The sequence below is a fragment of the Labrys methylaminiphilus subsp. lupini genome (assembly GCF_051161885.1).
Lineage (GTDB): Bacteria > Pseudomonadota > Alphaproteobacteria > Rhizobiales > Labraceae > Labrys.
The window spans coordinates 229585-344401 of record NZ_JBMDIH010000001.1; the positions used below are offsets into that span (position 1 = coordinate 229585).

97 protein-coding genes, 1 tRNA gene and 1 pseudogene (2 of these 99 running past the window's edge) are annotated in these 114817 nt (G+C 63.1%); 45 read left to right on the forward strand and 54 right to left on the reverse strand.

Annotation, left to right across the window (positions count from 1 at the left end):
- The 3 genes from ACN6KF_RS01045 to ACN6KF_RS01055 form a co-directional block, all read right to left on the reverse strand.
- On the reverse strand, nucleotides 1-796 hold the 5' portion of the coding sequence (locus ACN6KF_RS01045; protein ID WP_434955046.1) for an FkbM family methyltransferase. Its footprint begins 83 nt before the window's first position; only the first 796 of its 879 coding nucleotides appear in the window; its start codon is at nucleotides 794-796; the stop codon falls past the left edge of the window.
- A 28-nt stretch (nucleotides 797-824) separates the two neighbouring features.
- Nucleotides 825-1604: a hypothetical protein gene (locus ACN6KF_RS01050; RefSeq protein ID WP_434955047.1), complete on the reverse strand. Its 780-nt coding sequence runs from the start codon at nucleotides 1602-1604 to the stop codon at nucleotides 825-827.
- A gap of 149 nt (nucleotides 1605-1753) precedes the next feature.
- Entirely contained in the window at nucleotides 1754-2524 is a 771-nt protein-coding gene (locus tag ACN6KF_RS01055) for a hypothetical protein (protein ID WP_434955048.1), read from the reverse strand.
- 158 nt (nucleotides 2525-2682) lie between these two features.
- On the opposite strand from ACN6KF_RS01055, the gene ACN6KF_RS01060 reads away from it, so the two are divergent.
- Entirely contained in the window at nucleotides 2683-3462 is a 780-nt protein-coding gene (locus ACN6KF_RS01060) for a hypothetical protein (RefSeq protein WP_434959585.1), read from the forward strand.
- 1060 nt (nucleotides 3463-4522) lie between these two features.
- On the forward strand, nucleotides 4523-14983 hold the full coding sequence (locus ACN6KF_RS01065) for a beta strand repeat-containing protein (protein WP_434955049.1): 10461 nt from the start codon (nucleotides 4523-4525) through the stop codon (nucleotides 14981-14983).
- Nucleotides 14984-15048: 65 nt separating this feature from the next.
- Here the strand turns inward: ACN6KF_RS01065 and ACN6KF_RS01070 are convergent.
- Nucleotides 15049-15479 (reverse strand): annotated as a pseudogene (locus ACN6KF_RS01070) (MarR family winged helix-turn-helix transcriptional regulator).
- Between the two features lie 155 nt (nucleotides 15480-15634).
- On the opposite strand from ACN6KF_RS01070, the gene ACN6KF_RS01075 reads away from it, so the two are divergent.
- The 7 genes from ACN6KF_RS01075 to ACN6KF_RS01105 all read left to right on the forward strand — a co-directional run bounded on the left by ACN6KF_RS01075 (nucleotide 15635) and on the right by ACN6KF_RS01105 (nucleotide 23321).
- Nucleotides 15635-16339 (forward strand): DUF899 domain-containing protein, encoded by a 705-nt coding sequence (locus tag ACN6KF_RS01075; protein WP_434955050.1) that lies wholly within the window; start codon nucleotides 15635-15637, stop codon nucleotides 16337-16339.
- 254 nt (nucleotides 16340-16593) lie between these two features.
- The gene (locus ACN6KF_RS01080; RefSeq protein ID WP_434955051.1) at nucleotides 16594-17370 is read left to right on the forward strand and encodes a VOC family protein; all 777 of its coding nucleotides are present in this window, start codon (nucleotides 16594-16596) and stop codon (nucleotides 17368-17370) included.
- Between the two features lie 270 nt (nucleotides 17371-17640).
- Nucleotides 17641-18645 carry a D-erythronate dehydrogenase gene (gene denD / locus ACN6KF_RS01085; RefSeq protein ID WP_434955052.1) on the forward strand — a complete coding sequence of 335 codons (1005 nt, stop codon included), beginning with the start codon at nucleotides 17641-17643 and terminating at the stop codon, nucleotides 18643-18645.
- Nucleotides 18646-18863: 218 nt separating this feature from the next.
- A complete protein-coding gene (locus ACN6KF_RS01090; RefSeq protein ID WP_434955053.1) occupies nucleotides 18864-19835 on the forward strand; it encodes a 2-hydroxyacid dehydrogenase in 972 nt (323 codons plus the stop codon).
- 625 nt (nucleotides 19836-20460) lie between these two features.
- Nucleotides 20461-21858, forward strand: coding sequence for a porin (locus ACN6KF_RS01095; RefSeq protein ID WP_434955054.1), 1398 nt, complete (start codon nucleotides 20461-20463; stop codon nucleotides 21856-21858).
- A 309-nt stretch (nucleotides 21859-22167) separates the two neighbouring features.
- A complete protein-coding gene (locus ACN6KF_RS01100; protein ID WP_434955055.1) occupies nucleotides 22168-22482 on the forward strand; it encodes a helix-turn-helix domain-containing protein in 315 nt (104 codons plus the stop codon).
- Nucleotides 22483-22592: 110 nt separating this feature from the next.
- Complete coding sequence (locus tag ACN6KF_RS01105) at nucleotides 22593-23321, forward strand: GntR family transcriptional regulator (protein WP_434955056.1); 729 nt, start codon at nucleotides 22593-22595, stop codon at nucleotides 23319-23321.
- Between the two features lie 10 nt (nucleotides 23322-23331).
- Here ACN6KF_RS01105 and tkt read toward each other — a convergent pair whose 3' ends face one another.
- From tkt to ACN6KF_RS01140, 7 genes are all read right to left on the reverse strand, one after another.
- Complete coding sequence (gene tkt, locus ACN6KF_RS01110) at nucleotides 23332-25356, reverse strand: transketolase (RefSeq protein ID WP_434955057.1); 2025 nt, start codon at nucleotides 25354-25356, stop codon at nucleotides 23332-23334.
- 148 nt (nucleotides 25357-25504) lie between these two features.
- Nucleotides 25505-26401, reverse strand: a complete 897-nt coding sequence (locus tag ACN6KF_RS01115; RefSeq protein ID WP_434955058.1) for an NAD-dependent epimerase/dehydratase family protein — start codon at nucleotides 26399-26401, stop codon at nucleotides 25505-25507.
- Between the two features lie 110 nt (nucleotides 26402-26511).
- Nucleotides 26512-26742 (reverse strand): DUF2160 family membrane protein, encoded by a 231-nt coding sequence (locus ACN6KF_RS01120; RefSeq protein WP_434955059.1) that lies wholly within the window; start codon nucleotides 26740-26742, stop codon nucleotides 26512-26514.
- Nucleotides 26743-26746: 4 nt separating this feature from the next.
- Nucleotides 26747-27583, reverse strand: a complete 837-nt coding sequence (locus tag ACN6KF_RS01125) for a carbohydrate ABC transporter permease (RefSeq protein WP_434955060.1) — start codon at nucleotides 27581-27583, stop codon at nucleotides 26747-26749.
- The gene (locus ACN6KF_RS01130) at nucleotides 27583-28464 is read right to left on the reverse strand and encodes a carbohydrate ABC transporter permease (RefSeq protein ID WP_434955061.1); all 882 of its coding nucleotides are present in this window, start codon (nucleotides 28462-28464) and stop codon (nucleotides 27583-27585) included. Before ACN6KF_RS01130 ends, ACN6KF_RS01125 begins: the two co-directional genes overlap by 1 nt.
- A 116-nt stretch (nucleotides 28465-28580) precedes the next feature.
- The gene (locus ACN6KF_RS01135) at nucleotides 28581-30014 is read right to left on the reverse strand and encodes an ABC transporter substrate-binding protein (protein WP_434955062.1); all 1434 of its coding nucleotides are present in this window, start codon (nucleotides 30012-30014) and stop codon (nucleotides 28581-28583) included.
- Between the two features lie 258 nt (nucleotides 30015-30272).
- On the reverse strand, nucleotides 30273-31208 hold the full coding sequence (locus tag ACN6KF_RS01140) for a pirin family protein (protein ID WP_434955063.1): 936 nt from the start codon (nucleotides 31206-31208) through the stop codon (nucleotides 30273-30275).
- A gap of 185 nt (nucleotides 31209-31393) precedes the next feature.
- Between ACN6KF_RS01140 and ACN6KF_RS01145 the strand changes: the two genes are divergently transcribed.
- The 3 genes from ACN6KF_RS01145 (at nucleotide 31394) to ACN6KF_RS01155 (ending at nucleotide 34426) form a co-directional block, all read left to right on the forward strand.
- Nucleotides 31394-32956, forward strand: coding sequence for a VOC family protein (locus ACN6KF_RS01145; RefSeq protein ID WP_434955064.1), 1563 nt, complete (start codon nucleotides 31394-31396; stop codon nucleotides 32954-32956).
- Nucleotides 32949-33278: a GNAT family N-acetyltransferase gene (locus ACN6KF_RS01150; RefSeq protein WP_434955065.1), complete on the forward strand. Its 330-nt coding sequence runs from the start codon at nucleotides 32949-32951 to the stop codon at nucleotides 33276-33278. The genes ACN6KF_RS01145 and ACN6KF_RS01150 overlap by 8 nt, the downstream gene beginning before the upstream one ends.
- A 125-nt stretch (nucleotides 33279-33403) precedes the next feature.
- Nucleotides 33404-34426 (forward strand): hypothetical protein, encoded by a 1023-nt coding sequence (locus ACN6KF_RS01155; protein WP_434955066.1) that lies wholly within the window; start codon nucleotides 33404-33406, stop codon nucleotides 34424-34426.
- A 19-nt stretch (nucleotides 34427-34445) separates the two neighbouring features.
- Here the strand turns inward: ACN6KF_RS01155 and ACN6KF_RS01160 are convergent, their stop codons facing one another.
- A complete protein-coding gene (locus ACN6KF_RS01160) occupies nucleotides 34446-34817 on the reverse strand; it encodes a cupin domain-containing protein (RefSeq protein ID WP_434955067.1) in 372 nt (123 codons plus the stop codon).
- A 179-nt stretch (nucleotides 34818-34996) separates the two neighbouring features.
- On the reverse strand, nucleotides 34997-35941 hold the full coding sequence (locus ACN6KF_RS01165) for a ring-cleaving dioxygenase (protein ID WP_434955068.1): 945 nt from the start codon (nucleotides 35939-35941) through the stop codon (nucleotides 34997-34999).
- Nucleotides 35942-36110: 169 nt separating this feature from the next.
- On the opposite strand from ACN6KF_RS01165, the gene ACN6KF_RS01170 reads away from it, so the two are divergent.
- The 5 genes from ACN6KF_RS01170 to ACN6KF_RS01190 all read left to right on the forward strand — a co-directional run bounded on the left by ACN6KF_RS01170 (nucleotide 36111) and on the right by ACN6KF_RS01190 (nucleotide 43061).
- The gene (locus ACN6KF_RS01170) at nucleotides 36111-37028 is read left to right on the forward strand and encodes a LysR family transcriptional regulator (RefSeq protein ID WP_434955069.1); all 918 of its coding nucleotides are present in this window, start codon (nucleotides 36111-36113) and stop codon (nucleotides 37026-37028) included.
- Nucleotides 37029-37056: 28 nt separating this feature from the next.
- Nucleotides 37057-37521, forward strand: a complete 465-nt coding sequence (locus tag ACN6KF_RS01175) for a GNAT family N-acetyltransferase (RefSeq protein WP_434955070.1) — start codon at nucleotides 37057-37059, stop codon at nucleotides 37519-37521.
- 83 nt (nucleotides 37522-37604) lie between these two features.
- Complete coding sequence (locus ACN6KF_RS01180) at nucleotides 37605-38687, forward strand: helix-turn-helix transcriptional regulator (RefSeq protein ID WP_434955071.1); 1083 nt, start codon at nucleotides 37605-37607, stop codon at nucleotides 38685-38687.
- Nucleotides 38688-38914: 227 nt separating this feature from the next.
- Nucleotides 38915-39700 (forward strand): winged helix-turn-helix domain-containing protein, encoded by a 786-nt coding sequence (locus ACN6KF_RS01185; RefSeq protein ID WP_434955072.1) that lies wholly within the window; start codon nucleotides 38915-38917, stop codon nucleotides 39698-39700.
- Between the two features lie 256 nt (nucleotides 39701-39956).
- On the forward strand, nucleotides 39957-43061 hold the full coding sequence (locus tag ACN6KF_RS01190) for an ABC transporter transmembrane domain-containing protein (protein WP_434955073.1): 3105 nt from the start codon (nucleotides 39957-39959) through the stop codon (nucleotides 43059-43061).
- Between the two features lie 21 nt (nucleotides 43062-43082).
- On the opposite strand, the gene ACN6KF_RS01195 is transcribed toward ACN6KF_RS01190, so the two are convergent.
- The 9 genes from ACN6KF_RS01195 to ACN6KF_RS01235 form a co-directional block, all read right to left on the reverse strand.
- Nucleotides 43083-45479: an aldehyde dehydrogenase family protein gene (locus ACN6KF_RS01195; protein ID WP_434955074.1), complete on the reverse strand. Its 2397-nt coding sequence runs from the start codon at nucleotides 45477-45479 to the stop codon at nucleotides 43083-43085.
- A 232-nt stretch (nucleotides 45480-45711) separates the two neighbouring features.
- On the reverse strand, nucleotides 45712-46788 hold the full coding sequence (deoC, locus tag ACN6KF_RS01200; protein ID WP_434955075.1) for a deoxyribose-phosphate aldolase: 1077 nt from the start codon (nucleotides 46786-46788) through the stop codon (nucleotides 45712-45714).
- The gene (locus ACN6KF_RS01205; protein WP_434955076.1) at nucleotides 46781-47779 is read right to left on the reverse strand and encodes a sugar-binding transcriptional regulator; all 999 of its coding nucleotides are present in this window, start codon (nucleotides 47777-47779) and stop codon (nucleotides 46781-46783) included. Before ACN6KF_RS01205 ends, deoC begins: the two co-directional genes overlap by 8 nt.
- Nucleotides 47779-49296, reverse strand: a complete 1518-nt coding sequence (locus tag ACN6KF_RS01210) for an FGGY-family carbohydrate kinase (RefSeq protein WP_434955077.1) — start codon at nucleotides 49294-49296, stop codon at nucleotides 47779-47781. The genes ACN6KF_RS01205 and ACN6KF_RS01210 overlap by 1 nt, the downstream gene beginning before the upstream one ends.
- Before the next feature lie 95 nt (nucleotides 49297-49391).
- Nucleotides 49392-50408: a galactitol-1-phosphate 5-dehydrogenase gene (locus ACN6KF_RS01215; RefSeq protein ID WP_434955078.1), complete on the reverse strand. Its 1017-nt coding sequence runs from the start codon at nucleotides 50406-50408 to the stop codon at nucleotides 49392-49394.
- A gap of 53 nt (nucleotides 50409-50461) precedes the next feature.
- Complete coding sequence (locus ACN6KF_RS01220; protein WP_434955079.1) at nucleotides 50462-51610, reverse strand: glycerol dehydrogenase; 1149 nt, start codon at nucleotides 51608-51610, stop codon at nucleotides 50462-50464.
- A 139-nt stretch (nucleotides 51611-51749) separates the two neighbouring features.
- Nucleotides 51750-52739: an ABC transporter permease gene (locus tag ACN6KF_RS01225; RefSeq protein WP_149252057.1), complete on the reverse strand. Its 990-nt coding sequence runs from the start codon at nucleotides 52737-52739 to the stop codon at nucleotides 51750-51752.
- Nucleotides 52736-54262, reverse strand: coding sequence for a sugar ABC transporter ATP-binding protein (locus tag ACN6KF_RS01230; RefSeq protein ID WP_434955080.1), 1527 nt, complete (start codon nucleotides 54260-54262; stop codon nucleotides 52736-52738). Before ACN6KF_RS01230 ends, ACN6KF_RS01225 begins: the two co-directional genes overlap by 4 nt.
- A gap of 215 nt (nucleotides 54263-54477) precedes the next feature.
- Entirely contained in the window at nucleotides 54478-55446 is a 969-nt protein-coding gene (locus ACN6KF_RS01235; RefSeq protein ID WP_434955081.1) for a substrate-binding domain-containing protein, read from the reverse strand.
- A 272-nt stretch (nucleotides 55447-55718) separates the two neighbouring features.
- Here ACN6KF_RS01235 and ACN6KF_RS01240 point away from each other — a divergent pair, with 272 nt between their 5' ends.
- Entirely contained in the window at nucleotides 55719-56339 is a 621-nt protein-coding gene (locus ACN6KF_RS01240; protein WP_434955082.1) for a glucose-6-phosphate isomerase, read from the forward strand.
- 186 nt (nucleotides 56340-56525) lie between these two features.
- Here ACN6KF_RS01240 and ACN6KF_RS01245 read toward each other — a convergent pair whose 3' ends face one another.
- From ACN6KF_RS01245 to ACN6KF_RS01280, 8 genes are all read right to left on the reverse strand, one after another.
- On the reverse strand, nucleotides 56526-57011 hold the full coding sequence (locus tag ACN6KF_RS01245) for a MarR family winged helix-turn-helix transcriptional regulator (RefSeq protein WP_434955083.1): 486 nt from the start codon (nucleotides 57009-57011) through the stop codon (nucleotides 56526-56528).
- 125 nt (nucleotides 57012-57136) lie between these two features.
- Nucleotides 57137-57718 carry an NAD(P)H-dependent oxidoreductase gene (locus tag ACN6KF_RS01250; RefSeq protein ID WP_434955084.1) on the reverse strand — a complete coding sequence of 194 codons (582 nt, stop codon included), beginning with the start codon at nucleotides 57716-57718 and terminating at the stop codon, nucleotides 57137-57139.
- A complete protein-coding gene (locus ACN6KF_RS01255; protein WP_434955085.1) occupies nucleotides 57718-58026 on the reverse strand; it encodes a cupin domain-containing protein in 309 nt (102 codons plus the stop codon). Before ACN6KF_RS01255 ends, ACN6KF_RS01250 begins: the two co-directional genes overlap by 1 nt.
- A gap of 98 nt (nucleotides 58027-58124) precedes the next feature.
- Nucleotides 58125-59534 carry an FAD-binding oxidoreductase gene (locus ACN6KF_RS01260; RefSeq protein WP_434955086.1) on the reverse strand — a complete coding sequence of 470 codons (1410 nt, stop codon included), beginning with the start codon at nucleotides 59532-59534 and terminating at the stop codon, nucleotides 58125-58127.
- Nucleotides 59535-59660: 126 nt separating this feature from the next.
- Nucleotides 59661-60995 carry a cytosine deaminase gene (locus ACN6KF_RS01265; protein WP_434955087.1) on the reverse strand — a complete coding sequence of 445 codons (1335 nt, stop codon included), beginning with the start codon at nucleotides 60993-60995 and terminating at the stop codon, nucleotides 59661-59663.
- 2 nt (nucleotides 60996-60997) lie between these two features.
- Nucleotides 60998-61837 (reverse strand): ABC transporter permease, encoded by an 840-nt coding sequence (locus ACN6KF_RS01270; protein WP_434955088.1) that lies wholly within the window; start codon nucleotides 61835-61837, stop codon nucleotides 60998-61000.
- A gap of 34 nt (nucleotides 61838-61871) precedes the next feature.
- Nucleotides 61872-62669 carry an ABC transporter ATP-binding protein gene (locus ACN6KF_RS01275; protein WP_434955089.1) on the reverse strand — a complete coding sequence of 266 codons (798 nt, stop codon included), beginning with the start codon at nucleotides 62667-62669 and terminating at the stop codon, nucleotides 61872-61874.
- A 160-nt stretch (nucleotides 62670-62829) separates the two neighbouring features.
- Nucleotides 62830-63846 (reverse strand): ABC transporter substrate-binding protein, encoded by a 1017-nt coding sequence (locus ACN6KF_RS01280; RefSeq protein WP_434955090.1) that lies wholly within the window; start codon nucleotides 63844-63846, stop codon nucleotides 62830-62832.
- A 145-nt stretch (nucleotides 63847-63991) separates the two neighbouring features.
- On the opposite strand from ACN6KF_RS01280, the gene ACN6KF_RS01285 reads away from it, so the two are divergent.
- The 9 genes from ACN6KF_RS01285 to ACN6KF_RS01325 all read left to right on the forward strand — a co-directional run bounded on the left by ACN6KF_RS01285 (nucleotide 63992) and on the right by ACN6KF_RS01325 (nucleotide 72599).
- Nucleotides 63992-64378, forward strand: coding sequence for a RidA family protein (locus ACN6KF_RS01285; RefSeq protein WP_434955091.1), 387 nt, complete (start codon nucleotides 63992-63994; stop codon nucleotides 64376-64378).
- A 296-nt stretch (nucleotides 64379-64674) separates the two neighbouring features.
- Nucleotides 64675-65532 carry a LysR substrate-binding domain-containing protein gene (locus ACN6KF_RS01290; RefSeq protein WP_434955092.1) on the forward strand — a complete coding sequence of 286 codons (858 nt, stop codon included), beginning with the start codon at nucleotides 64675-64677 and terminating at the stop codon, nucleotides 65530-65532.
- A gap of 590 nt (nucleotides 65533-66122) precedes the next feature.
- Complete coding sequence (locus tag ACN6KF_RS01295) at nucleotides 66123-67193, forward strand: ABC transporter substrate-binding protein (RefSeq protein WP_434955093.1); 1071 nt, start codon at nucleotides 66123-66125, stop codon at nucleotides 67191-67193.
- Nucleotides 67194-67448: 255 nt separating this feature from the next.
- Complete coding sequence (locus ACN6KF_RS01300) at nucleotides 67449-68339, forward strand: ABC transporter permease (RefSeq protein WP_434955094.1); 891 nt, start codon at nucleotides 67449-67451, stop codon at nucleotides 68337-68339.
- On the forward strand, nucleotides 68336-69172 hold the full coding sequence (locus tag ACN6KF_RS01305) for an ABC transporter permease (RefSeq protein WP_434955095.1): 837 nt from the start codon (nucleotides 68336-68338) through the stop codon (nucleotides 69170-69172). The genes ACN6KF_RS01300 and ACN6KF_RS01305 overlap by 4 nt, the downstream gene beginning before the upstream one ends.
- 31 nt (nucleotides 69173-69203) lie before the next feature.
- Nucleotides 69204-70295 (forward strand): ABC transporter ATP-binding protein, encoded by a 1092-nt coding sequence (locus tag ACN6KF_RS01310; RefSeq protein ID WP_434955096.1) that lies wholly within the window; start codon nucleotides 69204-69206, stop codon nucleotides 70293-70295.
- A gap of 48 nt (nucleotides 70296-70343) precedes the next feature.
- On the forward strand, nucleotides 70344-71135 hold the full coding sequence (locus tag ACN6KF_RS01315; protein ID WP_434955097.1) for a transporter substrate-binding domain-containing protein: 792 nt from the start codon (nucleotides 70344-70346) through the stop codon (nucleotides 71133-71135).
- A gap of 157 nt (nucleotides 71136-71292) precedes the next feature.
- Nucleotides 71293-71961 (forward strand): amino acid ABC transporter permease, encoded by a 669-nt coding sequence (locus tag ACN6KF_RS01320; protein WP_434955098.1) that lies wholly within the window; start codon nucleotides 71293-71295, stop codon nucleotides 71959-71961.
- Entirely contained in the window at nucleotides 71958-72599 is a 642-nt protein-coding gene (locus ACN6KF_RS01325; RefSeq protein WP_434955099.1) for an amino acid ABC transporter permease, read from the forward strand. The genes ACN6KF_RS01320 and ACN6KF_RS01325 overlap by 4 nt, the downstream gene beginning before the upstream one ends.
- A gap of 33 nt (nucleotides 72600-72632) precedes the next feature.
- On the opposite strand, the gene ACN6KF_RS01330 is transcribed toward ACN6KF_RS01325, so the two are convergent.
- The 4 genes from ACN6KF_RS01330 to ACN6KF_RS01345 form a co-directional block, all read right to left on the reverse strand.
- Complete coding sequence (locus ACN6KF_RS01330; protein WP_434955100.1) at nucleotides 72633-72893, reverse strand: hypothetical protein; 261 nt, start codon at nucleotides 72891-72893, stop codon at nucleotides 72633-72635.
- 4 nt (nucleotides 72894-72897) lie between these two features.
- Nucleotides 72898-73908, reverse strand: a complete 1011-nt coding sequence (locus tag ACN6KF_RS01335) for a WD40 repeat domain-containing protein (RefSeq protein WP_434955101.1) — start codon at nucleotides 73906-73908, stop codon at nucleotides 72898-72900.
- 141 nt (nucleotides 73909-74049) lie between these two features.
- Nucleotides 74050-75102 (reverse strand): CobW family GTP-binding protein, encoded by a 1053-nt coding sequence (locus ACN6KF_RS01340; RefSeq protein ID WP_434955102.1) that lies wholly within the window; start codon nucleotides 75100-75102, stop codon nucleotides 74050-74052.
- A gap of 178 nt (nucleotides 75103-75280) precedes the next feature.
- Complete coding sequence (locus tag ACN6KF_RS01345) at nucleotides 75281-78430, reverse strand: cyclic nucleotide-binding domain-containing protein (protein WP_434955103.1); 3150 nt, start codon at nucleotides 78428-78430, stop codon at nucleotides 75281-75283.
- Between the two features lie 254 nt (nucleotides 78431-78684).
- On the opposite strand from ACN6KF_RS01345, the gene ACN6KF_RS01350 reads away from it, so the two are divergent.
- The 3 genes from ACN6KF_RS01350 to ACN6KF_RS01360 all read left to right on the forward strand — a co-directional run bounded on the left by ACN6KF_RS01350 (nucleotide 78685) and on the right by ACN6KF_RS01360 (nucleotide 82852).
- The gene (locus ACN6KF_RS01350) at nucleotides 78685-78873 is read left to right on the forward strand and encodes a hypothetical protein (RefSeq protein ID WP_434955104.1); all 189 of its coding nucleotides are present in this window, start codon (nucleotides 78685-78687) and stop codon (nucleotides 78871-78873) included.
- Between the two features lie 212 nt (nucleotides 78874-79085).
- The gene (locus ACN6KF_RS01355; RefSeq protein WP_434955105.1) at nucleotides 79086-82076 is read left to right on the forward strand and encodes an ATP-binding protein; all 2991 of its coding nucleotides are present in this window, start codon (nucleotides 79086-79088) and stop codon (nucleotides 82074-82076) included.
- 101 nt (nucleotides 82077-82177) lie between these two features.
- Nucleotides 82178-82852, forward strand: a complete 675-nt coding sequence (locus tag ACN6KF_RS01360) for a redoxin domain-containing protein (protein WP_434955106.1) — start codon at nucleotides 82178-82180, stop codon at nucleotides 82850-82852.
- Nucleotides 82853-82966: 114 nt separating this feature from the next.
- Here ACN6KF_RS01360 and ACN6KF_RS01365 read toward each other — a convergent pair whose 3' ends face one another.
- The 6 genes from ACN6KF_RS01365 to ACN6KF_RS01390 form a co-directional block, all read right to left on the reverse strand.
- Nucleotides 82967-83836 carry a tetratricopeptide repeat protein gene (locus ACN6KF_RS01365; RefSeq protein WP_434955107.1) on the reverse strand — a complete coding sequence of 290 codons (870 nt, stop codon included), beginning with the start codon at nucleotides 83834-83836 and terminating at the stop codon, nucleotides 82967-82969.
- Between the two features lie 219 nt (nucleotides 83837-84055).
- Complete coding sequence (rpsU, locus tag ACN6KF_RS01370; protein WP_068285423.1) at nucleotides 84056-84289, reverse strand: 30S ribosomal protein S21; 234 nt, start codon at nucleotides 84287-84289, stop codon at nucleotides 84056-84058.
- A 125-nt stretch (nucleotides 84290-84414) separates the two neighbouring features.
- Nucleotides 84415-85509, reverse strand: a complete 1095-nt coding sequence (locus ACN6KF_RS01375) for a 5-(carboxyamino)imidazole ribonucleotide synthase (protein ID WP_434955108.1) — start codon at nucleotides 85507-85509, stop codon at nucleotides 84415-84417.
- On the reverse strand, nucleotides 85506-86030 hold the full coding sequence (gene purE / locus ACN6KF_RS01380; RefSeq protein ID WP_434955109.1) for a 5-(carboxyamino)imidazole ribonucleotide mutase: 525 nt from the start codon (nucleotides 86028-86030) through the stop codon (nucleotides 85506-85508). The genes ACN6KF_RS01375 and purE overlap by 4 nt, the downstream gene beginning before the upstream one ends.
- A 187-nt stretch (nucleotides 86031-86217) precedes the next feature.
- Complete coding sequence (locus ACN6KF_RS01385; protein ID WP_434955110.1) at nucleotides 86218-86871, reverse strand: alpha/beta hydrolase; 654 nt, start codon at nucleotides 86869-86871, stop codon at nucleotides 86218-86220.
- A gap of 287 nt (nucleotides 86872-87158) precedes the next feature.
- Nucleotides 87159-88754, reverse strand: coding sequence for an OpgD/OpgG family glucan biosynthesis protein (locus ACN6KF_RS01390; RefSeq protein WP_434955111.1), 1596 nt, complete (start codon nucleotides 88752-88754; stop codon nucleotides 87159-87161).
- A gap of 166 nt (nucleotides 88755-88920) precedes the next feature.
- Between ACN6KF_RS01390 and ACN6KF_RS01395 the strand changes: the two genes are divergently transcribed.
- Nucleotides 88921-89496, forward strand: coding sequence for a DNA-3-methyladenine glycosylase (locus ACN6KF_RS01395; protein WP_434955112.1), 576 nt, complete (start codon nucleotides 88921-88923; stop codon nucleotides 89494-89496).
- 83 nt (nucleotides 89497-89579) lie between these two features.
- On the opposite strand, the gene ACN6KF_RS01400 is transcribed toward ACN6KF_RS01395, so the two are convergent.
- Nucleotides 89580-90248 carry a FecR family protein gene (locus tag ACN6KF_RS01400; protein WP_434955113.1) on the reverse strand — a complete coding sequence of 223 codons (669 nt, stop codon included), beginning with the start codon at nucleotides 90246-90248 and terminating at the stop codon, nucleotides 89580-89582.
- Between the two features lie 744 nt (nucleotides 90249-90992).
- Here ACN6KF_RS01400 and ACN6KF_RS01405 point away from each other — a divergent pair.
- On the forward strand, nucleotides 90993-91292 hold the full coding sequence (locus ACN6KF_RS01405) for a hypothetical protein (protein WP_434955114.1): 300 nt from the start codon (nucleotides 90993-90995) through the stop codon (nucleotides 91290-91292).
- A gap of 171 nt (nucleotides 91293-91463) precedes the next feature.
- Here ACN6KF_RS01405 and ACN6KF_RS01410 read toward each other — a convergent pair.
- Nucleotides 91464-91539: transfer RNA gene (locus ACN6KF_RS01410), tRNA-Glu, on the reverse strand.
- 221 nt (nucleotides 91540-91760) lie between these two features.
- Here ACN6KF_RS01410 and ACN6KF_RS01415 point away from each other — a divergent pair.
- Nucleotides 91761-92792 (forward strand): RluA family pseudouridine synthase, encoded by a 1032-nt coding sequence (locus tag ACN6KF_RS01415; protein WP_434955115.1) that lies wholly within the window; start codon nucleotides 91761-91763, stop codon nucleotides 92790-92792.
- An 8-nt stretch (nucleotides 92793-92800) separates the two neighbouring features.
- Here the strand turns inward: ACN6KF_RS01415 and ACN6KF_RS01420 are convergent, their stop codons facing one another.
- Entirely contained in the window at nucleotides 92801-93199 is a 399-nt protein-coding gene (locus tag ACN6KF_RS01420; RefSeq protein ID WP_434955116.1) for a hypothetical protein, read from the reverse strand.
- Entirely contained in the window at nucleotides 93196-93561 is a 366-nt protein-coding gene (locus ACN6KF_RS01425) for an ElaB/YgaM/YqjD family protein (RefSeq protein ID WP_434955117.1), read from the reverse strand. Before ACN6KF_RS01425 ends, ACN6KF_RS01420 begins: the two co-directional genes overlap by 4 nt.
- Before the next feature lie 540 nt (nucleotides 93562-94101).
- On the opposite strand from ACN6KF_RS01425, the gene rpoH reads away from it, so the two are divergent.
- The gene (gene rpoH, locus ACN6KF_RS01430) at nucleotides 94102-94989 is read left to right on the forward strand and encodes an RNA polymerase sigma factor RpoH (RefSeq protein ID WP_434955118.1); all 888 of its coding nucleotides are present in this window, start codon (nucleotides 94102-94104) and stop codon (nucleotides 94987-94989) included.
- 549 nt (nucleotides 94990-95538) lie between these two features.
- On the forward strand, nucleotides 95539-95940 hold the full coding sequence (gene rnk, locus ACN6KF_RS01435) for a nucleoside diphosphate kinase regulator (RefSeq protein ID WP_434955119.1): 402 nt from the start codon (nucleotides 95539-95541) through the stop codon (nucleotides 95938-95940).
- A gap of 15 nt (nucleotides 95941-95955) precedes the next feature.
- On the opposite strand, the gene ACN6KF_RS01440 is transcribed toward rnk, so the two are convergent.
- Nucleotides 95956-97260: a hypothetical protein gene (locus ACN6KF_RS01440; RefSeq protein ID WP_434955120.1), complete on the reverse strand. Its 1305-nt coding sequence runs from the start codon at nucleotides 97258-97260 to the stop codon at nucleotides 95956-95958.
- 307 nt (nucleotides 97261-97567) lie between these two features.
- Nucleotides 97568-98857, reverse strand: coding sequence for an adenylosuccinate synthase (locus ACN6KF_RS01445; protein ID WP_434955121.1), 1290 nt, complete (start codon nucleotides 98855-98857; stop codon nucleotides 97568-97570).
- A 451-nt stretch (nucleotides 98858-99308) separates the two neighbouring features.
- Here ACN6KF_RS01445 and ACN6KF_RS01450 point away from each other — a divergent pair, with 451 nt between their 5' ends.
- The 4 genes from ACN6KF_RS01450 (at nucleotide 99309) to ACN6KF_RS01465 (ending at nucleotide 103204) form a co-directional block, all read left to right on the forward strand.
- Nucleotides 99309-100352, forward strand: coding sequence for an ABC transporter substrate-binding protein (locus ACN6KF_RS01450; RefSeq protein WP_434959586.1), 1044 nt, complete (start codon nucleotides 99309-99311; stop codon nucleotides 100350-100352).
- A gap of 70 nt (nucleotides 100353-100422) precedes the next feature.
- Nucleotides 100423-101322 (forward strand): ABC transporter permease, encoded by a 900-nt coding sequence (locus ACN6KF_RS01455; RefSeq protein WP_434955122.1) that lies wholly within the window; start codon nucleotides 100423-100425, stop codon nucleotides 101320-101322.
- Nucleotides 101319-102104, forward strand: coding sequence for an ABC transporter permease (locus tag ACN6KF_RS01460; protein WP_434955123.1), 786 nt, complete (start codon nucleotides 101319-101321; stop codon nucleotides 102102-102104). Before ACN6KF_RS01455 ends, ACN6KF_RS01460 begins: the two co-directional genes overlap by 4 nt.
- Before the next feature lie 20 nt (nucleotides 102105-102124).
- A complete protein-coding gene (locus tag ACN6KF_RS01465) occupies nucleotides 102125-103204 on the forward strand; it encodes an ABC transporter ATP-binding protein (RefSeq protein WP_434955124.1) in 1080 nt (359 codons plus the stop codon).
- Nucleotides 103205-103245: 41 nt separating this feature from the next.
- On the opposite strand, the gene ACN6KF_RS01470 is transcribed toward ACN6KF_RS01465, so the two are convergent.
- From ACN6KF_RS01470 to ACN6KF_RS01480, 3 genes are all read right to left on the reverse strand, one after another.
- Nucleotides 103246-104070 carry a creatininase family protein gene (locus tag ACN6KF_RS01470; protein WP_434955125.1) on the reverse strand — a complete coding sequence of 275 codons (825 nt, stop codon included), beginning with the start codon at nucleotides 104068-104070 and terminating at the stop codon, nucleotides 103246-103248.
- Nucleotides 104071-104164: 94 nt separating this feature from the next.
- Nucleotides 104165-105328, reverse strand: coding sequence for a DUF6600 domain-containing protein (locus tag ACN6KF_RS01475; RefSeq protein ID WP_434955126.1), 1164 nt, complete (start codon nucleotides 105326-105328; stop codon nucleotides 104165-104167).
- Nucleotides 105329-105487: 159 nt separating this feature from the next.
- Nucleotides 105488-105667 (reverse strand): YdcH family protein, encoded by a 180-nt coding sequence (locus ACN6KF_RS01480; RefSeq protein ID WP_434955127.1) that lies wholly within the window; start codon nucleotides 105665-105667, stop codon nucleotides 105488-105490.
- Between the two features lie 367 nt (nucleotides 105668-106034).
- Between ACN6KF_RS01480 and ACN6KF_RS01485 the strand changes: the two genes are divergently transcribed.
- Nucleotides 106035-106259: a YdcH family protein gene (locus ACN6KF_RS01485; RefSeq protein ID WP_434955128.1), complete on the forward strand. Its 225-nt coding sequence runs from the start codon at nucleotides 106035-106037 to the stop codon at nucleotides 106257-106259.
- A 68-nt stretch (nucleotides 106260-106327) separates the two neighbouring features.
- Here ACN6KF_RS01485 and gcvA read toward each other — a convergent pair whose 3' ends face one another.
- Nucleotides 106328-107248, reverse strand: a complete 921-nt coding sequence (gcvA, locus tag ACN6KF_RS01490; RefSeq protein ID WP_434955129.1) for a transcriptional regulator GcvA — start codon at nucleotides 107246-107248, stop codon at nucleotides 106328-106330.
- Nucleotides 107249-107378: 130 nt separating this feature from the next.
- On the opposite strand from gcvA, the gene ACN6KF_RS01495 reads away from it, so the two are divergent.
- On the forward strand, nucleotides 107379-107666 hold the full coding sequence (locus tag ACN6KF_RS01495; RefSeq protein WP_434955130.1) for a hypothetical protein: 288 nt from the start codon (nucleotides 107379-107381) through the stop codon (nucleotides 107664-107666).
- Nucleotides 107667-107866: 200 nt separating this feature from the next.
- Here the strand turns inward: ACN6KF_RS01495 and ACN6KF_RS01500 are convergent, their stop codons facing one another.
- On the reverse strand, nucleotides 107867-108586 hold the full coding sequence (locus ACN6KF_RS01500) for a DUF1013 domain-containing protein (RefSeq protein ID WP_434955131.1): 720 nt from the start codon (nucleotides 108584-108586) through the stop codon (nucleotides 107867-107869).
- A gap of 322 nt (nucleotides 108587-108908) precedes the next feature.
- Here ACN6KF_RS01500 and ACN6KF_RS01505 point away from each other — a divergent pair, with 322 nt between their 5' ends.
- Together ACN6KF_RS01505 and ACN6KF_RS01510 are read left to right on the forward strand one after the other, a co-directional pair.
- Complete coding sequence (locus tag ACN6KF_RS01505) at nucleotides 108909-109772, forward strand: DUF1444 family protein (RefSeq protein WP_434955132.1); 864 nt, start codon at nucleotides 108909-108911, stop codon at nucleotides 109770-109772.
- 14 nt (nucleotides 109773-109786) lie between these two features.
- Nucleotides 109787-109978 (forward strand): DUF1192 domain-containing protein, encoded by a 192-nt coding sequence (locus tag ACN6KF_RS01510; RefSeq protein WP_434955133.1) that lies wholly within the window; start codon nucleotides 109787-109789, stop codon nucleotides 109976-109978.
- A 22-nt stretch (nucleotides 109979-110000) separates the two neighbouring features.
- Here the strand turns inward: ACN6KF_RS01510 and ACN6KF_RS01515 are convergent, their stop codons facing one another.
- Nucleotides 110001-110597, reverse strand: coding sequence for a TetR/AcrR family transcriptional regulator (locus ACN6KF_RS01515; protein WP_434955134.1), 597 nt, complete (start codon nucleotides 110595-110597; stop codon nucleotides 110001-110003).
- Between the two features lie 111 nt (nucleotides 110598-110708).
- Between ACN6KF_RS01515 and ACN6KF_RS01520 the strand changes: the two genes are divergently transcribed.
- Nucleotides 110709-111917, forward strand: coding sequence for an MFS transporter (locus ACN6KF_RS01520; protein WP_434955135.1), 1209 nt, complete (start codon nucleotides 110709-110711; stop codon nucleotides 111915-111917).
- A 560-nt stretch (nucleotides 111918-112477) separates the two neighbouring features.
- On the opposite strand, the gene rpmE is transcribed toward ACN6KF_RS01520, so the two are convergent.
- Both rpmE and mgtE read right to left on the reverse strand, forming a co-directional pair.
- Nucleotides 112478-112705, reverse strand: coding sequence for a 50S ribosomal protein L31 (gene rpmE / locus ACN6KF_RS01525; protein WP_434955136.1), 228 nt, complete (start codon nucleotides 112703-112705; stop codon nucleotides 112478-112480).
- Nucleotides 112706-112852: 147 nt separating this feature from the next.
- On the reverse strand, nucleotides 112853-114226 hold the full coding sequence (gene mgtE / locus ACN6KF_RS01530) for a magnesium transporter (RefSeq protein ID WP_434955137.1): 1374 nt from the start codon (nucleotides 114224-114226) through the stop codon (nucleotides 112853-112855).
- Between the two features lie 334 nt (nucleotides 114227-114560).
- Here mgtE and ACN6KF_RS01535 point away from each other — a divergent pair, with 334 nt between their 5' ends.
- A protein-coding gene (locus ACN6KF_RS01535) for an ABC transporter transmembrane domain-containing protein (RefSeq protein WP_434955138.1) crosses the window boundary here: on the forward strand, nucleotides 114561-114817 show its start. It continues 1546 nt past the right edge of the window; the window shows 257 of its 1803 coding nt (coding positions 1-257); the start codon lies at nucleotides 114561-114563; the stop codon falls past the right edge of the window.

Genomic DNA, 114817 nt, shown 5'->3' on the forward strand with positions numbered 1-114817 from the left:
ACAGCAGGTCGATGCAGCGGCCGCAGAGCTCGATGCTGCCATAGCAATATTGAGCCAGCAGACACAGATGCTTGAGCTGCTCGTCGGTCATGGCATCCGGATCGACGAAATCCCGGACATAGACGATATCGGCCTCCAGCAGCTGGTTGGCGGCCGGCGTCCAGTTCTCCGGTCTGACATAGGGCGCCATCGGGCTGAACTTCACCGCCTTGAAGCAATGCGGCACGAAACCCTGCGAGCGCAGTTCGGTGTCGATCTCCCCGAAGCCCGGCTGGTTCTCGTAGAGGGCGATGAAGGAGATCTCGGTCTGGACGGCCACGGCCGAGCGCAGTTTCTCGCGGCCGTTCTGGAACACCGCGAGCTCGGCGCCCTGCACGTCGATCTTGAGCATGTCGATCTCCGGGAGCACCGAGAGATCGTCGAGGCGGGTGGTGCGCACGGGAATGCGGCCGATCACCTCCGCATTGGGCTTGAAATAGGAAAACACCTCGAGCGCGGCCTGGCGCGGGGTGAGCAGGCTGCTCCAGCCCGAATAGGCGCACAGATTGAGATAGGCCTCGCTGCCGTCGCCGATGGCGTGGGGCAGATAATTCTCATTGGGCCCCTTGGTTGCCTCCAGCCTGGCCAGCGCCTCGGCCTGCGGCTCGAAACCGGTGAGCCGGGCGAGGCCTGCCGCCAGCATCGACTTATAGGGCGGCTCCCCATCGATGGGATTGGCGCCGATATCGACGATATGGGTGCGGCGCACCGGGCCGAGAAGCTCGACGAGGGGCGCCGTCATGGCATAGTCCGGCATTCGTGCTCCTCGCCGTCTCGATGCGGCTCTACCAGTGCCCCTGCTGCTTCAGGCTGGTCTCGACATCGCCGACATAATTGTACTGGCCCAGATGCTGAAGCTTGGATTGGGAATCGACCCAGACCTTGCCGCCGATGTCGCGCCAGCGCCGGCAAAAGGCATAGTCTTCCGACAGATAGCGCCCGGAATCGGGATCGACCATGCAGTCGAAGAACAGCCAGTGCAGCGGCTTGAGCGGATTGTCGGGGGGGCCGTCCGGCGTGTAGTTGAGATGGGGATAGGCCTGCATCAGCTTGGGGAAGACATGGCGCTTGATCACCATGAAGCCGGTGGGCGCCTCCGAGACCTCGATGAAGCCTTCATCGTCGACATGCTGGCCGATCGGCGTCTTGCCGTGGTCGACGGGATTGAAGGCATAACGGGCGAAGCGGATTTCCATCTCGTCCTTGGTCAAGCCGCCCGGCAAAGGATCGGGCCAGGCCAGCGACTTGATCGGATAGACCCCGCCGGCCACGTCGCGATCGGCGAGCAGCAGGCGGACCACCTGCTGGGTGGTGAAGGAAATGTCGGAATCGATCCAGAACAGATGCGTATAGGACTCGTCCTGCATGAACTTCAGCACGACCATATTGCGTCCGCGTGTGATCAGGCTCTCCGAATGCATGTGCAGCACGGTCTTCAGGCCAAGCTGCGTGGCATCGCAGGCCAGGCTATACATGCTGACCACATAATTCATGCTGACGGCAGAGATATAGCAGGGCGTTGCGAACAACACCTTCATCGACTGGAGCGCGGAAATATCGAGCATGACCTGCTTTTCTATTGAGGCCTGATGGTGCGCCGGATGGCGAGGGAAGCGGCGCGTTCGGCGATTAGAGCAGGTTGGAAACCCGAATCAAGCCATTCCCTTCGGTCATGCACAGCCGGTCCGCGGGAAGCTTTCCCGCGTGCTCGGGCTCATTTCGGCGGCTGGGCCGTTGGCAGGATTTCCGAGCTTGGCGGTGTGACCGGGACGGCATGCGGCACGATGGCGTCCGGTGCCGGCGCCGGTGCGGGGACCGGCACAGGTGCAGGCCCAGGAGCCGGTGACGACGGCGTCTGCGCGACAGGTACGGGACCGAAGCTGGAATCGACGGAGACGGCGATGCAGGTCTTGTTCACGCCCGGCAGCAGGAAGATGCGCTTGCCGTTGCGGTCGATCATGATCTGAGTGTTGAGAATGGGGATCGGGCTGGCACCTGTCGAGCGCATATAGGTCTGCGCGGTGGCGCAATCGCTGGCAAGCGGAAAGACCTGCACCGTCACCCCGTCGCAACTGCCCGATGGCGTTGGCGTGGCGATGATGGCGGCCAGGCCGTTGGCCGGCGTTACTTCCGGCCGGTCGATGACGGCGACGCTCTGGAACACATGCTGGGCGGGAGCCTGGCGGTTCCAGCCCGATTGCACGTCATATTTGCTGTTGAGCGAGCCGCGCGACATCTGGTCGACCAGGCTGGTGCAGGACGTCGTCCCGAACTGGCGGATCTGCTGCACGGGCAGCGGCGGCTCCGGCAGCACCACCGGGGCCGGAGGCGCAGGGGCAGGTTTGGCGGGCTGCTTTGCGGCTGGCTTGTGCTTTCTGGCCGGCTTGGGGGCCGGCTGATCCTGTGCCATGGCCGGGATGGGTGGAACCGGCCCGAGGCCGCCTGCGGCCAAGGCGAGGAGAAGGCAACCGACACGAACGCGCATTGTTTCTTTCCGTAACGTTGTCGAGCCGAAGTACGCGGCGGCGGTGCCATCATGCTCGACCATCTGCTGCCGTCACATGTATCGGGTCTCGGCTGGCGTGGATAGATTGAAACATGCGAGGTGACAGGCACGAGGAAATCTGTGAAAGCTTGATCATTGTGCCCCTCTCCAACGAGACCTCGATCCTCATGAAATTTGGTGTATCGCAGAGAAAAGCGGCCTGCCGGAGGCATTCTTCTCCTTTCACACGCGTCGGTCTGCTTGCCCTCGCCGTTGCGGCCGGCCTGGCTCTGCCTGCCATGGCCCAGCAGCAGCCAGTGCCCACTCCGGCCACGCCGGCTCCTGCAAATGCGGTACCTGCCGGCCCGCAGGTGATGAATCTCGACTCCAAGACCGTTCTGATGCTGGTACGCTCCACCCTGATAGCGCTCGACCAGGCCAACAAGACCGGCAATTACTCGGTGCTGCGCGATCTCGGCTCGCCTGGATTCCAGCGTGAGAACAGCGATGCCAAACTGGCCGAGGTCTTCGCCGGCCAGCGCAAGGCGGGGCTCGATCTGGCGGCGGCGCTGGTGCTCGAGCCGACGATCACCCTCGCGCCGCAGGTCGAGAAGAACGGCTTGCTCCATCTCGCGGGTTTCTTTCCGGTGAATGGCGACACGAAGCTGACTTTCGAGCTGCTCTTCCAGGGGGGCGATCGGCGTTTGCTCGTCGATGGGCTCAGCGTCAACATCGCACAGGCGGGTGCGTCGCCCTCGGCCGGTGGACCGAACGCAGCGCAGATACCAGTGTCGCCGCCGGCGGAAGCGTCGCCGGCCGCCGCCGCTCCCGCGACGCCCGCACCAGTGGCTGCGCCGGAAGCCAAGCCGAAACCGAAACCCAAGCCGAAACCCAAACCCAAGCCGAAGCCGGAGCCTGATCCGGCTCCGATCCAATAGATCTTGCGAGGGGGCGGATTTCGGGCCGCCCTTTTTCTTTGTCGCGGTTCAAATCCGGAAGTTCTCGATTGCTGCCTGGGCCTAGTCGGCCTTTCTGGTGCCTGTTGACTGACTTGTTGAAGCAAGGCGCGTGCCGGGCTGGCGGCATCCGATTTTTTCGCCTTGTTGCTTGTTCGCAACAGTCCCCGGGGGCTGCGAGGCCTGCTCAATAGGCTTAATCCCTTCGAATTAGGGATGCCCTCCATCTCGCTTGTGGCAGGCTATCTATTCAGGAAAGCATCCCTGGTCAACCAGGTGACCCAGAATTTCTCATGTGCATCTCATCGTATCGCCTAAATGTATTTGCGCTGATTTGGTAAATTGAAAATTACGTCAGGCATCATTTATTGTTTTTTGATACTAAATTGTAAAAATTGTAAATCGGTTTACTAATTTATTTTCTTTATTTGATCATAAATAATCTTAAATATTTTTATCGTTTTTTTAAAATTTTTATCCCAATAATTTCATATATCCTCTAGGGAATACTCCTTTAGGATTATAATAATTTGACATAGAAATCGTTTTCTCGAATAAAATTAAGTTATAAATTTATTTAAAGGTAAAAAGATACTTCATTTTGTGTTTTAGTCTGTATTTACACGTCTGCGTAATCGAGGGTATTAGCTAAAAACGCGCAGGATTCTTTTCCCTGACGCTACGGCTTTCGGCTGTTCCTAAAGGGGTATCCGAGGTCGGGGGATCAAGTATTCAAAGCATGAATCGCTGCCCGGGAAACGGGAATCCCTAGGTCAACTGCTATCAGGGCCGTCTTCGGAAGGGACGGCTTTGCCTGCAAGACGCGACGTTCAAGACAGACCGGGGCCCCATGCCGAACCACGACAGCCTTCATCTCGCCAAGCATGCTCATCGCAGCCTGCGCCGGCGCATCCATGCGGTTTTGCGCATGGCGCATCGTTGTATGGGCATGCGAAACAAGAGACTGGGCGTCGGCTCCTTGACGACGGGCGGGAGCTTGCCGTGCGGGATATCTGTTGTCGCGCAGGCTTCCGGCGGCGCAGTGAGCGGCTACTACAAGTTTCTGCTCGCATCGACTGCCCTCGCTGTCTTAGGTGTCGTCGGCCTGAGCCCGGACAAGGCCTGGGCACAGTTGTCTTGCAGTACCGTCAACACCGCGATCGGCTCGATCCCGGCCCAGAACACCATGCGGTGTTCTCCGAGCACCGGACAGGCTCTGCAGATCATCTCCAATCAGGACGGTGCACAGGGCGCGACGCCCGAAGATCTGGTCCTGGGTGGCGGCGGAAATACGGGGACAGCCGGCATCGCCCAATTCTTCCGTGGCGGCATCGACAACAGCAACAACGTCTTCATCCAACTCGGTGATCCGAACCGCCAAGCTACGACATTCAATGTCTATGCCAATCAGATGGCGATCGGCATGGGGGCAAACGCCGTCCAGAATTCATTTGCGTTAGGGGTCAACTCGAACGCTTCGGTCGCCACCGCCGCAGCCATGGGATTCAACGCCAACGCCAACAGCGCCAACGCCGTCGCAATCGGGACCAACTCGCTGGCGCTGGCAGCCAATGCCATTTCGTTCGGCCTGGCCGCCAATGCCTCGGCTGCCGACTCGATCGCCTTCGGACGTAATGCGGCGGCTTCCGGCGCAAACGGTATCGCGATTGGTACCGGTGCCAAAGTCGCGGGAGCGACGGGGCTTGCCATAGGCTCATCGGCCAACGCCACTGGCGCGAACGATATGGCATTGGGTACGAATTCATTCGCAAATGGCGGGGGCGCCCTGGCTCCCGCGACCGCTTTCGGCAACAAGTCAACCGCCAATGGTTCGGCGACGACGGCGTTTGGAACCTTGGCGAATGCCACGGGAACCAACTCAGCATCATTCGGTTATGGTGCCCTGGCGAACGGCACTGATAGCTTGGCATTCGGAACCTCCGCGAATGCCACGGGTACGAGGGCTACAGCGCTGGGATCTTTCGCGGTCGCCGGTGCCGATCAGACCACGGCGCTGGGCTGGGGAACGACGGCTTCGGCAATAGCTGGAACAGCGGTTGGTTACAATGCAACTGCCACCAATGCCAATGACGTAGCACTGGGCTCCAACTCGACCACGACTGCCGTGGTCAACACCACCGGCGCCACCATCAATGGTACAGCCTACACGTTCGCGGGCACCAATGCGGCTTCCACGGTAAGCGTCGGCTCGTCCGGCAAGGAACGGACCGTCACCAATGTCGCGGCCGGCCGGATCAGCGGCACTTCCACCGATGCGGTGAACGGCTCGCAGCTCTTCGCCACCAACCAGGCGGTGAACGCGATCGGCACTTCGGTGACCACGATCGGCAGCAACGTCAACAATCTTGGGAATTCGGCAGCCTCGACCATCGGTGGCGGCACGACCTTCAACACCGCGACCGGCACGCTGTCGGGCTTCAGCCAGAATATCAATCCGGTCAGCAACACCGGCGCGGTCGGTGCGGCGGCGGCGCAGACCACGGTCGCCGGTGCCCTGAACCAGTTGAACACCAACACCTCCAATTTGGCCAATGTCGCGGTCAAATACGATGCTCCCGGCGGCAACAAGATCACGCTCGGCGCCACGGGTGGCGTGGGAGCTCCGGCCGGCGGCGTGACGATCACCAACCTGGCCAATGGCGCGGTAACGGCTGCTTCCACCGACGGAGTCAATGGCTCTCAGCTCTTTGCCGTGCAGCAGACAGCCAACAAGGGCTGGAATGCCAATACGGGTGCGGTTGCCGGCAGCACCGGCACGGCTTCCGGCAGTGCGCTCACCAATATCGTGCCAGGCGGCACCGTGACCTATCAGGCCGGCAACAACATCGCGATCACGCAGACCGGCAGCACCATCGCCATCGCCACCTCGATGACGCCCACCTTCACCAGCGTCACGGCCGGCAATTCCACGCTCAACACCACAGGCCTGACCATCACCGGTGGTCCGAGCGTGACCACGGCCGGCATCAACGCCGCCAGCAAGGCGATCACCAATGTGGCCAACGGCGTGGCTGCCAATGATGCGGTCAATGTCAGCCAGTTGCAGGCGGTGGGCAACAATGCCAATGCCGGCTGGAATCTGTCGACCAATGGCGCGACCGGCGCCAAGAGCAATGTCGGGCCCGGCGGGACGGTTGACCTGAGCAACACCGACGGCAATGTCGTGATCGCCCACACCGGTCCGAACGCGACCTTCAACCTGGCGAGCAATCTCAATATCGCCAGCAGCATCACCGTCGGCAATTCCAAGCTCGACACCACCGGCCTGACGATCACGGGCGGGCCGAGCGTGACGACGGCCGGCATCAATGCCGCCAGCAAGGCAATCACCAATGTCGCCGCCGGTACCAATGCCACCGATGCGGTCAATCTGGGTCAGCTCAACACTGTCTCCACCTCGGTGACGAACCTGGGCAACAACGTCAACAATCTCGGCAATTCGACAGCCTCGACGATCGGCAGCGGCACCAAATATGATCCGGCGACCGGCACACTGTCCGGCTTCAGCCAGAACATCACCGCCGTCGACAACAAGGGCAACGCGGCGGCTGCACCGACGGCGACGACAACGGTGGGCGCTGCGCTGACGCAGCTCGACAAGAATACGAGCAATCTCGCCAATGCCGCGGTGAAGTATGACGATCCGCTGACGAAGAACAGCATCACCCTCGGCAATGCCGGCACGCCCGTGACCATCGGCAACGTCGCCAATGGCATTGCCGCCAATGACGCGGTGAACGTCAGTCAGTTGACCGCCGTCAGCACCATTGCCAACAAGGGCTGGAACGCCAATACGGGCACCGTGGCGGGCAGCACCGGCACGGCTTCCGGCAGTGCCTCGACCAAGATCGCGCCCGGCGACACCGTAACCTATCAGGCCGGCAACAACATCGCGATCACCCAGACCGGCAACACCATCGCCATCGCCACTTCGATGACGCCGACCTTCACCAGTGTGACAGCGGGCGGCAACAAGCTCGATGCCGGCGGTTTGACGGTCGGTAACACCACGGTGACGACGACCGGCCTGACCATCACCGGCGGTCCGAGCGTGACCACGGCCGGCATCAACGCTGCGAGCAAGGCGATCACCAATGTCGCTGCCGGCACCAATGCCACCGACGCGGTCAATCTGAGCCAGCTCAACACCGTCTCGACCTCGGTGACGAACCTGGGCAACAACGTCAACAATCTCGGCAACTCGACGGCCTCGACCATTGGCGGCGGCACGACGTTCAACACCTCGACCGGCACGTTGTCGGGCTTCAGCCAGGGCATCAAGGCTGTTGATGCCAAAGGCAATGCGGCGGCGGCTGCCACCAACTTCACCACGGTGGCCGGCGCGTTGACGCAGCTCGACGCCAACACCACCAATCTTTCAAACGCCGCGGTGAAGTATGACGACCCGGCGACCAAGACCAAGATCACCCTGGGCAATGCCGGCACCCCGGTAACCATCGGCAATGTCGCCAATGGCGTGGCGGCCAATGACGCCGTCAATGTCAGCCAGTTGCAGGCGGTTGGCAACAACGCCAATGCCGGCTGGAATCTGTCGACCAATGGCGCTACGGGCGCCAAGAGCAATGTCGGCCCTGGCGGGACGGTCGATCTGAGCAACAATGACGGCAATGTCGTCATCGCCCATAGCGGCCCGAACGCGACCTTCAACCTGGCGAGCAATCTCAATATCGCCAGCAGCATCACCGTCGGCAATTCCAAGCTCGACACCACCGGCCTGACCATCACGGGCGGTCCAAGCGTGACGACGGCCGGCATCAACGCCGCCAGCAAGGCGATCACCAATGTCGCCGCCGGCACCAATGCTACCGACGCAGTAAATCTCAGCCAGCTCAACACCGTCTCCACCTCGGTGACGAACCTGGGCAACAACGTCAACAATCTCGGCAATTCGACAGCCAGCAATCTCGGCGGTGGCTCGACCTACAATTCGACGACGGGCACGGTAAGCGCGCCGAGCTACAATATCGGCGGCACCACCTACAACAATGTCGGCAACGCCTTCAACGCGGTGAATACCAGCGTGACCGCGCTGCAGACGGACGCCTTGCAGTGGAACAAAACGCTCGGCGCCTATGATGCCAGCCATGGCAGCGGCTCGCCGCAGAAGATCACCAATGTCGCCAATGGCGCGGTGACGTCGACATCCACCGATGCGGTCAACGGCCAGCAGCTTTTCGACGTGCAACAGACGGCCAACAAGGGCTGGAACGCCAATACCGGAGCGGTTGCCGGCAGTACGGGTACGGCTTCGGGCAGCGCCTCGACCAAGATCGCCCCCGGCGACACCGTAACCTATCAGGCCGGCAACAACATCGCGATCACCCAGACCGGCAACACCATCGCCATCGCCACTTCGATGACGCCCACCTTCACCAGTGTGACGGCGGGCGGCAACAAGCTCGATGCCGGCGGTTTGACGGTCGGTAACACCACGGTGACGACGACCGGCCTGACCATCACCGATGGTCCCAGCGTGACCACGGCCGGCATCAACGCTGCGAGCAAGGCGATCACCAATGTGGCTGCCGGCACCAATGCCACCGACGCGGTCAATCTGAGCCAGCTCAACACTGTCTCGACCTCGGTGACGAACCTGGGCAACAACGTCAACAATCTGGGCAACTCGACGGCCTCGACCATCGGCAGCGGCACCAAATATGATCCGGCGACCGGTACACTGTCGGGCTTCAGTCAGAACATCACCGCCGTCGACAACAAGGGCAACGCGGCGGCTGCACCGACGGCGACGACGACGGTCGGCGGCGCGCTGACGCAGCTTGACACCAACACGACCAACCTTGCCAATGCCGCGGTCAAGTATGACGACCCGGCGACCAAGTCCAAGATCACGCTCGGCGGGGCCGGCGGCACCACCATCGGCAATCTCGCCAATGGCGTGGCGGCCAATGACGCGGTGAATGTCAGCCAGTTGCAGGCGGTTGGCAACAACGCCAATGCCGGCTGGAACCTGTCGACCAATGGCGCGACAGGCGCCAAGAGCAATGTCGGCCCCGGCGGCACGGTGGATTTCAGCAACACCGACGGCAACATCGTCATCGCCCATAACGGCCCGAACGCAACTTTCGATCTCGCCTCCAATTTAAAGATCGCCAGCAGCCTGTCGGTCGGCGCCGTCACCATCAACACCTCAAGCGTGGTGGTGGGCGCCTCCAAGCTCGACGCGGCCGGCTTGAGCATCACGGGCGGTCCGAGCGTAACCACCGCTGGCGTCGATGCGGGCGGCAAGAAGGTCACCAATGTTGCCAATGGCGATGTGACGGCAACCTCGACCGATGCGATCAATGGTTCGCAATTGTTCGGTGTCATCAGCAACGCAACCGCCAACGCGGTGCAATATGACGATGCGACCAAGACCAAGATCACCCTCGGCGGTGTCGGTGCGACCCAGCCGACCCAGATCACCAACCTTGCCAATGGTGCGGTGGTCGCGGGTTCGACCGACGCGGTCAATGGCTCGCAGCTCTATGACGTGCAGCAGACCGCCAACAAGGGCTGGAACCTGACTGCCAATGGCGCCGATTCTTCCAACGTCGCGCCCGGCGGCACGGTCGACCTCAACAATATCGACGGCAATCTCGCTATCACCAAGACCGGCAACGCCGTCACCTTCAACCTGTCCAAGGACGTCACGGTCGACACCCTGACGGCGGGTAATTCCAAGCTCGATACCAACGGCCTGACCATCACCGGCGGCCCGAGTGTGACTTCGGCCGGCATTAATGCTGCCAGCAAGGCGATCACCAATGTGGCCGCCGGCACCAACGCCACCGACGCGGTCAATCTGGGGCAGCTGAACACCGTCTCCACCTCGGTGACCAACCTGGGCAACAACGTCAACAATCTGGGCAATTCGACCGCCTCGACCCTTGGCGGCGGCACGACCTATGATCCCAATACGGGTACATTGACGGGCTTCAATCAGAACATCACGGCGGTCGACGGTAAGGGCAATGCGGCCGGTGCGCCGACCAAGTACACCGCGGTGTCCAACGCGCTGACGCAGCTCGACACCAACACGACCAATCTCGCCAATGCCGCGGTGAAGTATGACGACCCCACGAGCAAGACCAAGATCACGCTGGGCGGCATCGGGGCTGGCGATCTCACCCTGATCACCAACCTCGCCAAGGGCAATATCAGCGCGACCTCGACCGACGCGGTGAACGGCAGCCAGCTTTACGGCGTGTCGAATTCGGTCGCCAACAATTTCGGCGGTGGCTCGGTAGTGAATCCGGACGGCACGGTGAGCGCGCCGAGCTATAATATCTCGGGCAACACCTACAACAATGTCGGTAACGCACTTTCGGCCCTGGATACTACGGCGAACAAGGGGTGGAATGCCAATACCGGCACGGTAGCCGGCAGCACCGGTACGGCCACGGGAAGCGGCTCGACCAAGATCGCTCCCGGCGATACGGTGACCTACCAGGCCGGCAACAACATCGCGCTGACCCAGACCGGGAACACCATCGCCATCGCCACTTCGATGACGCCAACCTTCGACAGCGTCACGGCGGGCGGCAACAAGCTGGACTCCTCCGGTCTGACGGTCGGCAACACCACGGTGACCACCAATGGGCTGACCATCGCGGGCGGGCCAAGCGTGACCACGGCCGGCGTTGATGCGGGGAGCAAGGCGATCACCAATGTGGCCGCCGGCACGAATGCGACGGACGCGGTCAATCTGGGCCAGCTCAACACCGTCTCCACCTCGGTGACCAACCTGGGCAACAACGTCAACAATCTGGGCAATTCGAGCGCCTCTACCATTGGCAGCGGCACGACCTACGATCCCAACACCGGCACGCTGTCCGGCTTCAGCCAGAATGTCACGGCCGTCGACAACAAGGGTGACGCTGCCGAAGCACCAACCAACTACACCACGGTCGGCGGCGCGCTGACGCAGCTCGACACCAACACGACCAATCTCGCCAATGCCGCGGTGAAGTACGACGACCCGGCAGTGAAGGACAGGATCACCCTGGGCAATGCCGGCACGCCGGTGACCATCGGCAACGTCGCGAACGGCGTGGCCGCCAATGATGCGGTCAATGTCAGCCAGCTGCAGGCGGTGGGCAACAATGCCAATGCCGGCTGGAACCTGTCGACGGGCGGCGATACGGCGGGCAAGAGCAATGTCGGGCCCGGTGGCACGGTGGATCTGAGTAACACCGACGGCAATATCGTCATCGCCCATAACGGCCCGAACGCGACCTTCGATCTCGCCAAGAGCATCACCCTGGACAGCATTACGGCAGGCGGCAACACGCTCGACGCCACTGGCCTCACGGTGGGCGGCACCACGGTAACAACCACGGGGCTGACCATCGCGGGCGGGCCGAGCGTGACGACGGCCGGTATCAACGCGGCGAGCCAGAAGATCACCAATGTCGCCGATGGCAGCGACCCCAACGACGCGGTGAACTTCAGCCAGCTCAACACTGTCGCCACGTCGGTGACGAATCTCGGCAACAACGTCAACAATCTGGGCAGCACAACGGTCTCGACCATCGGCGGCGGGGCGACTTACGATCCGACCACCGGCAAGATCGCGAACTTCAGTCAGAACATCACGGCCATCGACGGGAAGGGCAATATCGGGGCCACGACCCCGCAGACTACTGTGGCCGGCGCGCTGACACAGCTCGACACCAACACGACGAACCTGTCGAACGCGGCCGTCAAATATGACGACCCGACCAAGAAGGACACCATCACGCTGGGCAATGCCGGCACGCCGGTGACCATCGGCAATGTCGCCAATGGCGTTGCCGCCAATGATGCCGTCAATGTCAGTCAGCTCGACGCGGTGAACCAGACGGCCAACAAGGGCTGGAACCTCAGCACCAACAACGGCACGACCACCAGCAACGTAGCGCCTGGAGGCACGGTCGATCTCAACAACACCGACAAGAACATCGTGATCACACAGGCCGGGTCGAATGCGACGTTCAACCTGGCCTCCGATGTAAAGATCGCCAACAGCCTGTCGGTTGGCGCCGTGACCATCGATACCAGCAGCGTGGGGGTCGGCGCCTCCAGGCTCGATGCGACGGGGCTCACCATCGCGGGCGGTCCGAGCGTGACCGTCAATGGTGTGGACGCCGGCAACAAGGCGATCACCAATGTCGCAGCAGGCACCAACGTCACCGATGCGGTGAATGTCGGCCAGTTGCAGACGGTCAGCAACGCCGCCAACAATCTGGGCAATTCGGTCGCCAGCAATCTCGGCGGCGGCTCGACCTATGACCCGACCACCGGCACGGTGAGCGCGCCGAGCTACACTATTGGCGGCACGGACTACAACAATGTCGGCAATGCCTTCAACGCGGTGAACACCTCAGTGACGGCCTTGCAGACGGATGCCCTGCAATGGAACTCGGCACTGGGTGCCTATGACGCCAGCCATGGCAGTGGCTCGCCGCAGAAGATCTCCAATGTCGCCAACGGCGTCGCTCCGAACGATGTGGTGAACGTCAGCCAGCTGGATGCTGTAAACCAGACCGCCAACAAGGGCTGGAACCTCACCGCCAACGGCGCCAATTCGTCCAATGTCGCTCCGGGCGATACGGTGGACCTCAACAACACCGACGGCAATATCGCCATCACCAAGTCGGGTAACGCGGTTACCTTCAACCTTGCCAGCGATGTCACCATCGCCAACAGCCTGACGATCGGGGCCGCCAAGATCGACACGACCGGCCTTGTCATTGATGGCGGCCCGAGCGTGACCACCAGTGGCATCGATGCCGGCGGCAAGAAGATCACCAATGTCGCCAAGGGCGACGTGTCGACGACCTCCACCGATGCGGTCAACGGCTCGCAAATCTTCAGCCTGGGCAATTCGGTGGCGAGCGGCCTCGGCGGTGGCTCGAGCTTCGATCCCGGCAGCGGCACGGTGATCACCAGCCTGAACTATGGCGGCAGTACCTTCACCTCGGTGCAGAGCGTGCTCGACAAGATCGGCGGTTCCATCAATGGCGGCGGCATCAAATATTTCCACGCCAATTCGACGGATGCCGATTCCGTCGCCAGCGGTGATGGTGCCGTGGCTATCGGACCGAAGTCGGTGGCGAGCGGCGACAAGTCTCTGGCCGCCGGCAATGGCTCGCAGTCGAGTGGCGAGTCGTCCGTGGCGGTCGGCAATAGTGCCGAGGCTTCCGGCAACGACTCGATCGCAACCGGCACGCAGGCCAAGGCCAGCGGAGAGGGATCGATTGCCACCGGCAAGAATGCCGAGGCCAGCGGCGATGGCTCAACCGCGATGGGTTCGGGCAGCCAGGCCTCGGCCGATGGGGCTACGGCGGTTGGCGCCAATTCAAAGGCGACGACGACCAACTCGACCGCCATCGGCAATGGCGCTCAGGCCTCGGCCAATGATGGCGACGTGGCGCTCGGTGCGGGCTCGGTGACCTCGACGGTGGTCAACACCAAGGGCACGACCATCAACGGCACCGACTACACCTTCGCCGGCACCAACGCGACCAGCACGGTCAGCGTGGGTTCGACGGGAAATGAGCGCACGATCACCAATGTCGCGGCCGGCCAGATTTCGGCGACCTCGACGGATGCGATCAACGGCTCGCAGCTCTATGCTACCAACCAGGCGATCGAGGCTGCCAGCCAGCAGGTCACGCAGATCGGCAACAACGTCAACAATCTCGGCACGTCGACAGCCACGACGCTGGGCGGCAACGCGACATATGATGCGAAGACGGGTACGATCTCGGGCTTCCAGCAGAACGTCACCAAGATCGACAATAAGGGCAATGTCGATACGGCCGGCCCTACCCAGTACAGCACCGTGTCGGACGCGATGACGCAGCTCAACACCAACACCACCAATCTCGCCAATGCGGCGGTGAAGTATGATGATCCATCGACCAAAATTAGCATCACCCTAGGCAATGCCGGCACACCGGTGACCATCGACAATGTCGCCAATGGGGCAGTGTCGAAGGACTCAAAGCAGGCTATCAACGGATCGCAGCTTTACAATTCCGCCAGCTCCGTGGCGGCCGCGTTGGGTGGTAACACCACCGTTGATGGCAACGGCCAACTTACTGGGACTTCCTACAAGTTGAGCACAGGCACATACAATGATGTCGGCAGTGCCCTGACCGCCCTCGACAAGCGCTTCGACGGCATCGGCGGCAACATCGCCAATCTGCAGAGCCAGGTGTCCAACAATCTCAAGGAAGCCCGGCAGGGCATTGCCTCTGCCATGGCGGCCTCGGCCCTGCGTTATGACGACAGGCCGGGCAAGGTCTCGGTTGCCGGAGGTATGGCGGTCTATCATCGTCAGGTCGGCATGGCCGCGGGCCTGGGCTGGACTTCGGAGGATGCCAAGTGGCGCGCCAATGTCGCCGGCACCTATTCGCCCGGTGGACGCAAGCCTGATTTCGGCGTGATGGGCGGCCTGTCCTACACCTTCAACTGAGGCGACAGACATCGGACGTCTCTGACCGAGGCCCTGGGCAACCGGGGCCTTTGTCGTGTCATGGGTCAACCGAGAGCGGCGAGATCCTGCCTCAGGCGGATGGCGTGGCCGTCGGGCATCCCGGCCTCGAGGCGGGCATGGCTGTCCTGCCAGATCGGTATGGCCCGGGCGAGGAGCTGCTTTCCAGCCTGCGTCAGCGCCAGCAGGCGCGAACGCCGGTCCACGGGATCGCGCATCACCTGCACCAGGCCACGGGCTTCGAGCCGCTTGAGCGCGGCGGTGAGGGTGGTGCGATCCATGGCCAGAAGTGCCGCCACAGGGCCCATCGGTGGGGGGAGGGGCGGTTGAGCGCCATCAGCAGCGAAAACTGGCTGTTGGTCAGCCCCAGCGGCCGCAAGGCATCGTCGAAGCGGCGCGCCAGCGTTCGCGCTGCCCGCTGCACATGCAGGCATAGGCAGGTATCGCGCACGATCAGGGTCGTTGCAAAAGCAACCAGAGGTTGCGGCTCGCAGTCCGAAGCGGGAGGCTCTTCGGCATCGAGCCCTATCTTGGAGGAGAACCGCTCATGGGAAAGGTGTTTTGACACGATCTAATAATGTTGATATCAACCTATTTAGTCAAGCAATACAAATCCGAGCGAGGGAGGTCGACATGCCGGCCCATTCAGTCGTGTCCCGGAAAGAGTGGCTGACGGCGCGCAAGGCGCTTCTGATCAAGGAAAAGGAGGCGACGCGGGCGCGCGATCGCCTCAATGCCGAGCGCATGGCTCTACCCTGGGTCAAGGTCGACAAGGCCTATCTGTTCGACACGCCCGAGGGGCGGCGCACGCTGGCGGAGTTGTTCGACGGGCGCAGCCAGTTGATCGTCTATCATTTCATGCTGGGCCCCGATTGGAAGGCTGGCTGCCCCGGCTGCTCCTTCCTGGCGGATCATCTCGACGGCGCCCTGGCCCATCTCAACCATCACGACGTCACGCTCACGGCCGTCTCGCGCGCGCCGCTGGAGAAGATCGAGGCCTATAAGGCGCGCATGGGCTGGCGTTTCCCCTGGGCTTCGGCCTTCGGCAGCGATTTCAACTTCGACTACCACGTCTCCTTCAGCCGGGAGGACCTGGCGGGCGAAGAGATCACCTATAATTTCACCAGCCAGCCGAGTGCCCAGGGCCATGACGAACTGCCCGGGCTGAGCGCCTTCTACAAGGATGAGCAGGGCGAGGTGTTTCACACCTATTCGAGCTATGCCCGTGGTCCGGAGGAACTGATCGGCACCCTGATGATCCTCGACCGGGCGCCCAAGGGGCGCAACGAGGCGACCACCATGGATTTCGTGCGCCGGCACGACGAATACCAGGACTAAAGCGTTTTGCGATGAGACGGCGTCACCAAGAATCGCAAAGACGCTCCAGCCAATCCGTTGGATTGGCTTGGAAACAAAGAGCTGGAGCAAAGCGTGTTCAGTCATGAATGCGCTTTGCTCCAGATTGCCGCGGTCGAGGCGGTTGCATTCATGAGCAGCGGAGGCCTGTCGCCAGGCCGCCCTGTCGTTCGCCTATCGTTTCTTCCAAGAACAGAAATCCGGCATCGGGGAGCCGGCATCCAAGGGAGCCTGTCATGACGGTCACACACGGAGACTTCGTCTGGTATGAATTGATGACCACGGATGTGAAGGGGGCCGCGGCCTTCTATGCCGCCGTGCTGGGTTGGGAGGCGGCGGATTCCGGCATGCCGGGCCCGGCCTATATGCTGTTTTCCAACAAGGGCGCGCTGGTCGCCGGCCTCATGGACATTCCGCCCGATGCCGCCGCCCGCAACACCCCGCCGAACTGGAGCGGTTTCGTCGCAGCCGACGACGTTGACGCTTCGGCGGCCGAGGTGACCAGGCTCGGAGGCAAGATCTACCGCGCTCCGGACGATATTCCGGGCATCGGCCGTTTCGCCATTGCGGCCGATCCCGACGGTGCCGTGTTCGGCTTGTTCAAGGGGCAGGGCGAGGCGCCGGAGATGCCGGGCCTGGGCACGCCCGGCCATATCGCCTGGCGTGAGCTGCATGCCGGCGACGCGGCGGGCGCTCTTGCATTCTATTCCAAGCTGTTCGGCTGGGAGAAGCGCGAGGGCCTCGATATGGGGCCGATGGGCGTCTATCAGCTCTATGGCAAGAAGGGCACCGACTATGGTGGCGTGATGACCAGGACTGAGGACATGTGCGGACCGATATGGGTTTACTATGTCCAGGTCGAGGACATCGACGAGACGGCCCGGCGCGTTGCCGCCAATGGCGGCACGATCACGCTGGAGCCGATGGAAGTGCCCGGCGAGATGTGGGTGATCCAGGCCCGCGATCCTCAGGGTGCGCTGACCGCCATGGTCGGACCCCGACCCCGGTCCTGATCACGACACCCGATTGGGGATGATGAAGGCTCCGCAGGAAGTGGCTGCGGAGCCTTCGTCATACACCAGGTCCCATCGCAAACGCTCTCGCTCAATTTGTAAGACAAGAGCTTGCCTCGCTCTGGCAAAGGCCTTATCGCTACAAGGAGAAACGGCGGATTCGAGCCGTCCTTCGGGCCCGCAACGGGCATCATGAGACAAAAGGTGCGACGCGATGCGCGGGGCTTCGGCTGGCGGTTTTCGGTCGCGGGGAAATGACGAGGCGAGGCGATGAAAGTCCTGATTCTGGGTGCGGCCGGTATGGTTGGCCGCAAATTGCTGGAGAGCATGAGCCGCGACGGCAAGCTTGGCGGCAAGCCCGTAAGCGAAGCCCTGCTCAGCGACGTCGTGCTGCCCGAGGTTCCCGCCGGCTTGCCCTTCGCCTGCAGCGCCAGCCAGGACGACCTGCCCGTGCCCGGCACGGTCGAGCGCCTGATCGATACCCGCCCGGATGTGATCGTCCATCTCGCCGCCATCGTATCGGGTGAAGCCGAGGCCGATTTCGAAAAGGGCTATCGTATCAATCTGGAAGGCACCCAGCGCCTGTTCGACGCGATCCGTCAGGCCCATGGCGATGCCAGGCCGGGCGAGGGCTATTATCCGCGCGTGATTTTTTCCTCTTCGATTGCGGTGTTCGGCGCGCCCTTCCCGGAGCGTATCGGCGACGAGTTCTTCAACACGCCCCTGACTTCCTATGGCACGCAGAAGGCAATCGGCGAATTGCTGCTGGCCGACTACAGCCGCCGCGGCTTCTTCGACGGCATCGGCATCCGCCTGCCGACCATCGCGGTGCGTCCGGGCAAGCCCAACAAGGCGGCCTCCGGCTTCTTCTCGGGCATTCTGCGCGAGCCGCTGAACGGGCAGGAGGCGATCCTGCCTGTCTCGGACGACGTGCGCCATTGGTTCGCAAGCCCGCGCTCGGCGGTCGGTTTCCTGCACCATTCCGCGGCGATCGACACGGCCCGCCTGGGCGCTCGGCGCAATCTTTCCATGCCCGGCCTTTCCGCAACGGTGGCCGAGGAGATCGAGGCCCTGCGTAGGGCAGCCGGCGACAAGGCGGTGGCGCTGATCAAACAGCAGCCCGATCCCGTGATCGAGAAGATCGTGGCGGGTTGGCCGCGCGATTTCGATACGGCACGTGCCCTCGAACTCGGCTTCATCGCGGACCGCGACATGGATGCCATCGTGCAGGCTCACATCGAGGACGAACTCGGCGGCAAGCTGACGGCTCTCTGACCGAAGCGTGTTTGGGCAAAACGCCTCCTTGCGGCAGGCGATTTCACCAAACCGCAAAACGTTTTGGAGCACCGGGCCGAAAAATAGATGCTGATTTTCGGCAAAAACCACGCGGCAACAACAACCCGCAGCATCAGGCCCAATTCCGGAATCGGACCTGATGCTGTAGGCGTTGGCAGCGCCCTTCGATCAATTTTGTTCCGCGAGAGTAATCTGGCATGTCCGCACCCGATCTTCTGATGCCCAAGCCCATGCTTGCCCAAACGGTCGAGGCCCTTGACCAGGCCTTCACCGTGCACAAGCTCTGGCTGGCCGAAGATCCCGAGGCCATGCTGGCCGGAATTGCGGACCGGGTGCGCTTCCTCGCTGCCGGCGGTCACGCCCATGTCGACGAGGCGCTGCTCGCGGCCCTGCCCAAGCTCGAAATCATTGCCAATTTCGGCGTCGGCTATGATTCCGTCGATGCCGCGGCAGCCGCGAGGCATGGTGTCATCGTCACCAATACGCCCGAAGTCCTCAATGAGGATGTCGCCGATCTCGCCATGGCCTTGCTGCTGGCGACCATCCGCGAAATACCGCAGGCGGATCGCTTCCTGCGGCAGGGCAAATGGTTGAGCGAGAACTATCCGCTGACGAAGGCAACGCTGCGCGGGCGCACGTTGGGTATCGTGGGCCTGGGCCGGATCGGCAAGGCGATCGCTCGCCGCGCCGAGGCCTTTGGCCTGAAGATCGCCTATTACGGACGCAGCCGCCAGGCGGATGTGGCCTATGCCTATCATGCCAGCGTGCGGGCGCTGGCGGAGGCGGTGGATACGCTGATGATCATCGTCCCCGGCGGGGCGGAAACGCGCAATCTGGTCGATGCCGATGTGCTCAAGGCACTTGGCCCCGAAGGCGTGCTGATCAATGTCGCCCGCGGTTCGGTGGTCGATGAGAACGCCCTCATCGAGGCATTGCGCAATCGCACCATTCTCGCGGCAGGGCTCGACGTCTTCGCCGACGAGCCGCGCGTGCCCGAGGGGCTGGCGGCGCTCGACAATGCGGTGTTGTTGCCGCATGTTGGCTCGGCCACCATTCATACCCGCCGAGCCATGGGCCAGTTGGTGGTCGACAATCTCGTCTCCTGGCGCGATGGCAAGGGCCCGCTGACGCCGGTGGCTGAAACGCCCTGGCCGCGAAAGACGACCTGAGGGCCGGCGGCTGCATCTGCGTACACGACTGTCGAGTCCCGCCGGACCCCTGGTCCGGCGTAGGTGTGCTCGTGCCTGATCCAGGAGGAGCTCTCCATCTCGTTGCATGGCAACCGTGCCTGCAAGCAAAACGCGATGCCGGATAGGCATTTTTGCGAACTCGTTCCGGCGTCCCTACGCGTCGGCAGCGGACCTGCAAGTCTTATATTACCACACGGAAAATGATTTGCCCGTGGTGGGAGTCGTATTTCGACTTTTGCCTGATGGGTAGAGATAATATGTGTTTATTTAATATGTTCCAATTATAAAACACCAATATAGACTTACAATATGCAGATTTATAAATTATACATACCGAAATCGGTAGTAATTTATTCAGCGGAAGCTCGTGTATCCGGGTTGTGTCTTTTGAGTGACACATATTCGCCAAAATGTTTTCTGTCGGTTCCGAGGCATGGGAATTCTATTGTAGCATTTTCTAGAATATCGCACCCTTACTGCGACGATTCACGTGGCGGCCAAATGCTTCTCAAGCATGCGCCAAGTTCGGTCGGCTGTTGCGAGTGGGGTGTCATGTCAAGAAGTCCCCTCGTGCAAGTAAAATAATGTCCCGGAGGGGGTTCTGATGACGATGAAATCCGCACTTCTCGGCGCTGCTGCAGGCATTGCCGCCATTGGCGCCGCGCAGGCTGCCGACCTGCCCATGACCAAGGGCGAAGCCGTTGAATATGTGAAGGTCTGCTCGGCCTTCGGGCCTGGCTTTTTCTACATTCCCGGCAGCGACACCTGCCTCAAGATCGGCGGAGAGATCCGCGCAGACTACCGCGCGTTTGGCGGCGACCGGGTAGGCATCAATTCGGCTCCGACATCAATCAACAATGTCTTGACCAATGTTGGCCAGAGCCGGAATGATGATCGCTCGGCCTTCAACACGCAGGCCCGTATCTGGTTCGATGCCCGCACGCAGACCGATTGGGGCGTGCTGCGTTCCTACTTCCAGATCAATGCCGACTCGCATCCGATTTCGGCTCAAGGCCGTGGCGGCACCTACAACGGCAACACCTTTACGATCGACAAGGCCTTCATCCAGTTCGGTGGCCTGACGGCTGGTTATGCCCATTCGTTCTTCGGCTTCTACGATAACGAGTATGGCGATACGATCTGGGCGGCCTACTACTCGGAAACCAGCACGGTTAACCTGCTCGCCTACACCGCCCAGTTCGGCGGTGGCTTCCAGGCCACGCTGTCGATCGAGGATGGCCGCGACCACCGTGTTAACGACGTTGGCATCAGTGGCACCGTCCCCGGCATCGGTCTTACCAGCGTGGACATCAACCTGCAGGGTGGGCAACAGCTCCCGGACGTGGTTGGTCAGCTGCGCTATGACTCAACTTGGGGATCCTTGGCCCTCCAAGGAGCTCTCCACCAGCTGCGCTCACCCGAAACTGTCGACGTGACGGCGACGTCGGGCGGCAACACCGGCACCCTTTCCATCCCGACGACTCACGACAACAAATACGGCTACGCCATCGGCGGTACTGCCCTCATTAAAATACCGGCCATCGATGGCGGGCATTTTATCGTTGAAGGTCAGTATGCTGATGGCGCCACCGAATATCTCGGCGTCAAGAACAGCCTCGGCACGCTCATCGGCTTGTCGGACCTCTTCCCCTCGTCGATCGGGCCAGGAGGTATTTCGGGCTATGGCAGAACCAAGGGCTGGTCGATCGTGGCCGAACTCGGTGGCAATATCACGCCGCAGCTCAACGCCAATCTTGTGGGTAGCTACATCGACGTGAAGGCCGACGGTATCCTGCGAAACGTCATCCCGGGTATCGATATCTCGCTCAAGGAATACACCATCGCGGGCAATCTGACCTATATGATCGTCAAGGGCCTCTCAGTGGCTGGCGAGGTATCCTATACCCACACCAAGCAGGAAGTCGGCATCGGGCCGTTGGGGTCTGCGGATGGCTCCGCCAACTCCTGGCAGGGCGGTGTTCGCCTGAAGCGCACCTTCTGATCCGAACTGGACGATCTGAAAGCGGGGCCCGGCGTGAGCCGGGCCCCGCTTGGCCTATTGTGCTTGTTGCCACGAAGTTGTGCTGTGCGTTTTTGCAGTGCCCTCAAGAAAATGTGATGTTACGTTTTTTAGATGTAACGCTAAATGTATTTCGATATGGTAACGTATATTGGAATACCTTACGTATAGCTGTTGAAGTGCAGTGCATTTTGCGGAGTCTTCCCAGTCCTGGGGAAGTCGCGATGGAATATTTCAAAGTGTTTGCTGAAAGAGTGTCAGGCAATGTAGCGCGATCGAACCGGGCGTGAAGTGAGTGAAGAAATGCAGGAAAGAGCGAGCCGTCCCTTCCAGAAGAACGCCACATCGCTACAGATCGATTGGAAGCGATTTGGCGACGATTTGCGGAGTGTGCGCGCAACGCGCGGGCTGACTTATCGGCAATTCGGTGCGCTCACGGGCGTGACCTTCAGCACGCTGGCGCGCCTTGAATCCTCCTATCTGCCTTGCAATGCCGAAACTTTCGTGACCCTCGCGGTAGAGATGGGCCGAGATCCGCTGACTTATGCGATCCGCGGCAGTGCTGGTGTGAGCGGCGTGCTCGCTCAGGAAACCGACGCGGCTTGATCGCCGGCGCGGTTGAAACGCTGGGCAAGGAGGGGCAGGCGCGCCTGTTGCTCCGGCGGTAAAGCTGATAGGGTCCTTTGGTCCCCTTTGCCGATTTGCCCGCTCCCTTCATGCTTGATCGCTCCACGCCGGTTCCCCTCTATTTCCAACTCGCCGAGACCTTGAGAGATGGAATTTCGCAGGGCCTCTACGCAGCGGGCGGGAGGCTTCCTTCCGAACATGAGCTCTGCGCCCGCTACGACGTCTCGCGCAGCGTCGTTCGCCAGGCACTGCAGTCGCTGGCGCTGCAGGGGCTGATCGAAACCGAGCGGGGCCGCGGTGCCTTCGTGCGCGAGCGCAAGGTGCCGATCAATCTAAGCCAACGCCTTGACCCGTTGCGCGAGGATCTGGCGCGGGCCGGCTTCAAACTGAGCACAAAAATCCTGGCGCAACGCCTGATCGACACCCCCGTGGCCATCGCCGAGCGTATCGGCGACACCAAGGCCGTGTTGATCGAACGGCTGCGCTATGCCGATGGCGAGGTGCTGCTGCTGGTGCGCAACTACCTGCCCTATGGCCGGGTGCCGGGATTGCTGACCCATCCGGGGCTCGAGCAGGTCTCGCTCTACGAATGCCTCGAACGGGATTTCGGCGTGATCGTTTCCAGCGGCCAGCGCACTGTGGAAATCGGCACGGCCGATGCGGAGATTGCCGGCCATCTCGGGCTCGATCCCGGATCGCATGTGCTCTTCAACCGTGAACTTACCTATGATCAGGAAGGGAGGCCGGTGGAATATTACGAATCCTGGCACCACCCCGATCGTACGCGCCTGACCATCGAATTGCATCGGGCGCGCTGAAGGACGGTTCTTAAGAAGTTGCCGGGAGCAAAGCTCTCGCTTTTGCCGCGATCGCTTCGGGCGTGAGGCCGAAATGCCGGTAAAGTTGCGGGCCGGGCGCACTCTCGCCGAAGGCGTCGATGCCAACAACCGCGCCGGGACCGCGCAGGAATTGGTACCAGTAGATCGACGAGGCAGCCTCGACGAACAAAGTGGGCGTGCCGGGCGCCAGCACCGCGTCGCGATAGGCCGCGGGCTGGCTGGCAAAAATATTGGCGTTTGGGATCGATACCACCCGCGTGCGGATGCCCTCTGCTGCGAGATGCGCTGCGGCTTCGGCGACGAGTCCCAGCTCGGAGCCGGTTCCGGCAAGGACGAGATCAGGGTGCTCAGCCGGTTCGGAAAGCACATAGCCGCCACGCCGGATCGCCTGCCGGTGTTCAGGGACATGGGCAATCGCCGGAGCGTCCTGGCGGGCCGCGACGATGACGCTGGGGCCCTCACGGCCCACTGCCGCTTCCCAGGCAAGGAGCGCTTCGAGTTCGCTCCCGGGGCGCCATAGCGACAGGCCGGGAATGGCGCGCAAGGCGAGGAGTTGTTCGGCGGGCTGGTGAGTCGGCCCGTCCTCACCGACGCCGATGGAATCATGCGTGTAGAGGAAGATCGCCTTGAGTTTCATCAGGGCGGCGAGGCGCACGGCGTTGCGGGCATAGTCGCTGAAGACCAGATAGGTCGAGCCGAAGGGGATCAGACCGCCGTGAGCAGCCATGCCGTTCATCACGGCGGACATGCCGAATTCGCGCACGCCGTAGTGGATGAAATTGCCGGCGAAATCCCCGGGCAGGATTGATTTGGAAGCCGGCGTCCAGGCCAGAGTGGACTGGCTGAGATCGGCCGAGCCGCCGATCAGCTCCGGCAGCATCGCGGTGAAACGGGCAAGCACCTTGCTGGAGGCCTTGCGCAGAGGCTGGCGGGCCGGCGGCTCCCTCACCAGGGCATCGGCATAATCGGCCACGGCCGTGGCGAAAGCTGCGGGCGCTTCGCCGGCCATGCGACGCTGCAATTCCGCGGCAAGATCTGGATAGGCTGCCTGATAGCGGGTGAACAGCGCCTCCCAGGCCGCCTGGCTGTCAGCTCCACGACCGTGCGCATCCCAGCCGGCGCGGATGGAGGGCGGCACCTCATGCGGCGGATAGGGCCAGCCCAGTGTCTCGCGGGTCGCGGCGGCCTCGGTGGCACCCAGCGGGGCGCCGTGGACTTCTTCCTTGCCCTGCTTGTTGGGGGCGCCGAAACCGATGATGGTGCGGCAGCAGATCAGGCTGGGCCTGTCATGCACGGCGCGCGCCTCCTCGATCGCCGCCTGCACGGTGCCTGCATCATGGCCGTCGACATCGGCGACCACGTGCCAGCCCAGCGCCCGGAAGCGCGCCGGCGTGTCGTCCGCGAACCACGCCTTGACCTCGCCGTCGATCGAGATGCCGTTGTCGTCATAGAAGGCGATCAGCCTGCCGAGGCCAAGCGCGCCGGCGAACGAAGCAGCCTCCTGCGCCACTCCTTCCATCAGGCAGCCGTCACCGAGGAAGACATAGGTGTGGTGATCGATGACAGGAAAGCCATCGCGGTTGAATTCGGCCGCCAGCTTGCGCTCGGCAAGCGCCATGCCGACGGCATTGGCGAAACCTTGGCCGAGCGGGCCGGTGGTCGTCTCGACCCCCGGCGTCATGCCATGTTCGGGATGGCCCGGCGTCTTGGATCCAGGCTTGCGATGGGCCTTCAAATCTTCCAGCGAGAGATCATAGCCTGACAGATGCAGCAGGGAATAGATCAGCATCGCGCCATGGCCGTTCGACTGTACGAAGCGGTCGCGATCGATCCAGGCCGGGTCGGCCGGATTGTGCTTGAGGAAGCGGTTCCACAGCACCTCGGCGATATCGGCCATGCCCATGGCGGTGCCGGGATGACCTGTCCCAGCCGCCTCGATGGTATCGACGGTCAGGAAGCGGATGGCGTTGGCGAGGTCGCGCGGGGAGAGGGCGGGGCGTTCGTCGAAGCTCATGGCGTTTCCCAGATGGTTCGTATCTTGTAATCCTGTCCGTACAAGTAGGACGCATAAGTTATGCTGTCAAATGCCGCGGTTTCCTGGCCTGGATTGCCTCGCTCAGCGCGCAATGACGAAAGCAGGAACTGGCCCGGTCGAAGCCGCCCTAGCCCTTCACATAGCGCCGCCAGGGATGTTCCTCCCGGAAGCCCAGGAGCTCGCGAGCCTTCTTGTTGGAAAGCAGCGTCTCATATTCGCCGAGCGTGCCTTTCACCGGCACATCGGGATAGAAGCGCCGGAGCAGTTCGGCGGTCGGCAGATTGGACGAGGTGTCGTCGTTGACGGCATTGAAGACCTGGAAGCCGAGGCCGTCCTTCTCAATGGCGAGCCGGGTGATCTGGCCGAGGTCGCGCGCATCGATATAGCTCCAAGCGATGCGCTTGCGGAAGCCTGGATCGGCGAACCATTTGGGGAAGTTTTCGGTGTAGTCTTCGGGGATGAGGACGTTGCCGATGCGAAGCGCATAGATGTCGGTGGCTTCGCGCAGCGCGAAGGCGCGAGCCGTCTTCTCGTTGACGACCTTGGAGAGGGCGTAGCTGTCCATCGGGTCGACGTCATAGTCCTCGTCGAGGGGAAAATAGGCGGGACTGCGATGTTCATGGGCGAAGACGACGCCATAGGTCGTCTCGCTCGAGGCAATCACGACCTTGCGGATGCCGAGCTTGGTCGCTGCCTCGATGACGTTGTAGGTACCGAGCGCATTGACGCGGAACACCTCGTTGTCAGGCACGATCATGATGCGCGGAATGGCGGCGAAATGAACGACGGCATCGACCTTCTGCGGGCGCAAGGAGGCGTCGAACTCGTGGGTGCCCATATAGCTCGACAGCGCATTGAAGACCTGGCCGGCATCTGTGATGTCGGCGATCAGCGTGCGTACGCGCGGATCGTCCAATGGCCGGGTGTCGATATTGAGCACCTGGTAGCCGTGATCGAGGAGATCCTTCACCACATGGCGCCCGGCCTTGCCGCTGCCGCCGGTGAACATGATGCGCTTGGCCATGCTCGCTGTCTCCCACTATTGTCATGTTATTTTGTATGACAATAGTGGGAGAGCGCCGAAGTGCAAGAGCAAGATTCTGCCCTGGCGATATGCCTCGACAGGGGAAGAACTCACCCCTTCTTGATGATCACATAGCCGAGCACCAGCGAGATCGCAGTGGCGATGTAGATCGACAGCGACTGCTCCAGAAAGCGCATCCAGAACAGATGGATGGCGATCAGCAACACCACGGCGATGAAGCCGCGGTCGAAGCCGTTGGTGTGGATCGGCAGGAAGCCCGTCTTCTCGGCGACTTTCTTGGTCTCTTCGTTCTGTTCGTCGAGATTCGTAAACTGGTTCATGGCCTCATCCCTTCACGGCGCCGAAGGTCAGGCCGGCGACGATATGGCGCTGCACGACACCGAGGATCACCAGGGCCGGGATCAGCGTCAGCATGGCGGTGGCGGCGAGTTGGCCCCAATTGGTACCGGTGACCGAGACATATTCGGCGAGCAGCGTGGTGATGGTGCGTGCCTCCACGCTGGTGAGGGTGGCTGCCAGCAGATACTCGTTCCAGGCGAAGATCCAGGTGAGGATCATGGTGACGGCGAGGCCCGGGCGGGCCAGCGGATAGATCACCTTGGTCAGAAGCTGGAAGGTGGAGGCGCCATCGATGGTGGCAGCCTCGTCGAGTTCCTGCGGAATGGCGTCGAGCACCGGGCGCAGCGTCCACACCGCGAAGGGCAGATTGAACACGCAATAGAGCAGGATGAGGCCGATGCGGGTATCGTACAGCTTCCAGTCGCCGATGGCGAAGACCTGCGTATAGAGCAGGAACAAGGGCAGCAGGAATACCGCTGGGGGCGCCATGCGGTTGGTGATGGTCCAGAAGAAGACGTTTTCCTTGCCGACCAGCTTGTAGCGCGTCAGCGCATAGGTGGCCAGGAAGCCGAGCAGGGTCACCAGCAGCGCGTTGGAGGTGGCGACGATGACCGAATTCAGCATGTATTTCTGCAGGTTCGGATCCGTCAGGGCGTTGGCGTAATTGTCCGGAAAGAACGAGGTCAACAGGAAGCTCGGCCTGCCGAACAGCTCGACACGGCTTTTGGCTGAGACGACGAACAGCCAGTAGATCGGCGCCAGCGTGATCAGGCTGAGCACGATCCAGAGCAGCAGGCTTACGAAGACATTGGGCTTGCGCATCACTCGGGCCTCCTGAGGTCGCGCCGGGCTACCAGGGCCGAATAGAGCAGCCAGCACATCACGATGGTGAGGTAGAGCACGAGCACGGACATGGCGCCGCCATAGCCGTAATCCTTCTTGGGAAACACCACGCGGTAGATGTAGAGGCCGACGAAGCGGGTGGCGTCGCCCGGGCCGCCGCTGGTCAGCATGAAGATCTCGTCGAAGGTGCGCAAAGCGTCCATCAGGCGGATGAACACGGTGGCGAGGATGGCTGGCTTCAGCATCGGCAGGGTGATGTGCCAGAAGATCTGGAAGCGGCTGGCCCCGTCGATCTGCGCCTGCTCGAAAGGATCCTTGGGCAGGGAAGAAAGGGCCGCGAGCAGGGTCAGCGTCACCAGCGGCGTCCAGTGCCAGATGTCCATGATCACCACGGCCGCGAAGGCCTGGTCCGAGAAGCGGCTGATATTGAGGTCGTAGCCGAACCAACTGCGCAGATAGCTCGGCACCGGGCCGAGACCCGGCGTGAGCAGCAGGCGCCAGATCGCGCCCACGGCAATGGGCGCGATCACCAGCGGAAGGGTATGGATGGTGCGGAAGAAGCCCTTGCCCGGAAAGTCGCGCATGAAGAGCTGGGCGAGAAAATAGCCGAGCACGATCTCGCTGACCACGGCAAAGAAGCCGAATTTCAACGTCCCCCAGATCGACTTGAGGAAGTCGGTGTCGAAGACCAGGGCGCGGAAATTGTCGAGCCCGTTGAAATGCATGGCCGGATCGGCGGCGAAGCTGTTCCACTGCGTGAAGGAGACCACCATCACGTAGATGAACGGCACAATACCGAACAGAGCGAGGATGAACAGCGTGGGTGCCAGCAGCAGCCAGCCGGTTGTCGACGATCGCATGGGGATTCCTTCACCCGCGAGGCAGTAAAGGACAGCGGCGCGGCTCCTGCTAAGCCAGGGGCCCCGCCGCTATTTCCGGTAAATCGGAACCGCCCTGGGCGGCTCCGGCAGGCCCGCTATTTGCGATAGCCCAGCTTCTTGAGTTCAGCCTCCGTCGTGGCCGCCATCTGATCGAGGGCGTCGGACGCCGAGAGATCGCCCGTGATCGCCTTGTAGAAGATAGAGGCGGTCGCTTCGCGCACCTGGGCATGGAAGGGGTAGGGCGGTGCGCCGGCGAAGAGCTTGCCGTCCTTCTTCATCAGCGAATAATAGCCGTTGGTCTTCTCGTCCTGCGCCTTCACCTTGGGATCGTCATAGGTCGAGTTATGGGTGATGCGCGAGCCGGCGACGGCCCAATCGGCTTGGACGCTCTCCTGGGCGATATATTGCAGGAAGAGCAGGGCCGCCTCCTTGTTCTTGGAGGCATAGGAGATGCCGAAGGCGCCGCCGTCATAATAGCCGATATAGCCCTTGCCGGCTTCGGCGGCCTCGATCACCCCCGGAGAGGTCGGAGGCAGGGCGACACCGACCTTGCCCACCACCTTGGACTTGCCGGCATCGGTGGCGATCCAGGCGGCATTCTCGCCATAGACGAGGCCCTGTGCGGCGCGGCCGGCGGCGAAGGTGGCCGCAACTTCGTCCCAGGTGCTGGCGGTGGATTCGGGCGGAGCGTCCGGCAGCAGGCTCAACCAGTATTCCAGCGCCTTCTTGGCCTCTGGGCTGTTCATCGAGCCGCCATTGGCGACGGTGGCGGCATAGTTCTTGGAGGCGTCGATGCCCCAATTATAGACGCCGAAGGTCGGTGCGACGCTTTCGAAGAATTCGTACCAGGAGGCGGGATGCCCGGTATTGGCCTGCACCGTCGAGCCCCACAATTCCTCGCCCTTGTCCTTGCCCCATTCGGTGAAGAAATCGGCGATGGCCTTGTAGTCCTCGTGGGTCTTGGCGGGGGCGAGATCCTTGCCGGTCTTCTTCTTGTAGGCTTCCTTCACCGCCGGATCATCGAACAGATCCTTGCGATAGAGATAGATCTTGATGAAGGCCTCCATCGGCACGCCGTAGAGGTCACCCTTGTCGTCCTTGAAGTAGTTGGCGAAGGTGGTGAACTTGGCGGGATCGTAGTCCGGTGCCTTCAGCGCCGGCTTGTCGGCGAGCGTCTTGGTGATGTCGACCAGGAAGTTGCGGGCCAGATAGCTGTAGATGATGTCCTGCTCGATATAGACGAAGTCATAGACGCCGGTCTTGGCCTCCATGTCCTTGATCGCCTTGTCGTACATCTGGTCCCAGGAGGTGGCTTCGAACTCCACCTTGATGCCGGTGGCCTTGGTGAAAGCCGGGCCCAGCACGTTCTTCACATAGTTGGAGGGCGGCGTGCTCTCCGAGATGCCGTGGATGGTGACGCCCTGGAGGTCCTTGGAGGCGTCGGACCAGAAATCGGCATAGGCGGAGGTGGTGGCGAGCAGGACGCTGACCGTCAGTGCGGCGAGGCCGGCTCCTATCTTCCTGTACATCTGGTTTCTCCCTGGAAATGGCTTGTTTCTTTTTGCCCGCGTGGCGACGGGATAGGCGCCCGAGCCACATCATGGGGGCGCCCTTCATTTTGTTGCGCATTTCCACAAACTGAGTCAATGGGCAAGGTCACGCGCAAGGTGAAGTTGTATGAAGAATCTTGCGCAAAGTCATCCCTAAAATATGACGAACCTTCTCCAGGTGATGAAGAAGGTTCGTCGACGACTGTTTGCCTGGGAGAATGAATGCCGCGACCAGCCTCAATCCGGTAGAGGAATATGTTCGGCGCGATCATCCGGGGGCAGATCGAACAGGCCCTGGCCCCACTTCTGCGCCTGCCACTGGGTCTTGGCTTCCTCGATGCGCTCCTTGGAGGAGGCGACGAAGTTCCACCAGATATAGCGCGGCCCGCCGAGGGTGGCGCCGCCCAGGATCATCAGGCGGGCCCCCTGGTCGCCGGCCGCCACGGTGATGGCATCGCCGGGGCGGAAGACCATCATCTGCCCGGCCGCGAAATCCTGGCCGGCGATGGTGACGGAGCCTTGCGTGATATAGAGGCCGCGATCCTCGTGCTCGTCCGGCAGCGGCAGTCTGGCACGGGGGGCCAGCACGACGTCGCCATAGAAGGTTTCCGAGAACAATGTCGCCGGCGCCTTCTCGCCATAGGCATTGCCGAGGATGAGTTTCACGCTGACGCCGTTGCTCTCGATCACCGGCAGGGTCTCCTTGCCGTGATGCTCGAACATCGGCGCCATGTCCTCATGCGTTTCAGGCAGGGCGATCCAGGTCTGGATGCCGAACAGGCTGTTGGGGCCCTGGCGGGCTTCCGCAGAGGTTCGTTCGGAATGGGTGACGCCGCGCCCGGCCACCATCCAGTTCAGGGCGCCGGGCTGGATGACCTGGTCGGTGCCCAGACTGTCGCGATGGTGGAAATCGCCGCGATAGAGATAGGTGACGGTGCCCAGGCCGATATGGGGGTGCGGGCGTACGTCGACACCCTGGCCGGTCAGGAATTCGGCGGGGCCGGCCTGGTCGAAGAAGATGAAGGGCCCAACCATCTGGCGCTTGGGGGCCGGCAAGGCGCGGCGCACTTCGAAGCCGCCGAGATCGCGCGAACGCGGCACGATCAAGGTTTCGATCGCGTCGATGCCGATCGCATCGGGGCAGCCGGGTGTCAGGGCGGGGTTCCAGCTCATTCGATCCTCCGGGAGGTTGTCGGCCGTATCCGGCCCATGGCTCAGCATAAACAGGGAGCTGTTCGCCCAAAACCTTTTTGCTGTTCGTCAATCGAGAACGCCGAATTCGGCATCAGTGGCTTGGACTGATGGAAACGATCATGCGAGGTTTGCCAAATCACCAGCGGGGAAGACGAGGCGCGCTCATGACGGCAATTGCCGCGAACGGTATCCATCACGTCACCTTGATGACGCGCAACGTGCAGGTGAATGTCGACTTCTATGTCGGCTTCCTCGGCTTGCGCCTGATCAAGCGCACGGGTGGTTACGAAGATGCCCAGCAGCTCCATCTCTTCTATGGCGATCGTCTCGGCTCGCCCGGCTCCATCGTCACCTTCCTCGTTTGGGAGGACGGTGCCCCGGGCCGTGTCGGCAATGGCCAGGTTTCCGAGATCGCCTTTGCCGTGCCTTCGGCCAGCATCGGCGATTGGATGACGAGGGCCCTGAGCCATGGCGTGCCCATGACGGGGCCGTCGCAGGAATTTGGTGAATCCGTCCTCAGGCTGAAGGATCCCGACGGTGTCATCGTCAAGCTCGTCGGCGCCGACCTACCGGCGGCCGCGCCCTGGGGCGACGAAGCGATCGCGCCAAGGCGCTTGCGCGCCGTGACCCTGCTGACCGACCAGCCTGAGGAAACGGTGGCCTTCATCGCGCGGTTCGGCTACCGGCCAGGGCCGCGCGAGGGCAATCTCCAGCGCATGCTGTCGGACACGGATGTCGTCGACGTCCGCGATGCCTCCGGCTATGTGCCGGGTATTCCCGGCACAGGCACGGCCGACCATGTCGCCTTTCGCGCGGCGGATGTAGCCGAGGTGCGCAAGCATGAGGCTGCGTTGTCGCGTCTCAATTCGTCGCCGACCAATTTCCACGATCGCAACTACTTCACCTCGCTCTATGTGCGCGAGCCGGGCGGCACATTGATCGAAGTGGCGACGGATGGCCCAGGTTTTGCCATCGACGAGGCAGCCGATCATCTTGGCGAACGCCTGTTCGTGCCGCCCGGCGACGCCGAGCGCGCGGACGACCTGAAGGCGATGCTGCCGCAATTCTCCCTGCCCGGAGAGCCGCGCCTGCCGCATCGGGATCTGCCTTTCGTGCATCGGTTCCATACGCCGGACCACCCCGACGGCAGCACCCTGGTTCTGTTGCACGGAACCGGCGGGAACGAGGCCGATTTGATGCCGCTCGCTCGGCAGATCGCACCCCATGCGACCTTGCTCGGCGTGCGCGGGCGGAGCCATGAGGAAGGGGTGCTGCGTTGGTTCCGGCGCATTGGGATGACGAAGTTCGATCAGGCCGATATCGCCTTCGAGGCGAAGGCCTTCGCGGCTTTCGTCGACGGGGCCGTGGCAGGCTATGGACTCGACCCCACCCGTCTGACCTTTCTGGGCTATTCAAACGGCGCGAACTTCATCGCCGCCGTGATGGGATTGCATCCCGGCATCGTCAGGCGCGCCATTCTCCTACGGGCGATGCCGGTGCTCGAAACCTTGCCAGATGCCGATCTTGCCGGGACATCGGCCCTGATCTTGACCGGGGCACGCGATCCTTTCGGACAGGAGGCGTCCCGGCTCGAGGCCTGGCTGCGGGATCGGGGCGCTGACGTCGCCGCCCGCAGCGTCGATGCCGGCCACGAATTGTCATCCGCCGATCTGTCGGCGGCGCGTCATTGGTATGAAGAAAACAGTGAAGGAGGCCGAAATGGCTGACATCGATATTCGTCGCGAAGAGCTTGCCGAGCCGCGCGGGCGCTATGTCGCGCGCATCGACGGCGTGGAAGGGGAGGCCGAGATCGTCTTCACCAGGCACGGGGTCGGCCTGATCAGCGCCGATCATACGGGCGCTCCCGAAACGATGCGCGGCACCGGCGCTGCTGCGGCTCTGGTGGCCTACATGGTGGAGGACGCTCGCAGGGACGGCTTTCGCATTCTGCCGCTCTGTCCCTATGTGCGAGCGCAATACCGCAAGCACCCCGACTGGGCCGACGTGATGACGCTGGCGCCGGGTGAGGATCCGCCGGCGACGGCGTAGCTCCACGGCTTCTCTTCTTGGCGAAAGATCTAACGGAACTGCTCAAGCTGGGGCGATCGGATCTGGCCTGATTGCCTCCCGAGCACAGTTGCGGCACCGTGCGGGGATCGAACCTCGAGGTCGTCATGCAGTCTCCCGAGACAATCGCTACGCACGCCTATTTCCGACAGGTCACGGCGGACGGGTGGGATCTCATCTTCCATCCGCCTGACAATCGCTCCGACGTCGCCTACAGGGCGGGGTATATGTGCCATCCGACGCGTGAGCATTACGAGGCGCTCTTACCGCGCCTGCCGGCCTTCGAAGCCTTCTGCCGCAATCTGGAAGAGAATGACCGGCGCGTTCGCGATCATTTTCGTTCCTGGCCACCCTCCGTGGGGGCATTCGAACTCATCTGCGCCATGATGGGCGGCGGCGATGAATTGCTTCCATCCTCGCTCACGCCTTACCCCTATGATCAGCGGCCCTTCGCCTTGCAATATCGCGCGCTTGACCAAGCTGCCTGGGAGTTTGCCGGCGTCACCTGGTGGCCGCCGGTTTTTGCCGCTCTCTTCGATGTGGCCGGAAATTTCTCGGGGATCGAGTACCAGGTCGAACAGGCGATGCGCGACCTGCCGGATTCAATCGCACCATCACGGTGGGAGGCGGGATATCGCCATCCCTATTTCGGGCGACGCAAGCTGTCGGATTTTTCGCGCCTGACAACGTCGACCGTTGCGGGGCGCAAGATTCCGCTCAATCTCTTCATGACCAAGAAAACCATGGCTGCCTTCGAGCCGGAGCATCTAGATCCGTTCGTACCCCTGGTCGAGAAATTGGACAGGCTGGATGCCGGCGTGCGGTTGGGCTTTCCCGAGGCAATGCGCTTGGAATGGCTGGAGGAGCGTTTCACATATGGTACCCCGACCCTGCGCCGGGATCTCGATCAGATCTTTCCCGATGCAACGGATCCTGGTGCCGTCTCTCCACAGGCCTTTGCCGCGGCGCTCGTTCTCAAGCGCGGATGTTTTTCGCTTTCGCCCGAGAAAAGCGGCGGCGCGGCGCTGACCCTCGACTATGCGATCCTGCCGGCCCGTAACGACAACGAATTGTTTGCAGCCAAGTTTTCTCTCGGTGGCGAGTTGCTTGACGTGGTGGTCGAGAGTTGAGGCAGAGTGCGCTGCGATCTCAGGCCCAGACGTCGTTTTGGGCGGTGCGCTCGCCACCTTTATGGCCGGTGTTGAGGGTGCCGCGTGGTTCGATCAGCAGGAGATGGACCTCGCTTTCCGCATAGGGCTTGTGCTCCAGCCCCTTGGGCACCACGGCCATCTCGCCAGGGCCGATGACAACGGCGCCATGGCGAAAATCGATGCGCAGGCGGCCGCTGAGGACGATGAATGTCTCGTCCGTCTCGGGATGGTCGTGCCAGATGAAATCACCCTCGATGCGCACCAGCTTGAACTGGTAGTCGTTCATTTCGGCGATGACGCGAGGCTGCCAGAGATCGTTGATCCTTGAGATTTTCTCGGCGAAGTTGATCGCTTTGGGTGTCGTTTCCATGCTGCTTTGCTCCATTCTCGAATGGCGCAATCTATGGGGCCTTCAGCGGCAGCGATCTTGAACGATTGTGCGTTTCCGTTGTGGCGTGGCTTCGAGGCCTGCCCTCAGCAAAAAACCAGCGCCGGGGCATGCCCCCGGCGCTGGCTGTAGATTTGCTGATTGTCGCCGTCCTGGTGCTTCTACAGAGGCTGCAGGCCGGCTTCGATGGCGGCGCGGCGGCCTTCGAGGAAGGGCGGCAGCGACAGGCGTTCGCCGAGGGTCTCCAGCGGCTCGTCGACGGCGAAACCGGGGCCATCGGTGGCGATCTCGAAGAGATTGCCGCCGGGCTCGCGGAAATAGAGCGAGCGGAAGTAGTAGCGTTCCACTTCGCCCGAGCTCGGAATGCCGAACTGGCCGAGCCGTTCGGTCCAGGCATGGATCCCCGCCACGTCGGGGGTGCGGAAGGCGACGTGATGCACGGCGCCGGCACCCTGCCGGGCAGTGCCGAGCCCTGGCTGCACCGCGACATGCAACTCGGCGGCCGCACCGCCTTCGCCCATGCGGTAGACATGCACCCGGCCCTCGCCGTCGGGCGAAGCGTAGTCGCGCTCCTCCTTCATGTTGAGCACGCGGGTGAGTATGGCATCGGTGGGCTCCTTCTTCGGCACCGAGATGGTGATCGGACCAAGGCCCCGGATCTGGTGTTCCGACGGCACGGGGCTGCGGCTCCAGGGGTGCAGCGTACCGTTGCCGCCATCGTCCACCAGGCGGAAACGCTGGCCCTCCGGATCCTCGAATTCGAGGCTGGCGCGGCCGTCGATCAGGCCGACGTCACCGGCGGTAGCGCCCAAATCCTTGAGACGGGCGGCCCAGTAGTTCAGGCTATCCTCGCCGGACACACGCAGGCCCGTGCGGCTGATCGAATGGGTACCGCGGCGCTCTGGCGCTACCGGCCAGTCGAAGAAGGTGAGGTCGCTGCCGGGCGTGGCCTCGCCGTCGGCGTAGAACAGGTGATAGGCGCTGGTGTCGTCCTGGTTGACGGTCTTCTTGACCAGCCTCAGGCCGAGCGTATCGGTGTAGAAGCGCTTGTTGCCTGGGGCGTTCGCGGTGATTGCGGTGAGATGATGAATGCCGGTGAGCTGCATGGCAGCCTCCTATGTGTTGCGTTGACCGTAATATCGCCGCGAACGGTTGTGCCGTGTAGCGTGATCATTGCACACGCTGCGTTCGAAAATTTCGAACGGCTGAGCTTGGAAAGGCAGGGCTGACGGGGTAGGCAGAGGTGGGACCGGCCCACCGATTTGGACGCTCGCCATGAAATGGACCATCGACGAGATCAAGACCTTCCTGGATGTGATGGAGGCCGGCACGGTCTCCGGCGCGGCGGCACGGGCGAACCTGTCGAAATCGGTGGTCAGCAAGCGCATCACCGATCTGGAGCTGGCCTTGGGCGCGCCGCTGTTCCAGCGCCATGCCGGGCGCATCCTGCCCAATGAGACGGCGGCCGAACTGGCCGTGAGGCTGCGGCCGGCTCTGGCCGAGATGACCAATGCGGTCGAGAGCGTGGCCTGGGGCATGTCGGGCCTGCGCGGTTCGCTCGCCATTTCGGCGCCGATGAGTTTCGGCATCCGCCATCTCAGCCCGTTGCTGGCAGCCTTCGCCCTGCGCCACCCCGATCTGGAACTGGTGGTCGATTACGAGGATCGCTTCGTCGATCTGGTGCGCGGCGGCTTCGACCTCGCCGTGCGCATCGGCCAGATGTCGGATTCCGGCCTGATCGCCCGCAAATTGTGCGACGATCCGCGGGTGGTGTGTGCCAGCCCCGACTATCTGGAACGGCGAGGGACACCGAAGGATCTTGCCGGCCTGCCCGATCATCCCGCGATCGGCTATCGCAACCTGCAGGCCACCCAGGTCTGGCAGTTGGCCGATGGCTCTGGCGGTGTCGTCAGCGTCCCGATGCGCGGGCGCATCGCCGCCAATAATGGCGAGGTGATGCGGGACATGGCGATTGCCGGCCTGGGACTGGCCCTGCTGCCGATGTTCATCGCCCATGAGGCGCTGGCCGATGGCCGGCTGGTTGCCCTGCTGCCCGACCATCCGCCGCTGCCCCTGCCGATCGCCGCGGTCTGGCCGCCGGTCAAGCCGATGCCGCGCAAGCTGCGGGCCATTGTCGATCACCTGGTCGAGGGTTTCGGCGAGGTCCCGGACTGGCTGCGCGGACCCGTGTGATGCCCGATCCCTGCCTGCGGATGTGTCGATGCCGATAGAACGATATGAGGAGCCGCGCGAGGCCTTGCTGGCGCTGTTCGCTCTGGCCGATGATTCACCCGTTCAGGTCGCCACCTATATCGGACTGGGCGATGTGCTGGTAGCCCGCCAGGGGGAGGCCATCATCGGCCATGCCCAGATCCTCGCCACCGACGAGTCCGGCGTGCTCGAGCTCAAGAGCCTGGCGGTGCTGGCCGAGCATCGGGGCGTGGGTATCGGGCGAGAACTGGTCGAGGCGGCCATCGCCTTCTGCCGGGAGCGCTGCGCGCACTCGCTGGTCGTCTCGACGGCAACGGCCGATATTGCCAATCTGCGCTTCTATCAGCGCCGGGGCTTTCGCATGACCCGAATCGTGCCGGATGCCTTCCGGCCGGAGACGGGCTATCCCGAGGGGATACTGATTGATGGTATATTCTTACGCGATCAGGTGTTTTTCGAGTTGAAACTCGACTGATGAGACACCGAGGGCCTTATTTCCTTTGTGAAAAAGCGACGTGATCTGGAATAATGCAGCGTTGCTTTCGCGAGGAAGCCGTCATGGATCAGCAACTGGTCGATCGGATCTACGAATGTGCCTTCGTGCCGGAGCAATGGCCGGGCACGCTGGACGCGCTTTCGGACATGACGTCGGGCGCTGGCGGCAGCCTCTATGTCTTCGGCAAGGACGCCACCATGCTCACGGCGTCGTCCGGCGCCCGGGAGCGGGCCAAGGCGGCGCTGGCCGGCGGTTTCGCGCAGCGCGGCCATGGGCTGAACCGGGTGCTGGCGTCCTCGCGAGCGGGCTTCATCACCGAGCGGGACATCATGACGGAGATCGAGCTCGAGCAGGAGCCGCTCTATCGGGATTTCTGGCGCCCCTCCGGCATCGGCTCGATGATCGTGACCACGGTGGAATTGCCGACCCGGGAAATGCTGCTGCTCTTGTTCACGCGCTGGCTCGCCCAGGGGCCGGCCGAGCGCGCCCTCGTCGATCGTTTCGACACGCTGCGCCCCCACCTTGCCCGCAGTGCGCTGATGACCGCCCGCCTGCAGCTCGAGCGCGCCCGCGTCGCCAGCCAGACCCTGGCCGCGCTCGGTCTACCGGCGCTGGTGCTCGACCGGCTGGGCAAGGTGCTGGCCGCCAACGACCTGATCGAGGATCTCGGCGATTTCGTGCATTGGCGCGCCTTCGATGGCGTCTCCTTCGTCGACAAGGCGGCTGACAAGCTCCTGCGCGATGCCATCATCACCATCGATCAGCCGCATGGCGCGAGCGTACGCTCCTTCCCGGTACGGGGTGAACCTGAGGCCATGGTTGCCCATATCGTGCCGATCCGCCTGAGCGCGCGCGATATTTTCGTGAGCAGCGCGGCGACCCTGATCCTGACGCCGGTGACGGCGCCGCAGGCACCGCCGGTGGAACTGGTGCAGTCCCTTTTCGATCTCACGCCGGCGGAGGCCCGTGTCGCCCGCAGCCTCGCCACGGGCGACAGCGTGGAGGACATTGCCCAGCATAGCGGGGTGACGTCGAATACGGTGCGCACCCAGGTGCGCGGTGTGCTGGAGAAGACCGGTTGCAGGCGCCAGGCCGAGGTGGTCGCCCTGCTCGCCGGGCTGGCGCCGCTGCCGCGCATGGCGTGAAGCCGGCTGGATCTTCCCTTCAATCGCTCGAAGGGCGTCGTGGTCGTGGCAAAACCGGCTTTCTCTCATCTGTTTTGGTGATGTTTCATTCGCAATAATAGCGAAACTGGACCTGCGGCTGAGACAGTCGGAGGCTTCCTGCAAATCCTCCTGCGCTTTCTCGGCGGCACCAGATCAGATGGAGCGGGGCAAACCCCGCCCGGACCCACTGCCGAGAGAGTAGAGACATGGATCAGGAGCTGACATACAGGCTCGGCGAATCCGTTCTGGATCTCAGCCGAGGTACATTGCGCAAGGCCGGTGCTCGCGTGCCGGTGCGTTCCAGAACCTTCAAATTGCTGAGCTACCTTGCCCGCAATGCCGGGAGGGTCGTCCGCAAGGACGAATTGTTCGCGGCGGTCTGGCCGCGCGCGGTGGTCACGGAAGCAGCCCTGCTGCGCTGCATTCGCGATGCGCGGCAGAGTGTCGGAGACGAGCGGCATCGCATCATCCATACCGTACCGGGCCGGGGCTACATGTACATGCCGACCGGCGGCCTCACCGATTCGCCGGAGGCACTGGAGCAGGCGCCCGACGACGTTGACTTAGATGGTGGTGCGGCGGAGGCCAAAGTCGCGGTGATGCCATTCAGCCTGCGTGGGGTGGATGGCGCGATGAAGCCTGCCTTCGACACCATCGTGCAGGAAATCAGGGGGGCGATCGCCAATTCGCGCGTGATCCTGGTGCAGCCGCCGGCGCGGCGCAAGACATCGTCCAGATCGGTCGCCGGTATCGACTATCTGGTCGAAGGGCAGGTCGTGGCCGGCGTGCCCCACCTCAATGTCATCGTGACCCTGTCCGATGCCCGATCGGGCCATCGCCTGCTGACGCAATCCTTCTTCATCAAGGCCGAGAGCGTCATGGCCTTCCACCAGAACGTCGCCAGGCAGGTCGTCAGCGCGCTCATCTTCAATATCGAGACGGCCTCCTGGTGCGGTACGGCGCAGGGCACGACGTCCCTGCATATGTGGTGATGGCCTTGAGCAAAGCGCGGTCATGACTGAACGCTGGTTTGCTCCGCCTCCTTGTTTCCAAGCCAATCCGACGGATCGGCTTGGGCGCCTTTGCGATTCCAGGTGAAGCCGTCAAATCGCAAAACGCTATGGAAACAGGCCTTCATCGCTCGACAATACGTACATCGAAGCGCTTTTCGCCTGCCGGCGGCTTGCTATTGTGGGTTGTAGTCACACATGAAGATGTGGGGATCTCGCAACGGGCGGGAGGCGGCTTTTGTCCAACAATGGCGATCCGGACAAATCCGGACTATTTTCCTTCGTCTGGCGCCATAGCAGGCGGCATCAGCTTTTGTTGCTTGCCGCGACCGTGGCCTCCTTTCCGGTCCTATATCTATCGCTGGAGCTGCCCAAATACATCCTGAACGGGGCGCTTCAGGGGCACGCCACGCCGCTCAACCGCCTGGGTCTTCATCTCGATCAGACCACGCTCCTCGTGGTGCTGTGCGTTGCCTTCCTGATCTGCACCTTGGCCAATGGCGTCATCAAGATGCAGCTCAGCATCTACAGAGGCGTCATCGGCGAACGCATGATCCGGCGGCTGCGCTACAAGCTGATCGCCCAGGTGCTGCGCTTTCCCCTGCAGCGCTTCGATACTGTCTCGCAGGGAGAGGTCGTTTCGATGGTCACCGCCGAGGCGGAGCCGTTGAGCGGAGTGATGGGCGATGCCTTCGCCCAGCCGGTGTTCCAGTTCGGCCAGATCCTGACCATCGTCGCCTTCCTTTTTCTCCAGAATGTCTGGCTCGGCGTTGCCGGTATCGGCCTCATCCCGGTCCAGGCCTACCTGATCCCACGTATGCAGCGCTATGTGAACAGGCTTCATCATCAGCGCGTCGGCAGGGTGCGCGCCCTGTCGGAGCGCATTGGGGAAAGCGTCGCCGGCGTCGCCGATCTGCGCCAGAATGGCGGTTTGCGCTACCGGCTTGCCGAATTCAGCAAGCAGCTGGGTGAGCTCTATACGATCCGGTTGCTCATTTTCGAGCGTAAATTCCTGATCAAGTTCGTCAACAATTCGATCACCCAGCTCACCCCCTTCCTGTTCTTCCTGATCGGCGGCTATCTGGTCATCCATGGCCAACTCAGCGTCGGCGCCCTGATCGCGGCGCTCTCCGCGTCCCGCGACATTGCCGATCCCTGGCGCGAATTGCTGACCTACTGGAACCAGGCCCAGGAGGCATCCTCACGCTATGACAGCCTGCTGGAGCAGTTCGAAGTGCCGGAGGCGCTGGCTCCCGTGGTGGCAGATGCCGACGTCCCCCGCCTGAACGGGGCGATCCATTTGCGCGACGTCACCATGCCGGGCCTTGGCGGCGTGCCTCTGCTCGACCAGGTCGATCTTGTCATACCCGGCGGGTCGCTCGTTGCCATTCAGAGCGCGGACATGCTGGTGCGACGGGCCCTGTGCGATCTGCTCTCTGGTGCTTCGATGCCCAGCGCTGGGCAGGTGACCATATCCGGCCTCGATCTCGCCGGCGCCAGCCCGACTATGCTGGCCGCGCGTATCGGCGTCGCCAACAGCACGCCCTATCTGTTTCGTGGCACCATCGCTCAGAATACCCGGCTGCCGCTTTATCTAGAGCCGGAGTCTTCCGGCGAACCGTCGGGGGAAGCGGCCAAGGCCCTGGTCGAAGCGACGGAGACCGCCAACAGTACCGATCGCCTCGATGTTTCCTGGAGGGATGGCGGGCTCGTCGGTTTCAAGAACGACAGCGAGGTCGACGCCTGGTGGCTCGATGTCATCGAGGTGATCGGCCGTTCGGAAATGCTGCTCGATCGCGCCCTCGACGGCTATCTTGTCGCGGGCCAGCATGACGATCTCGCTGGCCGCGTCCGCGCTCTGCGGGAAGAGGTGACGCTGCGCCTCCAGGCCGAAGGGCTGGCCGAGCAGATCGACCGTTTCGACCCCGGTGCCATCAATCCCGGCCTGACCATCGGTGAGAATCTGCTCTACGCCGTACACCATCACAGCGAGACTGAATCAAGCCATCCGGGTGAAGCTCTCCTGGCTGACATCGCGGGACTCGACATCGCCGAACAGCTCCTGGCCTTCTCGATCGATCTCGCTTCGACGTTGGTCAGGGCCTTCGGCGAAGTCGGGCCGCGGCATCCGCTGCTGCGCCGCTTCACCACCATCGGCCCCGAGCTGTTCGAACGCTTGAGGTCGGTCGCGTCCAAGGAGCAGGCCCATGATGTCGCCGGCATGAGCGTCGCCGAGCGTGGTACGCTGCTGTCGTTGCTCTTCAACATCGCGCCGAGTGATCTGGGTACCGATTTTCCTGCCGAGCTTGCTGCGGCCATCCTGGCGGCGCGCGCCCGCCACGGCGCGCGCCTGAGGGAGCTGGCGGGCGGGACCTTCTCGCCGATTGAGGCCGGAACCTATAATTATGACCTGACCGTGCTGGAAAACCTGGTGTTCGGCCTGTCCGTGGCGCCGTCGGAGGCGACCCGCCGGCAGATTCATCATGTGCTGATGGAGGTGGTGGAGGCACAAGGGCTGGCCGGCGCCTTGCGCCTGCTGGTGGGAGACGTGCGCACCGCGATCGCCGGCACCAATCTCTCGCCGGCGGTGCGCGAGCGCATCGGCCTTGGCCGGGCCCTGATCCGCCGGCCCGATCTCGTCTTGCTCGATCATGCCATGGCGAGTGCCTCCGAGGCGGACCGCCGCGCCATCTGGCTCAGGCTGCGGGGCTTGCTGCCCGAGAGCACCATCATCGTGCTGGAGCCACAGATCGCTCAGAGCGAGGATTTCGATCTGGTGGTTACCATCCGCGATGGCCGCCCGATCAATGGGGCGAGCCGCCCACCGGTCCCAGCCTATCACGCTTCGATGTCGGGCGATCTGCAGGCCAAGGTCGAGGTGCTCTCTGCTGTGGAGAGCTTCCGCGGCCTGAAGCGTAGCCAGATCGAGCTGCTCGCCTATGCCTCACGCTGGATGTCGACCAAAGCCGGCGACTATGTCTTTCGAACCGGGGAGGTGCCCGATGGTGCCTATGTCGTCGCCTCCGGCAGTGCCGAGCTGCGCTGGATCAATGTGGTGGGTGAGGAGGAGTTGATCGACACCATCCTGCCGGGACGCCTGATTGGCGACCTCGCCGTCATCCTCGGCCAGACGCGCATGGTGTCGATGATCGCGATAGCCGATCTGACGGGCCTGCGCATCGGCACGCGCGAATTCCTGGATATCGTCGAGAGCGACATCACCGTCGCCCTGCATCTGTTGCGCACCGTCGGGCTCCATCTGGTCGAGGTCGGTGAGGAGGTGATCACCAAGGGCCAGTATCGACCCAAACAGCCCGGCGAGGTTGCCGCCGATCAGCCGTGAGGCTTTCTTGGAGCGCGGGCCTTACTCGCCGTAGGGCACCCAGATGTTCTTCACCTGGGTGGCATGGCGCAGATAGTCGGCGCCCTGGGCCTGCGCGTCCTTGAGCCAGTCGAGGGGCCGGCCCTGATTGGTCCAGGTCGCCTTGAGGTTGCCGGCCGATGCCTTCTCGGCGGCCGCGGCGCCGCTCTTGGAGCCGTGATACCAGAGGGCGTCGACGTCGTCGTGCTCGGCCAGGGTCTTGGCGAGTTCGTCGCGCGCGCCGGTGACGATGTTAACAACGCCAGCTGGTACGTCCGAGGTCTCCAGGATCTGGTAGAAGTCGGTCGCTGCCAGCGGGAAGGCCGGCGACGGCACCGCGACGACGCGGTTGCCCATGGCGATCGCCGGCAGCACCAGCGAGACGAATCCGAGCAGCGGCGCTTCATCCGGGCAGAGAATGCCGACCACGCCGAAGGGCTCGTTCATCGCCAGCGTCACGTTGCGCGAACGGGTGGAATGCACGCGGCCGTCATATTTGTCGGCCTGGGCGGCGTAGTAGAAGATGCGCCGGATCGCCTTCTCGACTTCCGCCTTGGCCGCCTTGGAGCTGTGGCCGTAGCTTACCAGGCGCTGCTCGAACTCGGCGGCACGGGCCGACAGGTTCTCGGCGATGTAGTAGAGCACCTGCGCGCGGTTATGCGCCGTGGCAGCGCCCCAGCCGCTTGCCTTGGTCGCCGCCTCTACCGCATTGCGGATGTCCTTGCGATTGCCGAGGCCGGCCTGGCCGAGCGTAGCGCCGGCCGCGCTCTTGACCGTATAGCTGTAGCCGGAATCAGGGCGGGCCTGCTTGCCGCCCACGAACAGCTTGGCGGTGCGGTCGATGCTGGGCAGGGCGGTACCTGCAGGCGCCTCGGCTGGCGTGACGCCAAGGGCGCCAGCCTTGTTGTCCTCGGCCGCGGGCAGGGATTTCTCCCAGTCGGGCTTGAGATATTCATAGAGGCCTTCACGGCCGCCCTCGCGGCCGAAGCCGCTCTCGCGATAGCCGCCGAAGCCGGCAGCGGCGTCGAACAGATTGGTCGAGTTGACCCAGACCACGCCGGCCTTCATGCGGGCGGCGGTGTCGAGGGCGCGATTGATGTTCTCCGACCAGATCGAGGCGGCGAGGCCATAGCGCGTGTGGTTGGCAAGCTGGATGGCTTCGTCGGGCGTGCGGAAGGTCATCGCCACGGCAACCGGCCCGAAAATCTCGACCTCCGAGACCGTGGAGGATGGTTCCACATCGACGAATATCGAGGGCGGGAAGAAGCTGCCCTTGGCCGGCAGGGGGCAATCGGCCTGCCAGAGCGTGCCGCCCTCCTGCTCGCCCTTCTTGACGAGGTCCTGGATGCGCTGGAGCTGCACCGGCGCGACGATGGCTCCCATGTCGACCGACTTGTCGAGGGGATCGCCGACGCGCAGCGTCTCCATGCGGCGGCGCAGCTTGCCGAGAAAGCGTTCGGCGATGCCTTCCTGGATCAGCAGGCGTGAACCGGCGCAGCAGACCTGGCCCTGGTTGAACCAGATGGCATCGACCACGCCTTCCACGGCGCCGTCGAGATCGGCATCCTCATAGACGATGAAGGGCGACTTGCCGCCGAGTTCGAGCGAAAGCTTCTTGCCCGAGCCCGCCGTGGCCTGGCGGATGAGCCGTCCGACCTCGGTGGAGCCGGTGAAGGCGATCTTGTCGACATCGGGATGAGCGACGAGGGCCGCACCCGTGGCGCCATCGCCGGTGACGATGTTGACCACGCCATCCGGCAGCCCGGCTTCGCGGCAGATCTCGGCGAAGGCGAGCGCCGTCAGCGGGGTGAACTCGGCGGGCTTGAGCACCACCGTGTTGCCGGCCGCGAGCGCCGGCGCGATCTTCCAGGCCAACATCAGCAGCGGGAAGTTCCAGGGAATGATCTGCCCGCAAACCCCGACGGGGCCGTAGCCGGCGAATTCGGTCTCGACCAGTTCGGCCCAACCGGCATGGTGATAGAAATGTCGGGCGACCAGGGGAATGTCGATGTCGCGGCTCTCGCGGATCGGCTTGCCATTGTCCAGCGTCTCCAGCACCGAGAGGAAACGCTCGCGCTTCTGGATGTGGCGGGCGATGGCGTAGAGATAGCGGGCGCGTTCATGGCCAGGCAGCGCCGACCAGGCGGGGAAAGCCTTGCGCGCGGCCTTGACGGCGGCATCGACATCCTCGGATGTGCCGGCGGCGACCTTGGCGAGCAGGGTATCGCGAGCGGGGTTCACAACCTCGAAGGTTTCCTTGCCCTTGGAGGCGACAAAGGCTCCGCCGATGAAGTGCTTGAAGCCCTTTTCATGGCTCGCGAGCCAGGCCGTGACGTGATTGTCGGCTTCTGGGGCAGGACCATAGTCCATGGTTTGCAGAATTTCCTTGACGGTGGGCATCGGGGGCCTCCTGGGCATAGGTTTCGGCGTGCCTTTTCCCTAGCGGAGGGAGGTGCGCCTGGCCTTCTCCACGAAGTGGGGAAGATGTCATTGCCAAGCAATGACGGATGGGGTGTGGGCCGCTAGCGCTTTCAGTCCGAAGAGGGTGCCACTAGCGGGCTGCACCCCATCCGACCCGACTTCGTCGGGCTACCTTCCCCACTTCGTGGAGAAGGTTCTCGCGTTGCGTTTCCTATGCCAGAGCGTGGTGAGTCAGCGCCGAATAGCGCCCGGTCACGAAATGCTCGAGCTGGCGCTCGATGTCGGCGAGCATCGATGAGGCTCCGATGCGGAAAAGATTGGGTTCCAGCCAGGGGCGGCCGAGCTCTTCCTTCATCAAAGCGAGCCAGGCCAGGGCGTCCTTCGCCGTCCTGAGGCCGCCGGCCGGCTTGAAGCCCACCGCCTCGCCGGTGAACTCGCCATAGTCGCGCAGGGCACGGAGCATGGTGAGGCTGACGGGGAGGGTAGCATTGACGTCCTCCTTGCCGGTGGAGGTCTTGATGAAGTCGGAGCCCGCCATCATCGCGACCATGCTGGCCTTGTAGACATTGCGCAGCGTCTTGAGGTCACCGGTGGCGAGAATGGCCTTGAGATGGGCCTCGCCGCAGGCCTCGCGCATGGCGCGGATCTCATCATAGAGGGCGTTCCAGTCCTGCGTCAGCACCTGGGCGCGGTTGATGACGATGTCGATCTCCTGGGCGCCCTGGTCGACGGCATAGCGGATTTCGGCAAGGCGCTGCGGCAGCGGGGTGAGGCCGGCGGGAAAGCCCGTCGCCACCGAGGCGACGGGAATGCCGGAACCGGCGAGTGCCTTGACGGCGGGGCCGACCATGGTGGGATAGACGCAGACGGCGCCCACCGTGGGCGGGGCATCGGCGAGGCCGAGGGCTGTAACGATGTCCTCGCGGATTGGGCGGCGCGCCTTCAGGGCGAGGCGATGCACGCGGCCGGGCGTGTCGTCTCCCGCCAGGGTGGTGAGGTCGATGCATTGCACCGCCTTTACCAGCCAGGCGGCCTGGTATTCCTTCTTCACCGTGCGGCGCCCGCCGAGGGTCGCGGCCCGGCGTTCGGTGGCGCTGAGATTGACCTCGATCGCCTCGAACCATTCGGGCTTGAGGGCCGTGCCGGGATTGCGGGCATGGGCGCCCTGGCCTGATACGATCAGGGCGGAGCCGGTGGGCACCACGCTAAGGGCCGGAGCGGCTTGAGCAGAGGAGACTTGGCCCGGCTTCTTGGAGGCAGCCGGCGTGCCTTTATCGGTCTTATCCATGGTGGGTTTCATCCAGGAGGAAGCGTGCTGTCTGCTCGTCGGTGACGAGCACGTTGAGATAGCCGGCCCTGAGGCAGGCAAGGGTTATGGCTTGTTTCGACTTGCCGGCGGCGACGCCGATCGAGAATTTCCGCTCCCGACAAAAACGCAGATCCAGGCCGATGGTTCGGGCATCGATGTCCGCGTCCACGATATTGCCATGGGCATCGACATAGCGGCTGAGAATATCGCCGACGGCGCCTTTCGCCTTGAGGGCCGCCGTTTCCGCTTCGGTGACGAAGCCCGATTGCACCAGCACGGAATCGGGGCTGATCGTGCCCATGCCGAAGCAGATCACCGGCGCTTTGCGGGCAAGCTCCAGCACGCTGGCGATAGTGGGATCCTGTTCCAGCGCCACGCGGGTGGCGGCATGGCCCAGAATGGCCGGCACCGGCAGCAAGGTCGCCGTACCATTGGCCGAGCGGGCGAAGAGTTCGGCGGTGTTGTTGGTGCGGATAGAGGGCGATCGGATGTTCATGGCCCCATTGAGCAGCACCACTTCCACGCCCTCGTTCCAGAAGGGCGGCAGGCGGTGCGCAACCGCGCTCATGGTGCGGCCCCAGGAGACGCCGATCAGCGGCACCTTGCCGAGGCCGGCGAGCATGCGTGCGGCAGCCTGCGCCACGGCATCGAGCAGGAGGCCCTCGTCCTCCTCGCCATTGTTGGGGACGACGACGGCTTCCTTCAGGTTCCAGCGGCGCTGCAGCCTGGACTCGATGTCAGGAGAGCGCGGCGCCCGCGGCACGATCTCGATGCGCACGATGCCGGCCTCGCGCGCCTCGGTCAGCAGGCGGCTGGCCTGCCAGCGCGTGAGGTTGAGCTCCTTGGCAAGGTCGCCCATGGTCATGTCGAGCTCGTAATAGCGCTTGGCGACCTGGATCATCAGGAGTTCGCGCTGCTCGCCGGACATGGTCCTGAACTGGACGTCATGGTCGAGATTGCCGACACTCATCAACGCGATCCCTCAAGCTGTCTTGATGCCAGCTTGCGCGAGAGTGGCGCAAGAAGCTCGGTCGCTTCAAGATAATCCTGCAGCAATTCACCATAGCGGGCATGGGCGGCGAGGTCGGGCTCGACCAGCGTAACCGGCTGGGCCACCGCATCCGCCGCGGCAAAGAGGTCGCCAAACAGGCCGGCGCCGGTAGCGGCGCAGGCGGCCGTGCCGACAAGGGTGAGATTGGTTTGGCTGAGGAGTTCGACGGGCATGCCCATGGCGTCGACCGTGGCCTGCAGCCACAGCGGGTTCTTGGCATAGCCGCCCGAAGAGACGATGCGGTTGCAGGCAATGCCGAGTTCCCGGATGCGGCGGAACACGTTTGCCGAACCCAGCGCCACCGCTTCGACGGCGGAGCGATAGAGGTCCGCCCTGGAATGGCTGAGCGACAGGCCGAGTACGGCGCCGCGCAGCAGGGGATCGCGATAGGGCGTCCGGTTGCCCATGAAATAATCGAGCGTGAGCAGGCCGGTGCCGCCGACCGGCAACGCGCTCGCTTCCTGCACCAGGGCAGCGCGCTCCTGCTGGTCGAGCCCGAACATATCGCGCGCATACCAGGACATCACGGAGCCGGCCGAAACCTGGCCCGCTTCCACCAGCCAATAATCCTCGACCAGGGCATGGGGATATGGCCCCCAGAAGCCGGTGACCGGTGCCTGCGCCGCGAGCTGGAAGAGATGGACGATCGAGGTGCCGCCGATCAGCAGATGTTCGCCCGGCCGCAGCGTGCCTGCGCCCGCGATGCCGGTATGCGCATCGATGCCGCCCTGGGCCAGCATGGGCCTGTTAACGAGGCCGAGATGCTCGGCCGCCGTGGCGCTGACCGGCGCGATCGGTGCGCCCACCGCCTTGATATCATCTGGCAGTTTGGTGGCGAGGTCGGGAATGCCGAATTCGGCGTAGAGCTCGTCAGGGAAGCGGCGGGTGACGGAATCGTAGTTCCATTTGCAGGTCGCGTTCATGCGCGAGCCGACCCACAGGCCCGTCAGCCTGAAATTGATGTAGTCGAGGCACTCGCAGATGATGTCGGCCCCGGCATAGACGTCCGGCTCGTGGCGCGAGAGCCACATCGCCTTGGGCACAAGCCATTCGGCCGCATCGCCGCCGCCGGCATAGGCCAGCACGGGGTGCTGCGAGAGCGCGGTCCGGGCCGCTTCTTCGGCAGCCCGGCAGTCCATCCACAGGAGGGAGGGGCGCAGGGGCGTGCCATCCCGTTTGCAGGCGACCACGGTCGAGGCCGTGGTGGCGGCGCAGACGCCATCGATATGAGGCGAGCCGAGGTCGCGCATCAGGCCGCGGCTGGCCTGCCCGAGCGCGTCCCACCAGTCGATCGGCGACTGCTCCGCCCAGCCCGGATGCGGGTGGCGGGTGGGGTATTGGACCTCCCGCTCACCAAGCATCGCACGGCTTTCAAGGTCGAACACGCCGACCCTGATGCCGCCGGTGCCGAAATCCAGGCCGAGAAGACGTGGCATGAGTGGTTCTCCGGGAGCGCGGACATCTTGTCCGCTTCACCCTCCCCCTCCAGGGGAGGGTAAGGATCGACGTGCTTTTGTGTCGATTTTACAGTTTACGGCCTGAACATCACCTTGGAGAAGAACTCGTTCTTGCGCTTGAAGCTCTCGAACATGCCGGGCAGTTCCTCGAGCGTGAGTTCATGGGTGATCATGAACTCCCATTTGAGCTTGCCGGTGGCGAGAGCCTCGAGCGATACCGTCCATTGCTTGCCGGGGAACGGGGCGCCGAAGGAGTTCCAGGCTCCATGCAGCGACACTTCCTGGCGCAGGAAGTGCTGGAAGGTCTGGTTCTCCAGCGGGACCTCGCCGACAGGGATTCCGATGAACACGACATGACCGCCGGGGCCGGCCAGCTTGGCGGCGAAGTTGATCGAGGAGGGATGCCCGGCGGCCTCGACGATGAGGTCGCAGTTCAGCCCAGCCGGCAGCGGATCGGTGATCAGCTGGGTGTGGGTCGCACCGGCCTCGCGCGCCTGTTCGAGCTTCTGCTCGGAGACGTCGACGGCGACGACTTCCGTGCAGCCCATAAGTTTCATCCACTGGATGGCGAACAGCCCGATCGGGCCGCAGCCGATGACGCCGCCGCGCTGACCAACGGTGGGCGGGGCCTTCCAGACGGCGTGGAGGGCGATCGAGGCCGGGTCGGTCATGGCGATGGCGCGGGGATCGGCATCCGCCGGGGCCTTGAGCAGATTGCCCACCGGCACCGAGACGAATTCGGTATAGGCACCGTCGCGCCGGCTGCCGAAATAGTCATAGTTGCGGCAGCGCGAGAAATTGCCGGTCGCGCATTGATCGCAGACCCGGCAGGGGATGAGCGGGGCGACGCCGACGAGTTCGCCCTTCTCGAAACCGGTCACGCCCGACCCGATCTCCGAAATATGGCCCGAGAATTCATGCCCGCAGATGATCGGCATGCGATGGGCGCCCTTGGTCAGCATGCGAGGAAGGTCCGAGCCGCATACCCCGACAGCCGCAACACGCAATAGCACCTCTCCGGTTGCCGCGACCGGCTTGGGAACCTCCTCGAGGCGGATGTCACCCGGCGAATACATGACGGCTGCGCGCATGGTCAAAGTCCTTGAATATGGAGGAGGTGTTGGGGAAGGGGGAGCAGGGGCCGTCAAACGGCCTGCCGCTCCGCGCCGAAGAGTGAGGAAGTGAAGGCGTCCAGGGCGATGATGGCATCGCGGACGATTTCCACCGACAAGGGCACCGCGACCCGCCAGGTGATCGACCCCTCCTTGAGGGCCGCCTTGGCGACGCGCTCGATGTCGGCGGCTGTGGCCTTGCCGAGCCTGAGGTCGGCAAGGGTGGTCGGCAGGCCCACCGCTTTGCAGAAGCGGGCGGTTTCTTCGATCTCGGCGAGCGGACGCCCTTCCAGCATCAGGAGGCAGAGCACGCCGAAGGCGACCTTCTCGCCGTGGAAAAAGCCATGGCTTTCCTCCAGAGCCGTCAGGCCGTCATGGATGCCGTGGGCGGCGGAAACAGCGCAATTCTCAAAACCCAGGCCGCTGAGCAGCGTATTGGCCTCGATGATGTTCTCGACGGCTGGCGTCAGCGCGCCCTTCTCGACCGCGAGCTTGGCTGCCAGCGCATCGCGCATCAGCACTTCATGGCAGGCCTTGGCGATGGCAATGCCAGCCAGCGGGGCCGGATAGCCGCCGGCGATGAAGTTGTCGGAGCGCGATTCCAGGTTGGAGCGGGCTTCGAACCAGGTGGAGAGGGCATCGCCGATGCCGGCCACCAGGAAGCGGGCGGGGGCCTTGGCGATCAGGGCGCTGTCAACCACCACCACGTCCGGATTGCGTGGCAGCATGAAGGATTCCTTGAACACGCCCTGCGGCGTGTAGGTCACCGCGATGGCGCTGGTCGGTGCGTCCGTGGAGGCGATGGTGGGCACGATGGCGATGCGGGCATCGTTGGCGATCGCGGCCAGCTTGGCGGTGTCGGCCGTTTTGCCGCCGCCGATGCCGACGACGATATCCGCGTTGGCCTGGGAGACCAGGGATGTCACCCGGTCGATCTCCTCGCGGCAGCATTCGCCGTTGAACTTCTCCATGGTGAGGCCGAGGCCGCTGCCTTCGAGCGAGGCTAGGATGGAGGCGCCGAGCTTTTCGAAGACGAAGCCGTCGACGAGCAGGAAGGCCTGCTTGCCGAGAGGGCGTAAATGATCGGCGAGGCGGCCGATTTCGCCGGCCCGCTGGATGTATTTGAGCGGACCACCGAAGGCCCGGCCCTGTGCGCTGTGCCACCCGCGAGATTCAGCCATTGGAAGAATTCCCTGTGTCGCATCGCCTGGTGGCGATGAATGATCAATATTCACATTTGTGAAATAAGATCATTTATGTGAAAATTTAGACAGAAAAATACGCGCTGTCAACGGAGTCGGCAGCGCGTTGGGTTGTCGTCTATCGCTTCAGAGTGCCGGTTGCGTATTGCAGCAGCATCGCGACCACGATGATCAGGCCGGTATAGAGCTGCTGGCTGTAGCCGGGCACCCCGGCGAGGTTCATGATGTTGGCGATGATGCCCATCACCAGCGTGCCCAGCAGCGTGTTGACCACGTCGCCGCGCCCGCCCATCAGGCTGGCGCCGCCGATCACCACGGCTGCGATGACGTTGAGCTCCATGCCGACGCCGACCTGGGCCGAGCCGATGGTGGTGCGGCTGGCGGAAATCACGCCGGCGAGGCCGGCCAGCGCCCCGGAGATCACATAGACGGCCAGGACATAGCGCGGCACCGCAATGCCGGACAGCCGCACCGCTTCCTCGTTGGAGCCGATGGCGGTGATGATGCGACCGAAGCGCGTGAAGGAGAGCACGATGCCGCCGACGATGAACACCGCGAACATCAGGATGACGGGCTGGGGTATGCCGAGCCAGTAGCCGGCACCGAAATCGGCCAGGGCCTGGCCGCCGTCACCGATCGAGATCGGCCGCCCTTCCGAGATCATGAAGGAGAGCGAGCGGGCGATCGCCATCATGGCCAGCGACATCACGAAGGAGGGCAGGCGCATATAGGCGACGAAGAAGCCGACGGCGAGGCCGCAGGCGGCGCCGCACAAGATCACCAGCGCGATGCTGACGCCGACGCCATAGCCGAGCTTGGCGATGAAATAGGCCGTCAGCACACAGCCCAGCGCCAGCACCGAACCGACCGAAAGGTCGATGCCGCGGGTGAGGATGACGAAAAGCATGCCAACCGACATGATGCCAGCGCCGGAGGCGACTTGGCGGAGCACGTTCAGGATGTTGTTCTTGGTCAGGAAGCTGTCGGTCCACACGGAGGCGACGATGACCAGGACCAGGAAGATGCCGAGGGTCGCGAAACGCTGCACCAGGGCGCCGAGATCATAGCCGCGCTTGCCGTCGCCGCGGTTCTCGCTGAGAGCTGTCATTGTCCTATACCATTCGCCGCTTGAATTGCTTTGCCGGGTTGCCCGCCTTCGCTCATGGCCAGGGAAAGCAGGTTTTCCTCGCTGTAATCGCCCGGGCTGAGTTCGCCGCGGATCTCGCCCTCGCGCATCACCAGCACGCGGTCGCACAAGCCGAAGAGCTCCTGATGTTCGGAAGAGATTACCAGGACGGCCTTGCCGGCTTCCGCCAGGCGGTTGACGAGCGTGTAGATCTCGGTTTTCGCGCCGACGTCGACGCCACGGGTCGGCTCGTCGAGGATGATGAGATCGCCGTCGGCATGGAACCACTTGGCCAGCACCACCTTCTGCTGGTTGCCGCCCGACAGGCTCGATACGGGCGCGTCGACGCTGGCGGCCTTGAGGCGCAGGCTCTGGCCGAGTTCGCCAACGGTGCGCCGTTCCAAGCCCCGGCGCAGGAAGCCGAGCGCAGTGGTGACCGACGACATCCGAGCCATGGTGGCGTTCACCCGGATGGGCTTGTCGAGGATGACGCCCTGATGCTTGCGATCCTCAGGGACCAGCCCGACGCCCGCCGCGACGGCGTCGCGCGGCGAGCGGAAATGCACCGGCTTGCCTTTGAACTTGATGGCGCCGCTATCGGGCCTGTCGGCACCGAAGATCAGGCGGGCGACCTCGGTACGTCCGGAGCCGACCAGGCCACCGAGGCCGACGATCTCGCCGGCGCGCACGGCGAGGCTGACATTGCGGACCTTGCGGCCGGCATGGAGCGCGGACACGCTGATCACTTCCTCGCCGATCCTGCGCTCCCCCTTCTCGGGAAAGAGGGCGGAGAGCGGCCGGCCGACCATCATCCGGATGATGTCGTCGATGGTCACGTCCTTGGCGGCGACGGTGCCGACGAGCTGGCCGTCCTTCATCACGGTCATGCGATCGGAGATCCGCATCACCTCCTCGAGGCGATGGGAGATATAGACGACACCGACGCCATGGCTGCGCAGATCGGTGATGACCTTGTGCAGGCGCTCGGCATCCCGATCCGACAGCACGGCGGTCGGCTCGTCGAAAATGATGATCTTGACCTCGCGCGACAGCGCCTTGGCGATCTCGACCACCTGCTGATGGGCGACGGCGAGATTGCCGACGCGCTCGCCGGGATCGATGTCGAAGCCGAGCCGCTTGATCAATTCGCCGGCGCGCTTTCTCAGCCCCGGCCCTGCGAAGACCCCGGGCAGTTCGCCCAGGAAGATGTTCTCCGCCACCGACAAATCGGGGGCAAGGGCCAATTCCTGATGGATCACGGCGATGCCGAGTGCCCTGGCCAGGCGCGGATCGCGGAAGTCGACGTGACGTCCGGCGACCGTCACCTCACCACTGCTGGGGTGCAGTTCGCCGCCCAGCACACGCATCAGCGTCGACTTGCCGGCGCCGTTCTCGCCGAGCAAGGCATGAACCTCGCCACTCTGGACGTCGAAGTCGACGCCCTTGAGGGCGTGTACGCCGCCGAAGGACTTGGTGATGGCGGTGAGCCTGGCGAGTTCGGACATGATGCCTCGCTGGTTTGGATATCGCAGGGCGACTATTGCCTTCTCCCCGTGTGGGAGAAGGTGGCGCGAAGCGCCGGATGAGGGGTTGACGAAACCTCTCTGTTCTTGGTGCTTGTCCCTGAAGTTGTTTCGGATGGGGTACGAGACCCCTCATCCGCCCCTTCGGGGCACCTTCTCCCACAAGGGGAGAAGGCGCATGACGCCGAAGCCGCCGCTTAGAACACCGCGTCCTTCTTGTAGAACTTGTCGACGTTCTCCTGAGTGATCACCGCCGGCGTGGTGAGTTCGAGCTTGGGCGTGTCGGGGGAGAGCTCGCCCTTGAGCGCCTTCAGGCCGATATCGACAGCGGTACGCGCCACCAGATCCGGATCGTTGAGGCCGGTCGCGCCATATTTGCCGTCCTTGATGAGAGCGAGCGCTTCCTTCTGGCCATCGGCGGCGGCGAGCACCAGCACGTCGGTCTTGCCGGCGGCCTGCAGCGCCTTCATGCCGCCCAGCGCCATCGAATCGTTCTCTGCGAGCAGCACGGTGACGTCAGGATGGGCCTGCAGCAGGTCCTCGGCGGCCTTGAGGCCGTCCTCGGTCGCCCAATTGCCCCAGCCCTGGCCGAGCACCTCGAAGCTGGCCTTGCCGTCATTGACGAGCTGGCCCTCTACAAGGCCGCGGAAGACGCCGAGGCGGCGGTCGCGGCCCACTTCATTGCCCTGGGAGCCGGAGAGCAGGATGATCTTGACGGGCTTGCCCTGCATCTTCTTGGCCAGCCACTGGCCGACGAGGAAGCCGTTCTGGTCGTTGGAGGAGCGCACCTGGGTGACGATCTTGGCCTTGGTGTTGATCGATGAATCCATCACCACCACCTTCACGCCAGCCGCGGTGGCGGCATTGGCTGCCCCGACGAGGCCTTCCGGATCGCGCGGGTTGAGAATCAGGAGGTTGACGCCCTTGGCGACCATGTCCTCGACGTCGGAGATCTGCTTGCCCATGTCGTTCTGGCCATCGGAGGTGGTGACCTCACAACCGGCCTTCTTGCCCTGATCGATGGCGGCGGCCTGCTGGGCGGCGAAATAGGGGGCGCTCAGCGTGTACATCGCCACGCCGATCTTGCAGTCGGCGGCGCTCGCCATGCCCATCGTGCCGGCCAGCAATGCTGCGGCCAGGCTGCCGCCCAAAAGGGTTTTCTTCATTGGCTCTCTCCTCCACGTCGTCCGTCAGGGCGTTTTTCCTGGCCCTGTTCTGTAGCATAAGTACATTTTTTGACAGGGGTCAAGCGATCCAAATTTTAAAAAATTGAAACAAAATCACATACGTGAAATATTGCAACGCAATATTGTCTAAATTAGCTTAAAATGAGTTAAAATAGTGCGCCGAGGGTTGTCGGGGTGCTGATAAAAATGTAGTGATGCTACAGAATGGCGAGCTTCCAAGAGCGCCGCAATCAAAAGAAAGGTTGGTTGATATGCCCATGCGCGAGCCGGGTCTGTGCGTCGTCGATGTCGAGAACGGGGAATTGCGGGGGGCAACCAACCGCTACACCAAGACGATGGGCGATCTTGCCGGCCTCTATGAAGACGAGGCTGCCTATCGAACCGTCCTCGCCGAACTCGGCGACAAGGTGGTTTACGAGGTGACGGATTACAAACCCTCGGCGGATGCCGGCGACATGATCATCGGGGTTACCCGCATGATTCCAGGCAAGGTGGGGCGGGAATATTTCCTCACGCGCGGCCACATCCACGCCAATCCCAATCGTCCGGAAATGTATTACGGCGAGAGCGGACACGGCATCATGCTGCTGGAATCGCCGGCCGGAGAAATCCGCAGCGTCGAGATCGGGCCGCGCAGCCTGTGCTATGTGCCGCCCTACTGGATCCACCGCTCGGTCAATGTCGGCTCGACCGATCTGGTGATGACCTTCGCCTATCCCGCCGACTCAGGCCAGGACTATGACATCATCGCCAAGGCCGGCGGCATGCGCAGCCGTATCGTCGATGACGGCAAGGGCGGATGGGCGGCCGTCGACAATGCTGGCTACCAGTTCCGGGCTAAGGAGTTGGTCGAGGCCATCATGGCGAGGTGAGGTGCGCGACTTCCCTTCTCCCCTTGCGGGAGAAGGTGCCCTGAAGGGGCGGATGAGGGGTCTCCCGACTCATCCAATTCGAATCGGAGGCGGGCGTTGAGCCACGAAGAACGGTAAGGTTGCAAAACCCCTCATCCGGCGCTTCGCGCCACCTTCTCCCGCAAGGGGAGAAGGCTTTCCCACTCCTCAAGCCTCGTCGGCGTCGCCCTCGTCGTCATCATCGGCGTCGATCTCGCCGCCGAGCGCGTGCTTGAAGCCTTTCTCGACTCGCTTGAGCAATTTGCGCAGGCGCTTGCGGTCCTTGTTGTCGAGATGGCTGGTGGCTTCCGCCTCGATGTCGAGCGCCAGGGCCGCGATAGCCGTGGCCTTTTCCTTGCCGTCCGCGCTCAGGCCCACGCGCACGACGCGCCCATCACCGTCGGTCGCCTTGCGCTCGATCAGGCCGGCGGCCGACAGGCGCGCAATCGTCTTGGAGGCTGTCGGGGGCCTGACGCGCAGGATTTCCGCCAATTCGCTCATCGACAGGGCTTCTCGCCCGGCAAGGGCTTCGAGCACCTGTTCCTGGCCCGGGAACAGGCCAAGTCCTTCGAGGAGTTTGGCGGTGCGGGCCCGATGCAGGCGGGCCACGTGGATCAACTGATAACCAAGTGTCTTGGAGGCCGGATGTCGCATGGTAATGATCCGCCGGCTGATGATTTGCTGTAGCCGGCTTCAGATACAGTTTCTCACAGAAAATGTCGAGGATTTCGTCGGCTTTAGCCTGAAATCCGGTAAATATTTCCTGTCCGACGTAGGCTCTAAACCTTGGCCAGTGCCTTCTCCACTCTGGTCAGGAAGGCAGCGCGCGAGCGGTCGGTCGACAGGTTCATCGAGTAATGGGCGAGGTATTGAAAGCGCGCGAAGGGCTTCACCACAGCCCGCAGCATGCGCGTGACCACGCGGCGGGGCGGATCGCTCATCAGCAGGGCCTTCAGATGCGAGCCGCCATAGGTGGTGACGGCCACCACCTTGGTGATGTTGTGCAAATTGCCCTGGACCTTGCCGTCGACCAGGGTGAAGGACACGCCGGGCAGGAAGACCCGGTCGAAAAACCCCTTGAGGATGGCCGGAAAGCCGTAGTTCCAGATCGGCGTGACGATCACCAGCACCTGCGCCCGTTGCAGGCGTTCAACATAATCAGCCACGCCATCGCGGTTTTTTGCGGTGTCGTGATAGGTGCGCCGTTCGGCGGCCGTGAGCACGGGCTGGAACCCTTCGGCATAGAGGTCGCAGTCGTCGACCTCATGGCCGGCCTTGCGCAAGGTCTCCACGGCGCAGGTATGCAGCGCCGCGCCGAAGGATTCCTCGCAAGGGTGCGAGAAGAGGACGAGGACCCGCATCAGCCCTTCATCTCGACCTCGACGAAGGCCATGTGGGACTGGCCGCCGTTGAAGACATTGTGCTCGACGCCGGCCGGGCGCGAGTAGGAGGTGCCGGCAGCGAGTGGAACCAGCTTCTCGCCTTGCGTGTCGACGATACGCAGCGTGCCGTCGACCAATGGAACCACGGCATAGGGATATTCATGGCGGTGCCAGCCCGTCTCCTGGCCGGGCTCGAAATCGTAGCGGGTGATGCGCACCCGCTCATCGTCGACCTGGAGCGTTCCGGTCGCCAGATTGGTGTTGTCGCTGTTGTGTGCTCCACACATGGCAGGGCCTTTCATAGCTATGGTTTGGTGTTGGACCTCGCCATTTCGTGGCGAGGTGCATTTGGCAGGCGAGTGTGTCCGATATCCTGGCAAGCCGATCAGGCTTCCATTTGCATGCCCCGGAAAAGATAGGTCCGGTTCGAGGAATAGTCATAATCGGGATCGTCCCAGGCGATCATCTTGCCGGGATTGAGCAGGCCCTTGGGATCGGCTTCGCGCTTGAAGGCGAGCTGCATCTCGTCGGTCTGCTTCATGCCGCCTTCCTCCAGCGTGTAGCGGTGCGGGTTGAACACCGGCGCACCCATGTCCTCGTGGATGCGGATGATCTCGTCGAGGCGCTCCGCGGTGGTGAACTTGACGAGCGGCAGGCCGAAGCAGGTGATCTTGCCGTCGAAGCGCACGAATTCGAGATGGGCCACCACTTCGTCGCCGAAGACGGCATGGATCTTGGAGACGAGTTCGAGCTGGTTGGGGAAGGGGTAGAGCGTCTGAAGATAGGTGATGGTGGGATCGAGCTTGAGGGCACGCAGCGTGGTGTGGTTCCAGCCGAGTTCGTAGATGTCGGGCAGGCCCTTGCGGTCCGCCTCGCTCATGCCCGACGTCGAGAACAACAGTTCTGCGCCCTTGCGCCGGCGGGTGATGGTGAGGAAGGCATCGTAGTTCTGCGGGGCGATCATGGCGCAGACGATATGCTTGTCGCGCGGGATCCAACGCCGGTGCCGGTTGAAATAGTCATGCGCGGCCGGCGCGGCCACCACCGCGAGCTGCTTCTTGAGGATGCCGTCAGCCTCGCCGGTCTCGTTGGCGAAGGCGGCCGCCTCGGCGAGCGTATCGAAGCCGACGATGACGTCGATCCACTTGAAGGCCGATGTCAGTGGCATCTCGACTTCCGTGATGATGCCGTTGGTGCCGTAGGCATGGCTGACCTTGTGCAGATCCTCGCCGGTGAGATCGAGGATGCGTGGGCTTGCCTCCATCGTCACTACCTTGAGGCGGGTGATATTGCCCCAGTCGCGCAGGCCGCCCCAGGTGATCGAGCCGACGCCGCCCGAGCCGCCGGCGACGAAGCCGCCGATGGTGGCCGTCTTCGCGGTGGAGGGATGCAGACGCAATTCCTGGCCGGAATGGGCTTGCGTCTGTTTGTCGATCTCGGCCATCACCGCGCCGGCTTCGGCGACCAGCACGCCCGGCTCGATCGAGATGATCTTGTCCATGAAGGACAGATCGAGCACGGCCCCCCGCGACAGCGGCATCGCCTGGCCGTAATTGCCGGTGCCGGTGCCGCGGGGCGTCACCGGAATGTCGAGCGCGTAGCAGGCGGCGAGCGTGGCGACGACGTCGTCCGTGGATTTGGCGAAGATGATGCAATCGCCGGTGATGTGGTCGAGCTCGCGCTTGAGCACCGGCGAATACCAGAAGAAGTCGCGGCTCTTCTGCCGCACCAAGGTCGGGTGATCCTCGATGCGGATTTCGGGCAGGCGGGCCTTGAGGGCGGCGATGTCGGTCATGGGCGGATCTCGGAGTGCCGATCTCCAGATCGGCATTCTTGGAAGCGAAGCGTTCCGTCGAAGAAAAATGCCGATCTGGAGATCGGCACACCATGTCTGGTGCGTCAAGTCTGGTTGATTGAGCGCCTAGGGGCCGCTGGCCTGCGATCGCCGGACCAAACCTTCGGTTCGGTCTGACAGCACCGCATCGAGTTCCTCATAGTCTGGCAAAGCGGTGTCGATGGCCTGGCCCTTGCGCACCACGATGCGATCGGCCTGCGGGCGGGACAGCAGCTCCGTCCAGCTCCTGGCCTTGAACAGCACGAAATCGGCCGGCCCACCGACACGCAGCCGCCCGGCATCGATGCCCATCACCGAGGCCGGCGTCGCCGTAACCGCCTTTGGCCAGTCGCCGAAGGGATGGTCGAGATGGGCCACGCGCGTCGCCTCGCGGAAGACTTCGAGGGCATCGAGATCGCCATAGGCATAGAAGGGGTCGCGCGTATTGTCGGAGGAGACCGCGACCGGCACGCCCGCCGCCTTCAATTCGTGCAGCAGCGTCACGCCGCGCGAGCGGGGGGTGCGGCCGGGCACGCGGTCCTGCAGATAGAGATTGCACATTGGCAGCGAGACCACGGCGATGCCGGCCTGCGCCACCTTGTCGATGGTAGCCTTGATCTCGTCCTCCTCCTGCCGGGCGAGGGAACAGCAATGGCCGACCGTGACCTGGCCGGCGAAGCGATGCCGCAGGGCCGCCTCGGCGATATGGCTTAGTGTGCGGGCTTCGGGGTCCTGGGTCTCGTCGACATGGAAATCGAGATCGAAGCCGTTGTCGGCGGCGAGGCGGAACAGCGTGTCCAGGCCCTGGTCGAGCTCGGGCACCATATAGGTGACGCCGCCCAGGATACCGTCATGCGCGCGCAGGGCGGCGGTTATGTCGGACATGTGGGCGCGATCGGCCACATGCTCGATGGAAAACAGCGCGACGGCCTGCAATTCGATGCGGCCCGCCCATTTTTCGCGCATTTCGGCAAGAACAGGCCAGGAGATGCCGATCTGCTTGCCGATCGAATCGAGATGGGTACGGATGGCGGAGGTGCCGTGCGCATAGGCGCAGCGTAGTGAGAAATCCATGCGGGCGGCGACATCGGCGGCCGACCAATGAGCCTCGCGATCCAGGGTCACGTTGTCGAGAGCCCCGAAGAAGGTGCCGTCGGGGTTGCGGCGGCGCGGCCAGATATGGCCCTTGTCTAGATGGGTGTGCAGTTCCACGAAGCTCGGGAAGACCATGCCTGCGCTGAGTGTACCGGAGGGACCTGTCACGGCCTCGATCGCCTCGATGCGCCCGTCCGCGACGGTCAGGCAGATGCGTGTCAGGCCATCCTGGTCGGCGCCGGCCAGTGGTTGCGACACCAGGCAGGCCGGCACGCTGGCCTCGACCGACCATCGGCCATCGGTGGGAACTGCGAGGGGCTTGGACACGGTCAGTTTTCCCGCTTCAGCGCGCTCTCATGCCATTTGTACAGCAAGAGATGCGACAGATAGGACAGGGCGAGGAAGATGGCGATGCCCGTCAGCGACAGCAGCACCAGCGCGGCATAGGCCCGCGGATAGGCAAAATAGCGTGGCGCGAGATAGATGATATAGCCAAGACCCCCGCGCGCGCCACCCGCACCGGTGGCGAGTTCCGACACCACGGCGCCGATCAGGGAAAGACCGCCGGCGATGCGCACGCCGCCGAGGAAATAGGGCAGGGCCCCGCGCAGGCGCAGCAGCCACAATTTCTGCCAGGAAGAGGCGCGGTAGAGCTCGAAGAGGTTGAGCAGATTATGGTCGGTCGAGCGCAGGCCGATCAGCGTGTTGGCGAGCACCGGGAAGAAGGCGACGAGCCATACGCAAATCAGGAGCACGGTGGCCTGCGAGAAGATCACCAGCAAGAGCGGCGCCAGGGCGAGCACCGGCGTGACCTGCAGGATGATGGCATAGGGATAGAGCGTATATTCGACCAGCCGCGACAGCGAGAATAGAATGGCGAGCGAAACGCCGCCCACCACCGCGAGCACGAAGCCTTTCAACGTCACTTCCAGGGTGAAGAGCCAGGCCGGCCCCAGTGTTTCCCATTCGCGGAAGAAGGCAGCCCAGATCTCGCTGGGGGCGGGCACCACCTTCATCGGGGTAAGGCCGGCGGCCACGCAATATTCCCAGGCCCCCAGCACGACCACCAGAAAGGCGAGCGGCAGCAGCCATTTTAGGAGTGCCGACGGGTTCCGGCGAGTTGTGACGGGAGGAGTGGCGGCATCGCCCGCCGAACTGATCACGCTCATCCTGTTTCTGCCCCCCGGTCCAAATTCTTGGCGATCAATGTCCGTCGACGCTCTCGACCGCCTTGCCGATGGCCGAGGTCAGCGTGGCGGAGGCCTGGCGGCAATAGTCGACGTAAACGGGCGTGGTGCGGAAGGCCGCGCCGCGCGGGCGCTTGGCGTCGACGGCGATCTCGGCGAAAGCGCGTCCCGGCCGAGCCGCCATCACCACGATGCGATCGGAAATATAAACGCTTTCGAATACCGAATGGGTGACGAACACCACCGTCCAGCCAAGCTCTGCCTGCAGGCGCATCAGATCGTCGTTGAGCTTCTGGCGGGTGATTTCGTCGAGCGCCGCGAAGGGCTCGTCCATGAGGAGGAGCTTCGGGCGGGTCACCATGGCCCGGGCGATGGAGACGCGCATGCGCATGCCGCCGGAGAGTTCGCGCGGATAGGCCTGCGCAAAGGCGGTGAGGCCGACGCTGTCGAGGGCCTGCATCACCTTGTCCCGGACAGCCTTTCGCGACACGCCCTTGAGCCGCGACGGCAGCCAGACATTGTCGAACACGCTGGCCCAAGGCATCAGCGTCGGCTCCTGGAAGACGAAACCCACGTCGCGGGAATGGTCGGTGTCGCCATCGGCCCAGGAAACGCTGCCGCTCGAGGCCGCGCCCAGCCCGGCAATGATGCGCAGTGCCGTCGATTTGCCGCAGCCCGAGGGACCCAGCAAAGAGAGGATCTCACCCTGGCGGATGTCGAGATCGAGATGCTGGAGCGCGGTGGTGCCCGAGGAGAAGGTCTTGCCCACGTCGCGCAGCGAGACGACGGTCGGGCGGCCGGAGGATAGCGTCAAGGCATAGCTCCCGCGGAGAGGGGCTGTTCCTGGGAGTGCGGACGTCGCAGCGACATGCCTGGCATGTCGCGACGTCCGCTCTTCCTTTCTGCATTCTCGGCGTTTCCAAGAGCGGACGTGGACGTCCGCGCTCCCGGGAAATGCACTTTATTGACCATGCTCACTTCTTGATCAGGTCGGAACCGACATTCTTGTTCACGAATTTCAGCGTATAAGCCTTCCTGAAGTCGAAATCGGGCTTGTAGAGGCCGACGGTGACCATCTTGTCGAAAAAGGACTTCATGTGCTCGTCGGTCATGGCGCCGATGCCGTTTTTCTCGGCGTCACCTGACATGACGATGCCATAGGCCTTCATCTGCTTGACGGCGAAGGCGAGGTTCTCGTCGGTCATGTCGGGATTGTCCTTCTGGATCGCCGCATTGCCGAGCTTGTTGTCGCCGTAGAGATAGGTGGCCCAGCCGATCGCCGAGGCGTCGACGAATTTCTGCACGACGTCAGGCTTGGCATCGATGATGTCCTGGCGGGTGACGATCAGGGTCGAATAGGTGTTCCAGCCCTGGTCGGCGATCAGGAAGACATTGGGCTTGAAGCCGCCGCCCTTTTCCACCTGGAGAGGCTCGGACGCCACATAACCTTGCTGCACAGATTGTTTGTCGGCGATGAAGGGCCCGGGATTGAAGTCATAGGGCTTGACCACCTCGTCGGTAAAGCCGAAAGCCGCCTTCATCCAGGCATAGCCGGTGGCCTGGAAATCGGGGCCGATGAAGATGGTCTTGGCCTTCTTCAGGTCATCCCAGCTATCGAGGCCGACGCCGGGATGCGTCATCAGGATCTGCGGGTCCTTCTGGAAGGTCGCAGCCACCGCGACGAGGGGAACGCCCTCCTTGGCCGCCGAGAAGACCTCGACGAGATTGCCGCCCATATAGAAGTCGTTCTTGCCAGCAACCAGGGCAGTGGCGTTGTTGGCGGTCGGGCCACCCTGCACGATCTCGACGTCGAGGCCGAACTTCTTGTAGGTGCCGTCGGCCACGGCCTGGTAGTAGCCGCCATGCTCACCCTGCGCCAGCCAGTTGGTGCCGAAGCGCACTTTCACCAGTTCCTCGGCATAGGCGCCGTTCAAGCCGGCAAAAACCACGGCCGTTGCTGCAAGCACGGCGGTCTTGAGCATGCTGTTCATTCCTGTCGCCTCTGTTCGGTTCGTCTTGCGAGTTTCTGGTATCGGATTGCCGCAACGCCGACGCACGATTGTTAGCGCCAATTCAAGCTTGCACAAGTCGTGATCACGATTAATTTTGCGCCGGCCAGATTTTCGGAGACCCGTCATGCTTCGCGCCATCACACCGTCCTCGCTGCGTGCGCCCTTCGCCCGCTACAGCCATGCTGTGGAGGTGCCGGCCGGCGCCCGCATGGTGTTTTGTTCCGGCCAGCTCGGCATCGGCCCGGACGAGTCGATTCCGGAGGGTGCGGAAGCGCAGGCCAGGCTGATCTTCACGGCGATCGAAGCGATACTGGCCGAGGCCGGCATGGCGCTCGCCGACATCGTCAGGATCAATGCCTATGTCACCGGCCGCGAGCACATGGCCGGCTATATGAAGGCCCGCGATGCGGTGGTCGCCGACCCGCCGCCTGCCTCCACCCTGATGATCGTCTCGGGCTTCACGCGTGAGGAATTCAAGGTCGAGGTGGAGGTCGTGGCTGCAAAGGCGTGAGAGCCGAGAGCGTTTTGCGATTTGGTGGTGACGCCAAGAATCGCAAAGACGCTCCAGCCAATCCGCTGGGGATTGGCTTGGAAACAAAGAGTTAGAGCAAACAAGCGTTTCCGTCTAAACGCGCTTTGCTCCAGGGGGCAAGGGGACTTGTCGCCGAGCGGTATAAGCCCTTGTGATTTTTGATCGGTGTGGAACAATGCCGACAGGTGTCCTGAGGTCGCAGAAGGCCAGCCAGCACAGGTGGGGGCGCCAGACAAGGGGACCGAAAGCATGGACCACCCTATCCGGCGCCCCGCATGCTGAATCTCGATCCCTATCTGCTTCGCGCCTTTCTCTCCGTCGCCGAAGTGGGGACGGTGAACGGTGCGGCGCTGTCGCTGCATCGCACGCAGGCCGCGGTCAGCATGCAGATCCGCAAGCTCGAGGCCCTGGTCGGCTCGGACCTGTTCGAGCGTAGCCCCAAGGGGCTGACGCTCACCGCGGACGGGCTGCTCCTGGTGCCCTATGCCCGTGAGATCCTCACCTTGACCGACGAAGTCGGCAAGCGCCTGAATGGCCGGCAGATCGAGGGGCGCATCCGCCTCGGCGTGGTCGAGGATTTTGCCGCTACCCGCCTGATCGATATTCTCCGGGATTTCCGCGACAAGAATGCCCGTGTCGACATCGACATCCTGGTCGAGTCCAATGCGCGCCTGGCCGCCATGCTCGAGAATGACGAACTCGATATCGCGGTGTGCGATACCAGCCGCTGCAGCCGCAAGCCGGCGCATGTCTGGAACGAATATCTGCACTGGGTCGGGCGTGCCGATATCGAGTTCACGCCGGACATGCCGCTGCCCGTGATCATGTTCGTGGAGAGCTGTCCCTGGCGGGGACCGGCCATGGCGACGCTGGCTACGCGCAACCGCAACTGGCGCATCGTCTGCGAGGCTTCGACCCTGGTGGCGATGGCGACGGCGGTGCGCGTCGGCATCGGCATCGGTCCGATGATCGCGGCGACGATTCCCGAGGGTTGCCGCGCCCTCGACAAGTCGATCGACATGCCAGGCTCGGCCCGAATCGACATCGGCCTGTACGTTCGCAGCGGCGCGCGCGAGGAATCGCGCTTCCTGGCCGATTTCGTGTTGCGCCAGGTCGAGCTCGGCCACGCCTGAGCTGTTTTCAGTGACCGACCCGAGCTCGACAAAGTCGCCACGAAAAGTCGAGCTCGGCCACGCCTGAGCTGTTTTCAGTGACCGACCCGAGCTCGACAAAGTCGCCACGAAAAGTCGAGCTCGGCCACGCCTGAGCTGTTTTCAGTGACCGACCCGAGCTCGACAAAGTCGCCACGAAAAGTCGAGCTCGGCCACGCCTGAGCTGTTTTCAGTGACCGACCCGAGCTCGACAAAGTCGCCACGAAAAGTCGAGCTCGGCCACGCCTGATACCGATCCGGGCGAGTGTTTTGTCATCCCCGGCCGAGCGAAGCGAGGGGAAGGGGATCCAGGGGCCGCAGTAGAATCTCTTGGCCCCTGGATCCCCTTCCCGAGGCCTGTAGCCTCGCCGGGGATGACAAACAGACACTCAGTATCTTCTGTATGAGATAATCCGTTTCCCCCGGGGAGCATTCAGCAACGCTTATACCCTCACGCGAATTATCCGGCTACCGCAGCCTGCCTTTTTCAGGCCCCTTGGCCTCGTACCGAGCCTGTCCATAACAGTCGATCCACGACGAGGGCATGGTGACGGCTACCGAGGGGAAACATCATGGTCGAATTGTCGCGCAGGAACCTGCTCGCTCTCATGGGTTCGCTGAGCCTGCCCGTCTTGCTGGGGCAGGCCGCACCGGCCCGGGCGGCTGGCACCAAGCTGACGGCCGTCGAATGGGGCGGCGATGTCGTCAAGGCGATGAAGGAAATCGCCGCGCAGCAAAGCGCCGTCGATATCGATTGGGTGCTGCACCAGGGCGGCGCCGCCGCCATCCTGCCCAAGATCAAGGCGATCTGGCCGCGCACCGATTTCGACTATGTCGCCGGCTGGGAAGGCTCTTTCAACTCGATGATCAAGGAAGACTGGCTGGAAACCGTCAATCCAGCCGACATTCCCAATCTCGCCGATATTCCCGCTAAGATGATCATCAAGAACGACAAGGGCGGCATCATGGCGGTGCCGCGCGCCGTCGGCGGCATGTATTTCGGCTATCGCACCGACACCGTGCCGATGCCTGTCACCAAGATCGACGACCTGTTCGACCCCAAGCTCAAAGGGGCGATCTGCTGGCCCGGCCCGACCCAGAGCATGATGCTGCAGATCGTGGCGCTGGCCCTGCATGGCGGCGGCGACGAGAAGAACATGGAGCCGGGCTGGAAGCTGATGGCGGATCTCGCCAAGTCCGGCAATATCGGTCGCATCGCGGTGACGGATGTCGACTTCACCAATTCCTTCACCGCAGGCGAGACCTCCGTCGGCTTTTTTGCAGAACCGAGTTGGGCGGCGGTCGCCAAGAATTTCCCGGTGACCCGCCTGACCAAGCAGAAAGGCATGGCGACCTTCCTCTATCAGAGCGGTTTTGCCGTCCTGAAGAACCGGCCCAATCTCAAGGCAACGCTGGACTTCATCAATTTCGCCATCAGCCCGGCGATGAACACGCTCTACGCCAAGGTCGCGGGCGAAGCGCCTCTCAACGCCAAGGCCGAGAAGCCCGAGAACCTCAAGCATCTCATCTTCACGCCAGCCGAAATGGACGAATTCGTCCATGTACCCGACTACAATGTGGTGCTGTCCAACCAGGATGCCTGGGCCAAGCGCTGGGAAGCCGACATCGCCCCGTTGCTTTGAGGTTCTCAACCCTCCCCTGGAGGGGGAGGGGCGGCCTGAAAGGCCGGGGTGGGGTGACTCCTTTTATGGGACCCCGAGATCTCGCCGGCAAATACCTTGAAGACGTGGCGTCAGATCAACCCCCCCCGACGCTTCGCTTCGACCCCAGGCACTTCCAAGAGGAAGTGCCGACCCCCTCCAGGGGAGGGTGTCGTCAGCGCCTATGCCGTTTCCGCCCCTCTGCTCAGCCGGGGCAGGTTGCAGGAGGATATCGCCTTGTCGTCCCAAGCCGTCCCGACCACCAGCGCGGCGACGCCATCCCCCAATCGCGGCGCGATGCTGCTGCTCTTGCCGGCGCTTGCTGTCTTCGCCCTGATCTTCGCCGCTCCGTTGATCGACTTGGCTTTGGAGAGCTTCCGTCAATTCGTGCCGGGTCGCATTGGCTCGGCAGCGGATTCGCCCTTCGTGCTCGACAATTATCGCGAACTCGTCAGCCCGTCCTTCGCAGGCGTGCTGATGGAGACGTTCCGCATCAGCGTCGCCGCCTCGCTGGTCGGCATGATCATCGCCTTCCCGATTGCCTATGGCGTCGTGCGGCGCTTTTCCAAGCGCTGGCGGGTCGCCTGCATCGGTCTTATGATCACGCTGGTGCTGCTGTCCATGCTGGTGCGAACCTATGCGCTGGAGCTCACCTTCGGCTCGGTCGGCATCGCCCGCCCCCTCTTGACCCTGCTCGGCATAGCGCCGACCAGCCGCTGGTATATCGAGACGCTGGTCGGGGCCGGGCTCTTGCATGCGGTGATCCCGATCAGCGTGCTGACTTTGATCGGCACGGTGCAGAATCTCGATCCTCGCCTGATCGATGCCGCACAGTCGCTGGGTGCGCCCGCATGGCGGGCCCATCTCGACATCACCCTGCCGCGCAGCCTGCCGTCGCTGGTCTCGGCCTTCCTGGTCTCGCTGACCTTCTCGATCAGCGCCTTCGTCATTCCGATGGTGCTCGGCAAGGGGCGGGTGCTGTTCATCTCCAACGTGATCTACAACCGCTTCAGCGACGTCTCCAATTATCCCAGCGGCGCCGCCGTTTCGATCACCATGCTGATCCTGACCCTCATCGTCGTCTATCTGGTCTCGCTGGTGCAGCATGGCCGGAGGCAACGCGCATGACCGCCGAGGGCAAGACCAAGCTGTGGGGCGACCGTGTCGCCATCTCCACCACGAACATCGTGATCGGGCTAGGCCTGGCTTTCCTGATCGTGCCGTTGCTGGTGGCGGGGCTGCTCGCCTTCGACGCCCGCGACTATCTCGGGCCGCTGCCGCCGCCCGGCCTGTCGCTGCACTGGTTCGAAAAACTGTTCTCGCAGGATTATGTCGTGGCGGGCCTGAGCACCAGCCTGGAGATCGCGGTGCTGGCGACCCTCGTCAATGTGGTCATCGGGACCGCAGCGGCGGTGGGGCTCGACCGCGGCGACTTCCGCGGCAAGGGCGTCATCATGGGGGCCTTCCTGTCGCCGCTGATCGTGCCGGCGGTGGTGACGGGTTTCGCCCTCCTGCTCTTCCTCTCCAAGATTGGCGTGATCAGCGGTTTTCCGCGCTTGCTGGCCGGGCACATCATCATCACATTGCCCTATGCGCTGCGCGCCACGCTGGCCAGCCTGGTCGGCCGCGACAAGCGCTTGACCGAAGCGGCCCTGATCCTGGGCGCCACGGAGCGGCAGGCCTTCTGGAGCGTCACACTGCCGCTGATCCGCACCGGCATCGTCACCGGCGCCGTCTTCACCTTCGCCATCTCGATGGACGATGTTGCCGTCAGCCTCTTCCTCACCGATCCCACCACCTACACGCTACCGGTGGCGCTGGTGAGCAATATGCGGGCCTCCTTCGATCTCACCATCGCGGCCGCGGCCGTCCTGCTCGTCGGCATCACGGCCATCCTCATCATCATCCTGGAACGGCTCGTCGGCTTCGATCGCCTGATCGGCCAAGGAATGTTCAGGTAACGACCTACTCTTCAAATAACGGGAGCGAGACATGGCGAACTCCGTGGAATTCATCGATGCCGTCAAGCATTTCGGCGATGTGACGGCGGTCGACGGCGTCTCGTTCTCGATCGCCGGCGGCGAGACCGTTGCCCTTCTGGGACCGAGCGGCTGCGGCAAGACCACCATTCTGCGCATCATCGCCGGCTTCGAAAGGCCGGATGCCGGCACGGTGCGCATCGCCGGCGAGGATGTCACGCGGCTCAAGCCCTATCAGCGCAATGTCGGCCTGCTGTTCCAGCATTATGCGCTGTTTCCGCATATGACCATCGCCGAGAACATTGCCTACGGGCTGCGCTATCGCGGCTGCCCGCGAAACGAGATCGACGACCGCGTTGCGCAGATGCTGGAACTGGTGCGCCTACCGGATTTCGGCCATCGCAAGCCCCATCAACTCAGTGGCGGCCAGCAGCAGCGTGTCGCCCTGGCGCGCGCCCTGGCGACGCGGCCCGGCCTGGTCCTGCTCGACGAACCGCTGTCCGCCCTCGATGCCAAGCTGCGCCAGGAATTGCGGGCCGAACTCAAGCAGGTGCTCGCCGCAGTCGACGCCACCACCATCGTGGTCACCCACGATCAGGAGGAGGCGATGAGCCTGGGCGAGCGTGTCTTCGTGATGAAGAGTGGCAGCATCGTGCAGGAAGGACCGCCGAACGAGGTCTATGGCAAGCCCCGCTCGCGCTTCGTGGCCGAGTTCATGGGCAGGGCCAACTGGTTCCGTGGCCGCCTGGAAGCCCAGGGCAACGGCCTTGCCGCCTTCGTCGGTGCCAACGGCCTGAAGCTGGTGGTCTCGACCCCGCACGATACGGCTGGGCGGAGCGAGGTCGATCTGTGCGTGCGCCCCGAGAGCATCGACCTGATGCCGCTGCAGGCGGCGGCTCTTTCCAGTGAGCGCAACCGCATCCCGGGCCAGGTACTGGAGGTGACTCCGCTCGGTGCCATGCGGCAGATCCTGGTCGAATTGCAGGGCGGCGGGCAGGTTCTCGCCGTCCAGCCCAACCGCGGCGGTGACGTGCACGGCCTCGGCCAGCCGGTCATCGTCGGGCTGCCGGCCGAAGGCTGCGTGGTCGTGCCGGTTGCAGCCTGAGCCATTTCCTCCAACCAGAACAAACCATCCAAGGAAAGGACCGACATCATGATCCTACGCAGTCTCCTGCGGGCCGCCACCCTGACGGCCGCCCTGTTTGCCGCGACCGTCGCGGCCAAGGCCGACGCACTCGACGACATCACCAAGGCCGGCGTGATCAATGTCGGCGTCTTCGGCGACTTCCCGCCCTTCTCCTCGGTCAACCCGGATATGAGCCTGAAGGGCTATGACATCGACGTCGCGCAGATCCTCGCCGACGGCCTGAAGGTCAAGCTCAACCTCGTCAGCGTGACCGGCCAGAATCGCATTCCCTTCCTGACCGAAAAGCGCGTCGACCTCTTGATGAGCGTCGGCTACAGCGCCGAACGCGAGAAGGTGGTCGATTACGTATCGGCCTATGCGCCCTATTATATCGCCGTGATCGGCCCGCAGGCCCTCAAGGTGGCCGGAAAGGAAGACCTCGGCGACAAGACCATTGCCGTCAATCGCGGCACGCTGGAGGACACTTCCCTCACGGCGGTGGTGCCGGCTTCCGCCGATGTTCGCCGCTTCGACAATTACAATTCGGTGATCCAGGCCTTCCTCTCCGGCCAGGCCCAGGTGATGGTGGTCGGCAACGACGTCGGCTCGCAGGTGCTGGCCAAGCGGGTGGATCTCAAGCCCGAGCAGAAGTTCCAGCTGCTGTCTTCGCCCGATCATATCGCCATCAACAAGAACGAGCCCCGCCTCAAGCAGGCTCTCAATGACGCCGTCGCCAAGCTGCTGGCGGATGGCAAGCTCAACGAGATCTCGGTGAAGTGGTTGCAAAAGCCGCTCGATCCCAAGGATCTCAAGGACTGAGCGGTTCTCAGAATTGACCCGCACGTCATTGCGAGGAGCACTGCGACGCGGCAATCCAGGGACCTGGATTGCTTCGCTCCTCTCGCAATGACGACGCCTCATCGTTCAGGCATCAAGGCCGTTGGTGCGCCCCGGCTTTGAAGGGAAGGGCACGGAAATGGGCAGTAGTCTCGACTTCGGCTGGCTCGGCGCCGCGCTTGCCGCGATCGCAAGAGGCGCCGGGATCACGATCCTGATGATCCTGGTCTCGGCCGTGTTCGGCCTGTTCCTCAGCGTTCTGGGTGCCGCCGGCCGGCGCAGCCGCCATGCGCCGGTCCGCTATCTGGTGACTGTCTATGTGGAGTTGATCCGCAATACGCCGTTCATCGTGCAGATGTTCTTCATCTTCTTCGGGCTGCCGAGCCTCGGCATCCTGCTCAATCCGCTGATGGTCGCCATCGTGGCTGTTACCATCAACCTCACCGCTTATGGCATCGAGATCGTCGGCGCCGGCCTCGACGCCGTCTCGCGGGGGCAGAAGGAGGCGGGGCTGGCCCTGGGCCTGCGACCACGGCAGGTCTTCGTCAAGATCGTGCTGCCTCAGGCCCTCAAGGTGATCTTTCCGGCCCTCAGCAGCCAGATCGTCATCATGATGCTGGAATCGGCGGCCGTCTCGCAGATCGCGGTGAAGGAACTCACTTATGAAGCCGATCTCATCCAGGCGCGCACCTTCCTGCCCTTCGAGACCTATCTGGTGGTCGCTTTGATCTATCTGGTGCTGAGCATCGTCCTGCGGCGTCTCCTGCAGTTCGGCGGCCGGCGTTTCCTGTTCGGAGGTCTGGCATGATCGAGTTCACCTTCTGGGACATCGCGCGCAATCTGTTGCTGGCAGCCCGCTGGACCGTGCTTCTCTCGATCGTCGCCTTCATCGGTGGCGGCCTGGTCGGCCTCGCCATCCTGATCGCCCGCATCGACAGCCGCAAATGGCTGAGCCGGCCGGCCGAATGGTATATCGGGCTGTTCCAGGGCACCCCGCTCCTGCTGCAGCTCTTCCTGGTGTTCTTCGGTCTGCCGCGCATCGGCCTGCGCATAGACCCCTGGCTGACGGCAGTGCTCGGCCTGACCTTGTGCGCCAGCGCCTTTCTCGCAGAGATCTGGCGGGGCGGCGTCGAAGCCTTGCCGCGGGGCCAGTGGGAGGCGAGCGCCAGCCTTGGCCTGCATTACTGGCGCCAATTGCGCCTGATCGTCCTGCCCCAGGTCCTCTCGATGACGCGCGCCCCGACCGTCGGCTTCCTGGTGCAACTGGTGAAGAGCACGGCGCTGACCTCGATCATCGGCTTCGAGGAATTGCTGCGCACGGCCAATGCCATCAACAACGCCACCTTCCAGCCCTTCATCGTCTATGGCTGCGTGGCGTTGATCTTCTTCGTGATCTGCTTCCCCTTGACGCGCTACGTCGATGCACTGGAAAGGCGCGGGGTGTAGGGGCACTCCTGGAACGCCGGTTTCCAGCTGGCCCTATCCAGCCAAGGCCAGCTCTACTGCAGCCCGTTCCACCTCCAGGAGCGGCGCCAGCACCTTGTAGGCCTTGGTCTTGACGCCCGGCTGCATGACCAGGATCACCGTTTCCGTGCCTGGGCAGGCGGCATCGCCGCATTGGATTTCGCTGACGGAGATGGTGGTCTCCTCGCCGAGGCCCAGGATCTCCCGGGCCATCTGCTTGATGGCGGCTGCCCTGTCGCGCTCGGCCTGGCTGGATTTGCGGAACAGGCCGAACATCGCCTCAGGCAGCTCCGGGCAAAGTGAGGATGCCGGCAGCGCCATCCTCGGCGCCGAGGGCGAGCTGGGCTCCTGTCTTGTCCCAGGCCAGGGCTGTGATGCCCGATCCGGGCATGGCACGGCGCACCAGGATTTCGGAGGCGTCGGTCAGGCGGCAAAGCAGCACGCAGCCGTCCTCATAGCCGAGCGCCAGCACCAGCGCCTTGGGGTGGAAGGCCACCTGCGTCACCTTGGCGTGGCGGATACCGCATTCGCGCGGAGCCTTACCCATGGGACCGTCCTTGCTCTGGAACGGCCAGACGATGCCGGCATCGGCGCCGGAAGTTGCCAGCCAGTTGCCGTCATGCGACCAGGAGAAGGAGCGTGTCTTGGAGGGATAGCCCGACATGCGCATGTGCTTCTTCTCGGCCACAGTCCAGCCATGGAGCGTGTTCTCCTGCATGGAGGTGACGATGAAGCGGTTGTCGGGCGAAATCGTGATGTCGAGGTGGCTGCCCTTCCATTCGTAGAATTCGGGGGCAGCGCTCGAATTGGGAAACCAGGCGGATACGCCATTGTAGTGCGCCACGGCGAGGCGGTAGCCTTTGGGCATGAAGGCAAGGCCCCGCACGCTGGACGGCGCCGTCCACTGCTTCACAGTACCCTTCTCGTCGCGGGCATAGACGGCCTTGCCCGCCGACCAGGCCGTCGCGCCTCCTGCGGACACCGCCACAGCGTCGATCCATCTGTTGCCGGCCTGCCCGATCTGGCCGATCTCGCCATTGGCGGAGAGGGCCATGATTCGGCCGTCATCGCCGCCGGCGACGAGTGTGGTGGCATTGGCGGTGACGGCCAGCAGGCCGGCATCGCCGAACAGGGCGTCGCGCTTCTCTTCGCCGATCTCCGCCCTGAGCACGGTGCCGTCGGCCAACGCAAAGACAGGCGTGCGGCCAAGCCAATGGCAGGCCAGCACATGGCTGCCGGCTTCGATCGAGGTGACGCTCTCGGACAGGGAAGGGAAGGTGGTGGTGTTCAAGGGAGACTCTTGGAACTTACACCCTCCCTGGAGGGGGAGGGTCGACGCGTAGCGTCGGGAGGTGACGGGTCCGGGTGGGCGGTGAATTCGTCCCACCCCAGCCTTCAGGCCGACCCTCCCCCTGCAGGGGAGGGTATACGATCACGCCGCGCAGGCGCGGAAGCCCTTTTCGAGCTCGTCGCGGTTGAGATTGTGTCCGATGAAGACGAGACGCGATTCTCGCTTTTCGTCCGGCTTCCACTCCCGCTGGAGGTCGCCGTCCACGATCATGTGCACGCCCTGCAGCACGAAACGGCGCGGCTCGTCCTTGAAGGAGAGGATACCCTTCCAGCGCAGCAGGCTCGGCCCCTCGCTCTGGGCGATGCGGTCGATCCAGGGCATGAACTTGGCCGGATCGACATCGCCATCGATCTTCAGCGACAAGGACTGCATGGTCTCGTCGTGATAGTGCTTCAGTCCGTGGTCATGGTGATGATGGTCATGGCCATGGTGATGGTCGTGATCATGGTCGTGCTCGTCGACCTCGAGGAAAGCGGGTTCCAGGTCCAGGATGCGGTCGAGGTCGAAGGCGTTGCGGCCGAGCACATCTGAGATCGCCACGTTGGAACGGGTCGCCTTGTGCAGCTTGGCATAAGGGTTGAGAGCGCGGATGCGCATCTCGACCTCATGCAGTTCGGGCGCAGTGACGAGGTCGGTCTTGTTCAGCACGATGACGTCGGCGAAGGCGATCTGGTTCTTGGCCTCGGGGGCGTCCTTGAGGCGATCCTTGAGCCATTTGGCATCGGCCACGGTGACCACAGCGTCGAGGCGGGTCTTTTCGGCGACATCCTGGTCGACGAAGAAGGTCTGCGCTACCGGCGCGGGATCGGCGAGGCCCGTGGTCTCCACCAGGATGGCGTCGAACTTGCCCTTGCGCTTGAGCAGGCCGTCGATGATGCGGATGAGGTCGCCCCGCACCGTGCAGCACACGCAGCCATTGTTCATCTCGAACACCTCTTCGTCGGCGTCGACGATGAGGTCGTTGTCGATGCCGATCTCGCCGAATTCATTGACGATGACGGCATAGCGCTTGCCATGGGGCTCGGTCAGGATCCGGTTGAGCAGGGTGGTCTTGCCGGCGCCGAGATAGCCGGTGAGAACGGTGACGGGAATCTTGTCGGACGTCTTGCTTTCGGAAGCAATCGTGTCGGCCATGGCAATCTCCGGAGCGCGGACGCACTCTTCAGCAACGGATAGGCGCACGGCCGGGTGCGCATTCGTCCCAGCCGCATTCGCTCAGCCTTATATTGGATTGATGGCCCGAGATGTAAGCCCCAAAGCGCGCGATTCTTGATGCTGCGTTCAAAGGCCTCGTGCGCCGGCCCGTTTCTGCTCAGGACGGACCGGGGTCATCCGCGCCGAAGGGAGGCAGGCCTTGCATCAGGCGGGTGAGGCGGCTCTCGGCAAGGACCAGCCGTTTGATCTGGTCGCGCATCACCACGAGCGCAACGGAGGGCAGTTCGGTAAGGAGATTGACGAAAATGTCCTTGGCGATCTTCAGGGTGCCGAGGTCAGTGGCCGCCACCACCGTGGCCGAACGAGGCAAGCTGCCTATCAGTCCCATCTCGCCGATGATGGAATGCCGCTCGGTCGTGGACAGGTGAAAGCTCTCGCCCTCATGTTCCATGAAGGCGTCGGCGGTGCCCGAGAGGATGACATAGGCGGCATCGGCGACATCGCCCTGGCGAAACAGGGTCTGGCCTTGTGCGAACGCCACGTGTTCGCAGGTGAAGGCGATCAGCTTCAGGCGTGGCGTGTCCAGGGCCGCGAACATCGGCACGTCGCGCAGGGCCTGGACCTCGGGCAAGTCATCGATCAGCGTCTCGGGCACGGCTTCCTGGGGCGCCGTCGGCGCGGATACCCGGGTCACCGCTTCGATGCGGTTGCCACGGGTCGCAACCACGACATCGAACGAAGTCCGCGCCGTGTCGTCCCGCGTGGCGACGATGAGGGTACACCCGGCCATGCGGCGGCGCGCCGTCTCCAGGATGAGGGCGCGCTGGCCTTCCGGAAACATCAGGTCGGGCTGGTCGAGGATGAGGATCTTCGGGCGTTTGATGAGACAGCGCGCCAAAGCAAGCGCGCATTTGTGGGCCGGCAGCAGCAGGCGTCCGCCGGGGCCGGCCTCCTGATCGAGGCCGAGCCGGTAGATGACAGGCTCGAGCCCGCAATCCTGCACGACCTTGCGCAGGGTGGTCATGACGCGCTCTTCGGCGCCGGCCATCGCATGGTCGATGCGTCCGAACAGCAGATTGTCGCGCAGCGGTGCGGCGGGGCAGAGCCGGTCGGGCGCGTAGAATTCCAGCTTTCGGACGAACCGGGCGGGATCGAGGGCCATGATCTGCCTGCGGGTTCGCACGATCGTCTCGGCGAGGGCATCGGTCACCAGCCCAAGCCAGTGGCGGGTCTCGACATAATTGAGCGCCAGCATGAGCAGGCTTTTGCGTTCGGTTGGTGCAAGGGTGCCGGTGCCTCGTGCGCCGGCGCGGGCGACAATCTCGGCAAAGTGCGGCAGATCGCTCGAAGAGATGAAGGAAAAGCGCTCGAATGCGATATGGTCTGCGGCGATCTGCGAGAAGACTTCCACCATGGTCGCGCTGATTTTCAGTCCCAGGTCGGCGAGGCTGCGATCGAGTCCCTGCTCGGCCAGCAAGGCGGCGATCTGCGGGTCGTCGATCAGGGCCTCGATGGCGCCTTCGGCGGTCGGCACGCCGAAGAACAGGTTCTCGCCCAGGGTGGCATAGGGGTTGAAGCAGGCCGGATCGAAAGGCTCGATCAGCTCAGCCAGATGCGTCGCTTCGAGTTCCCGGATGAGCTGCCGGCGGCAGGCAACGAGGCGTTGGGCAAGCTCGGGATCGGGCTCGACGGCGAATTTGCGGGCAAGGCCGAAGCCATAGACAGCCTCGGCGAGGCCGACCTCGGCCAGCAGGTTGACGATAAGCTGGTCGAGTTCCCGCGAATCGGTTGCCCCGGCCCTGCTCAGATCAACGACGCTCGCACTCGCGCCAACAGGTTGGTTTAGCAGGCTGTAGACGATGTTATCGCGCAGCGAACGCCCAAAAATGCTGCAATCGGGACCGAGATAACCGAGATTTTCCCCGATCCAGTCTGCAGGCAGGGCGGCGATGTCCTGTCCGGCAAAGCGTACCCTGCCGCTGAATTCCGTCAGGCGGCGCGCCAGAACCTGGGCCAGGGCGATGAAGCCCTCGCCGCGGGAGCCGGTGAACAGCACGTGCGACCCCAGCGGCAGGGTGAGATTGGCGTTGTCGAGGAGGACGTCGCCGCTTGGCGCGTGGATCCGCAGGGCTTCGACGGCGATGGAGCCGCCGGACGTCAGGTCGGGGGCCGCTCTGGTGGGCCGAGGCAGTTCGGCCAGGGAGAACTGCTCCAGGATCTGCTCATATTTGACCTCGACGTCCTGGCGCTGCTGGTCCCAGTCGATCAACTCCTTGATGGGCGGTGGCAGGTCGCGATAGGCCGCGATCACCGCCACCAACTGGCCGATGTCCAGCGAACCGCGCAAGGCGAAATAGCCGCCCAGCGCGTAGAACAGGAAGGGCGTCACCTGCGCCAGCACGGAATTGATGAATTTCACCATGAACTTCCGGCCATAAAGGCGATAGCGGATCCAGAAGAGCTCATCGAGAATGCCGACGATCCTGTGCCTTTCGTAGGCAGCCGTGCCATGGTTGCTGACCTCGCCGATGCCGTCGACGATCTCGCCGACATGACCGGCAAGCGAGCGTGAGCGTGCCTGGCGCTGGCGCCCGAGCCTGAGCTGCTCGCGCCGCAGCCGCGGGATGATCAGGCCCTGGACCAGCACCATGGCCGCAGCGAGAAGGCCAAGCAGGGGACTTTGCAGCAGGATGAAGCCGAGGGCGGTGAGAGCCTGGCTGCCAAGAAAAGCGGGTTGGATATAGGCGTCGCCGACGAAGCCGCCGATCGGCTCGACCTCGTCACGGATGATGGTAGCGACCTCTGCCGAGCGAATCGTGCGGATGGCTTCGGGCCTGAAGCGCAGCAACAGGTCGAAGAGATCGAGGCGCAGGCGACGCAACAATTCCTCGCCGAGCTTGCCCTTCTGCATGTTGATGACATAGCGAAAAGCACCGTTGACCAGCACCAGCAGCATGAAGACGGAGCTGAGCACCATCAGATAGGCGATGCGGGAGAAGGTGACGCCTGCATAACTCAGCGTGCCGCCGCCCAGAAAGGCCGGCAGGGTCAGGCTGAGGGCGAAAAGCGGCGCCTCGGTAACTTCGTGCGGGAAAGCGCGACCCTGGATGGCATCGTTGACGATGCTGCGGGGCAGGTCGAGCGACAGAAAGTAGAACGGCAAGGAGAGCAGGACCGCGACCAGGATAATGATCTGCTGCCGCCGGCTGTTGCGCCAAATATAGACAAACAATGGGGGGAGCGTCTTGCCATCCGCCGCCGGCTCGATGGACCCCCGGCCGGGCGCCTCGGCCTGGATGCTCGGCATGGGCTCTTGCTTCACCGCTCCCTCGTACCAATAGCGCACACGACTTGAGTGAGGTGGTCTTCGGTCGGTGCCTGAAGTCAAAATACCGGGAAATACGGATAATTGTAATCGAAATACTTATCGATTGAAGTTGGTGTGACGGACGGGGCGCGGCGAAACATTCATATCTACTCTTTGCCAAGGAAGAAGGAGGTTACGAGTGGCCGGCTCAAAAGACGCTTGCTGTGCCCCTATGCGCCGCCTAGAATAAAAACGTGAGCAAAATCCTGCGTTTGGAGCAGGAAGATGTATTTCCTTCCACCTGGCGTCGCTCGATCCATCAGAACATGGAATTGGATCTGGTCTGGCGCCGGCCGGCTATCGCGGCCATGGGCGGGGCGGTGGGCCCGCATTATCTCTGGCGGATCGTCCTATGGTGTGCGTCGGGTGCGGTCTTGAGCTGACATCGGTCTTCGCGTTCTGCCCGCGATGCGGATGTGCGCAACCGGCGCCTTGCGCAAAATGCGGCTTCCTCTGTGAGGCCGGATTTGCCTTTTGTCCTCGTTGCGGCACGGCGCGGACGCTCGGCGCAGCTGGCCCGGCCGCCGAACCCGTCGCCCCTGCGCCATTGTTGCCGGCCAAGACGCGCGCCGATCCAGAGGTCGACAGGCGACAGGTGACAGTGCTCTTTGCGGATGTCTCGAGCTTCACCCAGCTCGCCGAGCGGCTCGATCCCGAGGAGGTGCGGGCGTTCCAGAACGCCCTGTTCGAAACCCTGGCGGGCGTGGTGACGCGTTATCAAGGCTTCGTGGAAAAATTCGTCGGCGATGCTGTCCTGGCCGTGTTCGGTGCACCCATTGCCCATGAAGACGATCCGGAGCGGGCCCTCTGCGCTGCGCTGGACATGACGAAGGAGAGCGTCCGGCTCAATGAACGCTGGGCGGGGCGGCTGGGACAGCAGGTGAGCCTCCATATCGGCGTCCATACCGGCCTTGTGGTTGCGGGTCACCTTGGCCAGGCCGCCGGCGCCGCCTATGCGGTGACCGGCGACACCGTCAACACGACGGCACGCCTGCTGGCGGCGGCCTCAGGCACTATCCTGGTTTCCGCGGCCACACATGCCCTGGCCCAGCACCGTTTTAGTTTCGAGCCGGCGCATGCCCTGGCTCTGCGCGGTAAGGCGGAGCCGGTGGCGGCCTATCGGCTAATCGGCCTGTCGACCACGCCCGCTTCGGCGCGCGGGCTGGCTGCCCATGGGTTGGAAAGCCCGATGATCGGCCGTGACGACGAATTGGCGGGGCTGATCGCCGCCTTCGATCGAGCGCAGGCGGGATCTGCCCAGATCGTCAACCTCGTGGGGGAAGCTGGTTCGGGCAAATCGCGGCTGGTCGCCGAATTCCTGGCGGTGCTCGAAGCGCAGGGCAGGCTGGCCGGCGGTGCCGTGCGCCGCACCGCGTGCTCCTCCCTTGGCGAACCGGCCTATGGCGTCTTCGGCGCCCTGTTCCGCGAGGCCTATCGGGTGAACCGCGACGATACGCTCGAAACGGCGAGCCGAAAGCTTGCGGCTGGACTTGTCGGGCTGGGTGCCGAGCTCGAAATGGCCGAGGCCGTCATCCCGGTCCTGAGCTACATGCTCGGCATGGAGGGGGCGAGCGCCGACGAACTCGCGCCCGAACAGGTGAAACGCCAGATCGCCCTGGCCGCGCGCATGCTGATCGGGCGCCGCCTGGACCAGGGACATTTGCTGGTCGTCGTCGAAGACCTGCACTGGGCCGACATGGCCTCGGTGGAGCTGTTGTGCGACATCGCCGACCACCTAGCGGATCGGCGCCTGATGATCGTGCTGTCCCACCGCCCCGGCCGGCCCCCGCTATGCTTTGCCCACGCCGTGCAATCGAGCCTTCCCCTGGCTCCCCTTTCGGCGGATCAGACGCGGGCCTTCGTCGGCGCCCTTTTTGGGGAGGCCGACGCGGATACTCTCGATGAAATCCGGGCCTTCGTCATCCGTCGGTCCGGTGGCAATCCTCTCTTCGTGGAAGAGATCGTCCGAAGCCTGGTGGCCAGGGGCGTGCTCCGGCGCGAGGGAGATCGCTGGATCCGCGCGGCCCCGCTCGAAGCCGACAATGTCCCGCCGACCCTGCAGGGCTTGCTGCTGTCGCGCGTCGATGAACTGCCGGCGGACCAGCGGCGTGTGCTGCATGAGGTAGCCGTACTCGGCATGGCGTTCGAGGATGCCCATCTTGCGGCTATCGCCACCGAACCGGCTCGAGTGGAAGCCGCTCTCCGCGACCTGACCGAGGCAAATTTCATCGTCCGGGTCAGCGAGGGCGCGGGCAGCTATCGCTTCACCCATGCTCTCATCCATGAAGCCGTCTACCAGAACCTGCTGCTTGCCCGCCGGACCGAACTGCACGACCGGGCCGGCCGCGCACTCGAACGGGCCGTGGGTGGCCGTCCCGAGAGGCTGAGCGATCTGGAGGCGTTGGGCCATCATTGGAGCCTGAGCTTCGACAAGGCCAAGGGCGCGCGCTATCTCATGGCGGCTGGCGACCGGGCCCGCGCCGTCTACGCCAATGACGATGCCATCCGCCATTATGAGCGGGCCTTTGGTATTCTGTCCGACTGCGCCGGCTGCGAAGGTGACAGCTTGGCGACACGGGAAAGGTTGGCGGACCTGCTGGCGCTGACCGAGCGGCGAACAGAGGCGGCTATTCACTATGAGGCCGTGCGTCAGGCCTTCGAGGCCGCGGCGGATTCGGCCGCGGCGGCGCGCCTCCAGCGCAAGATCGGTGGTCTGCATTGGGAAGCGGGCGATCGCCAGGCAGCCAGGGGCTGCTTCATGCAAGGCCTCGCCTTGATCGGGGGCGAGGGATATTCGCCCGAGCGTGCGCAATTGCTCCAGGAGGTCGGGCGGTTGGCCTTTCGCACCGGCGACAATGACGGTGCGATCGCCTGGGCGGAACGAGCCCTTGCCGAGACGGATCGTGAGGGTGCCGATGCGGAGCAGGAACGTCTGCGGGAATTGGCTGCGATACGGGCTCAGGCCTACAACACCATCGGCGTGGCGCTAGCGCGCATCGGCCGGCCGGCGGATGCGATCGAGCAGATCGAGCAGAGCGTGCGGCTCGCCGAGGACCATCGCCTGCTGCAGGCTGCCTGCCGTGGCTATACCAATCTCGGCGTGCTCTACAGCTCCCTCGATCCGCAGCGCAGCATCGCAACCTGCCTGCGTGGCTTGGAGATGGCCAAGAAGGTAGGAGACCTTGGTTTCCAGTCCCGGATCTACGCCAATCTCGCGGTCGCCTATTGTGCGCTGACCGATCGCTGCGAGGCGGAGGGCGTCGAAGCGGCGCAGATGGCGGTCGATCTCGATCGGCGGCTCGGCCTGCTCGATCACCTGGCCGCGCCGCTCATCATCCTTGGCCAGATCTATCAATGTCGCGGCGAACACCGGCTCGCCTTCGCCTCCTATGAGGAAGCCTTGCGCCTGGCCGAACGCATGGGCGAGCCGCAATTCCTGTTTCCCTGCTATGATGGCTTGGGCACGCTCCATCTGGACGCTGGGAACCAGGAGCAAGCGGCGCTATACTTGGCCAAGTCGCAGGAGGTTTGTCAGCGTGCCGGCCTGGAGCCAGACGCCCTGATGGTCTTGCCGTTTTTTTGTTAACTCCATTCCTTGTCGTCGCATCGTTTCCGCCGAAACCATCACGGACGGCACACCCTAAATTTTCGACACGATGTTTTTGGCCACGATGAAAGGGGTTTTGCATGAACATGCAGCCGACACTGGTGCCGATTGCCTTGGGTGAACGCGCGCCGGATTTCTCGTTGCCCGCTCTCGACGGGTCGGGCAGCGTATCGCTCGCCGATTTTCGCGGCAGGAATTCGTTGTTTCTTGCCCTGTTCGTCGGATTGTGGTGCCCGTTCTGCCGCAGGGCGATCGCGCAGATGGCCGCAACGGCTCCCCAATTGCAGGCGTTGGGGATCGAGACGCTCGGCGTCGTCGCGACCGAACTCGAAAATGCCCGGCTCTATTTCAAGTTCAGGCCGAGCCGGCTGCGCATCGCAACCGATCCGACGTTGTCGACGCACCGGGCCTATGGTGTCCCCAAGCCGCTGCCGACACCGGAGCTGATGGCCGCCCTGGCGGAGACCCGTGTCAATCCCACCGGTGAGCTGGCGGAACCTTTGCCGGTTCGGCAAGCCGCAGAGGCGCTGGCCCAGCTCGACGGTTACATCGAGAACCAGACCGATCATGCCGATCTGGAGCGGCAATGGCCTCAGCTCAAGGGGCAATTTCTCATCGATCGCGAGGGGCTGGTGCGCTGGACCCACATCGAATGCAGCGAGGGCCTGGCGGGAATCGGGAAGTTTCCTTCCGCCCAGGAAATCGTTGCCGCGGCCGAGACGGCGCTCGGACGGGAGAAAGGCGGGTCCTACTGAGGGCCCTGCCTTCCAGCCGAACGGGCAGGGGGACGCCACGCGAGGTGAGACGGCCTGCCACTCGCGGATGGCCGCCCTCACCGACTTGAGGCGCGTTGCCTTGCAGCCGTGCCCTCAGGCGCCGCCGCCGAGCCGGCTGAGGCCGCTCTTAGCCGCTGCGTTGCTCGAATCGATCGCCAGCGCGCGCTGGAAGCTCTCGCGTGCCTTCTGGGTGTCGTTCAAGCCGGCCTGGGCATAGCCGCGGCCCGCCCAGGAGGCGGCGTTGCGGTTGTTGATCTGCAGGGCCTGATCGAAGTCGGACAGTGCTTCCTTGTATTTCTGCAACTGCAGATAGGAGCTGCCGCGTGAATAATAGGGGGCCTCGGCGCGCGGATCGTTGGAGATCGCCGAGGTGAAATCGTCGATCGCGACTTCATGATTGGCGCTGGCCTGGCGGATCAAGCCGCGATTGTAATAGGCCTCGGCCGTCTCCGGCTTGATCTTGATGGCCTTGTCATAGTCGGCCATGGCCTGTTGGGTCTGGCCCTGCAGGCGATAGATGTTGCCGCGGCCGACATAGGCTGGCGCATAATTGGGATCGTGGGTGATCACCTGATTGTAGTCGGCGAGGGCCTGGGCCGTCTGGCCGGTCTTGCGGTAGACCAAAGCGCGGTTGGCCAGGGACTGGACGAAGTTCGGATCGATCTGCAGCGCGCGGTTGAAGTCGGAGATCGCCGGTCCGTACTGGTTGGAACGCGCATAGGCCGAGCCGCGCATGTTCCAGGCTTCGGGATCGTTGGGATTCTTTTCGATCACCGAGGAAAGTGAACCGATATCGGCCGACGAGACCTGGCGGCTGCTGGCATCGCCATCATCGCCACCGCTGCCGGTGGAGGCACAGCCGACCAGGCCGAGGCCCGCAACGCCCAGCAGCAGGAGGGCGGCGATACGGGAGATGGAGGTTCTGGCTGGGGACTCTGCCGTGGTTGTCGTGGAAAATGTCATCTTGTCGGTCCGGATCCATCGAGACGAGTTACGGGAGCTGCGAGTCCTCGACCGGCAATCTGCCGCATTAACCTTGCTGGAAAGTAAAGCCTTTCCATGCATTTCGACGCATCTCACCTGGCCGGCGCACCCCCGGCGACCTCATACGCTACAAACGTGAACGCCCGGGCCAAATGGCTCGGGCGTTCGTTCAACCTATCTTCCGATCAAAAATAAGACTTACTTCTTCACAACGCGCGGCGTTGCGGGAATCAGGCCTTCGCGCTGCAGCTTCTTGCGAGCCAGCTTGCGGGCGCGGCGAACGGCCTCGGCAGCCTCGCGGGCGCGCTTCTCGGACGGCTTCTCGTAATGGCCGCGCAGCTTCATTTCACGGAAGATGCCTTCACGCTGCATCTTCTTCTTGAGCGCCTTCAGCGCCTGATCAACATTGTTATCGCGAACGAGAACCTGCACGCGTGCTGTCCTATTATCCTGGTGTGAATCGCTGCGGCGGCTTGGCAAAAGGAAACCCGGTGCCAAAGCACCGCCGAATTTGGAAGCGGGGTCATATCAGAAGGTATCGCCGCTGTCCATACGGATTAGCGCGATCTCGGCGTTATCCGTGTGACATGGCCCATTTTCCGTCCCGCACGTGCCTCGCGCTTGCCATAGAGGTGCACCGAGGCGTTCGGTTCAGCGGCCAGAGCACGCCAGGCATGCACGCTGTCGCCGATCAGATTGGTCATCACGGCATCTGAGTGGCGTTCGGTGGAACCCAGCGGCCAGCCGCAGACGGCGCGCACGTGATTCTCGAATTGGCTGACCAGACAGGCATTCTGCGTCCAGTGCCCGGAATTGTGCACGCGAGGGGCGATTTCGTTGACCAGGACCTGACGGTCCGAGGTCACGAACATTTCGACGGCGAGCACGCCGACATAGTCGAGCGCAGCGATGATCCGGGCGGCGATTTCGCGGGCCTCGACCTCGACCAGGGCCGAAAAATGGGAAGGTACGATCGACTGATCGAGAATGTGGTCGTGATGAAGGTTCTCGGTGAGGTCGTAGGTCCGCACGGCGCCGTCGTCGGCCCGGACTGCGATGACCGAGACTTCTGTCTCGAAAGGGACGAAGGCCTCCAGAATCGCGGGCTGGCCACCCATGCGGGCCAGTGCCTCCGAGAGGTCGTTGCCCGGCCGGATGATGGTCTGCCCCTTGCCGTCATAGCCGAAGCGCCGGGTCTTGAGCACGCTGGGGCGGCCCAGGGCGGCAACGGCGGAGGCGAGGTCGGCATGGCTGTCGACGGCCCGGAATTCGGCGGTGCCGATGCCGAGCGAGCGCACGAAGTTCTTTTCCGTCAGGCGGTCCGCGGTGGTTTCCAGGGCGCGCACGGCCGGCAGGACGGGGCGCGCCGCGGAAAGGATCGCCGCCGTGGCGGCCGGGATGTTCTCGAACTCATAGGTGATGGCATCGACACTTTCGGCAAAGGCTGCAAGCGCCGCCTCGTCCTCATAGGCGGCACAGGTGAAGCGCTCGGCGACCTGGAAGGCCGGGCTGGTATCGTCGGGGCAATAGATGTGACAGCGTATGCCGAGCTGTCCGGCCGCCAGGGCCAGCATGCGGCCGAGCTGGCCGCCGCCGAGAATGCCGAGCGTTCCTCCCGGTCCGACGCGCGGTGTTTGGATACCCTGGCTCATGCCTTCACCGTGTCGTCGGAAACGGGATGATGGGCAACCGCTTCGGTCTGGGCGGCGCGCCAGCGCTCGAGCCGCGTCGCCAGGGCCTCGTCGTGGAGGGCGAGCACGGCGGCGGCGAGCAAAGCGGCGTTGACGGCGCCCGCACGTCCGATCGCCAAGGTGCCCACCGGTATGCCGGCCGGCATCTGCACGATGGAATGCAGGCTGTCCACGCCTGAAAGCGCCTTGGATTCAACCGGAACGCCGAAGACGGGGAGCGGGGTGAGGGCCGCAGCCATGCCGGGCAGATGGGCCGCGCCGCCAGCGCCAGCGATCACCAGCTTGAAGCCCTTCGCCTTTGCCGATTTGGCGAAGTCGTAGAGGCGGTCGGGCGTGCGGTGTGCCGAGACGATGCGGGCTTCATAACCGATGCCGAGCGTATCCAGGGTCTGCGCAGCGTGGCGCATCGTGGCCCAATCGGACTGACTTCCCATGATGATGGCGACAGGCACGGCCTGCCCCGCCGCGGTGCTGGATGGCATCGGGACTCCCTTCGGCAAAAGGGGTGTCTAGAGCAAGATGCCGGTTTTGGGAAGGTAGCGCGTTATTCTCCGCCCGACTTGGAAGTCAGCGATGGGGGCGAGCCTTGAAGCAAGGTCTATCTTGCGGGAAGGGAGCACATGAAACGAAGCATTGTGGCACGTTGCGTAGACTGCAGTCGTCGGCTGCTCAAACCTGGGCCAGCAATATCGCGGCCAGAGCCTCGGGCTTCAGTCGCGCGACATTGTGCCCGCAATCGAAGGCATGGGTCGCCCACTCCGGCTCGCTGCTCAGGCGCTGATAAAGGTCAAGGAACGGGCTTCCTTCCCATCCAAATGCGCCGATGAAGGTCTTGCGCGGCACTTCACGCCAACGCCCGCCGAGATTGATCGACTGGAGAAACGTTCCGATTGGATGTGGCCGGCATCGAGGATCCAGATGGGAGGGAGGCGTGCAGGTCAATCCGTCAGCCGTCGCGCCAGCGATGAAGACATCTCGAAAACGAGGAGTCGTCAGCGACCAGACGGAGTCGCCGGACTCAGGCACATAGGCGTCTACATAGACCAGCGCCCGGATTTGCGATGACGCTGCATCGGCTGCGCCGCTTACGACCATTCCGCCGTAGGATTGTCCAACCAGGACCACATCGTCGCCATGCGATTTCACGGCACGAACGGCCTCACCTATGTGAGTTTCGAGATTGGCCGCTGGGGCCGGAGCGTCGCCGAGCCCCGAAAGGGTGATCGGCAGGGCCTTGTGCCCATGCGTGGTCAGTAGATCGGCCACCTTTTGGTAGACCCAGCCGCCCTGCCAGCCACCGGGTATCAGGATAAAGGTGGCCATCTCATGCACCCCCGACTTTGACGCCTGCGGAGCTTCGCCACCTCTTTGGCCGAAATCAAGACCGCTGTGTCGGCAGCCGGGGCCGAATTGAGGCCATGGGCCTATGCTGACTGTCCGGAAGGGGCGAAAATAGTCGCCCCTTCGTCGCTTCAATGCCGATTAAAGCAAAGCTCTTGCGCCGATTTCTGCAGCGCCTGGCATGGACCTCGTACTTTCCAGCAGAGGCTTCCGAGGGACGTGGTGCACACCCCCAGATCGCAAGAGCAGGCGTTCCAGTATATCCAGCGCTATACGAACGGATGGTACTGATAAAGCCAGGTCTCGCTCAGCACCTTGTCGCCGAGCTTGAGATAGCAGCGCAGTTCCACCGGCTCCGGTCCCGTGGCGTGCAGGTCGAACTGGGCGCGCCAATGGCCGTTGATGCCGTCCGGCACTGCTTCGGTGAAGATGTAGGAGAGCTCGCCGCGCGAGGCGGTGATGATCGGCTCGGGCTTGACGCCGTAGGGCAGGTCCTTGAGCGGGTCGCCGAGGAACTCGATCACGAATTTGCGCAAGCCGACCGGGCGCTGCGTGCCGGGATGGCCGCCATTGCCCAGCCGCGTCGCCACCACGCGGGCGAGATTGGTGGGGAAGGGCTCGTCCGCCGACCAGTGCAGACGGTATTTCAGCGTGAATTGCTGGCCGGCCTTGACCGGATCCTTCGGCACCCACATCGCCACGACATTGTCGTGGATCTCGTCATTGGTGGGGATTTCGATGAGCTGGACGGTGCCTTCGCCGAACGGCGCCAGGGGCTCTACCCACAGCGAGGGACGCAGATCATATTTGACGCCGTCGAGATAGTGATCGAACAGGCGGTCGCGCTGCAGCAGGCCGAAGCCGCGCGGGTTGGTATCGGTGAAGGCCGAGGTGGTGGTGGCCGGCACATTGTTGAGCGGGCGCCAGATATGCTCGCCGCCGCCCGTCCACATGGCCAGGCCGTCGGAATCATGCACTTCCGGGCGCCAGTCGACTGCGGTCTGCTTGGCCGTCTCGGAGAACCAATACATCGAGGTCAGCGGGGTCAGGCCGAAACGGCTGATATCGTTGCGCGTGAAGACCTGCGCCTCGATATCCATCAGCACGGCCTTGGCGCGCGTCATCAGGAAGGAGAAGGCGCCGGCGACGGACGGACCGTCCAAGAGGGCATAGACCTTGATCTGGTCGGCTGAGCCTGGAACGGCTTCCAGCCAGAACTCCTTGAAATCGGGGAATTCTTCCTGATGGGGCGGGTTAGGATCGGCTGCGTTGACGGCAAGGCCGCGGGCCGACAGGCCATATTGATAGAGCTCACCGATGGCGCGGAAATAGGAGGCGCCGAGGAAGGCGACCCAGTCGTTCTTCTTCCAGTCGACCGGCCCGTTGCGGGGCTCCTGGAAGCGGAAACCGGCAAAGCCGACGCCGTCGGGCATGGCCTGCGCCGGGCTGTCCGTCGGCATGTCGAAGGAAGCCTTGCGGTAGATGATCTCGCTGGCGTTCTTGCCTTCGACCACGTTGATGGTGACCTTCTTCTGGAAGAAGGTGCCGAGATGGAAGAAGGTGACCGGGAAGGGCGCTGGGCCATCGGCCCACAGAGCGTCCTCGGTCTTGAACTTGATCTTGCCGAGTTCCTCATAAGTCAGCTTGGAGGTGATGTCGGGCGCTGGTTTCTCGGTCGGAACATAGGCCTCCGTCGCCAGCTTCTTGGCACGCTCGACCAGACCCTCGAAGGAAAAAGGCGCCGGCGGACCGAAAGTCAGCGCGCCCTCGTCGGCGAATGCTGCGGTCGGAAGGCCCAGTGCCATCAGAGTCGAGAGACTTACGGCTCCCTGGAGGAAAAGCCGTCGGTCGAAAGCGTCGTTCATCAACAAGTTCCTAACTTCTACTGCGCCCGCAAGCTAAACAGGGATTATCGCCTGTCAATGCCGTGGCGCTTCAAACCGCGTCGATTTCGTGACAATAGATTAATTTGAGCGAGAATTTTGCGCAAAAAAGCTCAAAAGAACCCAATAATCTTCCAAAATCTGAGAAATGCCCAATTCATCCCAGGCCTATGCTCCCGCCGCCTTCTATAGACGCGACGTTCTCACCGTTGCCAGAGATCTGATCGGCATGACCCTCTTGGTCGATGGCGTCGGCGGCGTCATCGTCGAGACCGAGGCCTATGACCGTGACGATCCGGCCTCTCACACCTATCGCGGGCCGACGCAGCGCAACGCCGTGATGTTCGGCCCGCCAGGCCATATCTACATCTATCTGTCCTACGGCATGCATTGGTGCGCCAATATCGTATCCGGAGAGCCCGGCCGCGCCAGTGCGGTGCTGCTGCGAGCCCTGGAACCGACTGCGGGACTCGATCGCATGGCGCAGAGGCGGGGGCTCGCCAATCCGGCCCTGTTCTGCTCTGGACCCGGGCGGCTTTGCCAGGCCTTGGGGCTGACCGGCGGTCAGAACGGGCTGGCGATGACCCAGCTCCCCTTCGAACTCCTGCGGCGAGCCCATGAGCCACCCATCGCCGCCGGCCCCCGCATCGGTATCAGCAAGGCAATCGAACGGCCTTGGCGCTTCGGCTGGAGTGGCTCGAAATTCCTCAGCAAGAAGTTCTGATATCCCAAGCACAAACGAAAACGGGCCCCGAAGGGGCCCGCCAAGGACGTGTTGCGATCGCCTGTCCGGCTCGGCTCGAGGCCCTATTTGCCGCCGAAAGTGTCGCAGATCTTGGAATTGGCCGTGCCCGTGCAGTGCTCGGTGGGTGAACCCGCGGCAGGCACGATGCGGATGATACGATCCTCGCCGACCAGCGCGGTCTCGCCCGGCTTCACCAGCTTGCAATAGCGGATGGGGCGCCGTGGCGGGCAGATGAAGGTCTTGCCCTCATAGAGGGTGATGGCGCTGGTGGGGCTGCGGGAATCGACCTGGAATTTGGTGCCGCGCACGCCAATCGAGGCCTGGGGAGCGTGAATCTTGTAGGCGCTCTTGGCCGAATCGCCAGTGGCGAAGCGGAAGGCTCCCTTGGCGAATTGCAGCACGACGGACTTAGCCTTGCCATTGCCGGCATAGACGAAGCTGTCGAGCGTGACCGACGACTTGGAGCCGAGCATCAGATGGGTATTGTCGAGAAAACGCAGTTCGATCACGCCGCTCGGGCCTGTGACGATCTTCTCGCCCTGATGCACGCTGGACCCGATTTCCAGGCGTCCGGACATCGAACCATGGACGGCTGGCGTCAAGCCGACGACGTCGCCGATGACTTCAGGTCCCTGCTTCGTCGGAGCGGTCTGGGCGGCGGCCGTCTGTGTAGAGAAGGCAGCAAGCAGGATGAACAGCACCGGTGCCAGGCGCGGGAAACGTAGTGTCATGACAAATATCGAACCGTTACTCGAAGGTGGGATCAACGCGGTATCTAGCCGGTGTCATCATAGCGCTGCGGCAGCCGAAAAGTGAAGGCTTATTAAGCATGTTCAGAGCTCATCCATTGGAAACCAAGCGGCCTGTTGCGTTTTTGCATCGCAGTCTAGCGCAGTGTATCGCGTTGCGACGAGGTGGCAGCGGGTGTTCTGATAGCAGTAGCTACGGAAGCATCTGGATTAGAATTGTCAGGATTAGCCAATTTAGGGATAGGGTTTTCTGGGATTCCATTGGGTAAATTATTCTTTATTGGTATTTCTTACGCAGAGGTATTTGAGGTGCCATGCCCCTTGCGTGGCTTGATCCCGCTTCAACCGCATGCCAGTTGCTGATCGAAATCAGGCAGGCCTCCGAGGTACTGTGTTCGCCTGGAAATTATTGCAGACCGGAATAGGGGGGCGTCGGACATCCCTAGAGCAAAGCGCGTTTAGACAGAAACGCTTGTTTGCTCCCACTCTTTGGTTCCAAGCCAATCCAACGGATTGGCTAGAGCACCTTTGCGATTCTTGGCGTGACCGCCAAATGGCAAAACGCTTTGGGGCAGCGGCGTCGCTCGTATGCGGTCAGCGGCTTTTCGGCACGTCGATCCCAACTTTTGCCGAAATTGCAACGCATAGCTGCTCAGCCTTTGTTGCACTGCAACATTGCGAGAATCCTGCTATGGTGCCGTCAAGTGAAAGAGAAGGCATAGATCCGTGAGCGAGACCTGGAACACGAAATTCGGCAGCCGGCGCGTCAAGCAGGCCCTTCCGACCATCGAGGAAGCCCTGGTCGCTGCCGAATGCCTCAATGATGACTTCGACCAGCAGGTCGAGATCGCCGCATCGCTGCTCGGTATCGCCGTTGAAGACGTGCGTGCCATTGCCAAGCGGTCGGTGAAGCCGACCGAGCGTCGTCTCAGCCTGCCGATCGCTAAGTCGCCCCGCGCGGCGGTCGCGCCGCGGGCCGTGGTGGTTGAATATCGTACGCCCAAGCGTCTGGTCGGCATGCGCTGACGCGCCGACCCAGACCTCATTTCCAATGAAAATCTGACGGGCGCCGCGGGAAACCGTGGCGCTTTTCGTTTGGCGCATAGGACGATCAGCGGCGAGGCGCGTGTTCGACGCCGCATGGCGGTGCAAATCAGCCGATGTTCTGGAAATGCTTGCTTAAGCGCTTGAAAAGCTTGGCGCTCCCAACCGGACTCGAACCGGTGTTTTCGCCGTGAGAGGGCGACGTCCTAGGCCACTAGACGATGGGAGCAGCGGCAAGGAGTGCGCCTATAGCGGCAAATCAGGCCGTCGGCAAGCGGCAATCTGCACGATTGGCGCATTTGTGGTTTGAATTCTTGGCATTGCTGACATTCCCGCTTAAAGCATCCTGCGATTTGATTGAATCGGCAGGAATCGCAAAGGCGCGTCGAAACAAAGAGTTAGGGAAAAATGACGTTTCCACTTGAACGCGTTTTGCTCTAGTAGGCGCCCATGAACAGCATCGCCAACAACTCCGAAGAGACGCTTTTCGAGGTCGCCGAAGCCGGTGAGCGCATCGACCGCTTCCTGGCTCGCCAATGCCAGGGCGCCGATAACAGGCCCGATCTGCAGCCTCTGTCACGCACGCGCATCAAGGCCCTGATCGAAGCCGGCCATGCCACGATTGATGGCCGTGCGGTGCTCGATGCCGGCCAGATCCTCAAGCCGGGGCAACGAATTGCGCTGCGGGTCCCCGAGCCGGAGCCTGCTGAGCCGCAGGGCGAGGATATTCCACTTGCCATCGTCTATGAGGATGACGACCTCCTGGTCATCGACAAGCCGGTCGGCCTGGTCGTGCATCCCGCGGCGGGGCATGAGAGCGGCACGCTGGTGAATGCGCTCATCGCCCATTGCGGTGATTCGCTGTCGGGTGTTGGCGGCGTGAAACGGCCCGGCATCGTGCATCGCCTCGACAAGGACACGTCCGGCCTGCTCGTGGTCGCCAAGAACGACAGGGCGCATCAGGGATTGGCGGCTCAGTTCGCCGATCATGGCCGTACCGGACCGCTGGAACGGGCCTATCTCGCCTTCGTCTGGGGGGCGGCGCGCGCGCATGGCACGATCGAGACCGGCATCGACCGATCCACCCGCAATCGCGAGAAGATGGCCGTGGTGGCGCTTGGGCGCGGCCGGGAGGCGATCACCCATTATTCTCTGGTCGAGGCCCTGGGCAGCCACGGCAGCCAGCCGCTGGTCAGCCTGGTGGAATGCCGGCTGGAGACCGGCAGGACCCATCAGATCCGTGTCCACATGGCCCATCTCGGCCATCCGCTGCTGGGCGATGCCGTCTATGGCAGCGGCTTCAAGACCAAGGCGGCCCTCCTGCCGGAGGCGCCGCGCGCAGTGCTTGCCTCTCTCGGGCGACAGGCACTGCATGCCCGGCTGCTCGGTTTCGAGCACCCGGTTAGCGGCAAGCATCTGGTGTTCGAAAGCCCGTTGCCGGCGGACCTCGCCGCTTTGGCCAAGGCCTTGCGCACCGGTTGAAGCCGAAGCTAGCGCTTGCGGCCGAGCCAGAAGCCACCTGCCAGAGCTGCGAGCGCCAGGGCGCCGCTGACCGTCTTCTTGTCCGGCAGGCTCTCCTCGACGACGCCCGCCGCTGTCACCAAGGTCGCGGCGAGGAGCCGGCGGCGCTTGGCTTTCCTTTCGGCGGCCTGCGCCCCAACCAGAGCCAACACCGCCAGCACTGCAAATCCACAGCCGAGCGCTGCATCGGCCCAATAGGGGCCATAGGTTTCAGCCAGGAAACGGTGCAGGCTGATCAGCCCGATGATCGCCATCGCGACAACGCAGCAGCCTGCGAGCAAGCGCCAAAGGAGGACGGTGCCGTACTGACGCAGGACGGCGCTCAGTTCCTCCTTGGCGAGGGCACCTAAAGCAAGGAGACGAGTCACGAGCGCCCCTTGCTCCACAGGCCGAGGATCAGGCCGATGCCGGCAGCGAGCGCCACCGATTGCAGCGGCTTGCGGGTGATGTAGTCGAGCGTCGCCTTCTGCAGGTCGGATGCCTGCTCCCTGGCGGCATCGCCGATTTCGCTGGCTTTGGCGCCAGCCTCGTTCACCTTGTCGTCGAGCACCTGCCTGGCATGCCTGGCTTCCTTGGACAGGAATTTCGACCAGGAACTCTTCTCCGCGTCGACATAGGCGCTGAGCTGCTCGGTCAGGCGGGCAACTTCAGCCCTCAGAGCGTCGAGATCCTTGCTGAGGCTCTCGGAAAGATCGGCCTTGGCCTGAGCCGTGCGCTTATCGCCGTCCATACTGATGTCTCCTGTCTGGTCAACAGTGAAGGGCCGCGGCCGATTTCCAGCATCGCGGGCTGCGATGGCGGAGGGCACTCTAGAAGAGTTAGGCCGACGGGTGGTTGGTGCAAGGTAAACAAAGCGTTACGGTAAACGCGGTACGACGGGCGGCGGTTCCCTCAGCCTGGAAATCGATTAACATCCCTTAATTTGACAATGTTACCGAGCTGTCACATTAATGCATGGCCGCCTGGGAAAAATTGCAACGTGAAAACGCCGCAATCGGGCGCATGATGAGTTGGGTGATCGGGATTGGTCCGTGCCTCAGCCGCCTGGGTGACGAATGTCCCATGGCCGGTGAGACGTCCTCGGTGAAAGCAAGTCAATAGATTTGCCGAGGGTGGCACATGCGGGGCCGCGAGATGCCGTGACCGGGAAGATCCACAAGGGTCTTCACAAGGGCCGGTATCGTCCCCATATCACGTAGGCGCCGTCTGCTTCGTAAGGAGGGATGGCGATTTGAACCGCCCTCGATGGGGGTTCAGAGGAGAGGAACATATGGCTTCTGCCGCGCTTCCCGTCTTGGCCGCCGAGAGTGGCCTGTCGCGTTATCTCGATGAAATTCGCCGCTTCCCGATGCTCCAGCCGGAGCAGGAGTACATGCTTGCCAAGCGTTGGCGCGAGCATGGCGACCGTGAGGCTGCACATCAATTGGTGACCTCGCATCTGCGGCTCGTGGCCAAGATCGCCATGGGCTATCGTGGTTATGGCTTGCCGCTGGGCGAGGTGGTTTCGGAAGGCAATATCGGCCTGATGCAGGCCGTCAAGCGTTTCGAGCCTGAAAAGGGCTTTCGCCTCGCTACTTACGCCATGTGGTGGATCCGCGCCTCGATCCAGGAGTACATTCTGCGCTCCTGGTCGCTGGTTAAGATGGGTACCACCGCCAACCAGAAGAAGCTTTTCTTCAACCTGCGCAAGGCCAAGAGCCAGATTTCGGCGCTGGATGAAGGTGATCTGCGCCCCGAGCAGGTCAAGTCGATCGCCAAGTCGCTCGGCGTGCAGGAGCAGGAAGTGGTGGAGATGAACCGCCGTCTCGGCGGCGATGCTTCGCTGAATGCTCCCGTGCGTGAGGAAGGCGACGGCGAGTGGCAGGACTGGCTGGTGGACGATTCTGTCAGTCAGGAGACCCGCCTGGCCGAGACGGAGCAAAGCGAGAACCGCTCCACCGCCCTGCGCCAAGCCCTGAATGTGCTGAACGATCGCGAGCGGCGCATCTTCGAGGCACGCCGCCTTGCCGATGATCCCATCACGCTCGAAGAACTCTCCGACGAGTTCGGCGTCTCGCGCGAGCGTGTACGCCAGATCGAGGTCAGGGCCTTCGAAAAGATCCAGGCGGCAGTACGCTCCGGCGTGGCCCGTCTGGAAGCCGCGCATGCGCCGGCCTGATACTGCTCGCGATAGTCGAAAGGGGAGCCGCCTTCGGGCGGCTTTTTCCTTAAAGCGTTTTGCGATTTGGTGGAATCACCAAGAATCGCAAAAACGCTCCAGCCAACCCATTGGATTGGCTTGGAAGCAAAGAGCTAGAGCAAAACAGCGTTTCCGTCTAAACGCGCTTTGCTCTAGGGCGCGCAGCTGTCTCCATGCCTCGATGTAAAGCGCGTTCGGGACATCATCCGATCCGGCTTGACAGGATCGGTGTCGATCAACATGGTGGAGCCATGAGCACCGTGGTCAAAATCACCCTTCGTCTCTTCCCGATCGCGGAAGCGTAGCCCCGGGCTCGGCCGTTTGCGCCCCGAGCTGCGGGGCGCGCCGCTTCCCATCCGGGGCGGCATACCACCCGGCGCATTTTTCAATCCGTCAAATCGCAATGCTGTCGCCGGCAGGCTCGCGCCAAGCGCGGGGCTGGCGCATCCATTTTTCGTCGCCATGCTCAGCGGGTAGCCGCTTGGCAGGTGGGCGTGCCATGTCGCGCCTATTCTGAGGTATCCAATCATGAATCAACCCATCAAGAACCAGACCAAGCCCAATATCATCGTGAACGAGATCGATTTCGAGCGCCTGACGCAGCTCGCCACCTCCGCCCTCGATCGGTTCCCTGAAGTGGCCGAGGCGTTGCTTGGCGAGCTCGACCGGGCCGAGATCGTTCCGGCGGTGCAGGTCGGCGAATGTGTGGTGCAGATCGGCTCCGTCGTCACCTTCGAGACGGAGGGCGGCGCCTTGCGCGAGGTCAAACTGGTCTATCCGGGGGAGGCCGACATTGCCGAGGGCAAGGTCTCGATCCTCACGCCGATCGGCACGGCCTTGCTGGGCCTGTCGCCGGGGCAGTCGATCACCTGGAAGGCCCGCGACGGCCGCGAGCACGAATTGCGCGTCACGACCGTAAAGGCATCCTGAAAGGGGCGCCGCGATCTATTGCGCCGCGGCGGCGTCGGTGTTCCAGGCGGCCATGGCGTCGTTGAAAGCCTTCTCGCCAGTCGGCCCCTTCTCGAAGGTGAATACGGCGTTGCGGCCATTGGCGAAGGTGAACACCAGGTCGAACCATTGATTGGCCTGCAACATCTTGGCGTTGCGGCCCTTCTCGTCGGGTGGGTCGAGCAGACCCATCAGGAACACGCCCGTCGTGACCTTCATCAACGCCCCGTCGAGCTGCAAGCCAGGGACCTGCGGATCGGCCTTGACGTTCACGCTCTTGACGTCGCCGACGGCGCCGCTGGGATAGTCGGCCGGTACGCTCATCTGGATGTTCAAGAGGTAGTTTGCCGGCAGGGAACGGTCGGAATTGTGCCTGAGGGTGAGGAGCACCTTCATCTTGCGGTCGGGAACGGTGATTTCACCGACGACGACAGTGTCGAGCGGTCCGTTGGTACCGCTGGCCTGCGATTCCGTACGCCAGTTCACGGTGCCTTCGAAGAGGCGGCCCTTCATCGGGGCGCTCGGGTCTTCCTCCATCAGGCGCGCGCGTTGCCCCTCCGGCGCCTCCGACTGCGTCGAGGGCAGCAGCGGTGCGGGCGCTGTTGGAACCTGCGGCGCCGGTGCGGCAGGCTGCGGGGCGGCCGGCGTCGGTGCCGAAGGATTGCCGGTGGCGACTTCGGTCGGGGGGGCGGCCGGCGCGCCGCCGAGGCGGTCATTCAATTTGCCGGGCTCGGGTGCGGGCTTGGATGATGCTTGTGGTGCGGGCCCCGGCTGAGGTACCGGCGCCGGGCTGTCGTCGCTTCCGCGCAAATAGAGCGCAGTGGCGGCGCCTCCGCCGATGATGACGGCTGCCAGCGCGGCCATCACGGCATAACGCCGGAAATTGCCGTTGGAACTGCTGCGACGAGGCGCCTGAGGCCGCCGCTTCTCGGTCTTGCGCTCGGCGAAAGCCGGCAAGCCGTTCGGCCGGGACGAGGCAGGCGAGGGCGCCTCATCGTCCACGGCATCGTTGTCGGCAGGCTGGCCATCGGACTGGGACTGGGGAGCGGCCGGGCGCTCGGAGACGACCGGCTCGGGCGTGAACTCGGCTTCGTCGTAATGGTGCTCGACGCGCCGTATGGCCTCTTCGAGCAGGTTGCGTTCCCTCGCAATCTGCCCCTCCGTCAGCGCTGGATCAGCGGCATTGAGCTGGCGGAGAAGGGCGGAGCGGGCTTTCTCATAGAGCGCCTGGCGGGTTTCCTGCGTATTGGGGGAAAGACCCTGCACGGCTCGCTGGATGGGAGGAAAATAGTCCGTCGACACGCGTTCTGGCTCGATCTCTTCACAGAAGCATTTTCCAGAAAAGTTTATGGACTTTTCGGTTAGGAAAATGCGTCAAAACAAGACGTAAGAGCAAAATGCGATTCGGAGAAATCGCAGTTTGCTCCGGGCCCATGATCCGCTGCAGGCAGGCCCGGCTGCCAAGACGTGGTCGAAACCACGCCTGATCCTGCCCCTGGGAACAAGACCATCGCCGGATACGCCCGGCGCCGCGCGGATCGCAACCCGCACAGTGCCATCGCAGCAGATCACGCACTAATGCCCGAATCTGACGGGATTAGGTCTGCTCTTAGACTTGAAAGGGATTTTGCACAAGGATCGTGTCATCCCGGTCGGGGCTGGTGGAGAGCACGGCCACCGGCGCCCCGATCAGCTCTTCGATGCGGCGCACATATTTGATCGCCTGCGCCGGCAGGTCGGCCCAGGAGCGGGCCTTGGCCGTGGTTTCCTGCCAGCCCTCGATCTCCTCATAGATCGGTTTCACGCGCGCCTGGGCGGCCTGGCTGGCCGGCAGATAGTCGATTTCGCGACCATCGAGTTCATAGCGCACGCACACCTTGATGGTCTTGAAGCCATCGAGAATGTCGAGCTTGGTGAGGGCGATGCCGGTGATGCCGGAGGTGCGGATGGTCTGGCGCACCAAGGCGGCATCGAACCAGCCGCAGCGGCGGGCCCGGCCGGTGACCGTACCGAATTCGCGGCCGCGCTCGCCGATCAGGCGGCCGGTCTCGTCGGTGAGTTCGGTGGGGAAGGGGCCTTCGCCTACGCGCGTCGTATAGGCCTTGGTGATGCCCAGCACATAGTCGAGCGCGCCCGGCCCGAGGCCGGAGCCGACGGCGGCCTGCCCCGCGACCGTGTTGGAAGAGGTCACATAGGGGTAAGTGCCATGGTCGATGTCGAGCAGGGCACCCTGGGCGCCCTCGAACAGGATGCGGTTGCCGGCCTTGCGCGCCTTGTCGAGCAGGGCGCCGACGTCGTCCATGAAGGGCAGGACGAGCGGCGCCACGTCCGCCAGTTCCTGATAGAGGGCTTCCGGATCGATTTCGTTCTGGCCGGTGCCGCGGCGTAGGGCGTTGTGATGGTTGAGCAGGCGCGCGATCTTCGGGCGCAGGGAGCCGAGATCGGCCAGGTCCATCAGCCGGATGGCGCGGCGGCCGACCTTGTCTTCATAGGCGGGACCGATGCCGCGCCCGGTCGTGCCGATCTTGGTGCCATCGGTCGCCGATTCGCGCAGGCGATCGAGGTCCTGGTGCAGCGAGAGAATGAGCGGGGTGTTCTCGGCGATGCGTAATGTCGTGGGCGTCACCGAAACGCCCTGCTCAGTCAGCTTCTTCACCTCGGCGACGAAGGCGCGGGGGTCGAGCACCACGCCATTGCCGATCACCGAGAGCTTGCCGCGCACGATGCCCGAGGGCAGCAGGGACAGCTTGTAGACATTGTCGCCGATGACGAGGGTATGGCCGGCATTATGGCCGCCCTGGAAGCGTACGACGACGTCGGCCTGTTCCGACAGCCAGTCGACGATCTTACCCTTGCCTTCGTCGCCCCATTGCGACCCGACCACGACGACATTGGCCATGGTGATCTCCCTTCTCTCTCTGGCCCTCGGCCCCGAAATTCCGAGAGCAAAACGCGTTCAAGTGGAAACGTCGTTTTGCTCTAACTCTCTCGTTTCGATACGTTTTTCGATCGCTGGTGGTTCCACCAAATCGTAAAACACCTTCGCACGGAATTCCAAAACCCGGACACGCAAAAGCCCGGCTCATCCGATGGCCGGGCTTTTTCACTTCCTAACGGATCGAGCGGGCGTCGTAAACCCGTAAAAATCGCTGCAAACAGTGAATATTGAGGCTGTCATATATGACGGCCACTATTGACACAAAAGTGTCAACCGTCATTGATACCAGCGCCGCTGTAAAAACCTTTACGGAAAAATGGGCCGGCGCGGCACCATCTTAGGAGTTGGACAAATGAGCAGGAAAACGTGGCTGGGTATCGCATCGGTATCCGTGCTGGCCTTGGCGGCTTCGATGGGCAGCGCGTTGGCCCAGAGCCAGGAGCTGATCGACGCCGCCAAGAAGGAAGGCCAGCTCACCACGATCGCGCTGCCGCATGACTGGTGCGGCTACGGCGCCATCATCGAAGGCTTCAAGGCCAAGTATGGCCTCAAGGTCAACGAGCTCAATCCGGACGCCGGTTCGGGCGACGAAGTCGAGGCCATCAAGGCCAACAAGGGTAATACCGGCCCGCAGGCGCCCGATGTGATCGATGTCGGTCTTTCCTTCGGTCCGACCTCCAAGAAGGATGGCCTGATCCAGCCCTACAAGGTGGCGACCTGGGCTTCCATTCCCGACAATGCCAAGGACGCCGATGGCCATTGGTACGGCGACTATTACGGCGTGCTCGCCTTCGAGGTGAACAAGGACATCGTCAAGAATTCGCCCAAGGACTGGAGCGACCTGCTGAGCTCCGACTACGCGAATGCCGTGGCACTGGCTGGCGATCCCCGCACAGCCAACCAGGCGATCCAGGGTGTCTATGCCGCCGGCCTGTCCGCCGCCAAGGGCGATGCCAGCAAGGCTGCCGCCGAGGGGCTGAAATTCTTTGCCGAACTCAACAAGAAGGGCAATTTCGTGCCCACCATCGGCAAGGCCGCCTCGCTCGCCCAGGGCGCGACCCCGATCGTGCTGCGCTGGGACTACAACGCCCTTACCGATCGCGACACGCTCAAGGGCAATCCGGATGTCGACGTGGTGATTCCCGCCAGCGGTGTGGTCGCTGGCGTCTATGTCCAGGCCATCAGCGCCTACGCACCGCATCCCAATGCCGCCAAGCTGTGGATGGAGTATCTTTATTCCGACGAAGGCCAGATCGGTTATCTGAAGGGCTATTGCCATCCGATCCGCTTCAACGACCTCGTCGCCAACAAGAAGATCCCGGCGGACCTGCTTGCCAAGCTTCCGCCGGCGGAAGCCTATGCCAAGGCCGTGTTCCCGACACTTGATGAGCAGGGCGCTGCCAAGGCCGAGATCACCAAGGATTGGGACAGCGTGGTCGGCGCCGCCGTCAAGTAAGATCGTTTGTCATCTCCTGCGCGTCCTGTCCGGTTTCTCCGGGCAGGGCGCGTGCTATTGTGGTCGCCGCATGAATACCACCGCAAACACTGCCCCAGCTGCAGCTCCAGGCTCGGCCAGAGCCGGTGGAGGGCTGGCCGTGCTGGGCATGGCGCCCTTCGTGCTCTTCGCCTTGCTCTTCCTAGTGGTCCCGACGGCCTTGCTGCTGGTCGGGGCATTCTTCGACCGGGAGGGGCATTTCACCTTCGGCAACATCTTCGAGCTGTTCACCAATCCGGCGATCGTTTCGTCTTTCTGGCTCAGCATCAAGATCAGCTTCGCCTCGGCCCTCGGTGGTGCCTTCATCGGCTTCTTCGTGGCCTATGCGGTCATTCTCGGTGGGCTGCCCGAGTGGATGCGCGGCGCCGTGATGACATTTTCGGGGGTCGCCTCGAATTTCGCCGGTGTGCCGCTGGCCTTCGCCTTCCTGGCTACGCTGGGGCGGGTGGGACTCGTCACCGTCTTGCTGCGGGACTGGCTCGGCTTCAACCTCTATTCGACCGGCTTCAACATTCTCAGCTTTACCGGTCTGACCGTGGTCTATCTCTACTTCCAGATTCCCTTGATGGTGCTGGTGATCGCGCCGGCTCTCGATGGATTGAAGCGCGAATGGCGCGAGGCCAATGCCGTGCTGGGCGGCAGCAATTTCCACTATTGGCGGCACATCGCCCTGCCGATCCTGCTGCCGAGCATATTAGGCGCGACGTTGCTGCTGTTTGCCAATGCCTTCGGCGCGGTGGCGACCGCTTATGCGCTTACCGGATCCAGCCTGCCGATCATTCCCATCCAGCTCTTCGCCCAGATCCGCGGCGACGTGCTCAGCAATCCCAATCTGGGCTACGCCATCGCCTTCGGCATGGTGGTGATCACCAGTATTTCCAGCGGCGCCTATATCTGGCTGCGCAGCTATAGCGAGCGGTGGGTGCGATGAAGAAATCCTCCGTGCTGTCCTGGCTGATCATCCTGCTGGCAATCAGCTATTTCATCATCCCGTTGCTCTCCACCTTCGAGTTCTCGCTGCGAATGCTGCGCGGGCAATACAGTTTCGAAGCCTATCGCGTGGTGTTCGCCCAGGCGGAGTTCCAGAACGCGTTCATCCGTTCGATCCTGCTCGCGCTTGCTACGATCATTCTGAGCATCCTGCTGGTGGTGCCGGCGGCCTATCTGGTGCGCCTGCGCCTGCCGCGATGGCGGTCGCCGGTGGAGTTCGTCACGCTGCTGCCGCTGGTCATTCCGGCAATCATCATCGTGTTCGGCTATATCCGCATGTTCAACTCGTCGTCCTGGCTGCCTTTGACCGATAGCGAATGGACCACGGACCTCCTGCTTACCTTCGGCTATGTCGTGCTGGCGCTGCCCTATATGTACCGTTCCGTCGATGCAGGCCTGCGCGCTATCGACGTCAAGACGTTGACAGAGGCGGCCCAGAGCCTGGGTGCCAGCGGTTTCACCATCCTGTGGCAAGTCATCCTGCCGAACATTCGCTCGGGCGTGCTCAGCGGCTCCTTCATCGCTTTTGCTATCGTCATCGGCGAATTCACCTTTGCCAGCCTGCTCAACCGGCCGGTCTTCGGTACTTATCTGCAATTGATCGGCGCGAACCGGGCCTATGAGCCCTCGGCGCTCGCCATCGTTGCCTTCATCATCACCTGGGCCTGCATGGGCCTGCTGCAATTGGTCGGACGCTCGCGCGGCGCCCGGCCGGCACGCTGAAACTGCTACTGGAGGTCAAGATGTCCTTTCTCGAGATCACCGGGCTGCAGAAGAGCTTCGGCGCCAACCAGGTGGTGAAGCGTTTCGATCTGTCGGTCCAGAAGGGGGAATTCATCACCCTGCTCGGTCCCTCCGGCTGCGGCAAGACCACGGTCCTGCGCATGGTCGCCGGTTTCGAGTCGCCATCCGCCGGCTCGATCCGCATGGACGGCAAGGAAATCACCGGCCTGGCGCCCAACCAGCGCAATGTCGGCATGGTGTTCCAGGCCTATGCCCTGTTTCCCAACATGACCGTGGTCGAGAATATCGGCTTCGGCCTGAAGATCGCCAAGAAATCCCAGTCCGAGATCGACGCCCGCGTCAAGCAGATGCTGGAGATGATCAAGCTGCCGCAGATCGCTGATCGCTATCCCTTCCAACTCTCCGGTGGCCAGCAGCAGCGCGTGGCCCTGGCGCGCGCGATTGCGGTGCGCCCGAAGATCCTGCTGCTGGACGAGCCGCTCTCGGCGCTGGATGCCAAGATCCGTGTGTCCCTGCGTGACGAGATCCGGGTGCTGCAGCAGGAACTCGGCATTACCACCTTGTTCGTCACGCATGATCAGGAAGAGGCGTTGTCGATGTCCGACCGCGTCGTGGTGATGAGCGCCGGGCAGATGGAACAGGTCGGCACGCCCTTCGAGATCTACAATTTCCCCAAGACGCGCTTTGTCTCCTCTTTCGTCGGTACGCTGAATTTCCTCACGGGCAAGGTCGTCGATGCCGCTGCCGGGCGCTTCTCGGTCGATGGGCAGGAGGTGATCACCAGCCGTGGCCTGCAGGGTGCCAGCAATGGTGAGACGCGCACGCTGGCCTTGCGCCCCGAAGCCGTGGTGCTGGGCACCGGCGGCGAGGGGCGCAATAGCCTCACCGGTCGCATCGAGCTCGTCAGCTTCCTCGGCTCGATCGTGCGCATCCGAGTGCGCTTCGACGAGAACGTGGTCTCGCTCGACACCTTCAACAATCCGGGTGCCCCGCCCCCGCAGATGGGCGAGGACGTGACGGTGTCCTTCGGCCGCGGTGATCTGCAATTGCTGGAAGAGGTCGAGAAGGTCGCGGCCTGAGGGCTGCATCCTTCTCTCCTTGCGGGAGAAGGATGCAGCCCTCATTCCTTGAGCGGCCCGTTCCTCAAACGTGAAAGATCGAAGTCCCGGATATCCCTGAGCAGGTCGACCAGCGCCTGGGCGCCGAATTCGGCCGAGAGTTCGCCATGTTCCGGCGTTGCTTTCCCAGCATCGCCCGCCGCGCCCTCGGGGCGGATGTCCTGGGCCATCCAGCCGAAGCCGCCGGGACGGCCGGTGCGCAGATATTTGAAGGTCTGCTCCATTTCGTAGGTGACCGGACGGAAGTCCTTGGCCTTGTCCATGCGCACGAGGTCGGGCTGGAAGGCGAGCATCAAGGCTGTCTCGATCTCGCCGGCATGGATGCCCAGGCGCGTCTCGTCATCCGAAAAGGCGCCCTTGGGGTAGCCGAACATGTGCCAGGAGGTGAAGGCGACCAGCATGCTGTGGCGCACGCGCAATTCGCGGGCCACGATATCCATCGCCGCCATGTTGCCGCCGTGGGAATTGACGATCAAGAGCTTGCGGATACCGGCCCGGTGCACGCTTTCGCCGATCTCGACCCAGGCCCGGATTACAGTTTCGGCCGAAAGGCTGAGGGTGCCTGGGAATTCCAGATGTTCGTTGGATTTGCCGATGGTCTGGATCGGCAGGAAGGTCGCGGGAATGTCGGCGGGAATCAGCGGGATGGCGCGGTCGAGATAGCCCTGCATGATCATGCTGTCCACGCCAACCGGCAGATGGGGCCCGTGCTGTTCCACGGCGGCGATCGGCAAGACGGCGATCCAATCGGCGGTTTCGCCGGTGCGGAAATCCTCCGTCGTCATCTCGAACCATTGGCGGCGGGGCAGGGAAGCGGAGGCGGGCATGATCGATTCCAGGAAAAGGGATGCCCGAACCATACAGCCGCGGGGCGCCATTACAACGCCCCGCTGCATTCTCGGTCCGGCCAGCCGGTGCCTGCTACCAGACTTGCTGGCCGCGATAGGGGCCGGGCGGACGGGGTCTACGATAACGCTGGCCGGAATTGGGTGAAGTCGGATTGTTGGAGGGCGTTACCACCGGGCCCGGCGGCGGGTAGCGAGGCGGCCTCTGGACCACGGGGCCATCATTCCAGACAGGTGGGCGGCGGCGGGCCGGTGGGCTGTAGATCGGTGGCTCGTCGACATAGTCCGGCGCAGGATAAATCCGCCGCCTGCTGCGCGGGGCTTCCGGCGCATCGACCCGGCGCAGGTCGCGCCGTTTGGCATAGCGGGGCGGAGGTGGGCTCCAGGACTTGAAGCGGGGGGCTGCCGGCGTCGGCAAGGCGATGGGCGTGACGGCTGGCGCTGCTGGCGGCGGCGCGCAGGCAGCAGCAAGGCTGTCACCGACGGTCAGCGAGGCGGCCGAGGCGGCGGTATTGAGCCAGAGCAGCCATTCGCCGAGAAACTCAGCCGGCCAGGGCGCAACCGGGCCGGTGTCGTAGTCGATGACGGTTGCAGGCGGCGGCAGCACGAACACGGCAATGCCGCGCACGATCTTGATGCGTGTCACCGGGGCCGAGCCGACGAAGGTGCCGACTGGCACCGCCGAAGCTTCACCCTCACAGCGATTGCCGAGCTTGGCCGTCTCGATGAAGGTCCATTGCCTGTCCACGTTGAAATTGGCGAGGCTGATTTCCTGCTGGTCGGTTGCGGGCGGTGTCGGTGCCCATCCGGTCCAGTCGCCGCCGCCGCGCCAGATTACCCAGGCGGGGCTCCATTGCGTGCCGGGTATCCAGACCCAGCCATTGCTGCCGTCCGAGGCCCAGCGGCCGTAATGATGGATGATCTTGCCCCAGACGGTGGGATCGTCATAGGTCCAGCCGAAATTGCGGTCATAGACCCAGCGGCAGGCCGGATAGGGGTGCCAGCCAGCAGGCACCACCGAAGGCTTCCAGACCTCGCCATAGCGTTCGGAATAGATGTATTGGCCGTAGCCCGACAGCACGGTCTTGAATTCTTCGAGGCTGGGAGCCTGCGCCTGGATGGCGGCGACGGGCGCGGCCCGCGCCCGGTCCGCGAATGTGGCTGTAGTAGGCAGGATGGCACAGGCCAGCAGGAAGGAAGAAACGAGGCCAATCCCCAGATGGCGTGTCGTGCCGGCCATAGCAAACCCCTCCATGGGTTATTGCTTCGATCACGGCCGATGATGAACCTGTTTGGGGGAGCCGTCCGTATCAATTGGCACAAGGTGGCCACAAAATGAAACCGCCGGTACCGGATTTTGCTCCGGTCCGGCGGTCAGAATACACCAGCTTCGACTGGTTCAGTGCAACCTCTCGGTGCTCTTCAATCTTGCAATTTCGTCTTTCAGAAGGAGTTTCTTGCGCTTCAGCTCTGCGATTTTGAGGTCATCCGAGGAGGGATGAGCCAGTGCGATGGTGAGTTCTGTTTCGAGAGCGTGATGTTTGCGCTCCAGTTCGACCAAATGCGACTGCACAGGCATTAACGGCTCCTTGTGTCACAGTTCCGACATTCAACGTTCTCACGAAACGGTACGCATGTCGAAGGAAAATCGTGGATTCTCGCCGTGAATCGATTGTGCAAAGCAACAATAAATTTAGTCAGAACAATAGCTTACCGCACGGTAATGCAGTGTGGAAGAGCCAAAAAGAATGCTGGATCAAAGGCCTAGGAAGGGCTTGTGAAAGTTGTCCGGCAAGCTTTGCCAAACGGGTGTAAATAGATGGCGATATCTTGCCGCAGCGCTTGCGGGCGAGAAATCGGCTCGGCATAGTTCGGCACCGTGCCCGAAGGGGCATGGGGCGGCAGGACGGTCCAAATACCGAGGCTGCCATTCGGAATGGAAGGGTATGGGCTTGTCAAATCCACTCACCGAGGAGGAGGAAGCCGCGATGATTGCGGAGCTGGGGCAGTTGCGCCAGGAACACCGCGATCTCGACTCCGCGATTGCCGCTTTGGAACAGGTGGGAACTCCCGACCGTCTGCAGCTTCAGCGCCTGAAGAAGCGCAAGCTCCATCTCAAGGACCGCATGTCCCTGCTGGAGGACCTGCTGACGCCGGATATCATCGCCTGACGCTTTTTTGCGTCACCGGCATTGCCCGGGGCGCGGGTCACGATAGGGCGTGCGCGCGAACTGGGCCGTCAGACGGCCTTGCCGCTGGCGATCTCGGCCAGCACCCAGTCCCGGAAGGCCTTGATCATCGGCTTGTCCGCCTTTGTCCGCGGTGCCACCAAATGATAGGCGAATTCCGGCGCGATCTTCAGCGACAGGTCGAAGGGGCGCACCAGCCGGCCCGCCGCCAGATCATCGCCGACCAGGCTGGTGTTGCCGAGCGCCACACCCTGGCCGTCGACGGCCGCCTGCAGGGTCATGATCGACTGGCTGAAATGCAGGCCGCGTATCGGGTCGGGTTTGTCGGCCTTGGCGGCCATCAGCCACATGCGCCAATCCGGCCACATCGAATCCTGGCTGTGCCAGTCGAGATGGATCAGGGTGAAATATTGCAGGTCGTTGGGCTCTCGCAGAGGAATGGGTCCATGCAGAAGCTGCGGACTGCAGATCGGAAAGACGTCCTCGACGAACAGGCGGTCCGAGCGCAGGCCGGCATAGGCGCCACGGCCGAAGCGGATGGCGACGTCGACTTCCTGGCGGCTGAAATCGGCGAGCGTATCGGAAATATCGATGCGCATGTCGATGTCGGGAAATTGCTGGCGGAAGCGCGGCAGGCGCGGCACCAGCCATTTGGCCGCGAAGGATGAGCCGGAAGAGACGGTGAAGCTCTTGCGCTGGGTGGTGTTGGCGGCCCTGTGCAAGGCTTCGTCGATGGTGCGCAGGGCGCCGCCGGTCGCTTCGAGCAGTTCCTCGCCTGCATGGGTGAGCTTCATGCTGCGGCTGGTGCGAAAGAACAGCCGGGTGCCGAGGCGGTCCTCGAAAGCGCGGATCTGGCTGCTGACGGCGGCGGGGGTCACGTCGAGCTCGATCGCGGCCTTGGCAAAGCTCAGATGACGAGCGGCGACGGCAAAGGTCCACAATGCACCGAGGCCAGCTCCCGATCTGCTCATGCCCTACCTGTGATCATCAAGTTTTTGTTGATGGTGAAGAAAGGTTTGCTCCATTGATAATCTAGCATAAAGCATTGAAAATAGGAAACATATCGCAAGAGCGTATTTACGTTTTGTTGAGGGTACGAGTATGTCGAGCGTCGAATTCCACGAAGATGAATGGGGCCGGCATTGGAGCTATGCCCCGGCTCTGCACGGGACGCAGGTGCGCCTGCACTACTCGATCGCCGCCATTCTGGTCGAGGGGGCCACATCCTTCGTCGAAGCGATCTCCGCCGGCCTGGCACAGCTCAGGGGGCAGGATCAGACAGTCGCGATGGGGCATCAGCGCGACGTTTATGGCGATGACGATGTCCCGCCGATCCGCTATGCCCGCTATGAGGGCGTGCGCGACGAGTTCGGTCGCCAGCTTCCATAAAGGTGATGTTCCTGGATTCTATCGGATGACAAGAAAGGGCGCGATCACCGATCGCGCCCTTTCTTGTTGCCGGTATTAGGTCGCAACGGGGCCGGGAAAGCACGGCTGAAGCCGGCTGCCAACCTCCACAAGCAAAAGGGCTTTTCCGTGCTGGCGAAAAAGCCCTTTCAAGTGATGGATCTGAGCAGGCCGCCTGGCGCTCAGTCGTCCTTCTGCTTGATACCCTTGAGCTTGGCGAACACGTTGGCGACGTCCAGCTCGTCCTCCTCTTCTGCCTGGCGCGGCGTGTTGCCGAGCGAGGCGAAGGGATTGTCTTGCCTATGGCCGCGATCAGCCGTCGGTCCGGTGGTGATTTCGGCGGGCAGCAGCGTGGCGCTCTCGGGCTCGGGCGGCCGATCCTTGGAGGCGCGGGCGACTTCGAAGTCGAGATCGATCTGGGTACAGAGGCCGAGCATGACCGGATCGGCCGGGGCCAGCTGCGCGGTGTTCCAATGGGTGCGATCGCGAATGGCGGCGATCGTCGTCTTGGTGGTGCCGACCAGACGCATGATCTGGGCGTCTTTGAGTTCGGGATGGTTCTTCACCAGCCAGAGAATGGCGTTGGGGCGATCCTGGCGCCGCGAGACCGGCGTATAGCGCGGGCCCTTCTTGACCTTGGCGATGGCGATCTTGACCTTCGGCTCGGCCAGCCGGAGGCGGTGATGGGAATCGCGCTCGCCGCGGGCGATTTCCTCGCGGGTGAGCTGGTTGGCGATCACGGGATCCTGGCCCTTGATTCCGGCCGCAACCTCGCCGTCGGCAATACCCTTGACCTCCAGCGGATGCAGTTTGCAGAACTCGGCGATCTGGTCGAAGGTGAGGGCAGTGTTCTCAACCAGCCAGACGGCGGTGGCCTTCGGCATCAGCGGGGCGGTCGACATTGGCATCTCCTCGGAAAGCATGAGCCCGCTGCCGCCTCGCTCCAGCCTCCTGGAACGAAGCCCGACGCGAGCTGATTGTCGGGATTCATACCTCATATAGTCGTCGTTCGCCCGAAAGGGAAGCCTGTTGCACCGCTTTCCCGCCAGGATTGTCGACAGGGAGCCATCCTGGCTATGGTGATCCCCTCGGTGCGGGCAGGTGGGAGCGGACGGAATTTGCAGGATATCAAACATTGGCAGAGTTTTCTGGCGCGACGCATCCGCGGGCCGCACCGGAAAACTCTGCTTAGACGGGATCGGACGCCGCCGGGTGATGGAAGCGATGGTGGGCCTTGTGGTTGCCGGTGTCCCGGTCGCGGCGGTGGGCGCTCCCGAGAGCTTTCGCGAGGAAGTGGTCAGCCTGCTCCGCCGGCACCGGCCCGCTTTGAAATTCACTCTGCCCGGCGATGACCCCGAGAGCGTGCATGTCAAGGTCGGCGAAGATACTAAGCAGGTCTATCTCGGCAATCTGCAGCGCCAGCTCGGCACGGCGCGGGGGGCGGACCGGGAGAGTCAAATCCTTGCTTTCTTCGATGGTATCCTGGCCGTCCGGCCCGCCGATGACGACGAGCGCAGGCACTGGCAGGATGCGCGTGCAAAACTGCGCCTGCAGATCGTGCCTATCGAATATCGCCAGCAGGCCAAGGAGCTGATCTCGCGCGATCTGACGGCCACGGTGGTGATCGCCTATGCGCTCGATCAGGGTGAGCGCTATTCCCTCGTTACGACGGATGATCTGAAGACATGGGGCGTCAATGCCGACGCCGTCCACGAAGCAGCCTTGGCGGGGTTGGAGGCCGCCTCCGGCGCGCTGGCGATCGGGGCCAAGAAATCGGCGAGAGGCCGGGGCGCCTACGCGACCATTCTGACCCAGGATGGCTATGATGCCGCCCGCCTGCTGCTGCCCTCGATCCGGCAAAGGCTGCTGAAGGCGCTGGGGAGCGACCTTGTGATCGCCGGCATTCCCAATCGGGATTTCATGGTGGCCTGGACGCCCGACTTTTCGGCAAGGGCTGATTTTGCCGCGAAAGTGAGCGAAGATTCCAAGTCGCGCTCACATCCGCTCACGGACGAGCTTTTTGTGCTCGATGCCAATGGGTTTAGAATGGCGACGACGGCGGAACTCGCCGAGCAGCGCCGTATTTGATGTGAGGAGACGAAATGGCGATTTTCGACGAAGAGCCGCGAAAGGTGCCGGTGGCACATCAGATCGGGCAGGACCTCTCGACCTTGTCGCTGCATGAGCTCGACGAACGCATCGCGGCCCTGAAACAGGAGATGGTGCGCCTGGAGGAAGCCAAGGCCCGCAAGGCAGCCTCGCTTTCGGCAGCGAGTGCCTTCTTCAAGACTTGAGCCTGTAAGCCAAACCCGCCGTTCAGGCGGGGTGACGCAGGAGGCCGTTCAGCAAGGCATGAAAGGCCTTCACCGCCTGCTTGGACGCCGCCTGTGGATCGGCCGCATTGGCGATCCATTGCGAGGCATGCCAGGTGGCGCCATTGACCAGCCGGGCTGCGGCCTCCGGGTCGACATCGGCAAGAACACCGTCCCGCTTCAGCGCGGCCAATGTGGCACTCATCGAGGCGATGCAGCCATCCTGGCTCGGCCATTGTGAGGGATCGCCGAGGAAGGCCGGGCCGTCGCGAAACAGGATACGCTGGATTTCGGGCTCCAACGCCATCTCGATATAGGCCGAGCATTCGGCGACGAAACCCTGCCAGGGATCTTCAGCCTGGGCCGAAACGGCAGCGAGCCGCTTGGACATCTCGGCGTCGAGTTCCGTGATCACCGCCGCGAGCAGGCCCTTCTTGTCGCCGAAATGGTGATAGAGAGCGCCGCGCGTCAGGCCGGCAGCCGCCGTGAAATCATCCATCGACGCTTCCGCATAGCCGACCGTGCCGAAGGCGGCGCGTGCCGCGGCCACCAGCTTGGTGCGGGTCTCGGCGATCATTTGTGCTCGCGGTTTACGGGCCATGTCCTCTCCTTTGCATACACCGCGTATATTAGTTGACATACGAGACGTATGCAACTATGCCGAATACATACGTTGCGTATGTCAGCGCAACCTTTTCCCTTGGAGTGCCCGATGTCCAATCCCTACAGCCTGATCTTCCGAGCGCCGGGGGCAAAGGCCTTCGCGGCTGCCGGTTTCCTGGCGCGCCTGCCACTTGCGATGGTGACCATGGGTATCGTTGCCATGATCTCGCAGACCCACGGCGAATATTGGCTGGCCGGCGCCGTCTCGGCGACCTTCGCCCTCGGCAATGCCTTCATGTCTCCGCAGATCTCCCGCCTGGTGGACCGTCACGGCCAGAGCCGCGTCCTCATTCCCGCGACGAGTCTGTCGGTTGTCGCCTTCTCGGTTCTGCTCCTGGCCGCGCATTTCCATTGGCCGGCATGGATCTTGTTCGTTGCGGCCCTGTTCGCGACCACCATGCCCAGCATGCCTGCGATGGTCAGGGCACGCTGGTCGGAGCTCTATCGCGATACGCCGCAATTGCACACTGCTTTCGCCTTCGAATCGGTGGCCGACGAAGTCGTTTACATGGCTGGATCCATCCTTTCGGTCGGGCTGAGCGTGGCGTGGTTCCCTGAGGCCGGTCCGCTGGTTTCGACCGTGTTCCTTGCCGTCGGCACGGCGCTTTTCGTGATGCAAAAGTCCACCGAACCGCCCGGCCGCTTCACCGGCCCCAGTGCTTCCTCGGCCATCCGCTTGCCCTCGGTGCGCATCCTGACTTTCGTCCTGATCGCCGTCGGCACCATCTTCGGAACGGCAGAGGTCACGGTGATCGCCTTTACCAAACAATTGGGGCAGGCGACGGCAGCCAGCTTTGTCCTCGCTGGCTACGCCGCCGGCTCCCTCATTGTCGGCCTGGTGTTCGGGGCGTTGAAGCTGAAGACGCCGCTCGAGCGTCAATTCGTCATTGCCATTGCGGTAGCCGCGGCCACAACTGTGCCGCTGCTGTTCGTTTCCAATGTGGTGATGCTGGCGCTGTTGCTGTTCTTGTCGGGTGTATCGATCTCGCCGACACTGATCACCGCCATGGGTCTGGTCGAGCGGCATGTGCCGGCGGCCAAGCTCACCGAGGGGATCACCTGGGCGATGACCGGCATCGGCATCGGCATGGCGGTCGGCTCCTTCGCCTCGGGCTGGGTTATTGATCGCTTTGTTGCTGCCGACGGCTTCTGGATCTCTTTTGCGGCCGGTATCGTCGCGCTCACGGCTGCGCTGCTGGGTTCGTGCAGGCTGACGCCGGTAGCGAAGGAGGACGGGCTATGCGCGGCGGCCGCCTGACTAAAGCATTTTCCAAAGAAGTTGATAGATTTCTTGATTAAGAAAAATACGTCAAAACAAAGAGTTAGAGAAAAATGCGACTCGGATAAGGCACGCTTTGCTCTCGAACCGGCGGGCGTTAACCGAATATCAAGAATTCCGCGATAACCTCACGCCATTCCAGCTCGCTGGATGTTCGAGTGGCTCCTGTTCACTCTGTTTGACGCCTCCCTGTTTCGACTTGGACAAGCCGCGATCATCCGTATCGCGGCTTCTTTTTGTGTGTGGGGGGCGGATCTTCGGATCCGCCTGGAGGCGCGAGGCTCGATGGAAGAGCAGGGCGGGTCTGAAGACCTGCCTCCCACGACCAGGACAGCCCAAAAACAAAAGCGGACCCGAAGGCCCGCTCTCATCGTCCCAGCCATGTCTGCTAGAGCAAAACGCGTTCAAGCATGAACGCTTATTTACTCTAACTCTTTGTTTCCAAGCCAATCCAAAGGATTGGCTTGAGCGTCTTTGCGATTCTTGCCGATTCCGTCAAATCGCAAATCGCAAATCGCAAATCGCAAATCGCTCTAGGCTCAGCGCTTGAAGCTGATGCCGGCAAAGCGCTGGTTGAACTTTGACACGCGGCCGGCGCGGTCGAGGAGCTGCTGCGAGCCGCCGGTCCAGGCCGGATGGGTCTTGGGGTCGATGTCGAGCTGAAGGGTGTCGCCTTCCTTGCCCCAGGTCGAATGGGTGTGGAACTCGGTGCCGTCGACGAAGACAACCTTGATCTTGTGATAGTCGGGATGAATGTCGGACTTCATGGGGTCAAATCCTGCTCTGTGCCGGAGCGCTACCCCGGTCGGACAAGTCAAATTCGAATGAGTGGGCGGCTCGATAGCGCAATTTCGGTCCGGATACAAGCACCGCTCCCGCATTTCTCACATGCGGGAAACGCCATCTCGCCGGGGCTACAGCAATGTCCCCCGCAGAATGACCAGGGCGACGGTGAAATAGATGACGAGGCCGGTGACGTCGACCAGCGTCGCGACCAGGGGCGCAGAAGCGCTGGCGGGGTCGAAGCCTACCTTCTTGAGAATGAAGGGTAGCATGGAGCCGGTCAGCGAGCCGAAGGTGACGATCGCCGTGAGGGCGCAGCCGATGGTCAGGGCCAGCAGGGCCCAATGCGGCCCGTAGTCGTAGAAGCCGGCCTTCTGCCAGACCACGATGCGCACGATGCCGATCAGGCCGAGGATTGCGCCAAGCACGATGCCGGTCGGCAGTTCTCGTAGGGCGACCCGCCACCAGTCCTTCAGCTTCACCTCGCTCAGCGCCAGCGCGCGGATGAGCAGGGAGGTTGCCTGGGAGCCGGAATTGCCGCCCGAGGACATGATCAGCGGGATGAACAGGGTGAGCACCACTGCCTTTTCGAGTTCGCCCTCGAAGAATTGCATGGCGCTCGCCGTGAGCATCTCGCCCAGCAACAGCACCGACAGCCAGCCCGCGCGCTTCTTGATCATCGACCAGAAGCCGATCTGGTCATAGGGATCGTCGAGGGCCTCCATGCCACCGAACTTCTGGGCGTCCTCGGTGCCCTCGGCTACGATCGCGTCGATGATGTCGTCGAAGGTGCAGATGCCGATGACATGCATGCTGTCGTCGACCACCGGCACCGCCAGGAGGTCGTATTTGGCGATCAGGCGTGCCACTTCCTCACGGTCGGCCGTCGGCGCGACGGTGATCGGCTTGTCGAAGCGGGCGGCCGTCAGCACCGAGGCCTTGGGATCGGCGGTGATCAGGCGGCGCAGCGCCACGGCCTTGAGCAATTGGCGGGTCTTGGGATCGAGGACATAGACCGAATAGATCGTCTCGCGCGTGCGCTCGACCCGGCGGATGTGGTCGAGCGTCTGCTCCACCGTCCAGGACGAGGGCACGGACACGAATTCGGTGGTCATCAGCGCGCCGGCGGTGTCCTCGGGATAGGACAGCAGCCTGTCGAGCGAAGCGCGGGTCTCAGGATCGAGCCGATTGAGCAGATCGGTGCGCGGCGGATCGTCCATGTAGCGGAAGACATCCGCCACACGGTCCGAGGACATGCCGGCCATCAGCTTGAGCGCCCGTTCGGCGGGCAGGGCCTCGATCAGTGCCGCAGGATCGTCCAGGCCTGGCTGGTCGAGCACCTCGATGGCCCGCTCGTCGGGCAGGTGCACGAGGACATGCGCCTGTTCCTCGATCTCCTGCTCGTTGAGCAGCTCGACGATGTCGGCTACGTGCTCGAGGCCGAGGCAAACCTCGAGGATGTCGCGGTCAGCAACGTCAACGGTCTTTTCAGCCAGGTCTTCCATGGCTCTTCCTTCCTCTCGGCCGTTGCCGGCCGGAAGGACGAGCCCGCGAGCGGTCAGTCCTTACAAGCCGTCAACGGCGCGAACATTCGACTGCTACTGTCGCTTGGCATGATCTCGTTGATCTCGTGGGGTCCGGCCAGGGACGATTCCTTTGGAATAAATCCAAAGGCCGGAACAATCGCGACTTGCGCCTCTCCGCCGTCGCAGTCAAGCGCTTTTTTGCACTGCGCGATAATATGGAGAGCGCGGCAAACTGAAGCGGTTTGGGCCCGTGCGATTGCAGCAGCGCCCACAGCGGGGCATTGTCCCGCGCGCTCGAAAGGAAGAATACTACGTGGCCACGGAAACTGACCCGAAAACCCGAGAAAATACCGCGGAATCCTCCAGGAACAGCCGGACCTTGCGCCCGCTGATGGCGCTGGCACCCTATGCCCTGGCTTATCGTGGCCGCATCCTGCTGGCTTTCCTGGCTCTGACGCTGGCGGCGGCGGCGACGCTGGTGGTGCCGATCGCCATGCGCCGCATGATCGATCACGGCTTCTCGGCCGATCATGCCGTCGCCATCAATTCCTACTTCCTGGCCATGACCGG

Bases quoted from the DNA above. Each gene is read 5' to 3' on its own strand.
- ACN6KF_RS01145 (WP_434955064.1), top strand. From the start codon at position 31,394: ATGACGGCAATTGCCGCGAACGGTATCCATCACGTCACCTTGATGACG.
- ACN6KF_RS01230 (WP_434955080.1), bottom strand. From the start codon at position 54,262: ATGTCCGAACTCGCCAGGCTCACCGCCATCACCAAGTCCTTCGGCGGC.
- ACN6KF_RS01250 (WP_434955084.1), bottom strand. From the start codon at position 57,718: ATGCGGGTCCTCGTCCTCTTCTCGCACCCTTGCGAGGAATCCTTCGGC.
- ACN6KF_RS01270 (WP_434955088.1), bottom strand. From the start codon at position 61,837: ATGAGCGTGATCAGTTCGGCGGGCGATGCCGCCACTCCTCCCGTCACA.
- ACN6KF_RS01330 (WP_434955100.1), bottom strand. From the start codon at position 72,893: ATGTTCGGCCTGTTCCGCAAATCCAGCCAGGCCGAGCGCGACAGGGCA.
- ACN6KF_RS01285 (WP_434955091.1), top strand. From the start codon at position 63,992: ATGCTTCGCGCCATCACACCGTCCTCGCTGCGTGCGCCCTTCGCCCGC.
- ACN6KF_RS01365 (WP_434955107.1), bottom strand. From the start codon at position 83,836: ATGACATTTTCCACGACAACCACGGCAGAGTCCCCAGCCAGAACCTCC.
- purE (WP_434955109.1), bottom strand. From the start codon at position 86,030: ATGCCATCCAGCACCGCGGCGGGGCAGGCCGTGCCTGTCGCCATCATC.
- tkt (WP_434955057.1), bottom strand. From the start codon at position 25,356: ATGAGCTTCGACGAACGCCCCGCCCTCTCCCCGCGCGACCTCGCCAAC.
- ACN6KF_RS01445 (WP_434955121.1), bottom strand. From the start codon at position 98,857: ATGGCCAATGTCGTCGTGGTCGGGTCGCAATGGGGCGACGAAGGCAAG.
- ACN6KF_RS01105 (WP_434955056.1), top strand. From the start codon at position 22,593: ATGCTTGATCGCTCCACGCCGGTTCCCCTCTATTTCCAACTCGCCGAG.
- ACN6KF_RS01425 (WP_434955117.1), bottom strand. From the start codon at position 93,561: ATGGACGGCGATAAGCGCACGGCTCAGGCCAAGGCCGATCTTTCCGAG.
- mgtE (WP_434955137.1), bottom strand. From the start codon at position 114,226: ATGGAAGACCTGGCTGAAAAGACCGTTGACGTTGCTGACCGCGACATC.
- ACN6KF_RS01090 (WP_434955053.1), top strand. From the start codon at position 18,864: ATGTCCGCACCCGATCTTCTGATGCCCAAGCCCATGCTTGCCCAAACG.
- ACN6KF_RS01455 (WP_434955122.1), top strand. From the start codon at position 100,423: ATGAATACCACCGCAAACACTGCCCCAGCTGCAGCTCCAGGCTCGGCC.
- ACN6KF_RS01155 (WP_434955066.1), top strand. From the start codon at position 33,404: ATGCAGTCTCCCGAGACAATCGCTACGCACGCCTATTTCCGACAGGTC.
- ACN6KF_RS01170 (WP_434955069.1), top strand. From the start codon at position 36,111: ATGAAATGGACCATCGACGAGATCAAGACCTTCCTGGATGTGATGGAG.
- ACN6KF_RS01480 (WP_434955127.1), bottom strand. From the start codon at position 105,667: ATGCCTGTGCAGTCGCATTTGGTCGAACTGGAGCGCAAACATCACGCT.
- ACN6KF_RS01305 (WP_434955095.1), top strand. From the start codon at position 68,336: ATGACCGCCGAGGGCAAGACCAAGCTGTGGGGCGACCGTGTCGCCATC.
- ACN6KF_RS01280 (WP_434955090.1), bottom strand. From the start codon at position 63,846: ATGAACAGCATGCTCAAGACCGCCGTGCTTGCAGCAACGGCCGTGGTT.
- ACN6KF_RS01385 (WP_434955110.1), bottom strand. From the start codon at position 86,871: ATGGCCACCTTTATCCTGATACCCGGTGGCTGGCAGGGCGGCTGGGTC.
- ACN6KF_RS01460 (WP_434955123.1), top strand. From the start codon at position 101,319: ATGAAGAAATCCTCCGTGCTGTCCTGGCTGATCATCCTGCTGGCAATC.
- ACN6KF_RS01120 (WP_434955059.1), bottom strand. From the start codon at position 26,742: ATGAACCAGTTTACGAATCTCGACGAACAGAACGAAGAGACCAAGAAA.
- ACN6KF_RS01500 (WP_434955131.1), bottom strand. From the start codon at position 108,586: ATGTCGACCGCCCCGCTGATGCCGAAGGCCACCGCCGTCTGGCTGGTT.
- ACN6KF_RS01475 (WP_434955126.1), bottom strand. From the start codon at position 105,328: ATGGCCGGCACGACACGCCATCTGGGGATTGGCCTCGTTTCTTCCTTC.
- ACN6KF_RS01495 (WP_434955130.1), top strand. From the start codon at position 107,379: ATGTCGAGCGTCGAATTCCACGAAGATGAATGGGGCCGGCATTGGAGC.
- ACN6KF_RS01375 (WP_434955108.1), bottom strand. From the start codon at position 85,509: ATGAGCCAGGGTATCCAAACACCGCGCGTCGGACCGGGAGGAACGCTC.
- ACN6KF_RS01225 (WP_149252057.1), bottom strand. From the start codon at position 52,739: ATGACAGCTCTCAGCGAGAACCGCGGCGACGGCAAGCGCGGCTATGAT.
- rpmE (WP_434955136.1), bottom strand. From the start codon at position 112,705: ATGAAGTCCGACATTCATCCCGACTATCACAAGATCAAGGTTGTCTTC.
- ACN6KF_RS01215 (WP_434955078.1), bottom strand. From the start codon at position 50,408: ATGCGCGCAGCCGTCATGTATTCGCCGGGTGACATCCGCCTCGAGGAG.
- ACN6KF_RS01080 (WP_434955051.1), top strand. From the start codon at position 16,594: ATGACGGTCACACACGGAGACTTCGTCTGGTATGAATTGATGACCACG.
- ACN6KF_RS01395 (WP_434955112.1), top strand. From the start codon at position 88,921: ATGCCCAATTCATCCCAGGCCTATGCTCCCGCCGCCTTCTATAGACGC.
- ACN6KF_RS01510 (WP_434955133.1), top strand. From the start codon at position 109,787: ATGGCGATTTTCGACGAAGAGCCGCGAAAGGTGCCGGTGGCACATCAG.
- ACN6KF_RS01125 (WP_434955060.1), bottom strand. From the start codon at position 27,583: ATGCGCAAGCCCAATGTCTTCGTAAGCCTGCTGCTCTGGATCGTGCTC.
- rnk (WP_434955119.1), top strand. From the start codon at position 95,539: ATGAATCAACCCATCAAGAACCAGACCAAGCCCAATATCATCGTGAAC.
- ACN6KF_RS01470 (WP_434955125.1), bottom strand. From the start codon at position 104,070: ATGCCCGCCTCCGCTTCCCTGCCCCGCCGCCAATGGTTCGAGATGACG.
- ACN6KF_RS01415 (WP_434955115.1), top strand. From the start codon at position 91,761: ATGAACAGCATCGCCAACAACTCCGAAGAGACGCTTTTCGAGGTCGCC.
- ACN6KF_RS01050 (WP_434955047.1), bottom strand. From the start codon at position 1,604: ATGCTCGATATTTCCGCGCTCCAGTCGATGAAGGTGTTGTTCGCAACG.
- ACN6KF_RS01485 (WP_434955128.1), top strand. From the start codon at position 106,035: ATGGGCTTGTCAAATCCACTCACCGAGGAGGAGGAAGCCGCGATGATT.
- ACN6KF_RS01390 (WP_434955111.1), bottom strand. From the start codon at position 88,754: ATGAACGACGCTTTCGACCGACGGCTTTTCCTCCAGGGAGCCGTAAGT.
- ACN6KF_RS01055 (WP_434955048.1), bottom strand. From the start codon at position 2,524: ATGCGCGTTCGTGTCGGTTGCCTTCTCCTCGCCTTGGCCGCAGGCGGC.
- ACN6KF_RS01315 (WP_434955097.1), top strand. From the start codon at position 70,344: ATGATCCTACGCAGTCTCCTGCGGGCCGCCACCCTGACGGCCGCCCTG.
- ACN6KF_RS01295 (WP_434955093.1), top strand. From the start codon at position 66,123: ATGGTCGAATTGTCGCGCAGGAACCTGCTCGCTCTCATGGGTTCGCTG.
- ACN6KF_RS01240 (WP_434955082.1), top strand. From the start codon at position 55,719: ATGCCCATGCGCGAGCCGGGTCTGTGCGTCGTCGATGTCGAGAACGGG.
- ACN6KF_RS01220 (WP_434955079.1), bottom strand. From the start codon at position 51,610: ATGGCTGAATCTCGCGGGTGGCACAGCGCACAGGGCCGGGCCTTCGGT.
- ACN6KF_RS01210 (WP_434955077.1), bottom strand. From the start codon at position 49,296: ATGCCACGTCTTCTCGGCCTGGATTTCGGCACCGGCGGCATCAGGGTC.
- rpoH (WP_434955118.1), top strand. From the start codon at position 94,102: ATGGCTTCTGCCGCGCTTCCCGTCTTGGCCGCCGAGAGTGGCCTGTCG.
- ACN6KF_RS01515 (WP_434955134.1), bottom strand. From the start codon at position 110,597: ATGGCCCGTAAACCGCGAGCACAAATGATCGCCGAGACCCGCACCAAG.
- ACN6KF_RS01320 (WP_434955098.1), top strand. From the start codon at position 71,293: ATGGGCAGTAGTCTCGACTTCGGCTGGCTCGGCGCCGCGCTTGCCGCG.
- deoC (WP_434955075.1), bottom strand. From the start codon at position 46,788: ATGGATAAGACCGATAAAGGCACGCCGGCTGCCTCCAAGAAGCCGGGC.
- ACN6KF_RS01140 (WP_434955063.1), bottom strand. From the start codon at position 31,208: ATGAGCTGGAACCCCGCCCTGACACCCGGCTGCCCCGATGCGATCGGC.
- ACN6KF_RS01465 (WP_434955124.1), top strand. From the start codon at position 102,125: ATGTCCTTTCTCGAGATCACCGGGCTGCAGAAGAGCTTCGGCGCCAAC.
- ACN6KF_RS01135 (WP_434955062.1), bottom strand. From the start codon at position 30,014: ATGTACAGGAAGATAGGAGCCGGCCTCGCCGCACTGACGGTCAGCGTC.
- ACN6KF_RS01150 (WP_434955065.1), top strand. From the start codon at position 32,949: ATGGCTGACATCGATATTCGTCGCGAAGAGCTTGCCGAGCCGCGCGGG.
- ACN6KF_RS01450 (WP_434959586.1), top strand. From the start codon at position 99,309: ATGGGCAGCGCGTTGGCCCAGAGCCAGGAGCTGATCGACGCCGCCAAG.
- ACN6KF_RS01175 (WP_434955070.1), top strand. From the start codon at position 37,057: ATGCCGATAGAACGATATGAGGAGCCGCGCGAGGCCTTGCTGGCGCTG.
- gcvA (WP_434955129.1), bottom strand. From the start codon at position 107,248: ATGAGCAGATCGGGAGCTGGCCTCGGTGCATTGTGGACCTTTGCCGTC.
- ACN6KF_RS01095 (WP_434955054.1), top strand. From the start codon at position 20,461: ATGACGATGAAATCCGCACTTCTCGGCGCTGCTGCAGGCATTGCCGCC.
- ACN6KF_RS01505 (WP_434955132.1), top strand. From the start codon at position 108,909: ATGGTGGGCCTTGTGGTTGCCGGTGTCCCGGTCGCGGCGGTGGGCGCT.
- ACN6KF_RS01195 (WP_434955074.1), bottom strand. From the start codon at position 45,479: ATGCCCACCGTCAAGGAAATTCTGCAAACCATGGACTATGGTCCTGCC.
- ACN6KF_RS01345 (WP_434955103.1), bottom strand. From the start codon at position 78,430: ATGCCGAGCATCCAGGCCGAGGCGCCCGGCCGGGGGTCCATCGAGCCG.
- ACN6KF_RS01360 (WP_434955106.1), top strand. From the start codon at position 82,178: ATGAACATGCAGCCGACACTGGTGCCGATTGCCTTGGGTGAACGCGCG.
- ACN6KF_RS01205 (WP_434955076.1), bottom strand. From the start codon at position 47,779: ATGAGTGTCGGCAATCTCGACCATGACGTCCAGTTCAGGACCATGTCC.
- ACN6KF_RS01340 (WP_434955102.1), bottom strand. From the start codon at position 75,102: ATGGCCGACACGATTGCTTCCGAAAGCAAGACGTCCGACAAGATTCCC.
- ACN6KF_RS01235 (WP_434955081.1), bottom strand. From the start codon at position 55,446: ATGAAGAAAACCCTTTTGGGCGGCAGCCTGGCCGCAGCATTGCTGGCC.
- ACN6KF_RS01290 (WP_434955092.1), top strand. From the start codon at position 64,675: ATGCTGAATCTCGATCCCTATCTGCTTCGCGCCTTTCTCTCCGTCGCC.
- ACN6KF_RS01165 (WP_434955068.1), bottom strand. From the start codon at position 35,941: ATGCAGCTCACCGGCATTCATCATCTCACCGCAATCACCGCGAACGCC.
- denD (WP_434955052.1), top strand. From the start codon at position 17,641: ATGAAAGTCCTGATTCTGGGTGCGGCCGGTATGGTTGGCCGCAAATTG.
- ACN6KF_RS01115 (WP_434955058.1), bottom strand. From the start codon at position 26,401: ATGGCCAAGCGCATCATGTTCACCGGCGGCAGCGGCAAGGCCGGGCGC.
- ACN6KF_RS01180 (WP_434955071.1), top strand. From the start codon at position 37,605: ATGGATCAGCAACTGGTCGATCGGATCTACGAATGTGCCTTCGTGCCG.
- ACN6KF_RS01325 (WP_434955099.1), top strand. From the start codon at position 71,958: ATGATCGAGTTCACCTTCTGGGACATCGCGCGCAATCTGTTGCTGGCA.
- ACN6KF_RS01400 (WP_434955113.1), bottom strand. From the start codon at position 90,248: ATGACACTACGTTTCCCGCGCCTGGCACCGGTGCTGTTCATCCTGCTT.
- ACN6KF_RS01185 (WP_434955072.1), top strand. From the start codon at position 38,915: ATGGATCAGGAGCTGACATACAGGCTCGGCGAATCCGTTCTGGATCTC.
- ACN6KF_RS01075 (WP_434955050.1), top strand. From the start codon at position 15,635: ATGCCGGCCCATTCAGTCGTGTCCCGGAAAGAGTGGCTGACGGCGCGC.
- ACN6KF_RS01160 (WP_434955067.1), bottom strand. From the start codon at position 34,817: ATGGAAACGACACCCAAAGCGATCAACTTCGCCGAGAAAATCTCAAGG.
- ACN6KF_RS01245 (WP_434955083.1), bottom strand. From the start codon at position 57,011: ATGCGACATCCGGCCTCCAAGACACTTGGTTATCAGTTGATCCACGTG.
- ACN6KF_RS01520 (WP_434955135.1), top strand. From the start codon at position 110,709: ATGTCCAATCCCTACAGCCTGATCTTCCGAGCGCCGGGGGCAAAGGCC.
- ACN6KF_RS01310 (WP_434955096.1), top strand. From the start codon at position 69,204: ATGGCGAACTCCGTGGAATTCATCGATGCCGTCAAGCATTTCGGCGAT.
- ACN6KF_RS01255 (WP_434955085.1), bottom strand. From the start codon at position 58,026: ATGTGTGGAGCACACAACAGCGACAACACCAATCTGGCGACCGGAACG.
- ACN6KF_RS01260 (WP_434955086.1), bottom strand. From the start codon at position 59,534: ATGACCGACATCGCCGCCCTCAAGGCCCGCCTGCCCGAAATCCGCATC.
- ACN6KF_RS01130 (WP_434955061.1), bottom strand. From the start codon at position 28,464: ATGCGATCGTCGACAACCGGCTGGCTGCTGCTGGCACCCACGCTGTTC.